The sequence below is a fragment of the Pelagibius marinus genome, assembly GCF_014925385.1.
In the GTDB taxonomy this organism is placed as follows: domain Bacteria; phylum Pseudomonadota; class Alphaproteobacteria; order Kiloniellales; family Kiloniellaceae; genus Pelagibius; species Pelagibius marinus.
The window spans coordinates 56,379-168,920 of the sequence record NZ_JACSDK010000001.1; the positions used below are offsets into that span (position 1 = coordinate 56,379).

Genomic DNA, 112,542 nt, shown 5'->3' on the forward strand with positions numbered 1-112,542 from the left:
AGCATGGCGATGCCGCCGTCGACCAGCTGCATCAGGTCCTTGTCGGACGACACGACCGTGACCTCGATGCCCGCTTCCCTGGCCTGGCGGGCGTAGGTGGCGATGAGGTCGTCGGCCTCGTAGTTCTGCAGCTCGATGCAGGGCAGGTTGAAAGCCCGGGTCGCCTCGCGGATCGCCGCGAACTGCGGGATCAGGTCCTCCGGCGGTTCCGGCCGGTGCGCCTTGTACTCCGGGTAGATCTCGTTGCGGAAGGTCTTGCCCGACTTGTCGAAGATGACGGCGATGGCGTCGGCATCGCTGTCGCGCAGCAGCTTCACCAGCATGTTGGTGAAACCGAAGGTGGCGTTGGTGGGCGTGCCGTCGGAGGTGTTGCGCGGCGGAATGGCGAAATAGGCCCGGAAGATGTAGCCGGAGCCGTCGACCAGATAGAGGTGCTTGTAGGGGGCTTTCGTCATGCCCCGGAGAATGCCGGACCCCCCCGGCGAAGTCGAGCGCCTAGGGACCGGGAAGCTGACAGCTGCTGACGATTCGGCGGCCCTATTCCGCTGCCGTGTCCTGCTTCAGGACGAAGCGGCGGCCACAGTAGGGGCAGTCGATCTGGCCCTTGCCTTCCATGTTGAGGAAGACGCGCGGATGGCCGAGCGGGCCCTTGCCGCCGTCGCAGGCAACCGTCGGGGTGTCCACGTCGATGATTTCAGGCGGCTCCATGGCCATAGGTGTCTTCTCCGGCAGGGATGTGGCTGGCCGCGATGATAGCGTCGCCGCGCCAGGGTTCAATCCCCCTGTTTGGCCTTCGTTTCGTCCCCCGGGCCGGGCCCGCCTTCCGGCGGAATCCGGCTGACGAAGGTCTCGAACTTGCCGCTGGGCCCGCGCGGGATCTCGGCCATGTAGCTGAAGCGCACCTGGAAGGGGTAGCCGCTGCGGAAATGCAGCCATTCCCGCAGCTTGGCCTCGTCCTCGGGCCCCAGGGGCACCGCCGTGGCCAGCTTGATCTCGATGTCGTCCAGGCCGTGCTGGAGGATCTGGTACTGGCGGATGCCGGCCACCCCGGTGTGGTAGATGTCGCCCATCATCGGCCAGCCGCGCCGGCCGTCGGGATACCTGAGCGTGTTGCGCAGCCGCCCCAGCACGCGGGTCAGCACCGGCAGGCCGCGCCCGCAGGGGCAGGGCGGTCCGACCTCGGCCATGTCGCCCAGGGCGTAGCGGATCATCGGCGTGGCGAAGTTCATCAGCGAGGTGACCACCACCTCGCCCGCCTCGCCGGGGCCGCAGGCCCGCCCGGTCTCGTCCAGCACTTCCAGGATCACCGCCTCGCCCTGGACGTGATAGTGCTCGTGCTCGGGGCACTGCAGCGCCAGCAGGCCGTTCTCCTGGGAGCTGTAGCCGTCGACGATGGGCAGCCCCCAGACCTCGCGGCACAGCTCGCGCGTTTCCGGCGGCAGGGTCTCCGAGAGGGTCCGCACCTCGCGCAGGCCGGGGAAGCTGATCCCCTGATCCCGGCAGTGCAGCAGCAGCTCGCGCAGGGTCGAGGGATAGGTCAGCAGGTAGCCGGGCCGGAACCGCTGCAGCCACTCGGCCTGCTGCGCCGCGGTGGTGTTGATGTTCAGCACGTTGCTGGGCCCGCTGGAAAACAGGCCCTTGGCCCAGCGCCCCCAGCTCTTCGCCGCCGCGCCCCGGGGGTAGTCGGCGGTGCCCGGCGGGCTGGGGCGAATGGCGGCCAGCCGGGCGGAGAAATCGCGCTCGTGCCAGTGGTGGTCGCGCAGGGAGAGCGCCTGCCAGAAGAGCCGGGTGATCCGCGTGCCCCGCACCGTCACCACCTGGCCGGTGGAGCCGCTGGAGCTGATCTCGTGGATCTCGCCGTGGCCCGGCGGCACGACCGGACTGTGCAGCGCCGCCCCCGCCTGCTGCAGCTCGGCCCGGCGCAGCACCGGAACCCGCGACCAGATCTCGGGCGTCAGCGCCGCGCCCGGCCGGAAGCCGGCCCCGGCCAGGCGCTCCCGGTAGAAGGGCACATGGCGCCAGGCGTGCTGCAACAGCGCCGCCGCCTGGCGCAGCTGCTGGCGGCGCAGCTCCTCGGCCGGCCACCACTGGCTCTCGCCGAACTGCTGCAGCAGCGCCAGCGTCACCGCCGCCGCGGACCGCGGCAGCGCCGGCCAGGCAAGGGTCGGATCGCCCGAGGGCAGCGGGTGAAAGACGGGCTTCCTGCCGCCGGCGCCTCGCGTCCCCGAGCCGCTCACGCGTTTGGCTCCCTCAGCGCCCGGGCCTCGGCGTCCGGGATGTCGCAGCGGAAATCCTGGAACTTGCCGCCGGGGCCGCGCGGGATCTCCTCGTGGTAGGTCACCCTGATGGGGAAGTCGTGCTGGCAGCGGTAGCGGACCCACTCGATGATCTTGGCTTCCTCGATGCCCGTCAGGCGGCGCGTGGCGACAATCCTCATCTCCAGGTCATCGATGGCGTGCTGAATGAGCTGAAACTGCCGGATCTCCGGAAACTGCGTGTAGTTGAACTCGCCCATCAGGGCCCAGGCCTTGCGGCCGTCGGGATAGACCAGCATGTCCCGGTTGCGCCCGAGGATGCGTTTGAGCACCGGCAGGCCGCGCCCGCAGGGGCAGGCCTCGCCGACCTCCGCCATGTCGCCCACGGCATAGCGGATCATCGGCATGGCGAAGTTGGAGAGCGGCGTCACCACGACTTCGCCCACCTCGCCGGGGGCGCAGGGCTTCCCGGCCTCGTCGATCACCTCCAGCAGCACCGCCTCCGACTGCACGTGATAATGCTCGTGGTCCGGGCACTGCAGGGCGAGGTAACCGGCCTCCTGGGTGCTGTACATGTCGACGATCTTCAGGCCCCAGACCTCGCGGCACAGCTCCCGCGTCTCCGTCGGCAAGGCCTCTGAAAGGGTGCGCACTTCGCGCAGCTTCGGGAAAGTGACGCCCTCTTCCCGGCACAGCAGCAGCAGATCGCGCAAGGCCGAGGGATAGATCAGCAGGTAGTCGGGCTGCCGGCGCTGCAGCCAGTCCAGCTGTTCCTCGACGCGGGCGACGATGGACAGCATGACGCTGGGGCCGGTGGCGAAGAGGCCCTTCAGGGCCCGGCCCCAGATGTCGCTGCGGGCGCCGTCCGGATAGGCGGCCACGTCGTTGGGAAAGGAGCGGATGGCCGCCAAGGTGCCGCCGAAGTCGCGGCGGTGCCAGAGGTGCTCGCGCAGTGACAGCACGTCGTAGAACAGCTGCACCATCGCGCTGCCGCGCGCCCTGACCGGCCGCCCGGTGGAGCCACTGGTGGAAAGCTCGTAGGTCTCGCCGTGGCCTTCGGGCAGCACCGGGCTGTAGAGCGCCTCGCCCGCCTGCTGCAGCTCGGCCCGGCGCAGCACCGGGATGTTGGACCAGACCTCCGGCGTCGGCACCTTGCCCGGCAGGTGGCCGGCCAGCGCCAGGCGGTCGCGGTAGAAGGGAACGTGGCGGTAGGCGTGGTCGAGCAGCGCCCCGGCCTGGCGCAGCTGGCGGGCCTGCAGCTCCTCGGGCGCCAGCCATTGGCTCTCTTCCAGCTGCTGCAGCAGGGCCGTGGTGAGCGCCGGCCCCGGGGCCGGCAGCGCCGGCCAGGCCACGGAGGCATGGGCGCTGGGCAGGCGGTGGTAAGGGGGCCGGGTATCGGGCGGACGGCTCATGCGTTCCGGATAGCATTGGCGGCGAAGCCGGCGAAAGGTCTTAGTATGGGGACCTTGAATCCCTCGCCGGGCTGCACATGTGATCTATGTCCTAGCCTCAAGGGGTAAAAAGAGGCTGGAAACAGGAGCATACCACCCTTTTGCGGCCCCATGGCCCGTCACCTTGGCCCCCACATTGACCGTTGGGGAGGGCGGTGCTACCCATGGCCGCCGCGTCCCGGCCCCGGCGCAGCAGCGATGCGTGCCCCTGAAGACGGCCCGGGAAGATCAGAAAAGGCAGCAATGAGCAGCGACAACTCCAGCTTGACCGGCAGCGGCCCGCAAGCCCGTGTGGTGCCGGGCCCGGGCGCCGGGACCACTGACACGGCCCTGGGAACGCCCCAGGATTCGGCCCGGGAAGCGGCGGAAAGGCTGCCCGAGATGGCCGTCTCGGTGACCGGACTGACCAAGACCTACAAGGCCAGCGGCAAGTCCCCGGCCAAGAAGGCGCTGAGCGCCGTCGACCTGGACATCCCGCGCGGCTCCCTCTTCGGCCTGCTGGGCCCCAACGGCGCCGGCAAGTCCACGCTGATCAACATCCTGGCCGGGCTGGTGAACAAGACCGCGGGCAGCGCCAGCATCTGGGGCTACGACATCGACGCCAACCCGCGCCAGGCGCGCGCGGCCATCGGCGTGGTGCCGCAGGAGCTGAACATCGACCCCTTCTTCACGCCGCGCGAGCTGCTGGAACTGCAGGCCGGGCTCTACGGCGTGCCGCCGGCCGAGCGCATGAGCGACCGGATCCTCGCCGCCATGGGCCTGGCCGACAAGGCGGAAGCCTATGCCCGCACGCTTTCCGGCGGCATGCGCCGCCGCCTCATGGTGGCCAAGGCCATGGTGCATCAGCCGCCGGTGCTGGTGCTCGACGAGCCCACCGCCGGCGTCGACATCGAGCTGCGCCAGCAGCTCTGGGCCAACGTGCGCGAACTGAACCGCGCCGGCACCACGGTGCTGCTGACCACGCACTACCTGGAAGAGGCCGAGGAGCTCTGTGACCGCATCGCCATCATCAACCACGGCAAGGTGATCGCCTGCGACGACACCGAGAGCCTGCTGGCGCGCGTCGACAACAAGGCCCTGACGCTGATCTTCGACCGCGAACTGGAGAGCGTGCCAGACTGCCTGACCGCCTTCAATCCGGAGCAGACCGGGCGGCGGCGCCTGCAGTTCCATTACCACGCCAGCGAAAGCCCGGTGCCGCAGATTCTGGACGCGGTCTGCGCGGCCGGGCTCTCGGTGATCGACATGTCGACCGAGGAAGCCGATCTGGAGGACATCTTCCTGCAGCTCACCCGCGGCGCGCACGACACGCCGCCCGAAGGCTCCGCCGGCAGCGACGATGCGGCTGCCTGAGGGATTACGCCTCGCCAGGCCCCGCTTGGCCAACTTAAACCTGGCCGCGCGGCTGCCGGCCCTGCTGCTGATCCCCTTGCTGATCCCCTTGCTGATCCTGGGCGCCTGCGCGCCGCGCGTGGCGCCGCCGGGCCCGGGCCTGGCCGCCACCGGCCTCACCGCGCCCGCCTTCACCGAAGAAAACTTCATCACCGCCGACGGCACGGAACTGCCGCTGCGCCACTGGGCGCCGCGGGAAGGGGAGGCGGCCGCGCGCGGCGTGGTCCTGGCGCTGCACGGCTTCAACGACTACAGCCACGCCTTTGCGGAGTCCGGCCCGGCGCTGGCCGCCCAGGGCCTGCTCGTCTACGCCTACGACCAGCGCGGCTTCGGCGAGGCGCCGCACCGCGGGCTCTGGGCCGGGGTCGAGGTGCTGACCGGCGACCTTGCCGAGGCCGCCGCGCTGCTGCGCCGCCGCCATCCCGGGCTACCGCTCTACCTGCTGGGCGAGTCGATGGGCGGAGCCGTGATCCTGGCCGCCCTGGGCGGACCCGACGCGCGCCCCGAGGTCAGCCAAGCCGACGGCGTCATCCTGGCCGCCCCGGCGGTCTGGGCACGCTCGACCATGCCGTTCCACCAGCGCGCCGCCCTGTGGCTCGGCGCGCGGCTGTTTCCCTGGGCCAAGTTCACCGGCCGGGGCCTGGGCATCCAGGCCTCCGACAACATCGAGATGCTGCGCGCCCTGGGCCGCGACCCGCTGTTCATCAAGGAGACCCGGACCGATGCGATCTACGGCCTCGTCAACCTGATGGACGCCGCCCTGGCCGCCGCGCCCGAGGTGAAGACCCCCACCCTGCTGCTCTACGGCGAGAAGGACGAGGTGGTGCCGGCCGAGCCGGTGTTCGCCTTCTGGCGCCACCTGCCGCCCGAGGCCGAGACCCGGACCCCGGGGCGCCGGCGCTTCGCCCTCTATCCCGAGGGTTGGCACATGCTGCTGCGCGACCTGCAGGCCCAGGTGGTGATCGACGATATTGCCGCCTGGACCGGCGACAGGGCGGCGCCGCTGCCTTCCGGCGCCGAGGAAACCGCGGCCGCCGCCCTGAAGGGCGCGGCAGAAGGCGGGGCAGAGGACGGCGAAAAGGCCGGGGATGGGGCCGAGGGCGATGCCGCCGCCGCGGCCTGCGAGGCCGCCGCCTGCTGAAATCGTCGGATTTCCGGGCCCCGCAAAGCCCTTTGCGCCCCTCGGGTTCTTGCAGTATTGTCCCGGCGTTTCTTGGGGCCGTTCCATCAGGGACCGCCCGGCCCCGCTCACGGGGACCCGTAGCTCAGCTGGATAGAGCGCTGCCCTCCGAAGGCAGAGGTCACAGGTTCGAATCCTGTCGGGTCCGCCAGACCCCCTGAAACTCCGAACCGCTAGCCCCTACAACGCTGCGCGCATGACCGCGATGAGGTCGTCGGCGAAGTTCGCGGTGGTGAACTCGGTGAGCGCCTTCCGGCGGCCGGCCTCGGCGATGGCCTGGGCATCGTCGAGACGCTCGCGGAAATAGGGCTGCAGGCCGGAGGGATCGCAGTCGTCCATGAAGAGGATCTCCTTGCCCTCGCCGAAGCGTTCGGCCAGGTAGCTGTTCTTGTCGGAGATCACGCAGGCGCCCAGCAACATGGCGTTGCTCACCCGCTCCGTCACGACGGTGGTGTAGGTCGGCGTCACGTTGATGGCGAACTTGGCGGCGAGGAAGAGCCGGCGGGCGCGCGCGGCCTCGACGGCGCCGACCAGCTCGATGTTGGGGCGCTGTTCCAGCCCCGGAATCATGGAGCGGCGTGTCGGATTCCAGGTGACGACGATGCGCAACGCCGGGTCCAGTCGCGCCAGCCCGGCGACGGTGTTCAGGCGGCGGTCGAGGCGAATGCGCAGGTCGAGGCAGGACAGCACCAGCATCACCGAGAGGTCGACCTTGGACATCGGGTGACTGAGCCTCGGCGGCTCGCCGAAGTGGCGCGTGCAGGAGTCCAGGAACAGCGTCAGCATGGAGCCGTCGCGCAGGGTCAGCCCGGTCTCGTAGACCTCGTCGATCACCTTGACCATGGGGCTCCCGGTTCTGACGTATTGCGCCCGCAGCTGCTCCACCGTGGGCGTCGTCTGGTTGAAGCCGCAGGACATGAAGACGTCGAGCGGCCTCTCGGCCAGGAGACGGATTTCCTCCGCCGCCGGCGGGACCTCGGTCACCACCGCCGCGACGGTGTGGAAATGACTGAGGCGCGGATTGACGAAGCGGGCCTCGGCCTCGAACTCCGGCGTCGGCGCGACGAAATGCGCGGTCTGCGAGGCTCCCTCGATGCGCGGCCACATGAAGCGGGAGAAGGGATGGTCCTGCAGCATCGCGAAGACCGGCCGGTCCAGCACCTCGAAGAGGTTGCGGCGTGCGGGACCGCCGGCCTCGGAGTAGGTCAGGGAGAGGTCGTAGAAGCGATGCCCCAGGTAGAGGGCGGTGTGGGGCTCGGCCACGCAGGTCATGATCTGGCGCTGGAAATCGGCGCTGCCGCCGTCCAGGATCACGTGTTCCAGCCCGCGCGCCTCGATGGCCGCGCCCAGCAGTTCGACCGCGTTGCGCATGACATTGTGATTGAAGGTGCCGTCCGGCAGGACGCTGACCACCCGCTGCAGGTCGGACATTGCTAAGGCTTCCCCAGTGGACAGGAAGGGCGCCCGGCCGTCAGACGGCGGAAAACCGCGCACCCCCCGATATGTCGCGGCACCGCATGGGGCGTTTTCCGGGCGACTTTGTCAACAACCCACAGGGCGGCTTTCGGCGATCCCTGGAATCCCGCGCCGGCGGTCTGCGAAAAACTCCTGGCCCGCCCGCGGCCAGGGGCCGCTAGACTGTGCGGGACGAACCGATTCGCCCTTGCCCGGCCGGAAGACACGACCCGAAAGCCCAGACCGATGACGCCCCCCACCGCCCCTGATGCTTCCCGAAGCGCCCCGCGCAAGGTGGTGCTGTTCGGCGCCGGTGACTTCGCCAGCCTGGTCTGGTTCTGCCTGACCCACGACAGCCCGCACGAAGTGGTGGGCTTCACCGTCGACGGCGCGGCCTTGAAGAGCGGGCGCCTGCACGGCCTGCCGGTGGTGCCCTTCGAGAACCTGGAGCAGCACTTCGCGCCGCAGGACCACGACCTGCTGCTCGCCGTCGGCCCGCACCAGGTGAACGGGCTGCGCGCAGATCGCTACGAGGCGGCAAGGGCCCGGGGCTACGGCTTCGCCAGCTACGTCGCCAGCGGCGCGCGCAGCTGGCCGGACCTGTCGCTCGGCCCCGGCAGCCTGGTCTTCGAGAACGCGGTGATCGAGCCCTTTGCGGAGATCGGCGCCAACTGCGTCATCCGCGCCGGGGCGCAGATCTCGCATCATGCCCGCATCAGCGACCATGCTTTCCTGGCCCCCGGCGTGACCCTGGCCGGGGGGTGCCGGATCGGCACGCGGAGTTTCCTGGGGGTGAGGGCGACGCTGCGCGACGGCATCACCGTGGCCGACCGCTGTATCGTCGCCGCCGGCGCCCTGGTGGCCCGCTCGACCGAGCCCGGCGGCCTCTACGTCGGCGTGCCGGCGCGGCGCAGCGGCGACGCCGAAGGCGTGAAGATCTTCTCCTAGAGCGTCCCCGCCGCGTCCGGGCGGGCGCGGACAAGTTGCTCCGACCGTTTTAGATAGATCAACTTATCCTCGACCAGGTGTTTCCCTCTGACAGAGGATTGACCTAGATCACCGCTTCCATCACCGAGACGATTTCGTCGGCCAGGCGGGGAATGGAGAAGTCCGCCAGGACCCTTTCCCGCCCGCGCGCGGCGATGGCCTGCGCCGCGTCCTGCTGTGTCATCAGGAAATCGTTGAGCGGACGCGCGTCGAAGCCCTTCATGAAGAGAATTTCGTGACCCTCGGTGAAAACGCCGGCGGTATGGGCCGACTTGTCGGAAATGACACAGCAGCCATGCGCCATGGCGTTGCGCACCCGCTCGCTGACCAGTGAGACGTAAGTGGGATTGACGTTGACGACGAACTTGGAAGACAGGTAGAGGCGCTGCGCTTCGCCGGCATCGACCTTGCCGAGGTATTCGATGTTCGGGCAGTCCTGCAGCTCGGCGATGTCACCGCGCTGATGTTCCATCATCGTAACCGCGATGCGCAGGCGGCGGTCCAGGCCGGCCAAACTTGCTAGCGCACTGAACCTGCGGTCGCACCTGATCTTCACATCGGTGGCGGAGAGCACCAGCAGCGCCTGCATGTCCCGCTCGGTCAGCGGCGTGGAAACCGAGAACGACTTCCCGGTGTGCCGCTCGCAGGCCTCCAGAAAGATGTCCAGCAGAGGCCGGTCACGCTCCATCAAGCCGCGCTCGTAGAGCTCATCGATGAGGCCCACGACAGGGCTGCCCCGATCCTTGTACTGCTGCCGGATATCTTCCATGGAGGGCACGGCGCCGTTGAAGCTGCAGGGCATGAAGACGTCGATGGGCCGCTCCTCGAAGGGCCGGATGTCCTTCGGGTCCGGCAGCGGGACCGTCAGCGACGGCGTGACGGGGTGGAAGTTGGTCAGCCGTGCGTTGAGGAACTTGGCTTCACGCTCGAACTCCGGCGTCGGCGTAAAGAAATGCGTCGTCGGCGAGGCGTCGTCGAGGCGCGCCCACATAAAGCGGCTGAAGGGATGGTCGGCCAGACGGGCGAAGACCGGCCGGTCAAGCGCCTCGAAGAGGTTGGCGCGCTCGTCGCTATGGATCTCGGAATGGACGAGGCCCATGTCGTAGAAGCGATGGCCCGCGTAGACGGCCGTGGCCGGGTCGGCGGCGAGCTTCAGAAGGTTGCGCCGGAAGTCGGGCGCACCGCTGTCGAGCGCCACATGCTCCAGGCCGCGAGCCTCGATCGCCGCGCCGAGCTCGGCGACGAAGATCGGCAGGAGGTTGTGGTTGAAGTCCCCCTTCGGCACCAAGGTGACGACGCGCTGCAGTCTCGACATGACGTTCTCGCTGCCGCGGGTCAGCCGGCGGGCTGCGCCACGGCGTGGTGCAGCGCCCCGGCGATTTCCGCCATCGCCGCCGGCGACAGCTCCGGATGGTAGGGCAAGGCCAGCGTGCGCCGGGCCAGGTCCTCGGTGACCGGCAATGGCTGGCGCGGTTCGTCCGCATAGACCGGCTGGGCATGGCAGCCGCCGCCCCACCACTGCCGTGCTTCGATGCCGCCGCGGTGCAGCTGCGCGATCACCTGCTGCGCGCGGGGATGCGCCAGCAGCAGGTTGCAGGTCGAGCTGACGGCGCTGCGCCGAAAGGGCGGCGCCAGCTCGAACCCTCCGGGGCCTGCCGCAAGAGCCTGGCGGAAATTCTCGCCCAGCCGCAGGAAGGCGCGGCGGGTCTGCGGCCAGGCATCGAGCGCGGCGAGGCCGACCGCGGCGCCGTACTCGCTGAGTTTGGCGTTGCTGCCGCGCCAGGCGGCGGCATGGTGCTGGTCGAAGCCGAAGTTGGAACGCCGCCGGATCGCTTCACCCTGGGCGGCGGTCTCGCTGATCACGAAGCCGCCCTCGCCGATACCCAGCGGCTTGGTCGCGTGCAGGCTGACCACCGCGGGGGCCGAAGCCGGCGTCACCGTGTCGAAGGCCGCGGCGGCGTCGGTGATCACCGGCAGGTCGTGACGGCGGCGGAAGGCGGCCCAGGCGGAGGCGTCGACCTGGTCCCCGAAGGCGGCCACGGTCAGCACGGCGCCGACCGCTCCCGGCGCCGCCGGCAGCGCGGCCTCGACGATTTCCGGCGTCAGCTGCCAGGTCTGTGAATCGACGTCCAGGAACCAGGGGACCAGTCCGGCCTGGCGCACCGCCGCGGCCGTGGCGACGAAGGTCCAGCTCGGCAAAGCGCAGAGGCTGCCCTGCGGCAGTTCGTAGGAGTCCAGAACCAGAATCAGCCCGAGAGTACAGTTGGCCACAGCGGTCACCCGCTCCGCCTCCAGGCCGTAGTGCGCAGCCAGGCGCGCTTCGAAGCGCCGCGAAAGGGGACCGAAGTTCGTGTACCAGCGGTTCCGGTCAATCTCCTCGAGATAGGGCAGCAGAGCCGCGGCGCTCGGCAGGCGCGGAGAATAGGTTCGATGGATGAAACCGGGCGCGGACTGCGACGCCATGGCGGCTCCTTCAAGGCTGACCGGCGTCCTGGAGAAAGGACGAGGCAGGGTTTAGCACAAGATTACCTTAGGTTCCCGTAAAGAAGGCCCCGCCGCGCCAAGAGGGCAGCCCCTGCCGCTTCATTATTCCTGCGCGAGCAATAAAGACTTTCCCATTCTCCGGCTTCTGTGGGCCGGAGAAACTCTCTAGGGGTTGGGCGGCGCGCGAGACCCGGCTCCACCTGCCGACACCAAGGAGACTTGACCGATGCCCGAAACCGAAAGCGCCGGATCGCCGGCAACGCCCCCCGTGACCAGGGGCGCCCACCATGTCGGCCTGACCGTGCCGGACCTGGCCCAGGCCCGCACCTTCTTCCTCGACGTCCTGGGCTTCGCCCAGGTCGGCGAGAAACCGGACTACCCGGCGGTCTTCGTCTCCGACGGCGTCCTCATGATCACCCTCTGGCAGGCGGCGGACCCGCAAGGCGCCGTGCCCTTCGACCGCAAGAACGTCATCGGCCTGCACCACCTGGCTCTGCAGGTCGAAAACGGCGCGGCCCTGGAGGCCCTGCACGACAAGCTGGCCGCGACCCAGGGCGTAGCCGTCGAGTTCGCGCCGGAGCCCCTGGGCGGCAGCGCCATCCGCCACATGATGTGCACCATTCCCGGCGGCATCCGCGTCGAGTTCATCGCCCCCTAAGGCGGAAAGGGCGGGCCTGTCCGCCAGCGTGTTTTTGCGCTCTCTCGCGCCAATCTCTGATTGAAAATCGCCGCCGCCTGGGCAATCCTTCCTCCGAATTCGGGTTTTCGCCGCGGCTTTCGCTTTGGCCGCTTTCGGGGTGGGGCAGCTATGCACATCGTCCTGGCGGTCCTGGGGATCGCCGCCGGTATCGGAATCTGGCTGTGGCGCGCCCATATGGCCGCGCGGGCGGCGGGCGAGCTGATGGAAACCGCCGACGATATCCGCGCCGCCCTGCGCCGCTTCGGCTACCGCCGCAAGGCCAACGTCAGTCCCCTGGACGGCATCGACGATGCGCGCCTGGCCGCCGCCGGCATCCTGGCCGCCTTCGCCAACATGGAAGGCGGCATCGGCCGCGCCGAGATCGAGGCGATTTGCGAGGAGTGCCGCCGCGCCTTCAAGACCGACAGCGCCGAGGCCGCGCAGATCGGCGCCTACGGACGCTGGCTGGTGCAGCAGTCGGCCAACATGGACGAAGCCGTGCGTCGCCTCGCCCGCAACCTGGAAGGCAAGCTGGACGAGGCCGAGAAGGGTCAGCTCCTGGAGATGATCGAGCGCGTCGCCTCCATCGACGACGGCGCGCTGACCGACGGGCAGCGCTATACGCTGGCCCAACTCGCCCGCCAGCTGAGCTGACCGCCCGGGCGGCGCGGTCTAAGCCGTGCGCTCCTTCGCCTCCACCAGGATCCAGTCGCGGAAGGCCTTGGCCTGCGGGCTGAGCGGCTGGTCGCTGGGGATCAGCAGGTAGAAGGATTGCTCGGAGCGCAGCAGCGCCTCGATCGGCCGCACCAGCTGGCCGCGCGCCAGGAAGTCCTCCGCCAGGCGCCCGCCGCCCAGGGCGATGCCCTGGCCGTCCAGCACCGCCTGGGTCAGCACCAGGTAGTTGTCGAACTCCAGGCTCGGCCCGCGCGCCGGCGCGGTGACGCCCATGGCCGCCAGCCAAGCCTCCCAGCTCACCCAGTTGCGGTCGTACTCCACCAGGTGCAGCAGGGTTTCCTCCAGCAGGTCGGTAACCGACTGCAGCGGGCGGCGGCGCGCCATGTAGCTGGGCGCGCAGACCGGAAAGACGTGGTTGTCGAGCAGGTGCAGGGTCTCCACCCCGCCCCAGTTGCCGCGCCCATAGCGCACCGCCAGGTCGATGCCGGAAGCGGTGAGATCGCGCACCGGCGCCGAGGCGACGAGGCGCAGCTGCACCTCCGGATGGGCGGCGCGGAACTTCGCCACCCGTGACATGAGCCAGTAGTTGGCGAAGGTGACGCTGGTGGAGACCGTCAGCTCCCCCGCGCGGCGCACCCGGCGCAGGTCGGCGGCGGTGGTGGCGATGTGGCCCAGGCCCATGGTGACCGCCTCGTGCAGGCGCTGACCCGGCGCGGTCAGCCGCAGGCCGCGGGCCTGGCGCTCGAAGAGCTGGACCCCGAGGTTGTCTTCCAGCAGGTGGACCTGCCGGCTGACCGCCGCCTGGGTCACCCTGAGTTCGGCCGCCGCCCGGGTGAAGTTGAGATGCCGCGCCGCCGCCTCGAAGGTCACCAGGGAGTTCGCCGGCGGCAGCTTGCCTCTGAGTTTTACCATTACAAAACCTTATGCCTTGATGAGAATTGGTGCAATTCCCGAGGCCCCGTCTTTTACGGTCTAATAACCCTCGCTACAGGCAGTCGAGCGCGAATCAACTGGACTTTCCGGCGATCCAGGGCGGTCCGCCGGACAGACCGCCGCGGGACCGCAAGCCCCAAGAAAAAGCTATATGACGTCGTCGAAACAGCCAGTCGAGGAGGAGGAGAGATGAAAGTCTGCATCTACGGCGCCGGCGCCATCGGCGGCTATCTCGGCGCGCAGCTGGCCCAGGCCCCCGGCGTCCAGGTCTCCCTCGTCGCCCGTGGCGCCCACCTGGCGGCGCTGCGCGAGAACGGCCTGAAGCTGCTGATCGAGGGCCAGGAGAAGCTGGTCCGCATCGCCGCCACCGACGATCCGGCCCGGCTGGGCCCGCAGGACTACGTCATCGTGGCGCTGAAGGCGCACCAGGCCTGGGAAGCGGCCGAGCACATGGCGCCCCTGCTGGGCCCCGACACGGCGGTGGTGACCTGTCAGAACGGCGTGCCCTGGTGGTACTTCCACGCCCTGGGCGGCGACTACGCCGAGCGCCGCCTGGCCAGCCTCGACCCCGACGACCGCCAGTGGCGCCTGGTCGGCCCGCGCCGCGCCATCGGCTGCGTGGTCTATCCAGCGACAGAGATCGTGGCGCCCGGCGTCGTCAAGCACATCTACGGCGACAAGTTCGCCCTGGGGGAGCCCGACGGCAGCCTCTCCCAGCGCTGCCTGGCGCTCAGCGAGGCCCTGGAGACCGGCGGCCTGAAGGCGCCGGTGCTGGAGAACATCCGCGACGAGATCTGGCTGAAGCTGTGGGGCAACCTCTGCTTCAACCCGATCAGCGCGCTGACCCGCGCCACCCTGGACGTGGTCGCCAGCGACCCCGGGACCCGCGCCCTGGCCAGGGCCATGATGGCCGAGGCCGAGGCCATCGCCCGGGCGCTGGGGGCCGACTTCCGCGTCGACGTGGAACGGCGTATCAACGGCGCGGCGCGCGTCGGCGCGCATCGCACCTCCATGCTGCAGGACCTGGAGCGCGGCCGGCCGCTGGAGATCGACGCCCTCTTGACCGCGGTGCAGGAGATGGGCCGCCTGACCGGCGCCGCGACCCCCTACATCGACTCCGTCCTCGCCCTGGTGCAGCAGCTCGGCCGCAGCCAGGGTCTCTATCCCGTGTTTCCCGAGCAACCCGCCGCTGCCGCGGCCTGAGTCCTGCCGGTCTGACCAGCGGCAGGAAGGGCAGCACCAAGCGCAGCGACTGGCTGCACTTTCCGACCTCACTCCGGCCGGTACCGCGTCAGCGGTGCCGGCCTTTTCTTTCCGGCTTGCACCGGCAAAGGAGGTTCACTCCTTCAGGGCGGTCAGTCTTTCTGAGTCTGGGGCTCGAGACGCAGGCGCAGGGAGGCGAAGCGCAGGTCCTGGGCGCGCAGGTCCTCCGGCACCGCGGCGAGCAGTGCCGCCGCGTCGTCGTGCCGGTTCAGCTCCAGGTGCGCTTCGATGCGGGCGACGATGAGATCGGTCAGATGGCTGCGGTGCCGGGCGTCTTCCAGCCACGGCAAGGCCTCGTCAAGCAGGTTCAGGATGGCGACGTAGTCACCGTTGCTGCGCAGCGCGGTGATGGCGAAGTGAGCGCTGCGTCCGGCGGTGTTCACATAGACCTGCGCCGGGCCGGCGCCGTGCTGGTCGAAGAGCTGCCGGCAGACCTGATAGCAGGCCAGCGCCAAAATCAGACTGGTTTCGGAATCGCGGCTGCCGACGCAATCGGCGGTCACCTGGTCCAGCGCCACCACGGCAATGCTGGGTTCATCGGAGCCGGCCAGCTGCAGCGCGACGTCGCGGGTCATGGTCGCGGGCAGAGCGGCCAGGACGGCCTGCCGGTCCCGCGGGGTTCCCACCGTGAAGGCCTGAACGATCGCGCTGGTGTCTAGCCCCATGCACTGCCCCCTGTCCAGGATGCCCTCGCACAACGGCGACCCAAGAGCGCCGCCCCGAAGGCACCTCCCGAAGGCCCCCTACAGCTTCATCACGGGGCTCGCTGCACCAAGTATGAGAAGTGCCCGCGCCGAGGGTCAATCGCCCCAAGGGGGTAGCCCGAAGGGGCGCAGCCGGCAGCCGCTGCCGGTGCACAGGGTGGGAAATCCCGGGGTCAGGCGGGGATCAGTGCGGGTTCAATCGGCTTCCTGGCGGCTTTTCGCCTCCTCTTCCGCTTCGCTCAAGGCCGGCATATGCGCGCGCATGAAATAGATCTGGGAGACGACGAAGACGAAGGTGAGCGCGAGAATGCCGAAGACCTTGAAAGTGACCCAGAGGTCCGTCGACTGGGTGCGCCAGACGATTTCGTTCAAGGCGGCCATGGCGACGAAGAAGAGGGCGAAGCGGAAAGAGAGCTTGTGCCAGCCTTCGTCGTCCAGCGGCCAGGCCGTGCCGAGCAGCGGTTTCAGCAGCGGCCGCTTGAACAGCAACCCGCCGAACAGCACCACCGCGAAGAAAAGCTGCACGATGGTCGGCTTCATCTTGAAGAAGCTCTCGTCCTGCAGCCACAGCGTCAGGCCGCCGAACACGCCGATGACGACCGCCGTCACCAGGGGCATCGGCGGTATCCGGCGCTCGATCGCCAGCGCCAGCCCCAGGGCCACGGCGGTCGTCACCATGATGGCCACCGTCGCGGCCATCAGGCCGTTCAGCCAGTAGACCGCGAAGAAGGCCGCCAGGGGGCCGTAGTCCACCAGCGGGCGCAGCCAGGACGGGCCGGTCTTCGACCCTGCTTCCTTCCCGGTCTCCGACCCGAGTTCCGGCGGGGATGACGCCATTGCGAGAAACCTCCGATACGCGACGTTTGCTTCAAGGCGAATATAGGGACCCGGCGCGGTGAATGCACCCCGCCCGGCGCACCCAACCCTGCCGTTTGTTCCTGCCGGCGCAATCAACGTGAAGCCGCGGGGCCGGCTGACGGCCCCCGCCGCAAAGCCGCCGTGGGCCTGCCGAATATGGCGGATTTGTGCGAAGTTTTAGGAAGCCCTTAAGAGCTTCTTAAAAGCTGCTGTGACAATCTCTGGATCAACCAGTGACAGATGGCAGGGAGCAAGGCCCATGTTCCAGCAGACCGCAACGCCGGAAGAAATCAACCAGGCCGCCGTTCACGTTCCCGCCGCCTTGTCCGCCGCGCCCGACAAGAAGGGCGCCCCGCGCGATCCCTTCATCGACCACTACTTCAAACGCATCGACCCGCGCCTCGCCGAGACCTTCACGCCGGAACAGCGCGAAGCGATCAAGACCATGTTCGGCGCCCGCGGCATGGCGCAACACGCGGTGGAGATCCGCCGCTCCCTGCCGATCGGCCGGCGCCGCTACTATCTGGTGCTGCTGCTGGGCCGCGAGCGCCGCACCTTCGGCCGCCTCAACAGAGAGGGGGCGATCTCCGGCTCCTTCAACCTGCTGGGCTACGCCATCACCGCCGCGCTGTGGACTCTGCCCGCGGCCGGCGCCGCGCTGCTGCTGCAGGCCATTCTCTGAAGCAACTTTCCCTGATGCCTTTGGCATGAGGGCGTCAGTATGAGCTCCGCCCCCGAATGACAGCCGGCGGGCGCCGGGCTATGCTCGGGCCATGCCCGTCCCACCGAACAGCCACCTGGCCATGATGAAGGCCGATCCGGCGGTCGATCCGGCCGGCGAGCTGACCCGCGCCAACGCCGCCGGCCTGATCGCCCGAGGCCTGACCCGCAGCTTCGCCGCCCACGGCCTGGTGAGCCTGCCGGAGTTCACCCTGCGCTCGGGCCGCCGCGCCGATCTCTTCTGCCTTGACGCCAAGAGCCGTATCACCATCGTCGAGATCAAGTCGAGCGTGGAGGACTTCCGTACCGACCAGAAATGGCCGGACTACCTGGACTACTGCGACTACTTCTACTTCGCGGTGCCGGAGAGCTTCCCCCGGGAACTGATCCCCGAGGACCAGGGGCTGATGGTGGCCGACGGCTACGGCGCCACGGTGATCCGCGAGTCCGCCGACTTCACCCTCAACGCCGCGCGGCGCCGCGCCCTGGTGCTGCAGTTCGCGCAGCTCGCGGCCCAGCGCCTGCAGGGCCTGATCGACCCGGACGCCCTGCCCGGCGCGCTCGAAAGTTTCTGAGAGAAAGCGTCAGAGCAAGAACGCCGGTGACGCAGCGGCGGTCAGCTGCCGCCCAGGCGCGCGATCGTGGCCGTGGTGGAGTGGCCCGGCGCCAGCTCGGCCAGCACGACCTTCCCGCCATAGGCCTGCACGATGTCCGCGCCCACCACCTGATCGACGCTGTAGTCGGCGCCCTTGACCAGCACGTCGGGCTTCAGCGCCTCGATCAGCGCCAGCGGCGTGTCCTCGCCGAAGATCACCACGCGGCTGACACTGGCCAGCGAGGCCAGCACCGCAGCCCGCGCGGCCTCGCCCTGCACCGGGCGCGCCTCCCCCTTCAGCCGGCGCACCGAGGCGTCGCTGTTGAGGCCGACAATGAGGCGGTCGCAGGCGGCGCGCGCCTGCTCCAGCAGCGAGACGTGGCCCGGATGCAGCAGGTCGAAGCAGCCGTTGGTGAAGCCGATCTTCAGACCCGCCTTGCGCCACTGCGCGACCTGTTCGCCGAGGCTGTCGAGGTCGACCACCTTGGCCTCGGCAGCCAGCAGGTCGGAGGCGTGGAGCGCACGCAGTATCTCGCCCGGCCGCGCCACGGCGGTGCCGAGCTTGCCGACCACGATGGCCGCCGCCACGTTGGCGAGCTGCGCCGCGGTCACCGGGTCCAGGCCCGCGCCCAGGGCGGCGGCGAAAGCGGCGACCACGGTGTCGCCGGCGCCGGAGACGTCATAGACCTCCCGCGCCTCCGCGTTCAGGTGACTGACATCCTGACCGCCCGCGCCGGAAACCAGCGTCATGCCCTGTTCGCTGCGCGTGGCCAGCACCGCGCCGATGCCGCTGTCGATGATGACCTTGCGCGCCGCGGCCGCCACCGCGTCGTCGTCGCCGGTGGGAAGACCGCTGGCCTCGGCCAGCTCGCGGCGGTTGGGCGTCACCCAGGCGGCGCCGCGGTAGCGGGCGAAGTCGCGGCCCTTGGGATCGACGATGACCGGGCAGCCGCGCTCGGCCGCCGCCGTCACCACGGCGGCGATCAGCGCCTCATCGAGCAGGCCCTTGCCGTAATCGGAGAGAATAACGGCGGAGGCCTTGGCCAGCGCCGCCAGGGCCGCGGCCTTCACGCGGGCCTGCGTATCGCTGTCCAGGTCGCCCTCCGGTTCCCGGTCGACCCGCAGCAACTGCTGGCCGGCGGCGATGAAGCGGTCCTTCATGGTGGTGCGCCGCGCCGGCGCGCGCAGCAGCTCGATCTCGCCCGTCACCGGTTCCAGACAGGTCCGCGCCAGTGCCTCGACCTCGGCGCCGGCCGCATCCTCGCCGACCACGGCGATGCAGTGCGGCCGCGCGCCCAGCGCCGCCAGGTTGCGCAGCACGTTGCCGGCGCCGCCCAGCATGGCGCTTTCCTGGGTGATGCGCAGCACCGGGATCGGCGCCTCGGGCGAGATCCGCTCCACGCCGCCGTAGAGGAAGCGGTCCAGCATGATGTCGCCCAGCACCAGCACGGGCACGCCGGCGAGCTGCTCCAGCGCGGCGGCCAGATCCGGGCGCTCCGGAACCGGGAAAGGCGCTTCGCCGCTGTCCGCTCTCTTGTCCATGCCTGCCTGCCGCATTCCGCCGGTTTGAGGGCTCTTGGTTGAACGAATACCGGGATGGTCGCCTATTCGGCACTTCCCGGCACCCGCCCCTGGCCGTTGCCCTACTGGATCATGCGAAAGCAGGCAAGTGAAACCGCGCCGTCTGTCCGTTTCGTCTAGAAATGATGACGCCGGGGCAGGGTGCAAACAGAGAGTTAACCAAATCGAAAGCGTGAAGTCCCTATGCTCTCAAGGGGTTCAACAACGTGAACCGCACCTCGGGAGCCGTTTTCGAAGATGACGTCAGGATCTAGCCAGCAACCGCGCTTGCAGGAACAAGCCCTGCTGAACCACATCAGGCGCCTGGAGCGGTCCCGCGGCGATACCTTCGCCGTCCAGATCCATCTCTCCAAGCTGATCACCTTCCTGCGGCTGCCCGAGTGCCTGGACGTCGTGCGCACCATGATGGCCCGCGAGGCCAAGAAGGTCGACGCCAGCCTCTTCGCCCTGTTCAACAACGACCTCTTCGTCGTCTACAACCGCGATTCGCTGACCAAGATGGACGAGGCGCTGGCGCGGGTCTGCCAGATCCTGGGCAACGATCCCTTCTTCGCCGAGGAGGCCGAGGCGCAGCAGGCGTTCTGCACCTACTTCAACCTGGACACCCAGTTCGAGGACGTGGTCGAGCAGGTCAAGGACCTGGTGCAGCAACATGCCGATCAGCAGATTCTGGCGCGCACCCAGCGGCGCGACGACAGCGCCAGCAAGCCGCTGGACCCCAACAACCTAGCCGCCATCCAGAAGGCCATCGCCCAGGCCGATCTCTCCACCATGACCAGCCGCCAGGCGATCTGCGATGTCGGCGACAGCGGCCGGCCGCAGCCGCTGTTCTACGAGCTCTTTACCTCCATCGGCGCGCTGCAGCAGGCGCTGCTGCCGGACCAGAACCTGTATTCCGACCGCTGGCTGTTCCAGTACCTGACGACCAAGCTGGACGAGCGCATGCTTGCCTGGCTGATCAAGAACGACGACTCGACGCTGAAGCGTTCCTTCAGCCTGAACATCAACATCGCCAGCGTGCTGTCGCCGCGCTTCCTGGAGTTCGACGCGCTGCTCGACAAGGAGCGGCGCAACACCATCGTCATCGAGCTGCAGAAGATCGACGTCTTCGCCGACATCGCGCGCTTCCTCTTCGCCAAGGAGTTTCTGCTCGACCGCGGCTACCGCATCTGCCTGGACGGCCTGACGACGCTGTCGCTGCCCTTCGTCGACCGCCGCATGCTGGGCTTCGAGCTGGTGAAGCTGCACTGGACGCCGCAGCTGCGCCAGCAGCTGGAGGGCAAGGACGGCGGGCGCCTGCGCGAGGCCATCGAAGCCACCAACCCGCGCCGCATCATCATGATGCGCTGCGAGACCGACGACGCCATCGAGCTGGGCCACGAGCTCGGCATCTCGCTGTTCCAGGGCTATTTCCTGGATCACCTGCTGAAAGAAAAGATCAGCCGCGAGGAAGCGGCCGAGCGCCTGGGCGCCGCCATGACGCGACAGCGCCGCACCGCCGGCCAGCCGCAGACCGCGACCGGCGCCTAGACATTCTTCCCGAACTTGAGGCCAAAAGCCGCGCGACTCAGTTGCGTGGCGCGTACTTGGCCAGAATGCGCTGCAGCGTGCGCCGGTGCATGCGCAGTCGCCGGGCCGTCTCCGAGACGTTGCGGTCGCACTGCTCGTAGACCCGCTGGATGTGTTCCCAGCGCACCCGGTCGGCGGACATGGGATTGCAGGGCGGCGGCGGCAGCGCCTCGCCCCGTTCCAGCAGCGCCGCTTCCACCTGGTCGGCGTCGGCGGGCTTGGGCAGGTAGTCGGTCGCCCCGACCTTCACCGCCGCCACCGCCGTGGCGATGTTGCCGTAGCCGGTCAGCACGATGATGCGCGCATCCTCGCGCGCCTCGCGCAGGCTCTGCACCACCTCCAGACCGGAGCCGTCCTCCAGGCGCAGGTCGACCACCGCGTAGCTGGGCGCAAGGCGGCGCGCCAGGGCCAAACCGTCGGCGACGCTGTAGGCGGTCTGCACCGTGAAGCCGCGTCGCTCCATGGCCCGCGCCAGCCGGTCGCAGAAGCGCTGGTCGTCATCGACGATCAGCAATTCGCGCGGCGCACCCTCGGGCAGGGACGATTCCCTGTCCTGGGGATCGTCCCCATCCCGGGACTCTTCCCTGTCTTGGGTCTCCCCCTGCGGGTCCGAGTGACCTGTCATACCGCCTTCCTCACTTGCCTTTCCAGAAAGCCCTGGAGCACCTGGACCGATCCTCTATCAGGCGGACGCCTTTGATAGAGGATAAATTGGTCCATCTCAAAAGGTCAGGGCACCTCATCCGCCCGGACGCGGATAGGTTGCCCTAGGCCTTCCTGCGTTCACCGGCCAAGAGGCCGCCGTCCATCGTTTCCAATGCCGGCCGGCCCGGCGCCTGGACCACTTCCAGGCTGCCGCGCGGCCAGCGGATCTCCACCACGGCGCCGCCGGCGACGTCGTTCGAGAACTCAAGCGTCGCCCCATGATGGGCCAGCAGCGTGCGGGCGATGAAGACACCGAGGCCCATGTGCTGCTCCTCGCCGCGCCGCCGCGCGCGGGCGCCCGTCGAATAGTAGGGCTCGCCGAGACGGCTGAGAACCGTGACGTCGAAACCCGGCCCATCGTCGGCGATGCGCAGCATCACCGACTCCTCGTCCCAGGTCAGCTCCACCAGCACGCGGTGCCGGGCGAATTGCACCGCGTTCTGGATCAGCGTGCCGACGCCGTGCAGCACCTCGGCGTTGCGCGTCACCGTGGGCTGCGGCGCGCTGCTGTCGACCGCCGGCGCGGCGGTGATCTCCAGCTCCACGCCGTCGCGCCTGTGCGGCGCCGCGGCCGCCTCGACCAGCGCCACCATGGGTAGCTGGTGATAGGGCGAGCCGTCGTCGCCGGCGGGGCGTTCGGCCAGGCCGGCGAGGATGGAGCGGCAGCGCAGCGATTCCGCGTGCAGCAGCTCCACGTCCTCGCGCAGCGGCGAATCCGCCGGCAGTTCGCGCTGCAGTTCGCGGGCCACCACCGCGATGGTGCCCAGCGGCGTGCCGAGTTCGTGCGCCGCGGCCGCGGCCAGGCCGCCCAGAGCCGAAAGCTGCTGTTCGCGCGCCAGGGCCAGCTGCGAGGCCGCCAGCGCCTGCGACATGCGCTGGCTCTCCTGGGCCACGGAGGAGACATAGGAAGCGATGAAGACCACGGCAACGACCAGTGCCGCCCACACGCCGGCGATATAGGTCGGCGACAGGAGGATGCCCGGCGCGGACCAGGGCAGGGGCAGGTACCAGACGCCCAGGAAGGAAACCAGGCAGACCGCCATGGCCGAAAGAATCAGCGTGCTGCGCCGCGACAGCGCCCAGCCGGAGATCACCACCGGCGCCAGGATCAGAATCGAGAAGGGGTTCTGCAGTCCGCCGGTAAGGCACAGCAGCGCCGCCAGCAGCACCAGGTCGAAGCAGAGGTTCCAGAAGGCCTCGCGGTCGCTGGCCCAGGTCGCCGTGGGGCGGGCGAGGCTGATCACCACGTTGAGGGCGCCCGAGACGGCGATCACCGCCATGGCGGGAATGAAGGGAATCTCATAGCCGAGACCGAAGTAGACCACGGCCAGGCTGGTCGCCTGTCCGAGCAGGGCGATCCAGCGGATCAGCACCAGGGTCCTGAGCCGCAGGCGGCCCTGCTGGGTCGCAGCGATCCCCGTTGTCCACCCCGGATCTAGGCTGTGGGTTTCGGCCATGACCCAGAGTTTCGCCGTCGGCGGGGAAATGGCAAGACCCCAGCCAGATCGGTCTTAAAATACTGTAATATCTACTCGTTTTCGCTAGGACCGGAGACCCCGGCGTCGGCGAAGGTGGCCATGCCGTTATGGCAGGCCACCGCCGCCTTCAAGAGCAGCACGGCGACCATGGCGCCCGAGGCCTCGCCCAGGCGCATGTCGAGGTCGACCAGCGGGCGCTTGCCGATGCGCGCCAGCAGCCGCTTGTGGCCCGGCTCGGCGGACATATGGGAGACTTGGCAGTGGTCGAGCGCCTCGGGATCGAGGGCATAGAGCACCGCCGCCGCCGCGGTGCAGGCGTAGCCGTCCAGCATTACCGGGGTGCGGGCCATGCGGGCGGCCAGGATGGCCCCGGCAATGGCCGCCAGTTCGCGTCCGCCCAGGCGGCACAGCACCTGCAGGGGGTCGTCCAGGGCATCGCGGTGCAGGATCACCGCCTTTTCCACCAGGGCCGCCTTTTCGGCACGGCGCACGTCGTCGATGCCGGTGCCCGCGCCGACCCAGTCCGCCGCCTCGCCGCCGAAGAGACCATGGCACAGCGCGGCGGCCGCGGTGGTGTTGCCGATGCCCATCTCGCCCAGCGCCAGCACGTCGATGCCGCTTTCCACCGCCATCATGCCGTAGGCCATGGCCCGCGCGCAGTCTTCCTCGGACATGGCGGGCCCTTCGGAAAGGTCGCCGGTCGGCTCCTCCAGCGCCATCTCGTAGACGCGCAGGTCGGCGTTGGCGAGGCTGCAGAGCTGGTTCACCGCGGCGCCGCCCTCGATGAAGTTCTGCACCATCTGGGCGGTGACCTCCGGTGGGTAGGCGGAGACGCCCTTGGCGGCAACGCCGTGGTTGCCCGCGAAGACCGCGGTATAGGGACGATCGACCGAGGGGGGATTGCGGCCCTGCCAGGTCGCCAGCCAGACCGCCAGGTCCTCCAGACGGCCGAGCGAGCCGGCCGGCTTGGTCAGCTGCGCCTGGCGCTCGCGCGCGATCTCGCCGGCTTCCGCGTCGGCTGCCGGCAGAACCTTCAGCAGTTCGCGGATTTCCTCAAGGCTCGCTATGTCCTCGGCAGCCGCCATGTGAAATAACCTCCTGAACTGCCGCCCCCGGGGCCCTGCATCGGGAACCTTGGGCCGGGGCGGCGTGATGACTTATAACCGGCTGATACAAGAAGGCAAACCAGAGGTCGGTGCGTTCTTCGGGACACGACCCTCAACAGCGGCTAAGCGACGTAAGATGCATTTCCCTTCCCTTTCCGGTTTCTGGTCGCCGCGCCGCTGGGGCGCCGATCTGCTGGAGGCCGCACGGCTGCTGACCCGGCTGCCCCTGCCGCGCCCGACCCAGCCGGGAGCGCGCGCGAGCCATTCCAGCCGCTGCTACCCGCTGGTCGGGGTCGGGGTGGGCCTTGTCGCCGGCCTGGGTTTCGCCGCGGCGGACTGGCTGGCGCTGCCGCCCTTCGCCGCAGCCCTGGCCGCGCTGACGCTTTCCATCCTGGTGACCGGCGCCTTGCACGAGGACGGCCTGGCCGATGTCGCCGACGGCTTCGGCGGCGGGCGCGACCGGGCGCGCAAGCTGGCCATCATGCGTGACAGCCGCATCGGCAGCTATGGCGTGCTGGCGCTGATCCTGGTGCTGGCGGCGCGCGGCGGCAGCCTGATCGCGATCGCCGAGAGCCCCGCCGGATCCTGCGCCGCCGCCGCGGCCCTGGTCGCCGCCCACAGCCTGTCGCGCGCCGGCCTAGCGCCGATCATGTGGGCCCTGCCGCAGGCCCGCAGCGACGGTCTGGCCGCGGCCACCGGGCGGCCCGGCGGCGCCGACGCCCTGGCCGCCGCCGTGATCGGCGCGGTCATCGCCCTGCTGCTGCTCGACCTTGCCGTCACCCTGGTGGCGGTCCTGGCCGTCGCCGTGCTACAGGGCGGGCTGGCGCTGCAGGCAAGGCGCCAGATCGGCGGCGTCACCGGCGACGTGCTGGGCGCCGCCCAGCAACTGGGCGAGGCGGCGGTGCTGCTGGTCGCCTGTGCAAGTCTTTCAGGAGGAAGTTGATGACAATGACGCGCTGGTGGTGGGTCCGCCACGCCCCGGTGACCAGCCATGCCGGAACCGTCTACGGCAACCAGGACGTGCCCTGCGACTGCAGCGACGAGGCGGTGTTCCGCGGCCTGGCCGCGCAGCTGCCCGATGACGCCGTCTGGGTCGTGACGCCGCTCGGCCGCACCCGCGCCACTGCCGAGGCCATCGCCCGCCACCACGGCGCCGTGCCGGGCGCCTTCGAGGTCGAGGCGCGCCTGGCCGAGCAGGACTTCGGCGACTGGCAGGGCCTGACCCACGACGAACTGGCCGCCCAGCGCAGCGGCGCCTGGCACCGCTTCTGGCTGGCGCCCGCCGAGGAGGTGCCGCCGGGCGGCGAGAGCTTCGCCGCCGTCAGCGCCCGCGTGGCCCAGGCCATCGCGGCCTTGACCCGACGCCATGCGGGGCGCGATATCGTCTGTGTCAGCCACGGCGGGCCGATTCGCGCGGCCCTGGGCCATGCCCTCGGCGTCACCCCGGAGCAGGCGCTGGCCTTCTCGGTCGACAACTGCGCGCTGACGCGGCTCGACCACTTCGCCGCGCCGGCGGCGCCGGGGCCGGATCCGGCGGGGGGAGATCTGGGCGGTTCGTGGCGTATTGCCCTGGTGAACGCCCGCGCCCATCTTGCGGCTTAGACGCGATCCCGCGCCGGGAATAACAGCCTGTGCCAGGGAGTCTTAGTTGGAATCACCGCCGTCCGAGAGACATGACAGCAAGCGAAAGCTTCAGGAAGGTTCACCGATGATTGCTTCAGCGACCGCCCGCACCGCGCCAAGGTTTCTCGCTCTGCTCAGCGCCGCCCTGCTGGCGGTGCTGCCCGCCGGTGCCGGGACCGCCCGGGCCGAGAGCGAGTCGGAAGCCCTGGTCACCGAGGCCCGCCTGACCGTCGACAGCCTGATGGCCGACAAGGATTTCTTCGAGCTGCAGAAGTTCATCAGCGACGCCAAGGGCATCTACATCGTGCCGCAGCTGGTGAAGGGCAGCTTTATCCTGGGCGCGGAGGGCGGCACCGGCGTGTTCCTGGCGCGCGGGACCGACGGCAGCTGGTCGCCGCCGGCCTTCTACACCCTGGGCGCCGGTTCCATCGGCTTTCAGATCGGCGGCGAGGTGAAGGAAGTCGTCTTCGTGATCATGAACGACAAGACGGTGGACGCCATGCTGTCGAGCGAGTTCAAGCTGGGCGCCGACGCCTCCCTCACCCTCGGTCCGGTGGGCCGCGGCGTCGAAGCTTCCCGCGGCACCGATTTCTCCTCCGACATCTACGCCTTTTCAAAGTCGGTGGGACTCTTCGCCGGCGGCGCCCTGGAGGGCGCCAAGATCTTCGAGCGCACGTCCCTGAACCAGGAGTACTATGCCGTGGGCGCGACGCCGAAGAACATCGTCATCGAGCGCAAGTTCACCAATACCCAGGCCGACGACCTGCGCGAGCTGCTGCCCTAGAACCGGGTATCGGGCCGCGACAGGGAGCCGCATTGCCCCGGCCGCCTCGCCGGCCTATGTGAGTGCCATGCCTGCCATCCCTGCCGCCGCGCGCTTCGGAGTTTGCTGAGGTCCCATGTCGACGAAAACCCGCGTTATCCTCATCGCCGTGCTGGGCCTGGTGCTGGCCGGCGGCGGTTTTACCCTCTGGCGCGCCGTGCAGCCCGGCGGCATCGTCAGCCAGCAGGGAGAATCCACCGGCAAGGCGCTGATCGGCGGCGCCTTCACGCTGACCGACCAGAGCGGCGCGCGCCGCAGCGAGGCGGACCTGATGGGCCGCTACAGCCTGATCTACTTCGGCTACACCTACTGCCCGGACGTCTGCCCGACCTCGCTCAGCACCATGACCCAGGGCCTCGACATCCTGGCCGAGAGCGACGCGGCCAAAGCGGCGGCGGTGCAGCCGGTCTTCATCACCATCGATCCCGAGCGCGACAGCGTGGAGGTCATGGCCGGCTACGCCGAACACTTCCACCCGCGCCTCCTGGCCCTGACCGGTACGGTCGAAGAGGTCGCCGGGGCCGCCAAGGCCTACCGCATCTACTACCAGAAGGTGGAGGAGCAAGGATCCAGCGACTACCTGATGGACCACTCCTCCATCCTCTATCTCATGGGGCCCGACGGCAGCTACCTGACGCACTTCACCCACGCCAGCACCGCCGAGGACGTCGCCAAGGGCCTGGCCGAGCAGGTCGACCCGGCGCTGGTGGCGGGGAGCTAGTTCCTAGAGGTCGGCGATCCGCCGGCCGCTTTCCGGATCGAAGAAGTGCAGTTCGCCGGGATCGGCGGCCAGCCCCAGGCTCTGCCCCTCGCTGAGTTGCGCGTTGCCGCCCAGACGCAGGGTCAGGGTCGCGTCCTCGTCGCCCAGGGCACGCCCGCCCAGCGTGCCGTGGGCCAGGGTGTCGGCGCCCAGCGTTTCCACCAGCTGTACCTGCATGGCGAAGGTCGCCTCGCCGTCACCGACCGGACGCAGATGCTCCGGGCGCACGCCCAGTATGACGCGGCGGTCCGCCAGGCTGGAAAGCCCGCCGGCGGGCAGGCGGATGTGACTGCCGCCGGCCAGCGCCGCCGCGGCGCCCGCGCCGGGGGTCTTCGCCGGCGGGAAGATAATGGCCGGCGGGCCGGTGAAGCCGGCGGCGGAGAGGCTGGCCGGGCGCTCGTAGACCGCCATGGGCGAGTCGATCTGCTCGGCGTTGCCGGCGTTCATCACGATCAGGCGGTCGGCCATGGTCATGGCCTCCACCTGGTCATGGGTCACGTAGACCGAGGTGGTGCCGAGGCGGCGCTGCAGGCGCTTTATCTCCAGGCGCATCTGCACGCGCAGCTTGGCGTCGAGGTTGGACAGCGGCTCGTCGAAGAGGAAGGCCGCCGGCTGGCGCACGATGGCGCGACCCATGGCGACGCGCTGGCGCTGGCCGCCGGAAAGCTGGCGCGGCTTGCGCTGCAGCAGTTCCTGCAGTTCCAGGATGCCCGCCGCCTCGTTCACGCGGGCGGCGATCTCGGCCTTGGACTTGCCGGCGATCTTCAGGCCGTAGGCCATGTTATCGTAGACCGTCATGTGCGGGTAGAGCGCGTAGTTCTGGAACACCATGGCGATGTCGCGGTCCTTGGGCTCCAGCTTGTTGACCACGCGCTCGCCGATGGAAATCTCGCCCTCTGTGATGACCTCCAGCCCGGCGATCATGCGCAACAGCGTCGACTTGCCGCAGCCCGAGGGGCCAACGATGACGATGAACTCGCCGTCGGCGATGTCGACCGAGACACCGTGGATGACGGCGGTGCTGCCGTAGTTCTTCTTCACATTGCGCAGGGAAATCTCTGCCATGGGGTGCTTTCGTTCTTTTACTTCTCGGTTTCCACCAGGCCCTTCACGAAGAGCCGCTGCATGGCGATCACCACGAAGACCGGCGGGATCATCGCCAGGATCGCGGTGGCCATGATAAGGTGCCACAGCGGCTCGGAGTCCGGCACCGCGACCATGCGCTGAATGCCCATGACGATGGTGTAGTAGGACTCGTCGGTGGTCACCAGCAGCGGCCAGAGGTACTGGTTCCAGCCGTAGATGAAGAGGATGACGAAGAGGGCGGCGACGTTGGTGCGCGACAGCGGCAGCACCACGTCGAAGAAGAAGCGCAAGGCCCCTGCGCCGTCGACCCGCGCCGCCTCCAGCAGCTCATCGGGGATGGTCAGGAAGAACTGGCGGAACAGGAAGGTCGCCGTCGCCGAGGCGATGAGCGGAATGGCCAGGCCCGCGTAGCTGTCAAGCATGCCCAGGTTCGCCACCACCTCGTAGGTCGGCAGGATGCGCACCTCGACCGGCAGCATTAGGGTCATGAAGATGATCCAGAAGGCCGTGGCGCGGAAGGGGAAGCTGAAATAGACGATGGCGTAGGCCGAGATGATGGAGATGGCGATCTTGCCGACGGCGATGGCCAGCGCCATGACCAAGCTGTTCATCATCATCAGCAGCACCGGCGGGCTGCCCGCCGCCTCGACGCCGCCGGTCAGCGCCGAGCCGTAGTTGATCCAGAACTGGTCCCCGGGCCACAGCGGCAGCACGCCGGAGACCAGGCCGTCGACCGGATAGGTCGAGGCGACGAAGGCCAGCCAGATGGGAAAGGCGACGGCCGCCACGCCGAGCAGCAGCACGATGTGCGTGACCAGGGTGACGATCGGGCGGTTCTCGATCATCAGTACTGCACCTTGCGCTCGATGTAGCGGAACTGCACCACGGTCAACGCGATGACGATGAGCATGAGGATCACCGACTGGGCCGCCGAGCCGCCGAGGTCGAGGCCGATGAAGCCGTCGTTATAGACCTTGAAGACCAGGATATTGGTGGCCTGGGCCGGGCCGCCGGAGGTGGTGGCGTGGACGATGCCGAAGGTCTCGAAGAAGGCGTAGACCACATTGACCACCAGCAGGAAGAAGGTGGTCGGCGACAGCAGCGGGAAGATGATGGTCCAGAAGCGCTTCACCGGCCCGGCGCCGTCGATGGCCGCGGCCTCGATCAGCGACTTGGGGATCGCCTGCATGCCGGCCAGGAAGAAGAGGAAGTTGTAGCTGACCTGCTTCCACGACGCGGCGATGATCACCAGGATCATGGCATCGCTGCCGCTGAGGAAGTGGTTCCAGTCATAGCCGAGCTGCCGCAGGGCGTAGGCGAAGACGCCGATGGTGGGGTTGAAGATGAACCACCACAGCACGCCGGCGACGGCGGGGGCCACGGCGTAGGGCCAGATCAGCAGCGTCTTGTAGGCCGTGGCGCCACGCACCACCCGGTCGGCCATGGCGGCCAGGACCAGCGCCGCGATCATCGACAGCGTGGTGACGCCGAGCGAGAAGACGACGGTGGTCTTGAAGGAATTCAGATAGCTGGGATCGGCGAAGAGGTCCTCGAAGTTCTCGAACCAGACAAACTCAGTGCTGAGGCCGAAAGCGTCCTCCAGAAGCACCGACTGGTACAGCGCCTGGGAGGCCGGCCAGATGAAGAAGACCAGCGTGACGATAAGCTGGGGCAGGACCAGGAAATAGGGCAGGACGCGGCCCTGGAAGATCACCCGCTTGTGCTGCATGGAAAGCCGAACCCCGAAAGGCGGGAGGCCGGCCGGGAAACCCGGCCGGCCGTCCTAACCGGAAAAGCCGCTCAGTTGGCGGTCTTTTCGAATTTGCGCAGCAGCGCGTTGCCGCGCTCCACGGCTTCGTCGAGGCCCTCCTGGGCGGTCTTGTCGCCGTTCCAGATGGCCTCCAGCTCCTCGTTGATCACGTCGCGGATCTGCACGAAGTTGCCGAGGCGCAGGCCCTTGGAGTTGGCCGTCGGTTCATGGGCGGTCATCTGCATGATGGCCACGTCGGTGCCCGGGTTCTTGGCGTAGAAGCCCTGCTCCTTGGTCAGCTTGGCCGCGGCGTGGGTGATCGGCAGGTAGCCGGTGAACTGGTGCCAGTCGGCCTGCACTTCCGGCGAGGAGAGGTAGGAGAAGAACCTGGCGACACCCTTGTACTCCTCGTCCGAATGGCCGTTCAGCACCCAGAGGGTGGCGCCGCCGATGATGGAGTTCTGCGGCTTACCCGCCTCCGGCCAGTAAGGCAGCTGGCCGACGCCGAATTCGAAGTCCTTGGCGTTGGCCTTGATGCCCGCGTAGGCCGCCGAGGAGTTCATGTACATGCCGCATTCCTGGTTATAGAACTTCGGCGCCGAGTCCGAGCGGCGGCCGCCGTAGTCGAAGACCTTGTCCTTCTGCCAGGACGCCATGGTGGAGATGTGCTTGACGTGCAGCGGGCTGTTGAAGGCCAGCTCCGTGTCGACGCCCTCAAAGCCGTTGGCCTTGGTGGCGAAGGGCACGTTGTGCCAGGCGCTGAAGTTTTCCAGCTGCACCCAGGATTGCCAGCCCGTGGTGAAGCCGCAGGGATAGCCGGCGGCCTGCAGCTTCTTGGCCGCGGCCTCGACCTCCGGCCAGGTCGCCGGCGGGCTGTCCGGATCCAGGCCGGCCTTCTGGAAGGCGGTCTTGTTGTAATAGAGCACCGGCGTCGAGCTGTTGAAGGGCATCGACAGCATGTTGCCCTCGGCATCGGTGTAGTAGCCGGTGACGGAGGAAAGGTAGTCGGCAGGGTCGAAGGGCTCGCCCGCCTCTTCCATCAGCTGGTAGACCGGCTTGATGGCGCCCTTGGCGGACATCATCGAGGCGGTGCCGACCTCGAAGACCTGAACGATCGCCGGCTGCTGCTCGGCGCGGAAAGCGGCGATGGCGGCGGTCATGGTCTCGGTGTAGTTGCCCTTGTAGACGGGCTTGAGGACGTAATCGCTCTGAGAGGCGTTGAAGCCCTCGGCGATCTCGTTGACTTTCTCGCCCAGCTTGCCGCCCATGGCATGCCACCACTCGATTTCCGTGGCCGCCAGCGCGGCCTGCGGCAGGCTGCCGGCGAAGGCCGCGGCGGCGGCCCAGGTGATGATTCTGCGGTCTAAACGCATAAGAGGTTCTCCCTAGTTCGTGCGACTCGGATCCCCCAGGGGGGCCGCGCAATGCGGCGCAAAGCTAGCGGCCCGTCGCGATGCTCTTTTGATTGTTTTGTTACGACTATATGACAATGGGACTGTTCGCCTAATAACAAATTCGGGAACCTGCTGAGTTTTTCACCGGCGATTGCCGCGCAAGCTTCGGATAGAGCCGAAGTCCTTTGTCCCGCTACAAAACGGCCGAGAATGGCTATTGTCGGCAGGAGAGAAAGCGATGGACATGCAGAAAGCCAAGAGCGCCGCGCGGCCCCAGGCCAAGGCCTCCGCCAGGCAGCTGGACCTGGTGCGCCGGGCCTGTGACCTGATCGACGCGCAGGAGGGCGAGCGCCTGACCCTGGCCGAGATCGCCCAGGCGCTGGACGTGAGCCCCTGGCACCTGCAGCGCCTCTTCAAGCGAGTCATGGGCGTCAGCCCGCGCGACTATGCCGACGCGCGCCGCAATGCCGCCTTCCGCGAGCAGCTGAAGAACGGCGAATCCATCGCCCAGGCCACCTACGGCGCCGGCTACGGCTCCTCCTCCCGCGTCTACGAGCGCGCCGAGCGCATGCTGGGCATGACCCCGGCCTCCTACGCCAAGGGCGGCAAGGGCGCGGTCATCGTCTACGACATCGTCGCCTCGCCGCTGGGCCGCCTGCTGGTGGCCGCCACCGCCAAGGGCCTCTGCTTCCTCAGCCTGGGCGACGACGACAAGCTGCTGGTCGAGGAACTGGAGCACGAGTTCCCCCAGGCCGAGAGCATCACCCGCGACCAGCATTCCATTGCCCAGTCGGTCTCCCTGGTCATCGACTTCCTGGAGGGCAAGATCCCGCACGCCGAATTGCCCCTCGACGTGCGCGCCACCGCCTTCCAGCGCCGGGTGTGGAACGAGCTGATCGCCATTCCCTGCGGCGAGACCCGCACCTATTCTGAGATTGCAGAGATCCTGGGCGCGCCGCGCGCCCAGCGCGCCGTCGGCCGGGCCTGCGCCACCAACCCGGTCTCCCTGGTCATCCCCTGCCATCGCGCCCTGCGCGAGGACGGCGGCCTGGGCGGCTACCGCTGGGGCGTGGAGCGCAAGGCCGCCCTCCTGGAAGGCGAGGCGGAGCACCCGGAGTAGGTTTTTTGGTCACCCTCGGACTTGTTCCGAGGGTCCAGGGTTTCAGGGGCTCTGCCGTCGAAGCGCCCGCCCTGAATGCCCGGGACCAGCCCGAGCATGACATCGGTGAATTGGCCTCACAGGTAGCGGCCGCGCTCCAGGATCTCCAGGGTGTACTCGCGGTAGGACATGCCGAGCGCCTGGGCGCGCTTCAGGCGGCGGCGCACCACCTCGATCGGCGGGTTGTCCCAGGCCTTCTTGTGGGCCATCCGCCAGGCGGCCAGATGCCACTGGGATTCCACCAGCGGCGGTCCCTCGTTGTGGCCGATCCCGACCCCAGATCCTTGCGCAATCGCCGGTGCGGCCATGCTCTGCGAAGAAACGCTGTCCAAGCGCATAACACCCTGACAAAGCGGCCGGAATCGCCGCCGCCGAGAAGGCTAGCACGGCCCCGAAGCCCGCCGCCAGCCTGCGTTGTAGCTGCCCGCACTTGCCCCCTTTGGAGTCGCCGGGATATAGAGAATCCATGGCTCTCAGACTGGATGCGCCGCGCAGCCTGCGGCTCGGGGAGCGGGACGTGCCGCTGGAACTCAGGCGCCACCCGCAGGCCCGGCGCATTACCCTGCGGCTGACCCCCGAGGGCGACGGCGTGCGCCTCGTCCTGCCCAACCGCACCCCGATCCACGAAGCGGTCGCCTTCGCCGAGCGCAACAGCGGCTGGATCCTGAAGCACCTGGCCAAGGTGCCCGAGCGCATTCCCTTCGCCGACGGCGCGGTGATCCCGCTGCTGGGCGAGAACCACGTCGTCACCCACGACCCGGCCGCGCGCGGCGGCGTGATCCGCGAGCCCGGCCTGCTGCGCGTCTCGGGCCAGCCGGAGCACCTGCCGCGGCGCCTCGGCGACTTCCTGAAGCGCGAGGCCCGCGCGGAGATCGGCGCGCGCGCCCGCGACAAGGCCGCGCGCGTCGAGCGGCGCGTCGGGCGCCTCAGCCTGCGCGACACGCGCAGCCGCTGGGGCTCCTGCAACTCCGACGGCGACCTCAACTTCTCCTGGCGCCTGATCCTCGCCCCGGAAGTGGTGCTGGACTACGTCGTCGCCCACGAGGTGGCGCATTTGGTCCACCTGAACCACTCCCAGCGCTTCTGGAAACTGGCCGGCCGGCTCAGCGAGGACATGAGCGGCGCCAAGATCTGGCTGCGCCGCAACGCCAACGAGCTCTGGCGCTACGGCTGATCTTTCGCCGCCTTGTGCACCGAGGGCACCCAGACATAGCCGTCGGGCCCGGCGATGTAGGCCTCGCGCAGGCCGTGCGGCTTGTCGGTCGCCGGCTGCAGCACGGCGTGCCCCGCCGCCTCTGCCTTGGCCGCCGCCGCATCCGGGTCGATGCCGTAGAGTCGGAGCTCCAACCCGGCGCCGCGGATCGCCCCGTCGCCGGTCAGCGCCAGCAGGGGATTGGCGTGATAGCTGGCATCGGAATGCAGCATCCATTCCTGGCCGCCGTGGCGGCAGACCGCGAAGTCGCGGTCGGCGTAGACCACCTCGACCCCCAGCACTTCCGTCAGGAAGGCCAGTGTCGCCGCCACGTCGCGCACCAGCAGGTTCACGCCGAAGCCGGTCAGCGAGCGCCCGTAGGTGTCGGCATCGGGGAAGGGGGGCTTTTCGGTTTCGCTCATCTGCCGGGTCCCTTGGCTTTTCTTGTGGCGGCTTTTCTTGTGGCGGCTTTTATTGCGGCGGCTTTCCTTGCGGGCACTTGCCTGGGGCGACTATAAGCGGAGGCGGGTTCTCCCCGTAAACATCCACTTTCGCACCACCTTTCCGGACCAGTTCCGCCGCTGGCCCGCTCACCGGAGTTTCCATGGCGCGCGCCGAGAGCCTGATCGTCTCCGTCCTGCTGACCGCCATGGTCGCCCTGGGCCCGATCTCCACCGATCTCTACCTGCCCTCCCTGCCGGCCATCGGCCGCGACTTCGGCGTCACCAACGCCGAGGTGCAGCTGACGCTTTCCATCTTCCTGGCCGGTTTCGCCTTCAGCCAGCTCGCCTACGGCCCTCTGTCAGACCGCTTCGGCCGCCGCCCGGTGATTCTGGGCGGGCTGGCGCTCTACCTGCTGGCCACCCTGGTCTGCGCCTTCGCGACGGGCATCGAGGTGCTGGTCCTGGCCCGTTTCTTCCAGGCCGTCGGCGCCTGCGTCGGACCGGTGCTGGGCCGCGCGGTGGTGCGCGACATCTACGGGCGCGAGCGCGCCGCGCGCATGCTGTCCTACATGGGTATGGCCATGGCGCTGGCCCCCGCCTTCGGGCCGATCCTGGGAGGCTTCCTGGAGGTCTGGTTCGGCTGGCGCGCCAACTTCGCGGTGCTGGGAATCTTCGCCGCCGCCACCCTGGCCGCGGCGCTGATGACCCTGCCGGAGACCAACCAGTGGAAGAGCCCCGACGCCACCCGGCCGGGGCACATCCTCGGCAACTACCGAGCCCTGCTGCGCCACCGCAGCTACCTGGGCTACGTCATCATCACCGCCTGCACCTATTCCGGCATCTTCTCCTTCATCTCCGGCTCCTCCTTCGTGCTGATCGGCCTGCTGGGGCTGACGCCCGACGTCTACGGCTTCTGCTTCGCCGCCATCGTCGTCGGCTACATGATCGGCACCTTCCTCTCCGGGCGGCTGACGGTGAAGCTGGGGCTGGAGCGCATGGTGCAGCTCGGCACTGCGGTGCAGGTGGCGGGCGGCCTTGCGGGCCTGGCGCTCTATTTCGCCGGGATCGTCACCGTGCCCGGCATCGTCGGCCCGGTGATGGTCTTCATGGCCGGCACCGGTCTGGCGATGCCCAATGCCCAGGCCGGGGCCATCGGGCCCTTCCCGCAGATGGCGGGCTCGGCCTCGGCCTTGCTCGGCTTTTTCCAGATGGGGCTCGCCGCCCTGGTCGGCATCGCCGTCGGCCACGGCAGCGGCGAGTCCGCCTTCGCCATGATGGCGGCCATCGCCCTGGTCGCCCTGGGCGGCGCACTGGCCTACTGGCTGGTGGTGCATCCCGCCCCACGGCCGGCGGCGGGAGACTAGGAAACAGGATTCGGGCTCAGTCCCGCTGGTCTTCGCGCTTCCAGAAAGGCTTGTCGTCCTGCTGGCGGGCCGCCGGAGCGGCCGGCTTGGACGGCCGCTGCGCCGCCGCCGGCTTTTCGGCGGTGAGGCCCTTGAGGATGCGGCCGATGAAGCCGCCGATGCTGTCGTCCTGGGTCTGGGCGACCAGCGCGCCGCCGCCGGGCAACGGGCGCTGCGGCAGGCCGTCCAGGTTGCGCCGCATGAAGCGGCCCCACAACTGCGCTGGCAGGGAGCCGCCGGTGACCTTCTGCATCGGCGCGCCGTCGTCGTTGCCGAACCATACGCCGGTCACCAGCTCGGCGGTGTAGCCAACGAACCAGGCATCGCGGAAGTCCTGGCTGGTGCCGGTCTTGCCCGCGGCGGCACGCCCGGGCTGGGCCGCCTTGCCGGTACCCCAGACGACGGTGGCCGACATCAAGTTGGCCATCTGCGCCAGGTGGCGGGCGGAAACCACCGTATCGCCGGGCGCGCGGTCGCGCTGGAACAGCAGCTGCCCGCGCGCGTCGCGGATTTCGGTGATGCCGTAGGGCGTCACCCGCCGGCCCTGGTTGGCGAAGGCGGCATAGGCGCCGGTCAGTTCCAGCAGCGTCACCTCGGAAGCGCCCAGGGCGATGCCGCCGGTGGGCCTCAGTTCGCTGGTGATGCCCAGACGCCGGGCCGTCGCCATCACGGTCTTGGGCCCGACCTTCTGGGTCACCCGCACGGCCACGGAGTTCATGGAGCGGGCGAAGGATTCCCGCAGCGTGACCTCGCCGTAGTAGCGCCCGCCGTAGTTGCCCGGCGTCCACTTGCCGACGCGCACCGGCGCATCCTTGACGAGGCTGTCGGGGGTGAGGCCCGCCTCCAGCCCCGAGAGATAGACGAAGGCCTTGAAGGCCGAGCCCGGCTGGCGCAGCGCCTGGGTCACGCGGTTGAACTGGCTGTCGGCGTAGTCACGCCCGCCGACCAGGGCGCGCACCGCCCCGTCGGGCGCGAGGCTGACCAGCGCCGCCTGGCCGGCGCTGCGCTTGGCACCTTCCTCGTCCAGGATCTTGGCCAACTCCTCGCGGGCGACGATCTGCGCGGTGGGGTCGATGGTGGTGACGACGCGGATGTCGTCGTCGATGCCGCCCAGGAAGTCGCGCACCTGGGCCAGGATCCAGTCGGCGAAGTAGGGCGCGATGTCATCGCGCGCCACGCGCGCCGAGGTTTTCTTCGCAACGGCTTCCTCCGCCTGCTCGCCGGTGATGAAACCCGCCTCGACCATGGTCTGCAGCACCAGGGCGGCGCGCTGGTCGGCGCCGGCGGGATCGTTCGTCGGGTTGAGCCGCGAAGGCGCCTTCAGGAGGCCCGCCAGCAGCGCCGCCTCGTAGAGGCCGACCCGCGTCGCCGGCTTGCCGAAGTAATGCCGCGCGGCGGCGTCGACGCCGTAGGTGCCGGCGCCCAGATAAACCCGGTTCAGGTAAATGGTGAGGATCTGATCCTTGGTGAAACGATTCTCCAGCCAGTAGGCCAGCATGACCTCCTGGATCTTACGCTTCAGCGTGCGGTCGGGGGTAAGGAAGAGGTTCTTGGCCAGCTGCTGGGTCAGCGTCGAGCCGCCCTGGGAGATGCGTCCGTCACGGATGTTCACGTAGACCGCGCGCAGGAGGCCGCGGAAGTCGATACCGCCGTGCTCGTAGAAGCGCCGGTCCTCCACCGCGATGACCGCGTGCGGCAGGTGCGGCGGCAGCTCCTGCAGACTCCGCGTCGCGCCGAAGCGGTCGCCGAAGGAGGCCAGGCGCGTGCCGTCGGACGCCAGCAGGGTGACGTTCGGCCGCCGAGTCATCTTCTCGATTTCGCCGATGTCGGGCAGGTCGTAGGCGTACCAGGCCAAGACGCCGGTCAGCACCACGCCACACCAGATGGAGGCCACCAGCCCCCAGGTGATCACACGGCGCAGCAGGCCGGCGGCGCGCACCGCCTTCTGTTTCCTGGTCGCCTTGGACGTCGACTTGCCTTTGCGGCCGCCCCCCGACTTCCGCCCGCCGCCTTTCGACGAACGGCCGGACGCGGTGGTCTTGCGGCTGCGACCGGCATCCCCCGACCGGCTCTTCGTGGCACGATTCCTTTCGGCCATGACTTATAGATAGAGAAATCCGACGCGCTTCACCACAAATCCCATAAGCGCGGATGGTGGCAATCTTGAGGCGGCGGAGCTTGTCGGTCCAGGCCCCCGGCGCCCGGTCTCACACGTCGAGATTCGCGACCTCCAGAGCATGCTGCTGTATGAAATCGCGGCGCGGTTCGACCACATCGCCCATCAGCGTGGAGAAAACGTCCTCCGCCTCGTCGGCGTGTGCCACCCTGACTTGCAACAGCGCGCGGACATTTGGATCGAGGGTAGTTTCCCAGAGCTGTTCCGGGTTCATCTCGCCCAGGCCCTTGTAGCGCGCCACGCTGACGCCCTTGCGGCCCAGTTCGAAGATCGCCGCGACCAGGCTGATCGGGCCGGCGATGCGGAAGGTCTTGTCCTTGGAGGTCAGCTCGCCGTGGTGGGCGAAGGCTTCCTGCAGCTCCGAGGCCATCTCGTCGAGGCGCCGCGCCTCGCTGGCACGGATCAGCGGGCCGTCGACGACGCGCTGCTCCGTCACGCCGCGCAGGGTGCGGGTGAAGCTGAGGCCGCCATCGGGCAGGGAACTGCCCTGCCAACCCTTTTCATGGTCTTTGGCCAGGGCGTCGAGCCGCGTGGCGATGTATTCGGCGGCCTGGCGCGCCTGGGCGTCGTCGTCCAGGATGTCGGGGCTCAGCACCCCGGCAATGGCCGCCTGCTCGACCACGTCAGCGTTGCCGACCTTGCGGATCAGGGGCTCCATCAGGTGTCGGGCGCGTACTGCACGTTCCACCAGGTGACGCAGGTCCTCGCCGGCCATCTGGCCTTCGCCGGGACGGTCCAGGACCGCGTCCCTAAGGCCGCTGCCGATGAGGTAATCCTCCATCTCGCGGTCGCCCTTCAGGTAGCGCAGCGACTCCCCGCGCTTGGCCCGGTAGAGCGGCGGCTGTGCGATATAGAGGTAGCCGCGCTCGACCAGCTCCGGCATCTGCCGGAAGAAGAAGGTCAGCAGCAGGGTGCGGATGTGACTGCCGTCGACATCGGCGTCGGTCATGATGATGATCTTGTGGTAGCGCAGCTTTTCGATGTTGAACTCGTCGCGCCCGATGCCGGTGCCAAGGGCCGTGATCAGGGTGCCGATTTCCTGCGAGGAGAGCATCTTGTCGAAGCGCGCGCGCTCCACGTTCAGGATCTTGCCGCGCAGCGGCAGGATCGCCTGGTTCTTGCGGTCGCGGCCCTGCTTGGCCGAGCCGCCGGCCGAGTCGCCCTCGACGATGAAGAGTTCCGACTTGGCCGGGTCGCGTTCCTGGCAGTCGGCCAGCTTGCCGGGCAGGGAGGACACGTCCAGCGCGCCCTTGCGCCGGGTCAGCTCGCGCGCCTTGCGCGCCGCCTCGCGGGCCGCCGCCGCCTCGACCACCTTGCCGACGATGCGCCGCGCCTCCTGCGGGTGTTCCTCGAAGAACTGGCCGAGGCGCTCGTTGACCACCGACTCGACGATGGGCCGCACCTCGGAGGAGACCAGCTTGTCCTTGGTCTGGCTGGAGAACTTGGGATCCGGCACCTTCACCGAGAGCACGCAGGTCAGCCCCTCGCGTGCGTCGTCGCCGGTCAGCGCCACCTTTTCCTTCTTCAGCAGGCCGGTGTTGGTGGCGTAGGTGTTGATCTGGCGCGTCAGGGCGGCACGGAATCCGGCCAGGTGGGTGCCGCCGTCGCGCTGCGGAATGTTGTTGGTGAAGCACAGCACCGTCTCGTGATAGCTGTCGGTCCACTGCAGGGCGACCTCGACGGTGACGCCGTCGCGCTCCGCGGCCATGGTGACCGGCGGCTCGAAGATCGCGGTCTTGGTGCGGTCGAGGTAGTTCACGAAGGCGATCAGGCCGCCCTCGTAGTGCAGCTCGATCTCCTTGGGCTCGGCGCTGCGCGCGTCGGTCAGCGTCATGCGCACGCCGGAGTTCAGGAAGGCCAGCTCGCGCAGGCGGTGCTCCAGCGTCGAGAAGTCGAACTCCGTCATGGTGAAGATCTTGTCCGACGGCATGAAGGTGATCTGCGTACCCGACTTGCCCTCGACGGGGCCGCGCACCGCCAGCGGGGCCTCGGCATCACCACCGGCGAAGCGCATCCAGTGCTCCTGCCCGTTGCGCCAGATGGTCAGCTCCAGCCATTCGCTGAGCGCGTTGACCACCGAGACGCCGACGCCGTGCAGGCCGCCGGAAACCTTGTAGGAATTCTGGTCGAACTTACCGCCGGCGTGCAGCTGGGTCATGATGACCTCGGCCGCCGAGACGCCTTCCTCGGAATGGATGTCGACGGGGATGCCGCGCCCGTTGTCGCCCACGGTGACCGAGCCGTCGCCGTTCAGCACCACCGTCACGGTGTCGCAGTGGCCGGCCAGTGCCTCGTCGATGGCGTTGTCGACCACCTCGTAGACCATGTGGTGCAGGCCCGAACCGTCATCGGTGTCGCCGATATACATGCCCGGGCGCTTGCGCACGGCCTCCAGGCCGCGCAGCACCTTGATGGACTCCGCGCCATAGGCGGCGTCCTCCGCGGTCTTGCCCGTGGAGTGACTGGGGGCGGATTCAATCGGCTTTTCTTCGTTGCTCATAGCAAACCTGGTTTCTTCATCGTCTAGAGGGTCGCACGGCCTCAGGCCGCGCCGGCGGGGCGCACGGCCCCGTCGTTGATGTCAAAGAACTGGGCCCGGCCTTCCAGGCCCTCGAAATCGGCGGCGTCGGTGCCGGTCAGCCAGGCCTGGGCGCCGAGACCGAGAATCTCCTCGTAGAGCGCGGCGCGGCGCGCGGCGTCCAGATGCGCCGCCACCTCGTCCAGCAGCAGCAGGGGCGCCGCGCCCCGTTCCAGCGTCAGCAGGCGTGCGTGGGCCATGAGGATGGCGATCAGCAGCGCCTTCTGTTCGCCCGTCGAGCAGAGCTCGGCGGCCACGCCCTTGGCTTTGTGGGTGGCCGTGAGGTCGCTGCGGTGCGGGCCCAGGCCGGCGCCGCCGGCCTCCGCGTCCGGGCGGCGCCTTGCGGCCAGCCCCTCGCGCAAGGCGTCCTCGGCGGCCAGGGCCGGGCCCTGGCGCAGCCAGTCCTCCACCGCACCCTCCAGGCCCAGCGCCACCTTGGGGAAGGGCCCCTCGGCGTTGTCGCAGGCCTGCTGCAGGCGTTCCACCATGTCGAGCCGCGCGGCGGCGATGGCGACCCCGCGGGTGGCCATGGAGTCCTCCAGCGAAGCCAGCCAGGCCGCGTCGCCGCGGCCGCTCTTCAGCAGGCGCGCACGTTCGCGCAGGGCATGCTCGTAAGCATTGCAACGCGCCGAGTGCTCCGGATCGAAGCCATAGACCAGGCGGTCGAGAAACCGCCGCCGGCCGCCGGCCCCCTCGCGGAACAGGCCGTCCATCTGCGGCGTCAGCCAGACCACCGAGAGAATCTCCGCCAGGGCCTGCTGGCCGCGCGCCGCGGCACCGTCGACCTTCACGAGGCGGCGTTCGCGGACCGCGTCGGAACCTTGCCCGGGATCGCGCCCGCTGCCGACGTCGCGTGGCCCCTCCGGCGTCATCACCGTGGCCGCCACCGCCCAAGGATTGCCCGGGGGATTGCCCGGGGGATTATCCGGGGGATTATCCGGGGAAGAGCCGGCCGCTGCGACGCCAGGTCCGCTGCGGTCGATCTCGCTGAGCCGCGCCCGCCGCAGGCCACGCCCCGGCGAGAGGAAGGAGATCGCCTCAAGCAGGTTTGTCTTGCCGGCACCGTTGGGGCCGGTCAGCACGACCGGCGCGGCTTGCAGCCGCAACTCGGCCGCGGCGTAGCAACGGAACTGCGACACCACGAGGCGGCTGAGCCAGACACCGGTTTCGGTCATGCGCTGCGACACGGCGCCGGACTCCGCATCGCCGAAGGCAGCGGGGCTCAGCAAGAGGTGCGGCGTTGGTTGTTGCGGCGAAAGCTCATCCGGGGCCTCGGCTTACACGCGCATCGGCATCAGCACGTAGAGGGCGCTGCTGTCGGCCACCTCGCGTACAATGGTGGGCGAGGCCGGGTCGGCCATGGTGAACTGCGCGGCCTCGCCCTCGATCTGCTGGGCGATGTCCAGCAGGTAGCGCGAATTGAAGCCGATCTCGATGCCGGCGCCGTCGTAGTCGATCTCCAGCTCCTCCACGGCGGTACCGTTTTCCGGGCTGTTGGCCGAGAGGGTCAGGGCACCGTTGTTGACGGCCATCTTCACCGCGCGGCTCTTTTCCGAGGAAATGGTGGAGACACGGTCCACCGCCTCGGCGAAGGACTTGCAGTCCACCTCCAGCACCTTGTCGTTGCCGGCGGGAATAACGCGCTCGTAATCCGGAAAGGTGCCGTCGATCAGCTTGGAGGTCAGCACCGTGGGGCCGAAGGCGAAGCGGATCTTGGTTTCCGACAGGGCGAGTTCCACGGGATCGTCGACGCCTTCGACGAGGCGGCGCAGCTCGCTCACGGTCTTGCGCGGCACGATGACCCCAGGCATGTCCTTGGCGGCGTCGGGCAGCGGCATCTCGACCCGCGCCAAGCGGTGGCCGTCGGTGGCCACGGCGCGCAGCACCGGCAGGGAGTTGCTCTGGGCGGCGTGCAGGAAGATGCCGTTCAGGTAGTAGCGCGTCTCCTCGGTGGAGATGGCGAAGCGCGTACGGTCGATGAGGGTCTTCAACTCGCCGGCCTGCAGGGTGAAGCTCTGCGGCAGGTCGTCGCCGGAAGTCGCCGGGAAGTCCTCGCGCGGCAGCGTTGCCAGGGTGAAGACGGAACGCCCGGCCTGCAGCTTCAGGCGCGCGTCGTCGCCGCCAGCCTCGATCTCCACCTGCGCGCCCTCGGGCAACTTGCGCACGATGTCGTAGAGCGTGTGCGCCGGCGCCGTGGTCGCGCCCGGCTGGCTGACCTCCGCGGCGATCTTGTCGATCACCGTCAGGTCCATGTCCGTGGCGGTCAGCGACAGCGAGGCGCCGTCGGCCTCGATCAGCACGTTGGAGAGGATGGGGATGGTGTTGCGGCGTTCCACGACGCTTTGCACGTGCGTGAGGGATTTGAGGAGCGCAGCGCGTTCAATGGTCAGCTTCATGATGGGACGCTTGGCCTTCAGGCAATGATGTTGATCGTTCTCTTGGGTGCCATGTGGGGACTTTTTGAGGCCCCTTTTATGTACGCAGGTCCTTGGTGTGTACGCTTGTGATGGGGGCCCCGGATCAGGGCCCGCGCGGCCCCTGATTCCGCCGCGGCGCGCCAGCCGCCGGCAGCGATTTCGGGACCCATCGGCACCGCGCGCCAGAGCCCGGAAATGCGGCTCCGCAGCGCGGTCGCCGAGTATAGCATGGAAGGGCGAAAACGTAAGCTTTAAGCGCACTTGCGGCGCCCCGGCCGCCCCATTTGCCGGGGGCGGCGGGTGCACCTGCTAAGCGACTCTTTTGGCTCGCTTTTCCCGCCCCCAAAAGGCCGGAAAACCGGCGCCGGGGCGGCAAAAACCCTGCCGGAGGGTCGGTTTCAGGCCTCCAGCATGCGCCGCAACAGCTCCACGTCCTCCGCGAAGCTGGAATCGGTGGCCTTCAGCTCCTCGACCTTGCGCACGGCGTGCATCACCGTGGTGTGGTCGCGCCCCCCGAACTTCCGGCCGATTTCCGGCAGGGAACGGGAGGTCAGCTGCTTGGAGAGGTACATGGCCACCTGGCGCGGCCGGGCCACGGCACGGGCCCGGCGGGCCGAGTGCATGTCGGCGATGCGCACGTTGAAATGAGCCGAGACGCGCTTCTGGATCTCCTCGATGGTGACCCGGCGGTCGTTGGCCCGCAGCAGGTCGTGGAGGACCTCCTGGGTGGTCTCCAGGGTGATCGGGCGGCCCACCAGGGTGGCGTGCGCCATGATGCGGTTCAGGGCGCCCTCCAGCTCGCGCACGTTGGAGGTGATCTTGTGCGCCAGGAACTCCAGCACCTTCACCGGAATGTCGGTGCTCGACTGCTCGGCCTTGGCCTGCAGGATGCCGAGACGCAACTCGTAGGTGGTGGGGTGGATGTCGGCCACCAGGCCCCAGCCGAGTCGCGAGCGCATGCGCTCCTCGACGCCCTCCAGGTCGCTGGGGCTCTTGTCCGCCGAGATGATGACCTGGCGGTTCTGATCGACCAGCGCATTGAAGGTATGGAAGAACTCTTCCTGCGTCGCCTCGCGCCCGCCGATGAACTGCACGTCGTCGATCATCAGCACGTCGACGGAACGGAACTGTTCCTTGAAGGCCATGGTGTCCTTCGTGCGCAACGCGCGCACAAACTGATACATGAACTTCTCGGCGGAGAGATAGATGATGCGGCGCTCGGGCGACTGCTTCTTGATGTGCAGGCCGATGGCGTGCATCAGGTGCGTCTTGCCCAGGCCGACGCCGCCGTAGAGAAACAGCGGATTGAAGGGCGCGATCGGCGCTTCCGCAACACGACGCGCCGCGGCATAGGCCAATTCGTTCGGCTTGCCGACGACAAAGTTGTCAAATGTGAAGCGCGGATCCAAGGGCGCGGAAATCCCGTCGCGCGCTGCGCTTTCCGATGCGGCTTCGCCGCCCGCGGCGCTCCCCCGCGGCATAATGCCTGCAGGAGCGGAGGCCGCAACTTCACAGACCTTCCCCATCGCTGCGCCATTTACCGCTGCGTCGCCGCGCGTTTCCGTCGCACCGCCGATGAGCGGCGCTCCTGCGCCGGGCTTCGGAGTCGGACGCGCCGGCGGCTGCACGACAATCTCGATGCCGCCGACATCCGGATCCTCTTCGCTCCACAAAGCGCGCAGACGTTCGGCATAGTTGCTCGCAACCCAATCGCGCATGAAACGCGTCGGCACTGCGAGTCGAAGTTTTCCGTTACGCGACCCGGCAAGAGTCAGTGGTTTCAGCCAAGAACGGTAAGCCGCTTCACCGACTTCCGCACGCAACCGCCCGCGTACCCGACTCCATTGCTCGATGACCGTCGCCTCACCGTCACCACCAACCATCTTAGACATTCCCCCCAAGCGGCGTGTGCACTGCGACCCAATCCCTGCACATCATTTGCAAGAGGTAAAACTCCGCGAAAGCACAAGCATCGTCCATGACGTGGCCAGCAACCTCATTCGTCATTAGTTGTTCCAGCGATCGACTTGGGAAGGGCTCCAAGAGCCAGGCGGGTCGGAAAAAAACAACGGCGACCTAGAGAAGCGTTTAGCCCCTGCCGCGCCTGCGGCGAAATCAATAATTCATTTCAGGAATTACTTGATCGGCGCGACTTTTTATTTTGCTTTTTCCTAGAATTTCTTACTCAGAACCCCCAAGCGCGATAGAGTTAATGTACCCGCATAGACTTCGGGTGACAAGCGGATCGAATAGGGAACGGGATTTTTTTTGACCCACCGACCGATCTGCAACACTCGGATGCGACTAGGGAGTCTGACGAGAGCCCATCATCAAACACGAAAAACCGCGCCCTCTTCAAAGAAGGCGCGGCCTCGTCATGTCCCGGGCTTTTTTTCCCGGCGGAAGCGGGGTCAGCCGATGGCTTTGACGCGGGCCGAAAGGCGCGACATCTTGCGCGACGCCGTGTTCTTCGGCAGCACGCCGCTGCGCACGCCGCGGGCCAGCTCCGGCTGGGCCGCCTTCAGCGCGGCCTGGGCCGCCGTCTTGTCGCCGCTGGCGATCGCCAGTTCCACCGCCTTCACGTGGGTGCGAATGCGGCTGACGCGCGCACCGTTGATCACGGTGCGGCGGGCGTTGCGGCGGATCCGCTTCTTGGCAGATTGATGGTTTGCCATGTGCTTGAAACTTCGTACTCAGTGCATGAGGAAGGCGGGGTTATAGCCCCCGCCCCCGGCCTCGTCAAGCGGCCATTCACCCCCCGGTGACCCGCGCAAAATCGCGCGAAACCAGGGTTAACGGCGCCCTCGCGCCCGGGGCCCGCCTCAGCGGTTCCTCCAGGCCGGCGCCCGCTTCTCGGCGAAGGCGGCCATGCCCTCCTTCTGGTCGTCCAGCGCGAAGGTGCTGTGGAAGACCCGGCGCTCGAACCTGATGCCCTCGGCCAGGGTGGTCTCGTAGGCCCGGTTGACCGACTCCTTGGCCATCATCACCACCGGGCGCGACAGCCCGGCGATCTTCTGCGCGGTCTTCTTGGCCTCCACCATAAGATCCGCAGCCGGAATGATGCGCGCCACCAAGCCGGCGCGCTCGGCCTCCTCGGCATCCATCATGCGCCCGGTCAGGCACAGCTCCATGGCCTTGGACTTGCCGACGAAGCGGGTCAGGCGCTGGGTGCCGCCGGAGCCGGGAATGGTGCCGATGGTAATCTCCGGCTGGCCGAACTTGGCGGTGTCGGCGGCCAGGATGAAGTCGCACATCATGGCAATCTCGCAACCGCCGCCCAGGGCGTAGCCCGCCACCGCGGCGATCACCGGCTTGCGGGTTTTCGACAGGCGCTCCCAGCCTACGGTGATGAAGTCCTCGGCGTAGGCCTGCTGGTAGGTCTTGTCTTTCATTTCCTTGATGTCGGCGCCGGCGGCGAAAGCCTTCTCGGAACCGGTGAGCAGGATGCAGCCGATGGCGTCGTCGCCCTCAAGGTCGTCCAGCGCCTGCTCCAGTTCGTCGATCAGCGCCTTGCAGAGCGCGTTAAGCGCCTTGGGACGGTTGAGGGTGACGATCCCGACGCCTTCTTCCTTTTCGACGATGATGTTTTCGTAGCTCATGGCCTCTTCCTTCCTACCTCTTTAGATCACGCCGGTCCGTGCCGGGCGGCGGCGGCTTCGCGCGACCGCTGTGGCGACTCGGCGGCTGTTCTCCCGTCGCGGGTTCCCCCAGGGCATCGCGTGCTCGCCGCTTACTGGGGAAACAGTCTGAAATGCACGGTAAGACGCCCGGCCTCTTCGCTGAGATCGAGCTTCAGCCGCTCGCCCTCGCGCAGATAGGCGCCCGCCGCTTCGCGCCGCCAGCCGAGTTGCGGCAGCGTCTGGTCGTAGAAACCGTGCACCGCCTGCGCGGCGACGTCGCCTTCGGCGAAGGCTTCGACGATGCGACCGCCCGGCTTGTCGAAGACCACGCCGCTGTCGGGCAGCGTTTGCAACCCCGGCATCAGCGGCAGGTCGGGAATTCCGGCAACGTATCCGTCCCCCGGCCCGTCCTTTTCCTGCGCCTGAAGCGGCGCGGCCGGCGTGAGGACGGCCAGGGCCAGCAGGGCGGCGAGAAGAACGCGGTGCAGCGGCGTGCGAAGCATGGCGGTTTCCTACCCCAGAGCCGCGCCCAGGGAAACAGAATCCTCGCAGGCGCCCCGCCGCCGACTCTCTGCGCTCATCTTTGACATTGCGGGCAATAAAAGGTGGAGCGCCCGCTCTGCACCAGGCGCTTGATCGGCGCGCCGCAGGCTTTGCAGGGCGCGCCCTCGCGGCCATAGACCGCCCACTCGTGCTGAAAGTAGCCGAGCTCGCCGTCGGCCTGCACGTAGTCGCGCAGGGAGGAGCCCCCGGCCTGGATGGCGCGGGTCAGCACTTGGCGCACCGCCGCCGCCAGCTTTTCCGCGCGCCCGCCCTGCACCGTATAGGCCTGGCGGCGCGGCGAGATTCCGGCGAAGTAGAGCGCCTCGCAGACATATATATTGCCGAGCCCGGCCACCACCCGTTGATCCAGCAGCGCCGCCTTGATCGGCGAGCGCTTGCCCTTCAGGGCCGCGGCCAGGCCGGGGCCGTTGAAATCGTTGCCCAAGGGCTCCGGCCCCAGGTCGCGCAGCAGGGGGTGCGCCTCCAGCGCGTCGGCGGCGACCAGGTCCATGATGCCGAAGCGCCGGGCGTCGTTGAAACGGACCTCCACCCCGGCGTCGGTGGTGAAGATGACGTGGTCGTGCTTGTCCAGCGGCGGACGCGGGCCGGCTCGCCCTCCTTTCTTGGCGGGCGGCTCGACGATCGTCATGCGCCCGGACATCCCCAGGTGGCAGAGCAGCACTTCGCCGCCTCCTGGGCCGCCGCCTGGGCCGCCGCCTGGGCCGCCGCCTGGGCCGTCGTCGAGGTGTAACAGCATGTACTTGGCGCGGCGCTGAATGCGCGCCACCCGGCGGCCGGTCAGGCGCCCGGCGAAGTCCGCCGGCAGGGGAAAGCGCAGGTCCGGACGGCGCTGCTCGACCCGTTTCAGGCGGTGGCCCTCCAGTTTGGGGCGCAGGCCGCGCACCACGGTCTCGACTTCGGGCAACTCGGGCATCTCGGGGGAAATCCGGCAAAACAGGGGTCGCGGCGAAATGGCGCGCAGAGTAGCGCGCCGCCGCCGCGCGCGCTATGGTCCGCGCGATGAACGCAAACCCAGTTTCAGAGCCGCCGGAAAAAGCCGCAGAAGACCCCGCGGAAGAGCAGGGCAGGACCCACTTCGGCTACCGCGAGGTGGACGAGGCCGAGAAGCCTTCACTGGTGCGCGGCGTCTTCCAGTCGGTCGCCGGCCGCTACGACCTGATGAATGACCTCATGTCCGGGGGCATCCACCGGCTGTGGAAGGCCGCCATGGTCGACTGGCTGAACCCGCGCCCGGGCATCACGCTGCTGGACACCGCCGGCGGCACCGGCGACATCGCCCTCCGCGTGCTGGAGCGCCTGGAGAAACAAGGACATGCAGGAGCCTCCGCTGATCCCGGGGGGCACGTCATCGTCTGCGACCTGACGGCGGACATGCTGGCGGTGGGCCGCGACCGCGCCATCGACCACGGGCGGCTGAGGGGCCTCTCCTGGGTCTGCGGCGACGCCGAGCGCCTGCCGCTGCCCGACCGCTCGGTCACCGCCTACACCATCGCCTTCGGCCTGAGGAACGTCACTCACGTCGAGCGGGCGCTGGCCGAGGCGCGCCGCGTCCTGAAGCCCGGCGGGCGCTTCCTCTGCCTGGAGTTCAGCCGCGTGGTGCTGCCGGTCTTCGCCGAACTCTACGACCAGTACTCCTTCAAGGTGCTGCCGGCCATGGGCGCCGCCGTCGCCGGCGACCGCGACTCCTACCTTTATCTGGCGGAATCGATCCGCCGCTTCCCGCCGCAGGAGGAGCTGGTGGAGATGATGGGCGCGGCCGGCCTGGCCCAGGTCCGCTACCGCAATCTCTCCGGTGGGATCGCCGCGCTGCATTCCGGCTGGCGCGTTTAACCGGATTCACGACAACCATGCTCCGTACCCTCCGGTCCCTGCTGCGCTTCCAGCGCATCGCCCGCACCCTGGCGCGCCACGACGCCCTGGCGCCGCTGGAGGAGATGGGCGTGGCGCCCGGCCTGGTGTGGTTCGCCCGCCGCTTCTCGCGCCGCCAGGCGGAGGGACGGCCGGGCGAGAAGCTGGCCCGCGCCCTCACCGAGATGGGGCCGAGCTTCATCAAGCTGGGCCAGGCGCTGTCCACCCGCGCCGACCTGGTGGGCGAGCAGATCGCGCTGGACCTGGCCGAGCTGCAGGATCACCTGCCGCCCTTCGACACCGCCATCGCACGCGAGATCATCGAGGAAGAGCTGGGCCGGACGGTCGAAGAGCTGTTCCTTTCCTTCGACCCGGAGCCGGTCTCCGCCGCCTCCATCGCCCAGGTGCATCACGCCACCGTGGCCCCGCAAGAGGAGGCCGAAGAAGAGGGCGAGGGTGAAGGCGGCGAAACCCGGCCGCGCGAACCGCTGCAGGTGGCGGTGAAGATCCTGCGGCCCGGCATCGAGAAGGCCTTCGACCGTGACCTGGAGTTCTTCTACTGGGTGGCCGAGCTGATCGAGCGCACCCAGCCCAAGCTGCGCCGCTTCCGCCCGGTGGAGGCCGTGCGCGTCTTCGAGAACACCGTGCGACTGGAAATGGACCTGCGCATGGAAGGGGCGGCGGCCTCCGAGTTGGCGGAGAACTTCGCCGGGGACCCGACCTATAACGTGCCGGCCATCGACTGGCGGCGGTCCTCGCGCCGGGTGCTGACCATGTCGCGGGTCAGCGGCATCCCCATGGACGACCGCGCCGCGCTGCAGGCCGCCGGCCACGACCTGGGGGACGTCCTGACCAAGGCGGCAGGCATCTTCTTCAACCAGGTCTTCCGCGACGGCTTCTTCCACGGCGACCAGCACCCCGGCAACATGTGGGTCGACCGCGAGGGCAATATCCTGGCCGTCGACTTCGGCATCATGGGGCGCATGGACTGGCGCACCCGGCGCCACCTGGCCGACATGCTGATCGCCACGCTGGACGGCGACTATCACCGGCTGGCCGCGGTCTACATGGAGGCCGGCTACCTGCCGCAGAGCCGCGACCTCGACGTCTTCGCCCAGGCACTGCGCTCGGTCTGCGAGCCCATCGCCGGGCGGCCGCTGAACGAAATCTCTTTCGCGCGGCTGCTGGCGCAGCTGCTGCGCCTCACCGAATCCTTCGAGCTGCCGGTGCAGCCGCAGTTGCTGCTGTTGCAGAAGAACATGCTGATGGCCGAGGGCGTGAGCCGCAGCCTCGATCCCTCGCTCAACATCTGGACCCTGGCCCAGCCGCTGATCGACGCCTGGATGCGCGAGAACCGCGGCCCCGAGGCGCGCCTGCGCGAGGGCGTGGAGGACGTGCTGCACGGCCTGCGCCAGCTCCCCGCCCTGGCCGACAACCTGGAGCGCGCCACCGAGGAACTGGCCGCCGGGCGCATCCGCCTGCACCCGGAGACCATCGCCCGCCTGACCAACCGGCCGGGCGGGAACCTGGGACGCTGGGCCCTGCCGGTCGCCGTGGCCGCGCTGGTCATCGCCCTGGTCGCCCTGCTTTAGGGCGGCCCGCCATTTCCGTCTCCGAAAAAGAGCGACAAATGGACCCGCCTGTTCTTCGAAGGCGCGCCCGGCGACGCAAGTCTTCAGCCTGACTTCAGTTCAGCTTCCTTAAGTCAGCCTCGAGGCGATACAACGACGGCTTTTCGCCTTCCTGTTGTTTACCTGAGCCCGTCGCCGTGCAGGGCACGGCTCATAGAATTTGTTGTGGTTTATGAAATGCCGTATTCTTCAAGTCTCGGCGTTCGGATTCATGGAGGGCAATGCAAATGCTGTCCCGCCGTTCTGTCGTTGCCGCGGTTCTCGCTGGCGTCCCGGCTCTCGGCTTTGTCCGAGCCCGCGCACAAGAGTCGAAACAGGTACTGATCCGCGCGGTCTATTATCGTGATTTTCGGCCCTACTCCTTCTTTGATGAAGAGGAGGGAAGGATGCGCGGCATTCTCATCGACCTGATGGGAGTCCTTGGTGAGGCCTGTGGCTATGCCATGACGCACGAGGGATTCCCCTGGGCGCGTGCGCAATACATGGTAGCCAACGATCTTGCGGATGCTTTGTGCTGCCCCATCACCGAGAAACGAAAGGAATACGTCTATTTCGCCCCCACGATCGTGACCCCGCTGGCAGAAGCCCATTTATTCGTCACCGTCGACAATCCCCGTGCCGATGAGATCCGCGCCGTCCATTCCAAGGAAGGACTCTACGCCTTCAACGTGGTGGATTTCATCGGAAACAGCTCCGGCGAACACATCTGGCAAGACCACCCGCAACGGCTAACCGTCAGAAACATCCAGCAGATTCTCAAGATGCTGCTGCGGGGCCGCGCGGACTTTTACTACGCCGACCCGCTGGTGACGTGGATCCAACTGGCCGAACTGGGCGTGCTCGATAAGTTCTTCAGTATCCCTGCCGACTATGTGACCAAAGGGCACAGGGGCGCCATGAGCTTCGGCCTGCGCAAGACCTATCCCGACGCGCAGGCCGTCGTCGCCCGGGTGGAGGAGGCAATCCGGACGGAGATCACACCGGACCTGCACGACGGGATCATCGCCCGCTATACCAGATGACAGGGCGCACCGGATCACTGACAAGATGATCTAACTCCCTGGGAAAGCGCTGGAAACCGGCTTTGCTTGCCTTCCCGCAGGCAAGCCCCTAGGTTATTCACGCTTCGTTGCCGTGAAATATGGGCTTAACCGCTGTGCTGACTGGTAAACGGGTTCTTCTGATCGTCTCGGGGGGCATCGCCGCCTACAAGTCGCTGGAACTGATCCGCCGTCTCAAGGAAAGGGGCGCGGCGGTGCGCTGCGTGCTGACCCGGGCCGGCGCCCAGTTCGTGACGCCGCTGTCGCTCTCGGCGCTGAGCGGCGACAAGGTCTACGGCGAGCTCTTCGACCTCACCGACGAAGCGGAGATGGGCCACATCCAGCTGTCGCGCGACGCCGACCTGCTGGTGGTGGCGCCGGCCAGCGCCGACCTGCTGGCCAAGATGACCCAGGGCCGCGCCGACGACCTGGCCTCCACCGCCCTGCTGGCCACCGACAAGCCCGTCCTGGTCGCCCCGGCCATGAACGTGCGCATGTGGGAGCATCCGGCGACGCAGGCCAACATCGCCGCCCTGAAGCAGCGCGGCGTCCTGACCGTCGGCCCCAACGAGGGTGACATGGCCTGCGGCGAGTACGGCTTCGGGCGCATGGCCGAGCCCCACGAGATTCTGGCGGCCATCGAAGCCGCCCTCGATGCCCCGCGTCCGCTCAGCGGCCTGCGCGCCCTGGTGACCAGCGGGCCGACCCACGAGCCCATCGACCCGGTGCGCTACATCGCCAACCGCTCCTCCGGCAAGCAGGGCCACGCCATCGCCGCCGCCCTGGCGCGCCACGGCGCCGAGACCACCCTGGTCTCCGGCCCCAGCCAGCTGCCGGACCCCGAGGGCCTGAAGACCGTGCACGTGGAAACCGCCCAGGAGATGCTGGCCGCCTGTCGCGCCACCCTGCCGGTGGAGATCGCGGTCTGCGCCGCCGCCGTGGCCGACTGGCGCGTCGCCGCCGCGGCCCAGCAAAAGCTCAAGAAGGACAACGGCATCCCCGCCGCCTTGGAGTTGAAGCAGAACCCCGACATCCTGGCCGCGCTGTCGCAGGCGGGCCCGGAGCGCCCCAGCCTGGTGATCGGCTTCGCCGCCGAGACCGAAAAGGTGATCGAGCAGGGCCGCGCCAAGCTGACGCGCAAGGGCTGCGACTGGATCCTCGCCAACGACGTGGCGCCGGGCACGGCGACATTCGGAGGTGACGACAACCGTATTCACCTGATCACGGCCGAGGGCGTCGACGACTGGCCGCAGATGACCAAGGCGGAGGTGGCCGAGCGCCTCTGCCGGCAGATCGCCGTGACCCTCGGACGCTAAACAAGACGAAGAACAAGAACCTGACAGGGACCGCGTAGACCGACATGACCGCTCTCAGCGTTGCCATCAAGCGCCTCGACCACGCCGCCGACCTCAGCCTGCCCGCCTATGCCACCAGTGACTCCGCCGGCATGGACCTGCTGGCCGCCGTCGAGCAGACGGTGACCCTGGCGCCCGGCGAAAGGCGCCTCATTCCCACCGGCATTGCCATCGCCCTGCCGCCGGGCACCGAGGCGCAGGTCCGCCCGCGCTCCGGCCTGGCCCTGAAGCAGGGCGTCACGGTGCTGAACGCGCCGGGCACCATCGATGCCGACTACCGCGGCGAGGTCGGGGTGATCCTGATCAACCACGGCGACCAGCCCTTCGTCGTCGAACGCGGCAGCCGCATCGCCCAGATGGTGGTGGCGGCCTATGCCCGCGTCGCCTGGACGGTGAGCGACGACCTGGAGGAAAGCGCCCGCGGCGCCGGCGGCTTCGGCTCCACCGGCGTCGGCGCCCAGGACAATGTGGCGGGCGACAAAGCCGCGGCGGGCGACTGAACCATGCTGAGACTCTCGAAAAAGCTGCTCTTCGCCATCGAGGCCGTGGTCGACATCGCCTACCACGCCGGCGCCGGGCCGGTGCGCTCCACCGACATCTCGCGCCGCCAGGGCATCCCGCGGCGCTACCTGGAGCAGGTGCTGCAGCAGCTCGTGCACCACGACATCCTCTCCGGCCAGCGCGGCCCCAAGGGCGGCTACCGCCTGGCGCGCGAGCGCCGGCGCATCTCCGTCGGCGAGATCATCCGCATCGTGCGGCAGCTGGAGGGCACCAGCGACCCGGCCGCCGACCCGGAAGGCTCGGAGTTGGGCGTGAAGGTGCTGAGGCCGATCTGGATCGACATGCAACGCCAGATGATGGAGCGCTTCGACAACCTGACCATCGAGGAGCTCTGCGAGAGGGCGCGCGAGCAGGGCATCACCAGCGAGGCCCGGCAGATCACCGATTTCACGATCTAGGGAAGAGCAGGAAACACCACTTCAGGGAACGGACGGCGCAACATGGAAGCAGTGAAGGCAGAGACATCTGCCCAGGAAACGGGTGAGTTCCGCGGCAAAATCTACGACTCCATCCTCGACACCATCGGCGCCACGCCCATCGTGCGGGTGCCGAAGCTTGCCGCCGCCTACGGCGCCAAGGCCGACATCGCCGGCAAGTGCGAGTTCTTCAACCCCCTGGCCTCGGTGAAGGACCGCATCGGCCTGGCCATGGTCGAGGCGCTGGAGCGCGAGGGCAAGCTGAAGGAAGGCGGCATGATCGTCGAGCCGACCAGCGGCAACACCGGCATCGCCCTGGCCTTCGTCTGCGCCGCCAAGGGCTACCGCCTGATCCTCACCATGCCGGAGACCATGTCCCAGGAACGCCGCAAGATGCTGCGCCTGCTGGGCGCCGAGCTGGTGCTGACCGAGGGCGCCAAGGGCATGACCGGGGCGCTGGCCAAGGCCGAGGAGATCCTGGCCGAGAACCCCGGCGCTGTCATGCCGCAGCAGTTCAACAACCCGGCCAACCCGGCGATCCACGAGCGCACCACGGCGGAGGAAATCTGGAAGGACACCGGCGGCAAGGTGGATGTCGTCGTTTCCGGCGTCGGCACCGGCGGGACGCTGACCGGCGTCGGCCGTGTCCTGAAGGCCCGCAAGCCGGGGCTGAAGATGGTGGCGGTGGAACCGGAGGACAGCCCCGTGCTGTCCGGCGGCCAGCCGGGCCCGCACAAGATCCAGGGCATCGGCCCCGGCTTCGTGCCCGGCAACCTGGACACCGCCCTGATCGACGAAGTCCTGCCCATCGGCAACGACACGGCCTTCCGCATGGCGCGCAAGGCCGCGGCCCTGGAGGGCCTGCCGGTCGGGATTTCCTCCGGCGCCGCCCTCTGCGCGGCCATGGAGATCGGCGAGCGCCCGGAGATGGAAGGCAAGCTGATCGTCGCCATCCTGCCGTCCTTCGCCGAACGCTACCTTTCGACGGCGCTCTTCGAAGGGCTGTAAGGAGTTCATTTTCGTTGTCATGCTCGGGCGTGACCCGAGCATCCATGGCAAGGCCGGACCGGGCCGGCGCAAGCTGAGGAATGGACCCTCGGGTCAAGCCCGAGGGTGACGACCGAGTGGCGGAAGCGTCCGAGTGCGCCCCCTCACACCCCCTTTGTCCAACAGGCTCAAGGCGCTAGAGCAACCCGCGTCCAGAGGGACGCGGACAAGTTGCTCTAACCTTTTAAGATAGATCAATTTATCCTCGACCAGGTGATTCCACCTGGTCGAGGATTGATCTAGACTTCGCCCCATGGATTTCAGCGACGACCAGATCGACCGCTACGCGCGCCACCTGGTGCTGCCGGAGATCGGCGAGGAGGGCCAGGAAAGGTTGCTGAAGGCCCGGGTGCTGGTGATCGGCGCCGGCGGCCTCGGCTCGCCGCTGCTGCTCTACCTCGCGGCCGCCGGTATCGGCACGCTCGGCATCGTCGACGACGACGTGGTCGACCTCTCCAACCTGCAGCGCCAGGTGCTGCACGACACCGCCAACATCGGCATGGCCAAGGTGGAGTCCGCCCGGCGGCGGATCGCCGAGATCAATCCCGAGGTGACGGTCGAGGCGCACAACCAGCGCCTCTCGCCCGACAACGCCCTGGACCTGATCGGCCGCTACGATCTGGTGGCCGACGGCTCCGACAACTTCCCGACCCGCTATCTGGCCAACGACGCCTGCTACCTGGCGGGCAAGACCCTGGTCTCCGCCGCCATCATGCGTTTCGACGGCCAGCTCTCCACCTTTAAGGCTTATGAGGGCAAAGCGCACGAGGGCGGGACGCCCTGCTACCGCTGCCTCTTCGGCCCGCAGCCGGGCGACCCCAAGGAAAGCTGCGCCGACGTCGGCGTGCTCGGCGCGCTGGCCGGCACGCTGGGCGCCCTGCAGGCCAACGAGGTGGTGAAGGAGATCCTCGGCATCGGCAGCTCGCTGGCCGGCCAGCTGGTGCTCTTCGATTCCCTGGAGACCACCTTCCGCAAGGTGAGCGTGCCGCGCGACCCCGACTGCGCCCTCTGCGGCTCCCAGGCGACCATCCGCGACCTCAAGACCGTGGACTACCGGACCGGCGAGCCGCTCTGCGCGGTTTAGGAGCGTCTTCCGGGCGGCACGGAAATCGCCTAGAGTCCAAGGCCTTGTCACCTGCCGCTTCGGGAGCCGCCGCTTGACCCTTCGCCCGATCCTGCTCGCCGTCCTGCTCGGCCTTTTCGCCTCCGCCGCCTCGGCCAAGCCCGCTGTCGTCTATTCCGTCGGCGGCAAGTTCGACGGCTCCTTCAACGAGGCCGCCTACGACGGTGCCCAGCGCTTCAAGGAGGAGACCGGCGAGGACTACGGCGAGTTCGAGATTTCCACCCAGGCTCAGAGCGAGCAGGCATTGCGCAACTTCGCCCAGCGCGGCTTCTCGCCCATCGTCGCCATCGGCTTCACCCACGCCTCGGCCCTGGCCAGCGTGGCCCCGCAGTTCCCCGACACCCGCTTCGCCATCGTCGACTCCGTGGTCGAGGCACCCAACGTGCAGTCGGTGGTGTTCAGGGAGCAGGAGGGGTCCTACGTCGTCGGCCTGCTGGCGGCCATGGCCTCCCAGTCGCACACCATCGGCTTCGTCGGCGGCATGGACATCCCTCTGATCCGCAAGTTCGCCTGCGGCTACATCCAGGGCGCGCGCAGCGCCGACCCCAAGGTGACGGTGCTGGTCAACATGACCGGGCCGACGCCGGCGGCCTGGAGCGACCCGGTGCGCGGCGGCGAACTGGCGCGCTCCCAGATCGAGCAGGGCGCCGACGTCATCATCCAGGCGGCCGGCGGTACCGGCATCGGCGTGCTGCAGGCAGCCGCCGACGCGGGCATCCTGGGCATCGGCACGGACTCCAACCAGAACGCCCTGCATCCCGGCAAGGTGCTGACCTCCTTGAGAAAGCGCATCGACAACGTGGTCTACGACAACTTCGTCACCGCGCTGGACGGCACCTGGCAGCCCGGCGTCCAGGTCAAGGGCCTGGCCGAGGGCGGCCTGGACTGGGTGATCGACGACGACAACGTGCGCCTCATAACCCAGGAGATGGAAGCCGCCGCCGAGGCGGCCGAGGAGGGCATCGCCGGCGGCAGCATCAAGGTGCACGACGTCACCCGCGACGGCCCCTGTCCCTTCAAGTAAGGGCTCAGTGAAATAACCGGATGTGGCGATGATCCGCCTCGCCCTTCGAGACGGCGCTCACGCACTTCCTCAGGGTGAGGCTAACCAACGAAACCCGACCTCGTGCTGAGGAGCTTGCGCAGCAAGCGTCTCGAAGCATGAAGCCGTGAGCGCTCCTAAAGGATTGCCTTGAAGGTGCTGGTCACCGGCAGGTGCCAGTCCAGCTCCGTGTTGGTGTGGTGCAGGGCCAGGGGCACGGTGACGTCGACGGGAATGCCGGCGCGCGAGTTGAAGGCGCCGAAAAGGTCCCACTGGCCCATCACGTCGACAATGTCGGTGAAGGCCGGCGGCATGGCGATGACCGCGCTGACGGTGATGATCCTGGTATCGCGGGCAATCGGCAGGCTGGGGCCGTCATAACGCACCAGGGCGTTGAGCGCCTCGGAGAGCACCAGGTTGCCCTTGGAGTGGCCGGTCAGCAAGTCGAAGTCGAAGCGTGGGTCGCGCAGCAGGCCCAGCACCGCCGCCGTGTCGTCGCCGCGCCGCTCGCCGAAGAGCGCCGGCACGGTGCCGACCAGGGAGTGCTGCTCCAGCAGTTCCTCCAGCTCCTGCTCGAAGTGGCGCAGGCGGTTGCGGGCGCTGAAGAAGAACCAGCCGCCCAGCGCCTCGGTCACGAAGTCGCCCAGGCCATAGCCGGAAACCACCGCGGCCACCGGCGCGCCCAGGGCGTCGGCGACGTTGCGCGCGAAGGCGGCCGAGCCCAGGGCCGAGCTGCCGACCCCGGCCACCGCCAGGCCGCGCAGCGGCCCCGCGGCCTCGCCGGCCTGGATCAGGGCGTCGCGCCCGGCGCAGAGCTTGAGCTCACCCGCACCCGTCGGCGGCACGTAGAGCAGGGAGCCCTCGCGGGCCAGCCAGGGGCTGATCGCCCGGGCCTCGGCCCCCGCGATGCGGGAGACGTCGTAGAACAGGGTATCGAGGAGGGCGTTCCTCTGGTGGAAGGCCTCCAGAAACGGCGCGGCCTCGGCCGGGTCCAGCGTGGCAGTGGGCAGGCAGGCCGCGCGGGCCGCCTGGGTATCCTGAAGCGTGGCAAGGGACGAGAGCATGCGGGGACCTCCTGTTGCGGGTCGCGGCAGGCAAAGCGGCCCTCAGCTTAGGCTTAAGGCGCTATTTCGCAACTGCGAAAAGAGTCGCAGGGCCGCCCCGGCTAGATGCCGTCCTTACGGAACGCCAGGCGCGTCCAGGAGATTTCCGGGCGATGGAAGAAACCGTCATCATGGTCCTGCTGGAACACCGGCACCAGGCCTTCGGGTGCGGCAAGAGCGATGGTTTCCGCGCCGGTTATTTCGAACATGCGGCGCCCGGGCGGCACCGGGCCATGGCGCAGGGTGAGGATCAGCACGCCGCCGGCCGCCAGCAGACGCGCCACCGCCGGCATTCCCCGGCGGCGCTGGTCCGCGTCGAGATGCATCCAGACGGCAGTCATCATGATGACGTCGAAGGCGCCGGGGCGGTCGGCCAGCCGCGCCAGCTCCGGCAGGCTGTCGTCGATCCATTCGATGCTCGATGCGCAATGCAGGGCCTTGCCCGGCTCGCGCAGTCCGGCGGTCGGCTCCACGGCAACCACCCGATGACCGCGCGCGGCCAGCGCCGCCGCGTCGCGCCCGGTGCCGGCGCCGATGTCGAGCACGGCGGCGGGCGGCGGCGGCAGCAGGTGCAGCACGTCGGCATGCGCGATGTCGAAAACCGGACGTTCGTAGCTGTCGACGAGGTTGGGGGCCTCTTCGCCGTAGCCTTCGGTACCGCTGACGACGGGGCCGTCTTCCATGGGATTCGAGTGCCCGTCGCCTAGAACATCGTCTCGAGGACGCGGTCCGGCGGGGTGTGGCCGTCGACGAAGGTCTTGATGGAGATGATGACCTTCTCGCCCATGGCGATGCGCCCCTCGATGGTGGCCGAGCCCATGTGCGGCAGCAGCACCACGTTGTCGAGGCGGATCAGCTTGGGATTGACCGCCGGCTCGTGCTCGAAGACGTCCAGGCCGGCGCCGGCGATCTCGCCGGCCTCCAGGGCGCGGGTGAGCGCATTCTCGTCCACCACCTCGCCGCGCGAGGTGTTGACGATGTAGGCGTCCTCGCGCAGCAGCTTGAGGCGGCGCGCCGAGAGCAGGTGGAAGGTGGCCGGGGTGTGCGGGCAGTTGATGGAGATGATGTCCATGCGGGACAGCATCTGGTCGAGGCTCTCCCAGTAGGTCGCCTCCAACTCCTCCTCCACCGAGGGGTGCACGCGCCGCCGGTTGTGATAGTGGATCGACATGCCGAAGCCCTTGGCCCGGCGCGCCACGGCGCTGCCGATGCGGCCCATGCCGATGATGCCCAGGCGCTTGCCGTTGACCCGGTGGCCCAGCATGCCGGTCGGCGCCCAGCCCTGCCACTCGCCGGTGCGCACCAGGCGCTCGCCCTCGGCCAGGCGCCGCGGCACCGAGAGGATGAGGGCCATGGTCATGTCCGCCGTGTCCTCGGTCAGGACACCCGGGGTGTTGGTCACGGTGATGCCGCGCTGGCGTGCCGTCTTCAGGTCGATGTGGTCGACGCCGGTGCCGAAGGAGGCGATCAGCTTCAGCTGCGGGCCGGCCTGGGACAGCACCGCCGCGTCGATGCGGTCGGTCACCGTGGGCACCAGGACCTCCGCCTCCTTTACCGCCTCGATGAGCTGCGCCTGGCTCATCGGCTTGTCCTCGATGTTCAGGTGACAGTCGAAGAGCTCCATCATCCGCGTCTCGATGACGTCGGGCAGGCGGCGGGTGACGATTACGCGGACCTTCTTGTGGGGCATTGCTTCCTAACTCGAAATGCGGGCCGGGAAGGCCACGGTCATGACCATGCGATGGGCGAAAAGGCTGGAAGCCCGCGGGGCCGGCCAAGCTTCCGGCGCCCCGGGTTCGCGCCTTGCCATAGCAGGCGGGGCGGCGGCTTGTCCAGGGGACAGCCCACTTTCCGGGCCTCCGGCGGGCATTCCGCCTCCGGGCCGGGAAAATTCCGGGGCAGGCGGGCGGACAGGCGGCGGGGCCGTCTTGACCCGGCGCGAGGGCGGGGGGTAGGAGGAAAACATGCCGAGGCTTCATCAGCTGGCCCCCATCGCGAGGATCTCCCTGCTCGCCGCCCTGCTCCTCTTGGGCTGGAGCGGGCCTGCCCGGGTGCAGGAGGCCCCTGAGGGCGCTTCCCAGGGCGGCGGGGAGGAAACCCAGGCGCCCCCCGGGCGCCCGGCGCCGCCGGGGCGCACGGGCCTGCCGCTGCCGAGGTTCGTCACCCTGCGCGCCGACGAGGTGAACCTGCGCATCGGCCCGGGCATCCGCTATCCCATCGACTGGGTCTACCACCGGGCCGGCCTGCCGGTGGAGATCATCGACGAGTTCGACACCTGGCGGCGCATCCGCGACTGGCAGGGCACCGAGGGCTGGGTGCACCAGTCCATGGTCCAGGGCCAGCGCGGCATCCTGGTCACCGGCAAGCGCCACACCCTGCGCCGCCGCCCGGAGGCCGAGGCCCCCGGCGTGGCCCTGGTCGACGCCGGCGTGGTGGGGGTGCTGGAGCGCTGCGAGACCGACTGGTGCAAGGTCAGCGTCGACGGCTACAGCGGCTGGCTGCAGCGCGGCGCCTTCTACGGCCTCTATCCCGGCGAAAAGGTGGAGTAGGGACAGAAAAACTCCCCGCCCTTCGAGACGGCCCTTTCAGGGCCCCCTCAGGACGAGGAGTTTATCGTGCCTTTACCCGCCTCACCCTGAGGAGGACAGAGCCCGTCTCGAAGGGTGAGAGCCCCGGCGCTTCAGTCGAAATCCTGGGCCAGGGCGGCGCGCACGTCTTCCGACAGGATGGTCATGTGACCGTATTCCGGGTGGGTGAAGCCCAGGATGACGCGGGTGCCCGGGGTCTTGAACCTCTCGGCCTGGGCGTCGGTGAAGGGGAAGTGGATGAACTGCACCGAGGAGGCCTTGCCGTCGGCGGTGGTGCGGTCCACATCCTCCTCCGGCTTGCCGACGATGCGCTCGCCGTCGACCTCGAAGAAGGCCGTCTCCTCGATGCCGCCCAGCTTGGAGAGGAAGGTCTTGCGGCGCAGGGCGTCGTCGATCTCGAACATCACCGTGGCGACCAGCTCGCGGCCCTGCGGGATCAGCGGGTTGTAGGCGCTGAGCTCGTCGGCGATCTGCTCCTCGCCGCCCTTTTCGATGTAGAGCATCTCGTGGACCTGGGCCCACATGGTCTCGTAGTTCTCGAAGTAGAAGGTGCAGACCGGGCCGACGTCCTGGCGGCGGAACTTCTTCTTGGCGACGAGGTCGCGGCGCAGCTCCCGGCGCTCGGCCTCGTAGGTCGCCATCGGAAGAATGTCTTCGCGGGTGATCTCTTTCTTCATGGCAAGTCCGGTGCTCATCTCGTTCAACTCCTCTTCATCTGAGGCCGGCGGCGCGTGGCCGCCACCCCTTTGGCCGATTCAGCTCCCTAGTCGGCCAGGCCGTAGGCCTTGGCGAAGAGCTCGATGGGGTGGTAGCTGCGCGCGACCTCGGGTTTGTTCTCCATCTGCAGGCGGTCGATGCCCTGCAGGATGTGCTGGCCGGCCAGCGGGCATTCAGAAGCCACATAGGCCTTGCCGGCCTGCGCGGTCTGCCGCGCCGCCGTGCGCCCGACCTTGATGGCGGTGTCGAAATTCTCCTTCAAGATGCCCCAGGAGCCGCCGTGGCCCGAGCAGCGCTCGACGACCTTCACGTCGGCATCGGGCATGAGGCGGAGCATCTCCGCGGCCTTGGCGCCGATGTTCTGGGCGCGGGCGTGGCAGGCCATGTGCAGGGCGACGCCGCCTTCCAGGGTGCCCAGGCCCTCGGCCAGGCCTTCCTTCTTGGCGATGTCGACCACGTACTCGGTGATGTCGAAGGTATGCTGCGAGAGCTTCTTCACCGTGTCGTTGTCCGGCAGGATCAGCGGCCACTCGAACTTCAGCATCAGCGCGCAGGACGGCGTCAGCGCGACGATGTCGTAGCCCTTGTCGATCCATTCGCAGAGTTCGGCGGAGACGCGCCCGGCGGACTCGGCGACCTTCTCGATGTCGCCCTGCTCGAGCTGCGGCATGCCGCAGCAGGAGGGATAGACCACCTCGGTCTCGACGCCGTTCCTGGCCAGCACCGCGCGGGCGGCCGCGCCGATGTCCGGGTTGTTGTAGTTCACGAAGCAGGTGGCGTAGAAGGCCACCTTGCGGCCCTTGGCCGGGGCCTCGGGGTTGACCGCCGGCACCTCGTCCTTGGCGCGCAGGGCGAAGGTTTTGCCGTGGAACTTCGGCAGGTCGGCCTCGCGGTGCACGTCGGCGACCTTTTCCATGACCGGGCGCGTCAGCTTGTTCTTGGTGTCGCCGGCCCAGTTCACCAGCCCCGGCGCGATGCCGGCCAGCTTGCCGTTGCGGTCGGTCTTGATGAGCTGCTCGACGCGGCCGTCGATGTGGCCGCGCTTCCGCTCGGCCGCGCGGTAGCGCAGCATGAGGTGCGGGAAATCGATGTTGAACTCATGGGGCGGCACGTAGGGGCAGCTCACCATGAAGCACATGTCGCACAGCGTGCAGGCGTCGACGACGGGCTTGTAGTCGGCCTTGTCGACGCTATCCAGCTCGCCGGTTTCCGACTCGTCGATGAGGTCGAAGAGGCGCGGGAAGGAGTCGCAGAGATTGAAGCAGCGCCGGCAGCCGTGGCAGATGTCGAAGACGCGCTCGACCTCGGCGTTCAGCTTCTCCCAGTCGTAGAAATCCGGATCGTTCCAGTCGATCGGGTGACGCACCGGGGCGTTCAAACCACCTTCGCTCATGTCTTCCCCTCGCTGATATCGCACAGGCCGGACCGGCGGGATCTGCCCTCGACGGTACCGGAAAGGCTCCTCCGTCGACCATGACGGCAGGCGCCCAACTGAATGAAGTGACTGCTTTCTTTGTGCTGCAAGACGCAGGGGCTGGAGCGGCGGCCCTTCGCGGCGAACCGCCGCTCCAGTCCTGCACTTACATGAGAAACCCGGAGAGGACCGAAGAGGCGGCGCTTCGCGGTGTGCCGTCTCCCCGATCCCGCAGCCGGATCAAGCCATCGTGTCGAGGGCCTTCTGGAAACGGCCGGCGTGGCTCTTTTCGGCCTTCGCCAGGGTCTCGAACCAGTCGGCGATCTCGTCAAAGCCCTCTTCGCGGGCCGTGCGGGCCATGCCGGGGTACATGTCGGTGTACTCGTGGGTCTCGCCGGCGATGGCGGACTTGAGGTTCAGCGTGGTGTCGCCGATCGGCTCGCCGGTCGCGGGGTCGCCGACCTCCTCGAGGTACTGCAGGTGGCCGTGCGCGTGGCCGGTCTCACCCTCCGCGGTCGAACGGAAGACCGCGGCAACGTCGTTGAAGCCCTCGATGTCGGCCTTCTGCGCGAAGTAGAGATAGCGGCGGTTGGCCTGGCTCTCGCCGGCGAAGGCTTCCTTCAGATTGGCTTCGGTCTTCGAGTCTTTTAGCGACATGGCTTTGTCTCTCCTGTAGGTGAGATTTTCTGATCCTGTTTTCGGGGCTTGTTGCGTCGCCGGCCGCCAGCAAGACAGCCGGAAGGCGCCCCTTCACGAGAGACTAAATAGACCCCCAACGGGGGCCTGTCAACAGTTTAGAATGATTCTAAGGAGGTTTTTAAGGGCGTGGAGGAGCGGCTTTATTCGCCGCTCTCATTGACCCGGATGATGACGTCGACGCGGGCCACCTTGGCGCCGACGGGCGGCGTCGGCAGGTTTTCGAGCTGCACCATTTCGCCCGGGATGTCCTGCAGGCGGCCGCTGTCCTCGAAATAGAAATGGTGATGGTCGGTGACGTTGGTGTCGAAGTAGGACCGCCCGGACTCCACCACGACCTCGCGCAGCAGACCGGCTTCGGTGAACTGGTGCAGGCTGTTGTAGATGGTGGCGAGCGAAACCCGCACGTTGTCGGCCACCGCCTCGGCATGCAGCTGCTCCGCCGTGATGTGGCGGTCGTGGCCCCCGGGCGCCTCGAACAGCAGCTTGGCCAGGGCCAGCCGCTGACGGGTCGGGCGCAGGCCAGCCACCTTGAGGCGCTGGACGAGCGCGCTGTATGGACGATCCTTGGTCATTGCATCCCGATATATAGATCCCAGCTGCCAGAATTAAAGTGGCAATTACAGTCCTATGTCAACTTCTTTGGAACAAGTTTAAATATCAGGAGTTTTCCCTGAGAACCGCGCCGCCCGTTAACCATGGCGGGCCAGCAGCTGCGCCGCTCCGCCCGCCGCGCCGCGCGACCATGGCCTGGGGGCGCATCAAGCCGGGCGGCCTCTTTCTCACCCCCGGAGGGAGCTCCGCCCCGGGGGCGGCACCAGGGCGCGCCTTGCTTTCGGCGCCATGCGAAGCTGTTTGACAGCCCTCTTCCTATGCTATAGTTCGCGAGGCGTTGGCCGGAACTCCTCTGGACGCCAGGGGAATTCGTGCGGCAACGCTTTTTGTCGTGGTGACGTTCCGGAGAGCTGCTTATCTAGGGAGATAGCGGTTCCGGGAAGAGGCCATGAAAAATATGGGAGTCGGCAGCGCATCGAGGGGTCCCGGACCCGCCAAGGCTGCCGGTCGATACGAACAAGTGGCGGACTGGGTGGATCTATTGACCGAGCGACAGAACAGTTTTCCTTACGAAGATCTGCTGAAGTGTGCGCACGGGAAGCTCTTCGGTCCTGGTAACGCGCAGCTGCCCCTCCCGCCGATGTTGATGTTCGATCGCATCACCGAAATCCGCGAGGACGGCGGCGAGCACGGCAAGGGCCATATCGTGGCCGAAATGGACATCAAGCCCGATCTCTGGTTTTTCGATTGCCATTTCGAGGGCGATCCGGTCATGCCCGGGTGTCTGGGCCTTGATTCCCTCTGGCAGCTTCTCGGCTTCTTTCTCGGCTGGCTCGGCGCCCCGGGGCGCGGACGCGCGCTGGGCGTCGGCGAGGTAAAATTCAGCGAGATGGTGACGCCGACGGTGAAGATGGTGAGCTATCATCTGGACCTGAAACGGGTGCGCATGGGCAAGCTGGTCCTGGGTATCGCCGATGGAATCATGAAGGCCGACGGCAAACCGATCTACGAAGCCAAAGACCTGAAGGTCGGGCTCTTTAAAAGCGAAGCTCAAGGCGCCTGAGGCGGGCGCGGCGCGCCCCAGGCCGGACAGTATAAGCAAGACGACCAGTATCACGTATCACAGTCGCAGGACGGACAGGTTTTATATGCGCCGAGTCGTTGTCACCGGCATAGGCATCGTCTCCAGCATCGGCAACAACAAGGCCGAGGTGATCGAAGCTTTACGGACCGGTCGCTCGGGTATCGAGTTTTGCGATACCTACGCGGAAATGGGCTTTCGCAGCCATGTTCATGGCTCCCTGAACATCAATCTGGACGATCACATCGATCGCAAGACCAGGCGGTTCATGGGCGATGGCGCAGCCTACAACTACATCGCCATGAAGGAAGCCATCGCCGACGCCGGCATGACCGAGGCCGAGGTCTCCAACGAGCGTTCCGGCATCGTCATGGGCTCCGGCGGTCCCTCGACCTCCAACCAGGTCGAGGCGGCGGACCTGGCGCGCACCAAGGGCCCCAAGCGGGTCGGCCCCTACATGGTGCCGCGCTGCATGTCATCGACCAACTCGGCGAACATCGCCACCTCCTTCAAGATCAAGGGCCTCAGCTATTCGATCTCCTCGGCCTGCTCGACCTCCGCGCACTGCGTGGGCAACGGCACCGAGCTGATCCAGATGGGCAAGCAGGACGTTGTCTTCGCCGGGGGCGGTGAAGAGCTGCACTGGACCCTCACCGTGCTGTTCGACGCCATGGGGGCCTTGTCCAGCGGCTACAACGACGCGCCGCAGCGCGCCAGCCGCGCCTTCGACAAGGACCGCGACGGCTTCGTCATCTCCGGCGGCGGCGGCGTGGTGGTGCTGGAGGAGCTGGAGCACGCCAAGGCGCGCGGCGCCAAGATCTACGGCGAGGTCGCCGCCTATGCCGCGACCTCCGACGGCCTCGACATGGTGGCCCCCTCGGGCGAGGGTGGGCTGCGCTGCATGCGCCTGGCCATGCAGAGCCTCGGCAACACGCCCGTCGACTACATCAACGCCCACGGCACCTCGACCCCGGCGGGCGACATCGTCGAGCTGCAGTCGATCCGCGAGGCCTTCGGCGCCGACATGCCGAGGGTGTCCTCCACCAAGTCCCTGACCGGCCATTCCCAGGGCGCCACCGGCGTGCACGAAGCGATCTACTCGTTGCTGATGATGGACAACAGCTTCGTTGCCGCCTCGGCGAACATCGATAACCTCGACCCCGATGCCGAAGGCATGCCGATCGTCCGCGAACTGGAAGACGACGTGCAGCTGAACTGCGTCATGTCAAACAGCTTCGGCTTCGGCGGCACCAATGCCTGCCTTGCCTTCAAACGCTTCGAAAGATAGAGGGCGGGCTCGGTAAATGGCTGGGTTGATGGCCGGCAAGCGCGGCCTGATCATGGGAGTGGCCAACGACCACTCCATCGCTTGGGGCATCGCAAAGGCTCTGCACGGCCACGGGGCGGAACTCGCCTTCACCTACCAGGGCGCGGCCTTCGAGCGCCGGGTGCGGCCGCTGGCGGCCTCCGTCGGCTCCGAGACGGTGCTGCCCTGCGACGTTGAGCAGGAAAGCGAGATCGCCGGCGCCTTCGATGCGCTGGGCAAGAGCTGGGGCTCGGTCGACTTCGTGGTCCACGCCATCGCCTATTCCGACAAGGAAGAGCTGAAGGGCCGCTACCTCAACACCAGCCGCGCCAACTTCCGGCGCACCCTGTCGATTTCCTGCTACTCCTTCACCGCCGTGGCGCGCCAGGCCGTCACCATCATGCCGAACGGCGGCAGCCTGATGACGCTCACCTACCTGGGCGCCGAGCGGGTGACCCCCAACTACAACGTCATGGGCGTGGCCAAGGCGGCGCTGGAGGCCAGCGTGCGCTACCTGGCCGTCGATCTGGGCGAGCAGGGCATCCGCGTCAACGCCATCTCCGCCGGGCCCATGCGCACCCTGGCCGGCTCGGCCATCGGCGATGCGCGCTTCGTCTTCGGCTGGAACCGCGACCACGCGCCGCTGAAGCGCAACGTGCTGCTGGAAGAGGTCGGCTCGGCCGGGCTCTACCTCGCCTCCGACCTCTCGAAGGGGGTCACCGGCGAGGTGCACTACGTCGACGGCGGTTACAACATCGTCGGCATTCCCTCGCCCGGCCGCATGAGCCGCTCGGGCGAATAGAGCCTGACATCTCCGGAATAGTTCAGCCCGCCAGCGCCGGGACCAGCAGGTCCGGCCGATCGGTGATGAGGCAGTCGACACCCTTGTCGAGCAGCCGCCGGCCGGCGCGCACCCCGTTTACCGTGTAGACCGCGAAGGCATAGCCCGCCGCCTTCACCGCCGCCACCTCGGCGCGCCGGGTGCGCCGCCAGTACATGTGGAAGGAGGCGCAGTCCAGCTCGGCCAGGGCTTCGCGCCAGTCCGCCGGAAAGTCCTCCGCCAGCAGGCCGCGCGGCCAGTCCGGCGCGACGCGGCGCGACGCCGCCAGGGACTCGCGCTCGAAGCTGCTGACCAGCGGCGCCGGGCGGTCGGCCGGCCAGAGTTTCCGCAGCCGGGTGAGCGCCACCTCCGCCGTCTCGGCGGCCAGGCCCCGGGTCGGCTTGATCTCCACGTTGGGGGTGAGGCCGAGATCCAGCAGGCAGGCCGCGGTCTCCTCCAGGGTCGGCACCCGACAGTCGGGCTGTCCCTTGAAGCGCTTGCCGGCGCGCCGGCTGTACTTCTGCGTGAAGTGTCGGGTGGCGTCGAGGCCGCGCAGCTCGGAAAGCGGCGTCCGGTCCATGTCGCCCCTCGCGCCGGTGGTGCGCCGCAGGGTCTCGTCGTGGAACAGCACCGGCTGGCCGTCGCCGGTCAGCATGACGTCGAACTCGACCCAGCTGACCCCGGCCGCCGCCGCCGCCTTCATGGAGGCGAGGGTGTTCTCCGGCGCCAGCGCCTTGGCGCCGCGATGCCCCATGATCCTGGGCAAAGAAAAAGCCGGCGGAGAGGTCATGTCGCCATCACCCCGCCGCCGGCCGGTTCTTGAACTGAAGCTTGAGGCGCCTTAGCTGGCCTGGGCCTCCAGGTCCTCGCCGGTCTCCTGGTTCACGCGCTTCATGGACAGCTTCACCTTGCCGCGGTCCATGCCGATGCACTTCACCTTCACCTTGTCGCCTTCCTTGACCACGTCGGTCACGGTGGCGACGCGCTCCGGCGCCAGCTCGCTGATATGCACCAGGCCGTCGCGCGGACCCAGGAAGTTCACGAAGGCGCCAAAGTCGACGACCTTCACGACCTTGCCGTCGTAGACCACGCCGACTTCCGGCTCGGCCACGATCGACTTGATCCAGTCCAGCGCCGCCTGGCCCTGGTCCTGATCGACCGCGGCGACCTTCACGGTGCCGTCGTCCTCGATGTCGATCTTGGCGCCGGTCTCCTCGCAGATCTCGCGGATGACCTTGCCGCCGGTGCCGATCACGTCACGGATCTTGTCCTTGGGGATAGTGATCACGGTGATGCGCGGGGCGTTCTCCGACACGCCTTCGCGCGCCGAGGTCAGGGCCTTGTTCATCTCGCCGAGGATGTGCAGGCGCCCACCCTTGGCCTGATTGAGCGCGACCTCCATGATCTCCTTGGTGATCGAGGTGATCTTGATGTCCATCTGCAGCGAGGTGATGCCGACTTCGGTGCCGGCCACCTTGAAGTCCATGTCGCCGAGGTGATCTTCGTCGCCCAGGATGTCGGACAGCACGGCGTAGTCGTCGCCTTCCTTGATCAGGCCCATGGCGATACCCGCCACCGGCCGGGCCAGCGGCACGCCGGCATCCATCAGCGCCAGCGAGGAGCCGCAGACCGTCGCCATGGAGGAGGAGCCGTTGGACTCGGTGATCTCGGAGACCACGCGGACGGTGTAGGGGAAGTCTTCCTTGGTCGGCAGCAGCGGGCGAACGGCGCGCCAGGCCAGCTTGCCGTGGCCGATCTCGCGGCGGCCCGGAGCCAGGCGGAAGCTGCACTCACCCACCGAGTAGGGCGGGAAGTTGTAGTGCAGCATGAAGTGTTCGCGGTAGCTGCCTTCCAGGGAGTCGATGATCTGCTCGTCCTGGCCGGTGCCCAGAGTGGTGGTGACCAGGGCCTGGGTCTCGCCGCGGGTGAACAGCGCCGAGCCGTGGGTCAGCGGCAAGACGCCGACCTGCGCCACGATCGGACGGATGTCCGTGGTGGTGCGGCCGTCGATGCGCTTGGTCCCCTTCAGGATGTTGCCGCGCACGACGTCGGCTTCCAGCGACTTGAAGAGACCGGAAGCGGTTTCCTTTTCCTCGTCGCTGAGATCCGCGACGGCGCCTTCGCGCACCGCGGCGACCTTGGCCTGGCGGGCCAGCTTGTCGACCTCGCTGTAGGCCTCGGCCAGCTTGTCCATGATGCCGCCGGAGATCAGCTTGTTCTTGACCTCTTCGACCTCGGGGGCCGGGGACGGGACGTCCATCGGCTCCTTGGCGCAGCGCTCGGCCAGGGCGATGATACCGTCGATGACCGGCCCCATCTGCTCGTGACCGAAGGCCACGGCGCCCAGCATGATCTCTTCGGAGAGCTCGTGGGCTTCCGATTCGACCATCAGCACGCCTTCACGGGTGCCGGCGAGGACGAGGTCGAGAGCGGAATCCTCCATCTCGTCCATCAGCGGGTTGAGAATGTACTCGCCGTCCTTGTAGCCGACGCGGGCACCGCCGATGGGCCCCAGGAAGGGCAGGCCGGAGATGGTGAGCGCGGCCGAGGCGCCGACCATGGCGACGACGTCGGGGTCGTTCTCCATGTCGTGGCTCAGCACGGTGCAGATCACCTGGGTCTCGTTCTTGTAGCCCTTGGCGAAGAGCGGGCGGATCGGCCGGTCGATGAGGCGGGAGGTCAAGGTCTCCTTCTCCGAAGGCCGGCCCTCGCGCTTGAAGAAGCCGCCGGGGATCTTGCCCGCGGCAAAGGTCTTCTCCTGGTAGTTCACGGTGAGCGGGAAGAAATCCATGCCCGGGCGCGGCGAGGACTCGCCGACGGCGGTGCAGAGCACCACGGTCTCGCCGTAGGTCGCCAGCACGGCGCCGTTGGCCTGGCGCGCGATGCGGCCGGTTTCCAGGGTCAGCTTGCGCCCGCCCCACTCGATTTCCTGCTTATAGATATCAAACATGCTTTTAGGTCCTTCCAACCTTACGCCGGTCGGTATTTGCCAGATAGCAAAGCGCCGGACCCGCGCAAGGGGCGCCCGTCCCGGGGATCATTCCCCGGACGCCCCTTACGTCGGCCCGGCCCTCAAAAGACCATCGTGCCGGCGTTGTCACGATGTCACTTACGTTCATTCCGTCCAATCGTCCGTCTCCGCGACGCCGTCGCTCGCTCAGGGCAAGGCGGCGCCGCCGCGGCACGGATCCTTCCGGCCTCGCCTTAGCGGCGCAGGCCCAAGCGCTGGATCAGGCCCTCGTAGCGGGACTTGTCCTTGCTCTTTACGTAGTCCAGCAGGCGCCGGCGTTGGCCGACCATGACCAGCAGGCCGCGGCGCGAGTGGAAATCCTTCTTATGGGTCTTGAGATGCTCGGTAAGGTTCGTGATCCGTTCGGTGAGGATCGCGACCTGGACCTCGGGCGAGCCCGTGTCACCGGTATGGGTGCCATACTCTTCGACCAGCGCAGTCTTGCGCTCGGCAGTGATCGACATCGCTATGTCTCCATTAAACTAAAGGTTCAAAACCCGGACCGGACGGATGTCGCCTGCTTCGTAACGGGCCAGCGCCACCGGCTTGCCGCCGGCTGTGGTAATGACGATGGATCCGTTGCTGAGCTCGCTGATGCGATCGCGGTTGGCGCGCGCCACCATGGACACGGCCTGCCCGCAACGCAGGCGGTTCGCCTCGGTCTCGGAGAGAGCCAGCGCCGGGATGTCGTCCAGCGCTGTCTCCACCGGGAGCACCTGCTCCAAGGCGGCGGGACTATGCCCCATAGATTCCAGGGAATCCAGCGAAATCGCGTCGGCCTCGGTAAACGGGCCTACGGTTAATCTTCGCAGCTCCACGATGTGGGCCACGGTCCCTGTCGCCCGCCCCAGGTCCCGCGCCAGGGAGCGCATATAGGTGCCCTTGCCGCAGTGGACCTCGAAGACCGCGTGGTCGCGATCGGGCAGGTCCTCCAGGGTGATGGCGTGGACCGTGACCGTCCGCGGCTTCAGCTCGAAGTCGGCCTGGGCGCGGGCCAGGTCGTAGGCCCGCTGGCCGCCCACCTTGATGGCCGAGTAGAGCGGCGGAATCTGCTCGATCTCGCCGGTGAACCCGGGCAGCACGGCGCGGATCTCCGCCTCGTCGGGGCGGTGCGGGTTCTCCTCGATCACCTTGCCCTCGGCGTCGTCGGTCTCCGTCGCCTGGCCCCAGCGCAGGGTGAAGCGGTAGCTTTTCCGCCCGTCCATCACGTAGGACACGGTCTTGGTGGCCTCGCCCAGGGCGATGGGCAGCAGGCCGCTGGCCAGGGGATCCAGGGTGCCGCCGTGGCCGACCTTGCGCGGCTTCAGGATGCGCCGCACCCGGCCCACCACCTGGGTGGAGGTCAGGCCCAGCGGCTTGTCGATCACCAGCCAGCCGTTGACCGCCACGCCCTTCTTGCCGGCCCCGGCCGACTTCGCGGGAGGGGCTTCACTGGCCATCGGGACCGCTCTCGCCGTCGTCGGGGGCGTCTTCGGCGTGGACGTCGCGCAAGACCTTGGGGTGGTGCAGAATCTCGTTGATGTGGGCGGCCTCGTCGAAGGAGCGGTCGGCCTGGAATGACAGCCGCGGCGTGAAGCGCAGCTGCACCTCGTGGCCGAGCTGGCCGCGCAGGAAGCTGGCGGCGTGGTTCAGGGCTGCCACGATGGCCTCCAGATCGCCGCCGCCCAGCGGCACCACGAAGGCGGTGGCGCTCTTCAGGTCCGGGCTGACCCGCACCTCGGTCACCGTCAGGCTGATGTCGACCAGGTGAGGGTCACGCAGCTCGCCGCGCGCCAGCACCTGCGAGAGGGCATGGCGCAGCTCCTCGCCGACGCGCAGCTGACGCTGGCTGCGGGCCCCTCCAGACTTGCTAGATGCGGATTTGCCGCGCCCCTTGGCGCTTCTCGGTAGAGCCATGACTTGATCCCGGCCCCAGGCGGCCGGCGGTGCGGCCGCCGGGCTGCCCAAGTCTAGAGTTCCCGGGCGACTTCCTCGATCTCGTAGCACTCGATCTGGTCGCCGACCTGGATGTCGGTGTAGTTCTCGAAGGCCATACCGCACTCGTAGCCTTCCTTCACTTCCTTCACCTCGTCCTTGAAGCGCCGCAGCGTCTTCAGGGTGCCGTCGTGAATGACCACGTTGTCGCGCAGCAGGCGCACCTTGGCGCCGCGCTTGACCATGCCCTCGGTGACCATGCAGCCGGCCACCTTGCCGACCTTGGAGTTGGAGAAGACTTCGCGGATTTCCGCGTAGCCCAGGAAATTCTCCTGCTGGGTCGGGGCCAGGAGGCCGCTCAGCGCCGCCTTCACGTCGTCGACCACGTTGTAGATGATCGAGTAGTAGCGGATGTCCACGTTGTCGCGGCGCGCCATCTGGCGGGCCTGCGGGTTGGCGCGCACGTTGAAGGCGATGATCATCGCCCCGGTGGCGCCGGCCAGGGTCACGTCGGACTCGTTGATGCCGCCGACGCCGCTGTGCAGCACCCGCACCTTGACCTCCTCGGTCGCCAGCTTCTCCAGCGAGTTGATGATCGCTTCCATCGAGCCGTGCACGTCGGACTTGACGACGACCGGCAGCTCGGAGGCCTCGCCTTCCTTGATGCGGCTCATCATCTGTTCCAGCGTACCGCGACCGGTGGCGGCGATTTCCTTCTCGCGCTTGCTGCGCTGGCGGTACTCGACGATCTCGCGGGCGCGGCCTTCGTCCTCCATCACCGTGAAGTCGTCGCCGGCCGACGGGGTGCCGTTCAGACCCAGAACCTCGACCGGCGTCGCCGGCCCGGCTTCGTCGACCTGCTCGTCACGCTCGTTGACCAGGGCGCGCACGCGGCCCCACTCGCTGCCGGCGACGAAGACGTCGCCGACCTTCAGGGTGCCACGCTGCACCAGCACGGTGGCGACCGAGCCACGGCCGCGTTCCAGCTTGGCCTCGATGATGACGCCCTCGGCGGCGCGCTGCGGGTTGGCCCTCAGCTCCAAGAGCTCGGCCTGCAGCAGGATCGCTTCCTCGAGCTTGTCGAGGCCGGTCTTCTGCAGCGCCGAGACCTCGATGGCCAGGATGTCGCCGCCCAGGTCCTCGGTGATCAGCTCGTGCTGCAGCAGCTCCTGCTTCACCCGGGCCGGGTCGGCGCCCGGCTTGTCGATCTTGTTGATGGCGACGATGATCGGCACCTCGGCGGCCTTGGCGTGGTTGATCGCCTCGACCGTCTGTTCCTTGATGCCGTCGTCGGCGGCCACCACCAGGATCACGATGTCGGTCACCGTGGCGCCGCGCAGGCGCATCTCGGTGAAGGCGGCGTGGCCCGGCGTGTCGATGAAGGTGATGCGGTCGCCCGAAGCAAGGCGCACCTGGTAGGCGCCGATGTGCTGGGTGATGCCGCCGGCCTCGCCGGCCACCACGTCGGTTTCGCGCAGGGCGTCCAGCAGCGAGGTCTTGCCGTGATCGACGTGACCCATGATGGTCACCACCGGCGGCCGCTGCGCCAGGTCCTCGGGATTGTCGTCAGCGCCGCGCATACCGATCTCCACGTCTGCGGCGGAGACGCGCTTCACCTTGTGGCCGAATTCTTCGACCACCAGCTCCGCGGTGTCGGCATCGATGGACTGGTTGATGGTGGCCATGACGCCCAGCTTCATCAGCGTCTTCACCACCTCGGCGCCGCGCGTGGCCATGCGATTGGCCAGCTCCTGCACCGTGAGGATCTCGGGCACCACGACTTCGCGCACCACCTTCTGCGGCGGCTGGTGCGGCTGCTGGCCGCTGGCCGCGCGCATCTGCTTCTCGCGCTGGCGCTTCATGGCGGCGAGGGAGCGCTGGCGCCCCTCCTGGCCGTCGAGCGCCTGGTTGATGGTCAGCTTGCCGGCGCGCCGGCGCGGCTCGCCGCGGTTGCGGCTGGGCGCCGGTTTGGCCGGCGTCGCGCCGCCGCCCTTGCGGGCCTTGGCGCGCGCGGGCGCCTCTTCGTCTTCCTTGGTTTCCTTGGCGGCGGGCTTGGCCGGACGCGCCTTGGCCTCTTCAGCCGCCGGGACCGGCTCGGGAGCCGCCGGCGCCTCGGCCGCCGGGGCCTCGGCGGCGACCGCCGCCTTGCGGGCGGCTTCCTCGGCCTCCAGCTTGCGGGCGGCCTCTTCCTCGACCTCCCGGCGGGGGCGCTCTTCGGCGGCGGGGTTGGCCTGCTCGGCGCGGCGCTCGGCCTCCTCGGCCTCGCGCTCCTTGCGGGCGGCCTCTTCCTCGCGGGCAACCTCCAGGGCGCGGGCGCGGCTGGCGCGCTCCTCGGCGGAGAGGTTGCGCTTGGGCGCCTTCTCCTCGGCCTCGACCTCGGGCTGCGCGGGCGCCGGGGCTTCCGCCAGCGCCTTCTCGGCCTCGGCCGCCGCCTCGGTAACTTCCTTCATGCGGCCGGAGGAGCCGCGCTCGAAGGTGCGGCTGCGCTTGACCTCAACCGTCACCGCCTTGGAGCGGCCATGGCTGAAGCTCTGGCGCACCTGGCCGGTTTCGACCGTCTTCTTCAGTTGCAGCTTCCCCGGACGGTTCAGCTTCAACGGCCGCTTGGCTTCTGTTTCTTCTTTACTCGTCATCTCTTCTAGCGCTCACCTTCGGTGGGGCGCCCAACCCCGGTTCCTTGATCCGCCGCGCCGCGCAGGGCCGCAAGGCGCTGAATCTCTCTCGTCAAACTCTCGGCGAAGCGGCCCGGTGCGACGGCGACATGCACCGCCGCCTCGCGGCCAACCGCCGCCCCCAGTTCCGCGGCGCCGCAGAACGCCATGAGGGGCATTTTCGGACCCACGGCCCGCGCCAGGGCCCGGACCTTGTCGCGGCCATCGTCCGCGGCATCGTCCGCCTGCACCAACAGGCCTGCCTCCCCGGCGCGCAGGACAGACTTCACCTTTTCGAAGCCCGCCGATACCGCGCCGGCGCGGCGGGCGAGACCCAGCAGTTCGAGGCAGCGCTTCAGCAGCAATTCCTCGACCTGCCGGGGCAGATCCTCAGGCACGCGAACTTGCCTCTTCGCCGCTTTGGCAAAGAGGTTCCGCGTGCAGGCCCTGTCCATCATATCGCGACGGGCCTGCAACCACAAACCCCGCCCGGGCAGGCGCTCGGCCAGGTCCGGCACCACAACGCCGTCGGGGCCGACGACGAAACGCAGCAGCTCCGCCTTGGGCAGCACCCGGCCGCTGGCCAGGCAGCGGCGTTCCGGCGCCGCCGGGCCCTGCCCGGCACCGCGCCGATGCTTCGCCGCCCCGCGCTTGCGGGCGGGCTTGGCGTCCTGGCCGTGTTGCGCCGTTGCCGTCATTCCCGTCAGCTTCAGTCCTCCGTCCCGGCGGCTTCAGCGGCCTCTTCGGCCTCGTCTTCCCCGGCACCTTCTTCCCCGGCACCGTCCTCTTGCGGCTCGTCGTCGAACCAGTGCGCGCGCGCCGCCATGATGATGGCGTTGGCGTCGTCCTGGCTCATCGCGCTGCCTTGCAGCACGCGCTCGACTTCGGCCTCTTCCAGAGAAGCCATGCCTTCCAGATTGTGCTCGCCGCGCTGGCTCGAGAGGGCGAAGCGCAGCTCGTCGGCGGCCAGGTCGGCCAGGTCGTCCAGGGTCTTCACACCCTGCTCGCCCAGCGTCACCAGCATGGTCGGAGTGATCCCCTCCAGCTCGCCGAGCTCGTCGGAAACGCCCAGCTCACGCCGGCGCTCCTCGTTAAAGCGGTCCATCTCTTCCAGATGGCTGCGGGCGCGGGCGCGCAGCTCCTCGGCGACTTCCTCGTCGAAGCCTTCGATCTGCGCCAGTTCCTCGACGGGGACGAAGGCCACCTGCTCCAGGGCGGTGAAGCCTTCCGTCACCAGGAGATGGGCAATGACGTCGTCGACATCAAGGGCGTCGATGAACATCTGCGAGCGACCGCGGAATTCCTCCTGACGGCGGCGGGATTCCGTCTCCTCGGTCATGATGTCGATGTCCCAGCCGGTCAGGATCGAGGCCAGGCGCACGTTCTGGCCGCGCCGGCCGATGGCCAGGGACAGCTGGTCGTCGGGCACCACCACTTCGATGCGGTGGGCGTCCTCGTCCAGAACCACCTTGGAAACCTCGGCCGGGGCCAGGGCGTTGACCACGAAGGTCGCGGTGTCTTCCGACCAGGGAATGATGTCGATCTTCTCGCCCTGCAGCTCGCTGACCACGGCCTGCACGCGGCTGCCGCGCATGCCCACGCAGGCGCCGACCGGGTCGATGGAGCTGTCGTAGGAGATCACGGCGATCTTGGCGCGGCTGCCCGGATCGCGGGCCACGGCCTTCAGCTCGATGATGCCGTCATAGATCTCCGGCACTTCCTGGGCGAAAAGCTTGGCCATGAATTGCGGGTGGCTGCGCGACAGGAAGATCTGCGGGCCGCGCGGCTCCTCGCGCACGTCGTAGATGTAGGCGCGCACCCGGTCGCCGGTACGGAAGGATTCCCGCGGCAGGGTCTCGTCGCGGCGCATCAGCGCCTCGGCGCGGCCCAGGTCGACGGTGACGTTGCCGAACTCGTTGCGCTTGACGATGCCGTTGACCACCTCGCCGACGCGGTCCTTGTATTCCTCGAACTGACGCTTGCGCTCGGCTTCGCGGACCTTCTGGACGATGACCTGCTTGGCGGTCTGGGCGGCGATGCGGCCCAGGTCGATCGGCGGCAGCTCCTCGATGATGAACTCACCGACGTTGATCCCGTCCTGGCGCGCCTGGGCGTCCTTGGTCTGAATCTGGGTGAACTCGTTCTCCACCTCGTCGGCGACCTCGCGGTAGCGGCGCAGGCGCACCTCGCCGGACTTGCGGTCGATTTCCGCGCGGATGTCGTGTTCGTGGCCGTACTTGGCGCGGCCGGCCTTGGAAATGGCCTGCTCCATCGCCTCTAGAACCTCGTCACGCTCGATCGACTTCTCGCGCGCCACCGCATCGGCGACCTGGAGAAGTTCGGTTCGTGCAAGAGCGCTGGTATCCATAGCTCGTCTCGTTCCCAAGAAGTCTCGTTGTCAGTCCGTTCCGTCCTGGCCGTCCTCGGCAGCCTCGGGGCTGCTGGCAGCGATCAGGTCGTCGGTAATCACCAGTTTGGCCTTCATCATCTCGGCGAAGGGCAGGACGGTCTCGCCCTCTTCGCAGGCCAGTACAATGTTCTCGTCGCGGGTGCCGAGAAGGCGCCCGCGGAAGCGGCGGCGCTCGTCGATCGGCATCTGCATCTCGACCTTTGCCTCGAAGCCGGCGAAGCGGTCGAAGTCGGCCAGGCGGGTCAGCGGCCGGTCCAGGCCGGGCGAGCTGACCTCCAGGGTATAGGCGCTGTCGATCGGATCCTCGACATCGAGGATCGCCGCAGCAGCGCGGCTGATCGCGGCGCAGTCGTCAACGTTCATGCCGCCGTCGCTGCGCCGCTCGGCCATGATCTGCAGACACAGGCGATCCCCGCCCGACAGCAGCACGCGCACGATATCGTAGCCCATCGCCTCGACCGCCGGGGCGATCAGGCGTTCGACTTCCGCCGCCTTGCCCTCGCTGGTTTTGGCAGGACCGCGGCCGCTGGCGTCGGCCAGCCCTGAGGAAGCCCCTTTCAAGGCCTGGGACACACCCGTCCTCCGCTCATGGATTACGTAATAAAAAAGGCGGGCCAGAGGCCCACCGCTCGGTAGCCCGACGGTATCTTTTACTCCGACACCGCCACCTTGACTGAGCCGGACTGTACGCCCGTAACCCGCAGCCTGCAAGCCCTTTCGCCGAGTCGGGCCGGCGGGCGGAGGGGGTGGGGCGCCACCCTTCCAGCAGCGAAATTAACTTGAATAACAGGTATTTTTACGGGGCCTGCGGCGCAGGCGCAAATAGGCGGGGCGCCGGCCGGCCTTCAGGGCCTTCTCCTCATAGCGTGTCGGTGGCCAGTCGTCGGGCCGCAGCCGCCAGTCGGCCGGACCCGCAACCTGCCAGGCAAAGGCCGGATGGTCGCTGAGCCGCTGCAGGGCCCAGGACAGGTAGCCCGGATCGTCGGTGGCGAAGCGCAGCTCGCCGCCGTCCTTCAGCAGCCGGGCCAGCAGGTCCAGGGTTTCGCGCTGGATCAGCCGGCGCTTGTGGTGGCGCTTCTTGGGCCAGGGGTCGGGAAAGAGGATGAAGACCCGGTCCAGGACCGCGTCGGGCAGCCGCTCCATGAGATCGCGGGCGTCACCCAGATAGATCCGCAGCGGCGCCTCGGCGCCCCGTTCGCGGAGTTGGCCCAGCAAGGTGGCGACGCCGGTGACGAAGTACTCGGCGCCGATGAAGCCGGTGCCGGGATTGTGGGCCGCCTGCCAGGCCAGGTGCTCGCCGCCGCCGAAGCCGATCTCCAGGAAAAGCCGTTCCGGCAGCGGATCGAAGAGCTCCTGTGGGCGCAGCGGACGCTCTTCCTCCGGCAGGGTGATTTCCAGGCGCGGCAGAGCTTCCTCGAGCAGGGCCTTGCGCCCCGCGCGCAGCGGCCGGCCTTGCCGGCGGCCGTAGGTGTTACGCCGCGCCGCCATAGTCCCTGGATCCTCGAAAGGAAGAGGCCCGGCTCAGGCTCCGAAGGCGCTGCGCAGACCGTCGACCAAGTCCGTGCGCTCCCAGGAGAAGCCGCCGTCCGGGTCGACCGCGCGCCCGAAGTGCCCATAGGCGGCGGTGCGCGCGTAGATCGGCCTCGACAGCTGCAGGTGCTCGCGGATGCCGCGCGGCGAGAGGTCCATCAGGTCCTGCAGCGCCTTTGCCAGCTTGCCTTCGTCAACCTTGCCGCTGCCCTGGGTGTCGACGTAGACCGACAGCGGCTTGGACACGCCGATGGCGTAGGACAGCTGGATGGTGCAGTGGTCGGCCAGCTCCGCGGCCACCACGTTCTTGGCCAGGTAGCGCGCCGCGTAGGCGGCGGAACGGTCCACCTTGGTCGGGTCCTTGCCGGAGAAGGCGCCGCCGCCATGCGGAGCCGCGCCACCATAGGTGTCGACGATGATCTTGCGCCCGGTCAGGCCGCAGTCGCCGTCCGGCCCGCCGATGACGAAGCGGCCGGTCGGGTTCACGTAGAACTCCTCCTCCGGGCACATCCAGCCCTCGGGCAGCACGTTGACCACGTGCGGGCGCACGATCTCGCGCACCTCGTCCTGGTCCAGGTCGCCGGTGTGCTGGGTGGAGACCACCACCGAGGTGGCGCGCACCGGCTTGCCGTCGACGTACTCCAGCGTCACCTGGCTCTTGGAATCAGGGCCGAGGCCCGGCTCGGAACCGGAGTGCCGCGCTTCGGCCAGGGAGCGCAGAATTGAGTGGGAGAAGTGGATCGGCGCCGGCATGAGGTTCTCGGTCTCGCGGCAGGCATAGCCGAACATGATGCCCTGGTCGCCGGCGCCCTCGTCCTTGTTGCCCGCGGCGTCGACGCCCTGGGCGATGTCGACGGACTGGGCGTGGACGTAGTTTTCCACCATCATCCGGCTCCAGTGGAAGCCGTCCTGCTCGTAGCCGATTTCCTTCACCGCGGCGCGCACGACCTGCTCCAAAAGCTCCTTGGTGACATCGTCGGGGCCGCGTACCTCGCCGGCCAGCACCACCCGGTTGGTGGTCGCGAGAGTCTCCACGGCAACGCGCGAATAGGGATCGTGCGTCAGGTAGGTGTCGACGATCGCATCGGAAATCCGGTCGCAGACCTTGTCCGGATGTCCTTCTGAAACGGATTCGCTGGTGAAGAGGTAGTTGCCGTTGCGCACTGCGATGCTCCCGCCGTTCGGGCTAAAGGTTTTGGAGTAAGCCCGGTGGGAATAACGACGCGCAAGCGCAAATGCAAGAACACTTGCAGGCCGGATACAATTGAGAAGCTGGCGGTTCCCGAAAGAGGGAGGAGCTTAATCCTCGGTCTTCGGCGGCATGCCCCCGGCGCCGGCCGCGGCCAGGGCCTTGGTCATCTCGAACAGGCGCTTGCGCACGCTGGGCTCTTGGATCTTGTAGTAGGCCCGCACCAGTTCCAGCGTCTCGCGCTTGACCATCGGATCCAGCTCCTGCTCGGGCATCGGCTGTTCCCGTCCCGGCGCCTGCGCGGGCGAAGAGGCCGCGACGTCGTCGGGCATCTCGTCGAAGAAGAAGCCGACCGGCACGTCGAGAACCCGCGAGAGATCGAACAGGCGGCTGGCGCCGACCCGGTTGGCCCCGCGTTCGTACTTCTGGACCTGCTGGAATGTGAGGCCAATGGCCTCGCCGAGTTTTTCCTGGCTCATGCCGAGAAGCGTCCGCCGCAAACGGACTCTGCTGCCGACATGAACATCAACCGGATTGGGTCCGCCAAGCTGGCGGTCACCCGGCGGCACGCCGCGTCGCGCCATCCGCATCTCACCTCATGTGAAGGATAGGGTTAGAACCGTAGGACTAAAGACATACCGATGTATGCCAACACCCAGTTGATCAGTCAAGCCCCACTGACCCTAGCCTATCAAATAAAACGCCGAGCCACAAATATAACACAAGTAGTGAAGAGGAGTTCAATCAAATACAAAATATTGCCCGCATAAGAATAGGGTGTACGCTCTGTAGCAGCTTCGGGTAGATAGGCGTCAATAATACCGCGATCATTGAGATTAATTCGATCGATAACTCGCCCATAAGAGTCTATTACCGCCGATATGCCGTTGTTTGCGGCGCGAATTACTGGAAGACCCTCTTCTACCGCTCGCAAACGGGCCGCGGCAAAATGTTGGTAAGGGCCCGAAGAATCGCCGAACCAGGCATCGTTGGTGAGATTCAGCAGCCAGCGCGGCGGCGCCGCCGTCCCCGCGGCGGCCTTCACGGCGCCGGGAAAGATGATCTCGTAGCAGATCAGCGGTGAGAAGGCGGGCAGGCCGGGCAGGGTGAGGGTCTTCAGGCCCTCGCCGGCGGAGAAGTCGCGTGAGCCGGCGGTGAGCTTGGCAAGACCGAGCAGCGAGCGCAGCGGCGTGTACTCCCCGAAGGGCACCAGGTGCGTCTTGTCGTAGGTGGCGACGATCGCGCCCTGCCCGTCGAGGGCATGCAACGCGTTCCAGATCTTGCCCTGGGGATCGGCGGGGTCGACCCGCGGCGCCCCGGAGACGAGGAAGGCGCCCGGCGGCACGATGTCGGCCAGTTCCTCGCGCAGGCGCGGCTCGGCGGCCAGCAGGTAAGGCACCGCCGTCTCCGGCCAGATGATCAGCGTGCGGTCTTCGTAGCCGGGCGCCAGCGAAAGCTCGGCCTGGAGGCGCAGGTTGGCCGCCTTGCGGTCGGCGCGCCACTTCAGCGCCTGGGGGATCGAGGGCTGCACCAGGCGCAGGCGCACCTCCGCCACCACGTCGCTGCCGCGCGCCGGCGCCGCGGCAAGACGCCAGGCGCCGAAGCCCCAGGCGAGCGCCGGCAGCAGCACCAGCAGCGCCACCACGGCGAGCCCGCGCGGTGAACGCCGCGCCGGGTCGGCCAGCACCGCCGGCGCCGTCGCGGCGATGACGGTGATGAGGCTCAGGAGCCAGACCCCCCCGTAGGCCGCGAGCTGCAGCGGCGCGGGCGCGAAGGCCCAGACCGTGCCCAGCAGGTTCCAGGGAAAACCGGTGAGGATCCAGGCGCGCAAGCCCTCGCCGATCAGCCAGGCCGCGGCGAAGGCCAGCACCAGGGCGGGACCGGCGAGCCGCAAGCGCTGCCGGGCCAGCCAGGTGAACCAGAAGGTCAGCGCGGGAAAGAGCGCCAGCCCGGCGGCCAGGCCGGCCACGGCGAAAGGCATGGCCCAGCCGAAGCGTTCGGCGTCAACCAGGAAGGCGATGCCGACCCAATAGAGCCCGGCGGCGAAATGCCCGGTGCCGAAGGCCCAACCGGTGAGCGCCGCCTGGCGCCCCCCAGAGTGCCCGGCGGACGCGCCCTCCAGCATCCAGAAGACCCCGACGAAGGCCGGCAGCAGCAGAGGAAAGAGATAGAGCGGCGGCAGCGCCGCCGCCGCCAGGGCCCCGAAGAAGGCGGCCGCGAGCAGGCGGCGCCATCCGGTGAGACTGCCCAGGACAAGCGCCACCCGCAGCGGCCGCGCCGCCGCGACCGCCTTGTGCGCGCCGGTCATCGGCTCTCGTCGCTGTCGTCGGCGGGGCGCGGCGTGACGTTGCGCAGGCGCAGCCGCTTGACCCGACGCGGGTCGGCTTCCAGCACTTCAAAAGTGATGCCGCTGGGCGGGTGCTTGACCAGCTCGCCGCGGTCCGGGACCCGGCCGGCCAGGGAGAACAGCAGGCCGCCCAGGGTGTCGATGTCTTCCTCGCGTTCCTCCTCGGAGAGCACCGGCCCGACCTTGTCCTCGAACTCTTCGATGGTGGTGCGGGCATCGGCGATGAGGCTGCCGTCGGGCCGCTCGATCAGCTTGGGGCCGACGGCGACGTCATGCTCGTCCTCGATCTCGCCGACGATCTCCTCGACCAGGTCCTCGATGGTGATGAGCCCGTCGATGCCGCCGAACTCGTCGACCACCAGCGCCATGTGTACCCGCGAGAGGCGCATCTCCAGCAGCAGGTCGAGCACCCGCATGGAAGGCGCCACCACCAGGATGCGGCGCACCAGGTCGACCAGGTCGAAGGGCCGCGCATCGGCGCCGTCCTTCATGTGGTGCAGCACGTCCTTGATGTGAACGATGCCGACCACCTCGTCCAGGGTGTCGCGATAGACCGGCAGGCGCGAGTGGCCGGCGCCGCTCATCAGGTCGATCAGCTCGTCGATGGGCGTGTCCAGGTCGACGGCGACAATGTCGGCGCGCGGCACCATGACGTCGTAGGCGGTAAGGTGGCGCAGGCGCAGGATGTTCGAGAGCATGACGCGCTCGTCGCTGGAAATCGGCTGGGCGCTGTCGTCCTCGCCCTCGACCTCCTTGATCTCGTCGATGATCTCTTCCAGGGTCTCGCGCAGATGCGCCTCGCCCTGGCGGCCCTTCAGGAAGTTGCGGAAGCGCTGCCACAGCCCCAGGCCCGACTGGCCATTGCCGCGGCTGACACGGCTGCTGGAGGAATCAGCCATGGGTCGCCTCCGGCGCGGCTTGACCGGCCATTTGGGGGGCGTAGGGATCGGCGATGCCCAGCGCCCCGAGGATCTCGCGCTCCAGGGCCTCCATCGCCTCGGCCTCGCACGCCTCTTCGTGATCGTGGCCCAGCAGGTGCAGCAGGCCGTGGACCAGCAGATGGGTGGTGTGGTCGGCAGGGGTCTTGCCCTGTTCGCCCGCCTCGCGCAGCACCGTCTCGCGCGCCAGCACGACGTCGCCCAGCAGCCGCGGCAGGCCTTCGGGGTGCGGATCGCCCGGCTCGTCCATGTTGGGGAAGGACAGCACGTTGGTCGGGCGGTCCTTGTCGCGCCAGTCGCGGTTCAGGGTCCGCTGTTCGGCGTCGTCGGTGAATACCAGGGAGATTTCCAGCGGACCGGCTTCCAGCAGCGCGGGGTCCGCAAGTTTCAGGGCCGTGCGCACCGCCGCCTGCGCCCGGGCCTCCAGGTCGTCGACGGCGTCCAGCCAGGCCGTGTCGGGAACCGACACGGCGACTTCCAAGCTACTACTTCCAGGCTCGTCGCTCATGGTTGTCGCGGGCGCGGGACCGCCGGGACGCCGCCCATCAAAGGGGCGCCGCCCTGTGGGCTACTTGTCCCCGCCGAAGAGATCTCCTTCTCCAGTCTTACCAGCATCATGGGCAGCATAGGCGCGCACGATCCGAGTCACCAGGGAATGGCGCACCACGTCGGCCGCCGTGAACTGCACGAAGGCCACGCCTTCCATCTTGGCCAGGATGTCGGCCGCCTCGCGCAGGCCCGAAGGCGCGCCGCGCGGCAGGTCGATCTGCGACAGGTCGCCGGTCACCACCATGCGGCTGTTCTCTCCCAGGCGGGTCAGTGCCATCTTCATCTGCACCGGGGTGGTGTTCTGCGCCTCGTCCAGGATGATGAAGGCGTTCGACAGGGTGCGCCCGCGCATGAAGGCCAAGGGCGCCACCTCGATCTCACCGTTGCTGATCCGGCTGGCCACCTGGGTCGCCGGCAGCATGTCGTAGAGCGCGTCGTAGAGCGGGCGCAGATAGGGATCGACCTTCTCATGCAGGTCGCCGGGCAGGAAGCCGAGACGCTCGCCCGCTTCCACCGCCGGGCGCGAGAGGATAATGCGCTCCACCGCGCCCTCGATCAGCATGGAGACGGCCATGGCCGCGGCCAGGTAGGTCTTGCCGGTGCCCGCCGGGCCGATGCCGAAGACCAGCTCGTGGCTGCGCAGCGCCTGGATGTAGGCCTTCTGCCCCGGCGAGCGCGGCGTCAGGCGGCGCTTGCGCGTGCTGATCGCCAGGTCGTCGGCGTGCACCGCGCGCACCGCCTCGTGGCCGCTCTCCTCCGCCGGCGCCTGGGTGGCCATGCGCACCACCGCATCGACCTCGCCGTCGCCGACGTCGAGTCCCTTCTTCAGGCGCTGGTACAGCGCGGTCAAGGCCGCGTTGGCCGCCTCGACGGAATCCGCCGGGCCGGAGATGGCCAGACGGTTGCCGCGCGAGGCCAGGCTGACGCCGAGTTGCTGCTCGATGCGCAGCAGGTTCTGGTCATGCTCACCGTAGAGCAGCGGCAACAGGGAGTTGTCGTCGAACTGTATGAAGGTCGCTTCGCCGGCCTGGCCTGACGTGACGCCGGGGAGACTGTCCGAGCTCAAGCTGTGATCCTTGCCGTGGGGGCCGTGAGGGCCGTGGGGGCCGGGGAGGCCGCGCTCTCGTCGACGCCCCCCACGTCGACGATTGGGCGGCCGGCCAGGCTGTTGGGGTGCGCGGCTTCGACGTGCACGGTCATGAGGGCGCCGGTGAGGCGCTGCAGCGCCACCTCCGGCACCGCCACGTGCACCGCCTGCATGTAGGGGCTGCGCCCGACCAGCTGGCCGGGCTTGCGTCCGGGCCGCTCCAGCAGCACCGGCAGGTCGCGCCCGACGCAGGCGGCGTTGAAGGCCGTGGCCTGCGCGCCGAGGAGCTGCTGCAGACCGGCCAGGCGCTCGGCCTTGACCGCTTCGGAAAGCTGGGCCTCCTCCACCGCCGCCGGGGTGCCGGGGCGCGGGCTGTACTTGAAGGAGTAGGCCTGGGCGTAGCCGACTTCGTTGACCAGTTTCAGGGTGTCGGCGAAGTCGGCGTCGCTCTCGCCGGGAAAGCCGACGATGAAGTCGGAAGACAGCGCCAGATCCGGGCGCGCCTTGCGCAGCCGCTCGACGATCCTCAGGTAGTCCGCCGCGCTGTGACGCCGGTTCATGGCCGCCAGGATGCGGTCGGAGCCCGACTGCACCGGCAGGTGCAGATAGGGCATCAGCTTTTCCTCCTCCGCATGGGCGGCGATCAGCTCGTCGTCCATGTCGAGGGGATGCGAGGTGGTGTAGCGCAGGCGGGTGAGGCCGTCGATCTCCGCCAGGGCGCGGATCAGGCGGCCCAGGCTCCAGGTCCCGCCGTCTTCAGCCTCGCCGTGGTAGGCATTCACGTTCTGGCCCAGCAGGGTGATCTCCTGCACCCCCGCCGCCGCCAGGCGCCGCGCCTCCTCCAGCACCGCCGCGGCCGGGCGCGAATACTCGGCGCCGCGGGTGTAGGGCACCACGCAGAAACTGCAGAACTTGTCGCAGCCTTCCTGCACCGAGACGAAGGCCGCCGCGCCCGGGGCGGCGCTCTCCTCGGGCAGGTGGTCGAACTTGGACTCCGCCGGAAAGTCGATGTCCAGAACGCCGCGCCCGCCCCCCTCGTGCCGGGCGCCAGCACGCGCCGTCTTGGCCACCAGCTCCGGCAGGCGATGATAGGTCTGCGGCCCGAAGACCAGATCGACCTGCGGGGCGCGGCGCAGGATCTCCTCGCCCTCGGCCTGGGCGACGCAGCCGGCCACCGCCAGCAGCATCTCGCCGCCCTCCGCCGCGCGCTCCTGCTTGAAGGCGCGCAGGCGGCCCAGTTCGGAGAAGACCTTCTCCGCCGCCTTCTCGCGGATGTGGCAGGTGTTGAGGATCACCATGTCGGCGCCGCGCGGGCTGGCCACCGCCTCATAGCCGAGCGGCGCCAGCACATCGGCCATGCGTGTCGAATCGTAGACGTTCATCTGGCAGCCGTAGGTCTTGATGAACAGCCGCTTCTTCGCCTTGCCGTCCGTCCGACCCGTCACCGCTGCGCCTTTTCTTTCCACTGCCATATAGCTTCCAACTTCCAGCTACGCCGCGCCGCTCGGCCGCCCGCTAGGCCGCCGACACGGCGCCCTGCCCGGTGCCGTCCTGCTTGCTGCCGCCGGGGGCCGGCAGGGCGGGTTGCCGCTGCCCGGAAAGAGCCGCGGCCACGCCGCGCGCCACCACGCCGTAGCAATAATCACTCAGGGCCTTGCGCGACCCGAACTGGTCGATCGTCACCGGCTCGTGAAACTCCACCACCACCGTCACCTGGCCCAGGCTGATGGCGTGCCAGAGGTGGTTGCCCAGTTCCATATCACCGTACCAGGCGAAAAACGGCCTTAGATAGCGGCCCAGGGGCAGTCCGTCGAGTCTTGTATAGCTGACCGAAACCGGCTGCACGGTCAGGGGTTCGCCCTGGGGCCGGCGCTCGGCGACCGAGAAAAGCGCGCTCTTGAAGGCCAGGATGCCGTTGCCGTCGCCCGAGGTGCCCTCCGGGAAGAGGATCAGGTCGTCGCCCGCGTCCAGGCGGCGCGCCATCTCGTCGCGGTGCTCGGCGGCGCGGTGCACCCGGCGCTCCACGAAGACCGTCTCCTGCAGCTTGGCCAGCCAGGAGAAGAAGGGCCAGGTCGCGACCTCGGACTTGGCCACGAAGGAGGCCCTGAGCAGCGCCCCCAGCACTTCAATATCCAGATAGGAAACGTGGTTGGCCACGAAAAGCGTCGGGTGGCGGCGCGCCGGGCGGCCGTGGCGCTCGACGCGGATGCCCAGGATGCGGCACGTCCGCCGGTGGTACCACTGCGGCAGCCGCTTGCGCAGGGGCCAGCCGAAGGTCACGGCCAGCGACTGGACCGGCATGAGGGCAAGGGTGAGGCCGGCGTAGGCCAGCAGGCGTAAGAGGGCAGTGGTCGGCGAGCCGATGCTAGGTGCCGTCATGCCCCTCCACCGGATCCGTTGTCCGGGTCGCCCGCACCGGGATCTCCGGCGCCCTGATTCCCGTTGCCGGCGTCCTCACGCTTGTAGTGGCGAAGATAGCGCCGCGTGACCATTTCGGTCTTCACCACCACGCAGACGTCGGTGGTGCCGAAGTCCGGGTCGACCACGGCGCCGTCGCCGACAAAGCCGCCAAGGCGCAGGTAGCCCTTGATCAGCGGCGGCAACGCCTGGCGCGCTTCGGCGACATTGACCTGCTCGGGCGGCAGCAGGTCCATGGCGACATAGCGTTCGGGCAGCGCGCGGGCGCGCAGCGCCGGCGGCGCCAGGTGGTGGTGATAGAGGTAGGCCAGCGGCATGCGCAGTTCCTCCGGGTCGGTCCCCGGCAGGCTGGCGCAGCCGAACATGATGGAGATGTCGTAGTAGAAGACGTATTCGGCGATGCCGCGCCACAGCAGCTGCATGGTGGCGCCGCTGCGGTAGGTCGCATCGACGCAGGAGCGTCCCAGCTCCAGGATCTCGCCCGGATAGGCCGTCAGCTTGTCGATATCGTACTCGTCCTTGGAATAGAACTGGCCGCGCCGGGCCGCGCCCTCGCGGCGCATCACCCGATAGGTGCCGACCACCGCGTCCGGGCCGCTGCCGCGCTCCTCGTCGAAGACCAGCAGATGGTCACAGTAGTCGTCGAAGGAATCGAAATCGCGTCGCGCCGCCGCCATTTCCTCGGTCGGCTTGGCGGCCATGCTCTCGTAGAACACGCGATAGCGCAGCGCCTGGGCGGCGCGGATCTCGGCCGCGCCTTCGGCCAGGCGGATACGCAGGTTGCCGCCGACAACGTCGACGGGACGGTCTGATTTCGCTTCCGCGAGGCTCATATTGCTCCCTTCCCGAAGTCCCGGCTCCCGAGCACCGGCCTCCAATTGCCGGACCGGGGCACCCCAAGAGGGGTGACGCGGGGGACCTCAGGCGTTGTTCTTGGCTCCGCCGTCGTCGTCGCGCTTGTCGATCCGCACGCCGTACAACTCCAGGCGATGGTCGACCAAGCGGTACCCGAGCGCCTTGGCCACCTCGGCCTGCAGGCGCTCGATCTCCTCGTTGGAGAACTCCACCACCTCGCCGGTCTTCACGTCGATCAGGTGATCGTGGTGCTCTTCCGGGCGCTCCTCGTAGCGGGCACGGCCGTCACCGAAATCGTGCCGCTCCAGGATGCTGGCTTCCTCGAAGAGCTTCACCGTGCGATAGACCGTGGCGATGGAGATGCGCGGGTCGCGCTCGATGGCGCGCTGATAGACGAGTTCCACATCGGGGTGGTCCGTCGATTCAGACAGCACGCGCGCGATAACGCGGCGCTGGTCGGTCATCTTCAGACCTTTCTCGATACACAGCTTTTCCAGGCGGTCGCCCATAACTGAAACCAAGCCTTGTAATTCCCTACCCTAAAGAGTCCTGGCGGCCCACTGGCCGGGGCGAACCGGGACGAAAGCCGGATTATAACGGAAAAAGCGCCGCCCGCCTAATGGCGGCGACGCCGTTTTCCCACGCCGTCCCCGCAAGACCGGGGGGCGCAATCACTCACCCCTTTCGGCGCGCGCGCGTTCCCAGGCCGATCTGCTTGGCCAGCTTGCTGCGCTGCTTGGCGTAGTTCGGTGCCACCATGGGGTAGTCCGCCGGCAGGCCCCAGCGCTCACGATAGTCTTCAGGCGACATGTCGTAAGCCGTCTTGAGGTGACGCTTCAGCATCTTGAGCTTCTTGCCGTCTTCCAGGCAGACAATGTATTCCGGGGTCACCGACTTCTTGATCGGCACCGCCGGCGAAGGGCGCTCAGGCTCCCGCTCCCGCGTCGTCCCGACGTTGGACAAGGTCTCGTAAACGTCACGGATAATCATCGGCAAGTCCGCGACCGCGACGGAATTATTGGAAACATGTGCTGCGACGATGTTTGTCGTCAAAGAAAGCAATTCGCTTTGCTTCGCTTGATCGGACATTGACCTATTTAACTCCTTAAAATCCCTGTGGCCTATATAAAAACTCCCCGGACAGGAATCAACATTATTGAACAGAAAAAACAATAGTCAGAAACAGAAAAATTTCATTCAGTATTGTAATGAGGCAAATTCCTGTCGTCTTCATTTAATTAGAATTGCTTCGCAAAAACTCGCGCGCTTTATCAAAACCGCCGCTTCCGGCGGTTCAGGGGCCGGGGGACGGGCTTTCCGGCCCCTCCAGGGCGCGTGCGAAAATCACTGCATCCAGGTTGCCGCCGCCGGCTAAGCGGTAATAATTCCTACGCCGCCCCGCCACCGCGAAGCCGGCACCGCGGTAGAGCGCCTGGGCGCCGGCGTTGTCCGCCGCCACTTCCAGGGTCATCCGCCGGGCCCCGCGGCGCCCGGCCTCCGCCAGGCCGGCCTGCAGCAGGCGGTCGCCGAGCCCGGCCCGGCGGCGTTCCGGCAGCACCCCGAGGGTCAGCAGCTCCGCCTCCTCAAAGAGGACACGGGCCAGCAGGAAGCCCGCCGGCGCGCTCTTTTCCCGGCCCCCCGTCACCGCCAGCAGGCCGAAAACCCCCGGCATGGCCATGACCTCGGCCAGGGAGCGGGCGCTCCACGGCGTTCCCGCGAAGGCCTCCCCCGCCGCGGGGTCGAAGCAGCGGCGGTAGAGTTCGGCCAGCAGCGCCACGTCGCAGGGCCCGGCCGGCTGGATCGCGGCGGCCGTCACGATTGCCGGTCCCGCGCCGCCCCGGCGCCCGGCAGCGGCTTGGGCGGCGTCACATCGGGCGGGCGCAGGTAGACCGGCTGCACCGGCCCCGCCGCCGCCGGATCGCGCAGCACCGCGCGTTCGGCCAGCAGCGCCGCGTCGGCCGGCCCGGCCGCGGCGGCCAGCACCGCGTCGTCGCGCCCGGCGATCTGCAGCGCCTCCAGGGCCCGCGCGCCCGCGTCGCCGGTCAGCACCAGGGGCAGGCCGCGGCCGTCGGGGGGCAGGGCCTCGGCCAGCCCGTCCAGGGCGACCTCCAGCGGCGCGCCGATTTCCGTGAGCGACTCGTCGAAGAGCTGGGCGAAGATCTCGTTGCGCTTGGAATCGAGCACCGCCAGGACCCGGCGGCCGGCGCGCTCCTGCGCCGTGGCGGCGCCGGCCACCGCCTCGAAGGAAGAGACGCCGATCAGCGGCAGCCCGCGGGCCAGCGCCAGGCCGCGCGCCGTGGCCAGACCGATGCGCACCCCGGTGAAGCCGCCCGGACCGGTGGTCACCGCCAGGGCGTCGAGCCCGGCGAAGCCGCCGCTCCATTCCGCCATCACCTCGCCGATCATGGGCACCAGGCGCTCCGACTGGCCGCGCGCCATGGCGCTGAAGCGCCGCACCTTCACAGCGCCGCCGGCCCAGAGCGCCACCGAGCAGGAAGCCCCCGCCGCGTCCATGGCCAGCAGCGCCGAAATCCCCGTCTTCACGGAATCTTCGCTCATCGCAGGCTATCCGGGAGGCGGCGCCCCGTGCTAACAGGGCAGCCGATCCAATCCCGTATCCGGAAAGCCCCGACCGCATGAGCCTGGTTTCCCTGCAGACGCCCGACTTTGATCTGGAGATCGCCCTGGCCTACGCGACCGGGGACAACGTCACCGGCAAGCGCATCTACGCCCGCGCCGAGGCGCAGCTTCATCCCGAGGCCGCCGCGGCCCTGAAACGCGCCTGCACGCTGGCCGCGCCGCTCGGCCTGCGCCTCAAGATCTTCGATGCCTTCCGCCCGGTGGAGGCGCAGTGGCGCCTGTGGGACGCCTTTCCCGATCCCGAGTTCGTCGCCGATCCCCGCGTCGGGTCCTGTCACTCGCGCGGGATCGCCGTCGATATGACGCTGGTCGACGCGGCCGGCGGCGAAGAGCTGGACATGGGCACGCCCTTCGACGACTTCACCGCCGCCTCCCACCACGCGCGCAGCGACCTGCCGCCCGAGGTGCAGCGCAACCGCGCGCTGCTGCTGGGCCTGATGACCGCGGCCGGATGGGACTGGAACCGTTTCGAATGGTGGCATTATCAACTCTTCGAGCCTCAGCGCTTTCCCCTGCTGACCGACGCGGCGGCGCCGCGTCCCCTCATGGCCGCCTGACGCCGCCGGACCGGGCCGTCCGCAAGCGGGAACTCCTGTGGGGTTATAGCGCCGGGCCGGCTTATAGCAACTGGCAGGCTTCGTCGAAATCCAGTCGGTCGCCGCGCGGGCGCAAGGCGGCGGGGTCGCCGTGGCCCAGGTTGCAGAGGAAGTTCGAGCGCCAGGTGGTGCCGGCGAAGAAGGTCTCGTCCACCTTGGCGCGCTTGAAGCCGGACATGGGTCCACAGTCCAGCCCCAGCGCGCGGGCGGCGATGATGAAGTAGGCGCCCTGCAGGCTGCCGTTGCGCAGCACCGTCTCCTGGATCAGCGTCTCCTTGCCGCCGAAGGTCTTGGCGCCGTCGCGGTGCGGCGCCAGCTTGGGGAACTGCTCATAGAAGGCCAGGTCGTAGGCGATGATGGCGGTGACCGGCGCGGCCATGGTCTTGTCGACATTGCCCTCGCTGAGACAGGGGCGGAGCTTCTCCTTGGCCTCCTTGCTGCGCAGGAAGGCGACCCGCATTGGACAGCTGTTCATGGTGGTCGGGCCCATCTTGGCGAGGTCGTAGACCGCCTCCAGCAGGACGTCGCTCACCGCCTCGTCGCGCCAGACCGAGTGGGTGCGGGCCTCACGAAAGATCTTGTCCAGCCCGGCGTCGCTCAAGATTTCATTCACAGCCTTATCCCTTTCTTAAGCTCCGCTCGCCACGCTTTGCCGGCCCCCGGTCCTCCGAGGAACAGCGACGCGGAGGGGCCCAGGAACATGGCAAGACGGCCCCAGCTTGGCCCTTGGCGGCGGGGTCAGCAAGCCTGATAGACTACGCCAAGCCGCAAGCGCGGGGGCCGATTCGACAGACAGCGAGTCGTCCCGGCGGGCCGACGGAGAGAGCTGGCATGCGATGGAATGACAAGAGCCAGGAAGCCCGGGCGCAGGCGCTCCGCCTGACCGGAGCGCTGTGCCTGGCGGCGGGACTTTATCTGAGCGCCGCGCCGCTGGCCGCACAGGAGACGCCGTCGCAGCCGACGGTGGCGCAGCCGCCGTCCGCCACCCAGCAGATGCACGCCGCCGACAACGGCGCGGCGGTCCTGATGTACCACCGCTTCGGCGAGGACTCCCTGCCGTCCACCTCGGTACGTCTGGAGCAGTTCGAGGCTCACCTGGCCGAGCTGACCTCGGGGAAGTATCAGGTCCTGGCTCTGCCGGAGATCCTGGCGCGGCTCAATCGCGGCGAGGCCCTGCCCGAACACGCCATCGCCATCACCATCGACGATGCGGCGCTCTCGGTCTACCGGGAGGCCTGGCCGCGCCTCAAGGCGGCGGGGCTGCCGGTCACCATCTTCGTTTCCACCGAGCCGCTGGACCTCGGTCTGCCCAGCTACATGAGCTGGGCGCAGCTGCGCGAGATGGCCGCCGACCCGCTGGTCACCATCGGCCACCACGGCGACGCCCACGCCCACATGGCCTGGCTGAGCCCGGCCGAACAGCGCGCCGACCTGGCGGAGGCGAGCCGGCGTTTCACCGCCGAACTGAACGCGGTGCCGCAGCTCTTCGCCTATCCTTACGGCGAGGCCAGCCTGGAGCTGCGCCAGAACGTGATCGACGCCGGCTTCACGGCGGCCTTCGGTCAGCATTCCGGCGCCCTGGGCGAGATGAGCGACCGCTTCACCCTGCCGCGCTTTCCGCTGAACGAGGCTTACGGCGACATGGAACGCTTCCGGCTGGTGGCGGGCGCCCTGCCGCTGCCGGTCGACGGCATCACGCCGGCCGACATGAGCCTGCGCGAGGCGAGCCAGAACCCGCCCAACGTCGGCTTCACCGTGGTCGGCGCGCAGGGCAACCTGAGCGGCCTCAACTGCTTTGCTTCTGCGGGCGAGCCGCAGGTCATGAAGCTGGATCAGCGCATCGAGCTGCGCTTCGACGCGCCCCTGCCAGCCGGGCGGGTGCGCATCAACTGCACCCTGCGCGACGACAGTGGACGCTGGCGCTGGTTCGGCACCCAGTTTGTGGTGGCGAAGGAGGCGGTGCGCTGAAGTCCGGGCGCGTCAGCGCCGCGGGCTGAGCGTCACCCCGTCCAGGGCCTGCAGGTCGTTGCTGGTGATGAGCTCGCTGAGCGCCAGCACATAAGACTGACCCTCTTCCGAATAGCTCTTGAGACCGCCCACGAGATTGAGGGCGTGCAGCGGCGTGCCCAGCGCCCGGGCCCTTGCGCGGCGCTGGCGCAGGTCCTGGTAGGCGCGGTGGCTGTTCAGGTTGTGCAGGTAGGCGCGCACCGCGCTCATCAGATCGGGAAAGCCGCGCACCTTGAAGTCGCGGCGCTCGGCCGCGGCGGGCTTCAGACCCTCGGCGCCGTCACCCCAACTGCGCTGTCCGAAGAGGGCGTTGGCGCGGATCGCGAAGCGCGAGGTGCCCCAGCCGCTTTCCTGGGCCGCCTGCGCCAGCGCCAGGCTGGGCGGCACGGCGTCGATGCGGCTCAACAGATCGGCGGCGTCACCGGGCGCGGCGCCGTACCATTCGGCCACACTGTCGAGCCACAGGGCGTCGGTGGCACCCAGGCGGCCCGCCGCCCGGGCGTCCAGGGCGGAGATCACCTTGGCGCGCGCCCGGCTCAGTTCGGCGTTGGCCTGCAGCACCAGGGGCAGCAGGCTGCGCAGGAAGAGGCGCTTGCGCGCCTCGCTGTCGGCGATGCTCTCCATGTCGCGCGGCAGGGCGGTGACGGAGAGCCGCGGCACCGGCGCGCCGTTCATCACGGCGGCCAGGCGGTAGTCGTTGTCGGCGAAGATCCGATCCAGCGCTTCGGCGTCGCGCGCGTAGACGCGGCGCAGCACCGGCGCCTCGGTTGCGAGGCCAAGTTCCTGCCAGGCCGAACGCGGCAGGGGTTCGGCGCCGAACCACACCGCCGTCAAAAGGAAGAGTCCGAAGAGACCGCAGAGCAGGGCGACGCGCCCCGCCAGATGACGATTTCCTTGCTTGGCGTAACGCTCCACAACCGGCTGCCATTCGGCGACCATCGCCGCCACCTGTGCCACCATCGCCTCAGCGCCTCGCTTATCGTTGATACTTGAAGTGCCTTCCCGACCCAGGGGCAAGCCTAGGTCGGCTTCGCGAAGATTCCGTTATCGAAGGGACAGTCCGTCTAACCCATCGGCGCCCGCCCGCTTGCGCGGCGGCGGGGGCAAGCTGCGTCTTTTCAAGCGCTTGCCGCGCAGACGCCCCCTCCGGCCGCGGCGCGGTCGGGACAAAACTGTGACTTCACCGGGCGGTGTAAAGGCGATGGGAAATACGGCGCGGTTTAGAGGACGGGGCGAACCTCAACCACCTCGGGAATGTAATGGCGCAGCATGTTCTCGATGCCCATCTTCAAGGTGGCGGTGGAACTGGGGCAGCCCTGGCAGGCGCCCTGCATGTGCAGGTAGACGACGCCCTTGTCGAAACCGCGGAACACGATGTCGCCGCCGTCCTGGGCAACCGCCGGACGCACGCGGGTGTCGAGCAGTTCCTTGATCTGGCTGACCACCTCGCTGTCCTCACCGGACTCGCTGTGGCCCTCATCGCCCGCGCCGGCGTCTTCCAGCATGACCGGACGGCCGGCGGTGAAGTGCTCCATGATGACGCCCAGGATAGCCGGCTTCAGCAGGTACCACTCGCGCGCGTCTTCCTTGGTGACGGAAACGAAGTCGGTGCCGAAGAAGACGCCGACCACGCCCTCGACCGCGAAGAGGCGTTCAGCCAGCGGCGAGCGCGCCGCGTCCTCGCCGGAGGTGAAGTTGGCCGTGCCCGCGTCGAGCACCTCGCGCCCCGGCAGGAACTTCAAGGTCGCCGGGTTGGGGGTCTGTTCGGTCTGGATGAACATGGGACGCTGTCTCCTAAAGGCTTCACGCTTCAATCTGGGTCCCGGAGGGGCCCGCTTCAAGCGCCAAGGTCCAAATCTGACCAATTTGGTCAAGTTTAGTCAAGATGGTGTCGGCTGCGGGCGGCCGGGCCGCCTCAGGTCACCCCGTCGATCTCCTCAACGGTCATGGAATCGGGCACCACGGTCACCGGAATATGTAGGCGGCCCAGGAACTTGCCGGTCATGGCGGAGACCAGGGGGCCGGGCCCGCGCTTGCCGGTGGAGGCGCCGAGCACCAGGATCGAGATGTTGGGTTCCTCGTCCAGCAGGGCCAGCAGTTCGTCGCGGCGGTCGCCCTCGCGCACGTAGAGCACCGGCAGGGAGCCGGCCAGTTCGCTGACCTCCGCGGCCAGGCGCTGCAGCACCTGCTCGGCCTCGGTGCGCGCCTCTTCACGCATCAGATCGCCGACCGACATCCAGTGCTGGAACTCCGAGGGCTCCACCACGTAGAGCATGGCGACCTTGCCACCGGTGCTGCGCGCGCGCAGGGCGGCGAAGCGCAGGGCCACGCGCATTTCCTCGGTCTCGTCGACCACAACCAGGAAGACGCGGCTCTCACGGTGCCTGGCCGCGGCCTCCTCGGCCGACGTTTCGCCGGGCGGGCGGCTGGTCGTCGATGGGGGGACGTCTGCCATGCGGGGTTCCTTTGGCGGTTCTTATCTAAGGAGGCGTCCGTGCGGGCGAATCCTGCCACCAGCAGGCAAGTCTGCGCAATCGTCCTCTTGCAGGCGTCCTCTTGCGGGCGCCCTCTTGCGGGCGCGCAGTTGCAGGGGCCCGCCGAGCGGCGTGCTAGGGCCGCAAAAAGCCCACGATATCATAAACTTGTTCGATGATCGGCGCGGCGATGGCCTGGGCCCGCTCGGCGCCGTCACGCAGCACCGAGTCGACGTAGTGGGTGTCGTTCACCATCCGTTTCATCTCGGCGCCCATGTGGCCGAGGCTGGAGACGGCCACGTCGGTCAGCACCTTCTTGAAATCGGCGAAACCCTTGCCCTCGAACGCGGCCACCACCTTGGCCAGGTCCTCGCCCTGCAGGGCGGCGAGGATGGTCAGCAGGTTGGCCGCTTCCGGGCGGGCCTGGCGGAACTCGGCGCTGAACTGGCCGTCCGGGCCGACCACCGAGGGACCGGGCAGCAGATCGGAGTCGCTGGTGGCCCGGCGGATCTTCTTGGCCACCGCGTCGGCGTCGTCGGTCATGTTGATGCGCGCGGCGTCCGAGGGGTCGGAGCTGCTCATCTTCTTGGCGCCGTCGCGCAGCGACATGACGCGGGTCGCCGTGCCCTGGATCAACGGTTCGACGATGGGGAAGTACTCCACGCCGTAGTCGTTGTTGAACTTCTGCGCGATGTCGCGGGTCAGCTCCAGGTGCTGCTTCTGGTCCTCGCCGACCGGCACGTGCGTCGCCTTGTAGACCAGGATGTCGGCGGCCATGAGGTTGGGATAGACGTAGAGGCCGGAAGAAGCCTTCTCCCGGTTCTTGCCGGCCTTGTCCTTGAACTGGGTCATGCGGTTCAGCCAGCCGAGCCGCGTCACGCAGTTGAACACCCAGGCGAGCTGCGAATGGGCGGCGACCTGCGACTGGTTGAAGATGATGGAGGTCTTCGGATCGATGCCGGCGGCCAGGTAACCGGCGGTCACCTCGCGGGTGCGCTGGCGCAGCACCTCCGGGTCCTGCCACAGGGTGATGGCGTGCTGGTCGACGACGCAGTAGATGCAGTCGAAGTCGCTCTGCAGGGCCACGAAATTCCTGATGGCCCCCAGGTAGTTGCCGAGATGCAGGTTGCCCGAGGGCTGAACGCCCGAAAAGATCCGTTTCATGCCTGTTACTGCGGTGTTGAATTCACTGAAGGAAGCGGCCCGGCTCTGGGTGAGAAAGGGGCCGCGATGCAGCGGGGGTTATCGCTGGCCGGGCGGGGGCGGTCAAGGACTGAGGCTGCAGAGGGGGCCTGCGCGAAGGGGCTCTAGTCCGCCGCGGCGCCGCCGCCCCGCTTGAGGGACCCCGCCAGGTCGGCCCGCGAGACCGCGCCCAGGCCGAAGGCCAGGGCCCCGAAGACCACCAGACCCGCGGCCACCAGGATCGCCAGGGCAATCGCCCGTTCGACGAAGCGGTCGCCGTCCAGGAAGGCCTCGGTCGCCAGTTGCAGCCCCCAGAGCGCGGCGCCCATGCCCAGCGATGCGGCGGCGATGCGCGGCAGGCGGGCGCGGAACCGCGCGTCCAGCGCCCAGAAGCCGTAGCGCCGGAGCGAGAGCATCAGGAGGCCGGTGTTGAGCCAGGCCGCCAGGGTGGTGGCCATCGCGATGCCGACGTGGCGGAACTGCCAGAACAGCGCCAGGCTGAGCACGATGTTGGCGACCACCGAGACCACGGAGTAGCGGAAGGGCGTCACCGTGTCCTCGCGGGCGTAGAAGGCCGGCTGCAGGATCTTCACCAGCACATAGGCCGGCAGGCCCCAGCCGAAGGCGACCAGCGCCGCCGCGGTGGCCGCCGCGTCGGCGGCCCCGAAGCGGCCGTGCTGGAAGAGGCCGCCGATGATCGGCCCGGCGATGACGATGAGGGCCACCGTCGCCGGCAGGGTCAGCAGCAGGGCGAACTCCAGCCCGCGGTTCAGGCTGTGCATGGCCTGGTCCTCGTTGCCGGCGCGCAGTTTCCGGGCCATGTCAGGCAGCAGGACGATGCCGATGGCGATGCCGATGAGGCCCAGCGGCAGCTGGTAAACCCGGTCGGCGTAGTAGAGGAAGGAGAAGGCGCCCTCCTGCCAGGAGGCGATGGAGGAGCCGACGAAGATGTTGATCTGCAGCGCCCCGGCCGAAAGCAGGCCCGGCGCCATGAGCACCAGCAGCCGGCGCACGCCGGGGGTAAGGCGCGGGCGCGGGAAGCGCAGCGCCATGCCCGCCCGCTTTGCCGCGATTACCAGGAAGACGAACTGCGCGGCGCCGGAGACGCAGACCGCCCAGGCCATGACGTGGCCCGGCGCCCCGGTGAAGGGCAGCACGGCGACCAGCGCGGCGATGAAGATGATGTTCAGCAGGATCGGCGCCGCCGCGGCCGCGGCGAAGCGGTAGAGCGAATTGAGGATACCGCTCAAGAGCGCCACCACCGCCATGAACAGCAGGTAGGGGAAGGTGATGCGCGTCAGCTCCACGGCCAGCGCCAGCTTCTCCGGGTTCTGTGAGAAGCCCGAGCCGATCACGTAGATGAACCAGGGCATGCCGGCCATGCAGAGCGCCAGGAGGATCAGCAGGCCGGTGACCAGCACCGAGAGCGCCTCTTCGGCGAAACGCCGGGCCGAGGCCTCGCCCTCCTGCTCCAGGCGGCGGGCGAAGAGCGGCACGAAGGCGGCGTTGAAGGCGCCCTCGGCGAAGAGCCGGCGGAACAGGTTGGGCAGGCGGAAGGCCGCGAAGAAGGCGTCGGCCACCGGGCTGGCGCCGACCGCGTTGGCGATCAGGATGTCACGCACGAAGCCGAGGATGCGGCTGATGCCGGTATAACCCCCGACGGTGGCGACGGAACGAACGAGGCTCATGCCCGAAAGGTCTTAGAGAAATGTGGCGGAACTGCAAACAAGTAAAGACGCGCAGGCACCGCCACGCCGCCGGCCTCTAGCGCGACTTGCGGGACGCGGCGCCCCGGGCCGGGGCCTTGCGGGGGCCGGGGGCCGCCGACTTCTTGGCCGCACCCTTCGGCGCGCTGCTCTTGGCCGCCGCATTCTTGGCCGCCTCCTTCCTGGCCGCCTCCTTCTTGGCCACAGCCTTCTTCGACGCCGCCTTGCGCACGGACTTGCGGGTCACCTTTTTCCCGGTGTCCTTCTTGGCCCCATCCGTCTTGGCAGGCGCGCACTCGCCTTCCTCGAAGACCGCCAGCAGCTTCTTCTCGATGCTGCGCAGCTTCTGCTTGTTCTCGATCTTCGCGCCCAGCGCGTTCTGCACATAGAAGACGTCGACCGCGCGTTCGCCGTAGGTGGCAATGCGCGCCGACTTGATGATCAGGTCCAGCTTGGTCAGCGTCATGGTGACGAGATAGAGCAGACCGGGGCGGTCGCGGCCGTTCACCTCGATCACCGTGTGGGCGCGGCTCGCCTTGTTGTCGATCAGAACCCGCGGGGAGACCTTGAAGACCTTGAAGCGGCTGGGAATCGGCGACTGCTGGGCCTGCAGCTCCTGCAGCGGCCGCATGCGCCCGGCCAGGGACTGCTCGATGGCCGAGGAGAGGCGCGCCAGCTTGCCCGGCTGGTCGAAGGGCCCGCCCTGGGCGTCTTCCACGTAAAACGAATCCAGCGCCATGCCGTTCGACAGGGTGAAGATACGCGCCGCGGTGATCGAGGCGCCTGCCACCGCCATGGCCCCGGCGATGCGGCTGAAGAGGCCCGGGTGGTCGGGGGTGTAGACCGTGACCTCCGTGGCTTCGCGGTAGCGGTCGATGCGCGTGTCGATGGTCAGCGGCGCGCCCGAGGCCTCGGCCTCGCGCACCAGGCGCGCGTGGCGCAGGTGGCTGTCGCTGTCGAGGCCGCTCCAGTAGGAAGGGTAGCCGCGGCGCAGATGGGCGGTGATGTCCTTCTGCGTCCAGCCGGCTTCCTTCAGCTTGTCCTTCAGGGTTTCCTTGGCCGCCTTCACGCGGACATCGCGGCCCTTGGCGGCGAGCCCGCCGCCGAGCACCGATTCCGTGCGCCAGTAGAGGTCGCGCAAGAGCGCCGCCTTCCAGGCGTTCCACACGCCCGGGCCGACGGCGCGGATGTCGGCGACGGTCAGCACCAGCAGCAGGCGCAGGCGCTCGGGCGACTGCACAAGGTCCGCGAAGTCGCGGATGGTCTTGGGGTCGTCGATGTCGCGCTTGAAGGCGGTGTCGCTCATGGCCAGGTGGTGCAGCACCAGCCAGGACACGGTCTCGGTCTCCGCCTCGTCGAGGCCGACGCGCGGACAGACCTTCTCCGCCACCTTGGCGCCCAGCTCCGAGTGGTCGCCGCCGCGCCCCTTGGCGATGTCGTGCAGCAGCACCGCCATGTAGAGCACGCGCCGGGAGAGCACCTTGTGCACCACCTCGGTGGCGATCGGCGCCGCCTCGGCCAGGTCGCCCTGCTCGATGGCGTGCAGGATGCCGATGGCGAAGATGGTGTGCTCGTCCACGGTGTAGGAGTGGTACATGTTGTACTGCATCTGCGCGACCACGCGCCCGAAGTCAGGCAGGAAGCGGCCGAGAACGCCGGCCTCGTTGAGGCGGCGCAGCGTCGTCTCCGGATCCTTCTCCGACGTCAGCATGTCGAGGAAGATGGCGTTGGCCGTGGGGTCCTCGCGCAGCACCTTGTTCACCAGCTTCAGCTTGCGGGTGACGGCGCGCAGGGTTTCCGGGTGGATGTCCAGCTCGTGCTTCTGCGCCACCTGGAAGATGCGCAGCATCTCCACAGGGTCTTCGCTGAAGACCTGCGGATCGGAGACGGTGAGGCGGTCGCCCTCCAGGCCGAAGCCCTCGATCTTGCGGCGCCGGCGCAGGGTCGGCAGGCGGAAGCGTGATCGGCGGTCGTGCTCGGCCTCGATGACGGCGCAGAAGATGCGCGTCAGGTCGCCGACCTCCTTGGCGATGAGGAAGTAGCGCTTCATGAAGCGCTCGACGTCCATCAGGCCGCCGTGCGGGGTGAAGCCCATGCGCGGCGCGATTTCCTTCTGCATGTCGAAGGTCAGCCGCTCGTCGGCGCGCCCGGAGATGTAGTGCATGTGGCAGCGCAGGCTCCACAGGAAGTTCAACGCCTTGTCGAAGCGCTGCACCTCGGAGGCGGTGAAGACCTTGCGCTGGACCAGCGTCGAGATGTCGTCGACGTTGTAGAGGAACTTGGCCATCCAGAAGAGCGTGTGCAGGTCGCGCAGGCCGCCCTTGCCCTCCTTGATGTTGGGCTCCAGCGCGTAGCGCGAGCCGCCGAAGCGGTCGTGGCGCGCCTTGCGCTCGGTCAGCTTGGCCTCGATGAACTTGGCGCCGCCGCCGGCCTGCACGTCCTTTTGGAAGCGTTGGCGCATTTCGCGGTAGAGCGCCTGGTCGCCCCACAGCCAGCGCGCCTCCAGCAGCGCCGTGCAGATGGTGATGTCGCCCTTGGCCAGGCGGATGCATTCGTTCACCGTGCGCGTCGAATGGCCGACCTTGAAGCCCATGTCCCACAACAGGTAGAGGATCTCCTCCACTACCTGCTCGCTGCGCGGAGTCAGCTTGTAGGGCAGCAGGAACAGCAGGTCGATGTCCGACTGCGGCGCCAGCTCGCCGCGTCCGTAGCCACCGACGGCGACCAGCGACAGCCGCTCGCCGGTAGAGGGATTGGCGATGGGGTAGAGGCGCTGGCTGACGTGGTCGTAGACCACGCGGATGATCTGATCGACCAGGTAGGATTCGGCGCGCACCGTCGCGGTGCCGTTGGCCGCCTCCTCCTCGAAGCGGCGGCGCACCTCGGCGCGGCCGGCCGCCAGCGCCTCCTTCAAGAGTGCCAGCACGGCGGCGCGCTGCTTGGGGCCGGCGGGGACCTGCTCGAAGGCTCCGCCCAGGCCCGCCATCAGCTTGCGGCGGTTGACGACCGCGCGCGGATTTTCGATGCGCGTGCCGGCCGCCTCGGCCAGGGCCTCTTCGGGCGGCAGGGTCTCGCTGGCGTCCTTGCCGCCGGGGCTGTCGGCGGGGACGTCGCGCGGCGCGGCGATGTCGACGGAACTGGGCATGCTATCCTTTGGTCGCCCCGGTCTCTCGGGACCGGTGCTGGTGTCCTCAGGCCTTCACATCGGCCCTCATCGGGCGCTTGTCCAGGCCTGCCTGCCGGAGCGGCACACTATATTGCCGGAAGAGCATCTTCGAAACCCGCAGCACAGCGGCCGACCTGACGGAAATTATGACACAAATCCTGAGCTACGTCTTAAGGCCCGTTCGCAGGCCAACAATCCTTCTCCCGACGCTCCTGGTTCTGGCTGTCGCCGCCTGCGCGGGCCGGGACGACACCCCGCGGCCCATGCACATCTCCTCGCGGGTGGCCGACCAGAAGCTGACGGTGACGGTGGACAATATCCCCGCGGGGCGCACCATCACCGAGCTGCTGCTGATCGACCCGGCGGGCGGCGCCACCCAGGCGCGTGAGCGCGAATTGTCCACGCGCGAGACCGCCAGCGGCGGCAACGCCGGGCCAGGCGTCTCGGTCGGCGCCGTCGGCGGCTCCTCCAGCGGCGTCCACCCCTACATTTCCCTCGGCTATCTCTTCCGCGGCAGTGAGCGGGTCGAGCGCAGCCGGCGCCTGACCGGGGAGATCCCCCTTCCCGACCCGGCGGCCTATGCCGCCGGCTATCGCGACTGGCGCATCGAGCTGCGCTTCCGCGACCAGTTGGGTGAGCCGCAGAGCGTGCAGATCCCGGCCCCGGCGCCCTGAAAACAAGCGCCCCGAGCGGGCTTCAATTCTTGGAAAGGTCCTTCAGGCGGTAGAGCAGTTCCAGCGCCTCGCGCGGGCTGAGGTCGTCGGGATTGACCTCGCCGAGCGCCGCCTCCACCGCGCTTTCCGCCACCTCCGGCTCGGCCGCCTTGGCCGCGGTGGCGGCGAAGAGCGGCAGGTCGTCGGCCAGGCGCGTCAGGGCGCCTGCCTGCTCGCCCTGCTCCAGGCTGGCCAGCACCGTCTCGGCGCGGGCCACCGCCGCCTTGGGCAGGCCCGCCAGCTTGGCCACGTGGATGCCGTAGGAGCGGTCGGCGGCGCCGGCCGTCACCTCGTGCAGGAAGACCACGTCGCCCTGCCATTCCTTCACCCGCATGGAGTGGCAGGCGAGGGAGTCGAGCTTGGCGGTCAGGCTGGTCAGTTCGTGGTAGTGGGTGGCGAAGAGGGCGCGGCAGCCGTTCACCTCGTGCAGGTGCTCCAGGCAGGCCCAGGCGATGGAAAGGCCGTCGAAGGTCGCGGTGCCGCGGCCGATCTCGTCCAGGATGACCAGGGCGCGCGGCCCCGCCTGGTTCAGGATGGCCGCGGTCTCGACCATCTCGACCATGAAGGTGGAGCGCCCGCGCGCTAGGTCGTCGGCGGCGCCGACGCGGGAGAACAGGCGGTCGACCACGCCGATGTGGGCGGCTTCGGCGGGCACGTAGCTGCCCATCTGGGCCAGCACGGCGATGAGCGCGTTCTGGCGCAGGAAGGTCGACTTGCCGGCCATGTTGGGGCCGGTGACCAGCCAGAGCCGGCCTTCTCCGTCACCTGAAGCTTCTGGGCCGTCTTCCAGGCGGCAGTCGTTGGCGACGAAGCGGCCTTCCTGGGCGGCGGCCAGGGCGGCCTCCACCACCGGGTGGCGTCCGCCGGTGATGTGGAAGGCGGTGGTGTCGTCGATCTTCGGGCGGCACCAGCGCTCGGCCTCGGCCAGTTCGGCCAGGGCCGCGGCCACGTCCAGCTCGGCCAGGGCGCGGGCCGCCGTGGCGATCTCCTCGGCGCGGCCCAGCACCTCGCCCACCAGGTCCTGGAAAATCTGCAGCTCCAGCGACAGGGCGCGCTCGGCGGCCGAGGCGATCTTCTGCTCCAGCTCCGACAGCTCGACGGTGGAAAAGCGCTTCGCCGAGGCCAGGGTCTGGCGGTGGATGAAGGGGCTGTCGCCGCCGGTCGCGATCTTGTCGGCGTGGGTCGGCGTCACCTCGATGAAGTAGCCGAGCACGTTGTTGTGCTTGATCTTCAGGGAGGTGACGCCGCTGGCCTCCGCGTAGTTCTTCTGCAGCCCGGCGATCAATTTACGGCTGTCGTCGCGCAGGGCGCGCAGCTCGTCCAGGGCCTCGTCGTAGCCCGGCGCGATGGCGCCGCCGTCGCGCGCCTGCATCGGCGGCTCCGGCGCCAGGGCGCGGGCCAGGCGGCCGACCAGGGTGTCGTGCAGGCCGAGGTCGCGGATCGCCTCGGCCAGCAGCGGCGGGCCTTCGCCGCCCTGCTGCAGCATGCCGCGCAGCTCCCCGGCCACGGTCAGCGCGTCGCGGATCGCCGCCAGATCGCGCGGCCCGCCGCGCCCCAGGCTGAGGCGGGAAAGCGCGCGCTCGATGTCCGGGCAGCGGCGCAGGCGCGCGCGCAGGTCCGGGCGCAGGTGCGTCGCCTCGAGGAAATGGGCGACCAGGTCGTGGCGTCCGGCAATCGCCGCCGGGTCGGTCAGCGGCGTCGCCAGGCGCGTGGCCAGCAGGCGCGCCCCGGCGCCGGTCACCGTGCGGTCGATGGTGGCGAGCAGGGAGCCGGCGCGCCCGCCGCTCAGCGCCTCGGTCAGCTCCAGATTGCGCCGGGTCGCCGCGTCGATCTCCATGACCGCGCCGAGGGCCAGGCGGCGCGGCGGCAGGAGGCGCGGCAGGCGGCCCTTCTGGGTCAGGGTCACGTAGTCGAGCAGCGCCCCGGCGGCGGCCAGCTCGGCGCGGCTGAAGGCGCCGAAGGCGTCCAGCGCCTTCACCTCGAAGGTCTCCTCCAGGCGCTTGGTCCCGTTGGCGCTGTCGAAGCGCGCGCCGGGCAGGGGGGTCAACCTTTCCTTGAACGCACCGAAGACCTCGAAGGTGTCCGGCTTCTCCAGCTGGCGCTCGGCCAGGATCAGCTCGCCGGGGGCGAGCCGCGCCAGGGTGGCGGCCAGGGTCTCGGGCGCCACGGGCTGGGCCTGGAAGACACCGGTGGAGATGTCGAGCCAGGCCAGCCCCAGGCCGCCGCCGGCCTCGGCCAGGGCGGCCAGGTAGTTGTGGGCGCGGGCGTCCAGCAGCTCGTCCTCGGTGATGGTGCCGGGCGTCACCACCCGCACCACGTCGCGCCTGACCACCGACTTGCTGCCGCGTTTCTTGGCCTCGGCGGGGTCCTCCATCTGCTCGCAGATGGCGACCTTGAAGCCCTTGCGGATGAGGCGCGAAAGGTAGCCCTCGGCGGAATGCACCGGCACACCGCACATGGGGATGTCCTGGCCCAGGTGCTGGCCGCGCTTGGTGAGCGCGATGTCGAGGGCCGCCGAGGCCTGCTCCGCGTCCGCGAAGAACAGCTCGTAGAAGTCGCCCATGCGGTAGAACAGCAGGCAGCCGGGATGGGCCTGCTTGATCTCCAGGTACTGGGCCATCATCGGCGTCACGCCCGGTGGCGCGGGGGGCGCGAGAGCGGTCTTGGCCCCCGGCTTGGCCCCCGACTTAGCCTCCGACTTGGCGCCGGCGTCGACAGGTGTGGAAGTCGCTGCTTGTGCGGTCATCGATCGGTGAGCTTTACTTTGCCCGAGGGTATCACAGTCCCCCGTTGCCGAGGCAAGCGGGGGGGCGGAGTGATCGGGATCAATGCCCGCGGCCGCCGCCGCGGGCCAGGGTAAGGGGGCCGGCCGCGCCGCAAAGCGGCCTGGAACCTGGGTTTTTCGAGGAGATGCACAAGGTGGCGGAGTCTACGCAGAGTTTCGGTGACGACGTGACGGTCGAGGTCGCGGGCAACTTTTCCACAAAGGAGAGCTTCAGCGCCGCGGTGAAGGCCCTGGGGGAGGCCGGCTTCGGCCACGACGACCTCTCCGTCCTCGACACCCACGAAACGCTGAGCGCCGCGGGCAGCCCCAGCGAGGCCTGGCAGGAGACCCTGGCCGGAATGGTCGGCGAGATCAACTACGTCGGCCCGCTGACCGCCGCCGGCCTGATCGCCATCGCCTCCGGCCCCATCGGCGCGGCGGTGGCCGGGGCCATGGCCGCCGGCCTGACCGGCGCCGCCCTGGTTGAGCTGCTGGACGAGATCCGGGCCACCCCCCACACCGAGGCCTTCGCCCGCGCGCTGGAGTCCGGGGCCATCCTGCTGTGGGTGCGGGTCGAGGACGAGGCCCAGGCGGCCAAGGCCGAGGCCCTGCTGACCCAGCACGGCGCCGCCGACGTCCACCGCCACGTGAAATAAGGGGTCCCGATAAGCAAGAATGGCGACAAAGGGTCCTTTGACGGCCCGGCAAGCGCTCACTAAAGTTCACAGAAAATCAAGGTCCTGAGCCGGGCGCCCGCGATGACGGGCGTGGGGAGTCCTGCCGCAGGAGGCGGCAGGAGCCCCGGAACTCACCCCGGCAAACCGGGCCGCCGCAGGGAGGAAAGACCATGAAGAAGGACCGCATCACAGAGCAGGAAGCCCTGGAGCTGCATGCCTGCGGCCGGCCCGGCAAGTTCGAGATCCAGGCCACCAAGCCGCTGACCACCCAGCGCGACCTGTCGCTGGCCTATTCGCCCGGCGTCGCCGCGCCCTGCCTGAAGATCGCCGAGGACGAGACCAAGGCCTACGACTACACGGCCAAGGGCAACATCGTCGCCATCGTCTCCAACGGCACCGCCGTGCTGGGCCTCGGCAACCTGGGCGCCCAGGCGGCCAAGCCGGTGATGGAGGGCAAGGCGGTCCTCTTCAAGCGCTTCGCCGATATCGACGGCATCGACCTGGAAGTCGACACCCAGGACGTCGACGAATTCGTCAACTGCGTGCGCTTCCTCGGCAAGTCCTGGGGCGGCGTGAACCTGGAGGACATCAAGGCCCCGGAGTGCTTCATCATCGAAGCGCGCCTGAAGGAGGTCATGGACATCCCGGTGTTCCATGACGACCAGCACGGCACCGCCATCATCACCGCCGCCGGCTTCATCAACGCCCTGGCGCTCACCAAGCGCAACGTCGCCGAGGTCAAGGTGGTGATCAACGGCGCCGGCGCCGCCGGCATCGCCTGCACCGAGCTGATCAAGGCCATGGGCGTGCCGCACGACCAGGTGCTGCTCTGCGATACCCGTGGCGTCATCTACGAGGGCCGCGGCGAAGGCATGAACCAATGGAAGTCGGCGCACGCGGTAAAGACCGAGGCGCGCACCCTGGAAGAGGCCTTCAAAGGCGCCGACGTCTGCATGGGCCTCTCGGTGAAGGGCGCCTTTACCGCGGAGATGATCACCTCCATGGCCGAGCAGCCGATCATCTTCGCCATGGCCAACCCGGACCCGGAGATTACCCCGGAGGAAGTCGCCGAAATCCGCAGTGACGCCATTGTCGCCACCGGACGCTCCGACTACCCCAACCAGATCAACAACGTGCTCGGATTCCCCTATCTCTTCCGCGGGGCGCTGGACGTGCGCGCCTCGACCATCAACATGGAGATGAAGATCGCCGCCGCCGAGGCCCTGGCGAAGCTGGCCCGCGAGGACGTGCCCGACGAAGTCGCCCGCGCCTACGAGAGCAAAGCGTTGCGCTACGGGCGCAACTACATCATCCCGGCGCCCTTCGACCCGCGCCTCATCGTCGACGTGCCCAAGGCCGTGGCCAAGGCGGCCATGGAAAGCGGCGTGGCGCGCAAGCCCATCAAGGACCTGAAGGCCTACGAGCAGCAGCTCTCGGCGCGCCTCGACCCCACGGCCTCCAGCCTGCAGCGCATTTTCGACAAGGTCGAGAAGAACCCCAAGCGTGTGGTCTTCGCCGAGGGCGAGGAGGAGCGCACCATCCGCGCGGCCCTGGCCTTCCAGCAGGCCGGCTACGGCACGCCGGTGCTGGTCGGGCGCGAGGAGCGCGTGCTGGAGACCATGAAGTCGATCGGCCTGGAGAGCTCCGGCCTGGAAATCCACAACGCGCGCCTGTCCAAGAACAACGCGCGCTACGTCGACTTCCTCTACGAACGTCTCGGGCGCCAGGGCAAGCTGCGCCGCGACTGCCAGCGCATGGCCAACCAGAACCGCAACGTCTTCGCCGCCTGCATGGTGGCCTGCGGCGAGGCCGACGCCATGGTCACCGGCCTGACCCGCAGCTTCGGCGTCGCCTACCAGGACATCCGCCGCGCCATCTCGCCCAAGTCCAAGCGCCGGGTCATCGGCCTGTCGATCCTGGTGATGCGCGGGCGCTCCATCTTCATCGCCGACACCTCGGTGCACGAGCTGCCCGACGGCGAGCAGCTGGCCGACATCGCCATGCAGGCCGCCGCCGCGGCGCGCGCCCTGGGCCACGAGCCGCGCGTGGCGCTGCTGTCCTATTCCAACTTCGGCAACCCCTGGCACCCCTCGGCCCAGCGCATCCGCGACGCGGTGCAGCTGCTCGACCTGCGCGAGCCGGACTTCGAATACGACGGCGAGATGCAGGCCAACGTCGCCCTCAACTATTCCCTGATGCAGGAGATGTATCCCGTCTGCCGCCTCTCCGGGCCGGCCAACGTGCTGGTCATGCCGGGCCTGCACAGCGCCAACATCACCGCCAAGCTGATGCAGCAGAGCGGCGGCGGCACGGTGATCGGGCCGATCCTCATGGGCCTGGAAAAGCCCGCCCAGGTGGTCCAGCTCGGCGCCACGGTGAACGACCTGGTCACCGCCGCGGCCCTGGCGGCCTACGAGGCCGAGGCGGGCGACTAGGATGCGCCGAAACGCCTCCGGACAAAGAGGCCCGCGGTGACGGGCCGCGAGATCCCGGAGCCGCCGCGCCGCAAGCGGCCGCTGGGCGCCACCCTGCTGAGCCTCCTGATGGGCTGGCTGACTTTGTCGGCCATCGGCAATGCCGCTTTTCTGATGCCGGTAGCCGGTTTTCCCGCTCCCATGATCGCCCTGGCGCTCGCCTATGCCGCGACCGCCGGCGCCGCCGCTGTCGGTCTATGGCGCATGAAGTCGTGGGGCCTGACGGCGTTTCGCGCCTGGGGCGTGGTCTTGCTGTGCCTGATGGTCGGTTTTCTCTGGGCCCCTCCGCTCGCGATGATAGTGCGTGGGAACCTGGAGGAGAGCCCACTGGTGTTCCTTGCAAGCATGGCCGTCATGGTCCTGGTCTATTGGCTGATGCATCGCTACATCAAACGACGTCTGGTGCCGGGTGCGGTTAAGCCGTTGCAAAAGCTTCACGCGCAAGCGGGCGGGCGGGCGTGCTAGACTCGCGCCCCAGATTTGTCCGGCAGGCAGGAATCCAGCATGAGCGAAGAGGCGCCGCAGAGCGGGGCTGAGGCAGCAGCGGGCGAGGGCGCGGGGACGGAGCCCCAACCCGATCCCGGAAAGGGCCGCCTGCTGCTGGCCGCCGGGGTGCTGTGGCTGCCCTGCGCCCTGGTGCTGGCGGTGCTGGCTTTCGCCGGCCTCCTGCCGCCCCTGGCCGCGGGCCTCGCCGCCGCCGCGGTGCTGGGGCTGATGGTCGTCATGCTGAACCAGCACTTCCGCCGCCTGCGCGCCCTGACCGGTTACCTGGGGCGGCTGCGCCGGGCCGGCGACGACAGCCCCCTGCCGGGCGCGCCCTCGGGCGGCGACCTGTTGTCGCCGGGGCTCAGCGAAGCCATCTCCGAGACGGCGCGCGAGCAGCGCGAGCGGCGCCACGACCTGGAAGACACCATGGCGCTCAACGCCGCGGTGCTGGCGGGCCTGCCCGATCCGCTGATCCTGGTGGCGGAGAACCGCCGGGTGCTGCGCCTCAATCCGGCGGCCGAGGCGCTGCTGGGCCACGATTTGGCCCAAGACCTGACGGGGCGCGACCTGGCGATTGGCGTCCGCAATCCGGCGCTGCTGGACGCCGTCGACGCGGTGCTGGAGGGCGGCGAGCAGGAGAGCGTCGAGTTCTCGATCCCCGGCAAGGTGGAGCGGGCCATGGCCGCCCGGGTGCTGCGCCTGCCCGGCGCCGCGCGCGAGAGCGCCAGCGTGATGATCGCGCTCTACGACCTGACCGGGGTGAAGCAGAGCGAGCGCATGCGCGCCGACTTCGTCGCCAACGTTTCCCACGAGCTGCGCACCCCGCTGACCAGCCTGATCGGCTTCATCGAGACCCTGCGCGGCCCGGCCCGCGAGGACGCCGAGGCCCAGGACCGCTTCCTGAAGATCATGGAAGAGCAGTCCCACCGCATGTCACGGCTGGTCGACGACCTGCTCTCCCTGTCGCGCATCGAGCTGCAGGAGCACAGCGCGCCCTCGAGCCAGAGCGACATCGAGCAGATCCTGCGCTCCGTCGCCTCGACCCTGGAACTGGAGGCGGCGCGGCGCGGCATGCGCATCGAGATCACGGCCGAGAACCTGCCGCCGGTCCTCGGCGAGCGTGACGAGCTGACCCAGGTGTTCCAGAACCTGCTGGACAACGCGGTGAAGTACGGCGAGGACAACACGGTGATCCGGGTCTCCGCCCGCCGCCTGGCCAAGGGCGGGGCCGGGGAGCGCCGGCTGGGACGGGCCGGGCTCAAGATCTCCGTCGCCAACGAGGGCGAGGGCATCGAACGCGAGCACATCCCGCGCCTGACCGAGCGCTTCTACCGGGTCGACAGCCGGCGTTCGCGCCGCCTGGGCGGCACCGGCCTGGGCCTGGCCATCGTCAAGCACATCATCAACCGCCACCGCGGCGTGCTGGAGATCGAAAGCCGGCCCGACGAGGGCGCCACCTTCTCGGTCTACCTGCCCTCGGCGGCGGAAGCGGCGGCGGCCCTGGCAACGCCCAGGGCGTCATAAAAAGCACCGGGAAGATCTTCCTTCCAGTCCGCTCAAGACGCGGGAATCGCAGGAAAATCCTTAAGTTTCCGTAGATTCTCCCCTTCCCCGCGGCGCTTGTCATCGAACTGTCATCTAACTGTAGTAATAGCATCGCCGAGGAGCCCTAGGTTGGCGCCGCCGGCACGAGGCCGGCGTGGGCATTGCAGTTATTCGGGCCGCCATCGCTTCCCATGACGTGGACGTCGACGGTTTGGGCAATGCGACAGAGTTTCATCTATGGGCATTCAGCGGAGGTATTCCCCGTGATCAAGAACAAGCTTGCCGTGGCGGCTGTTGCCGGCCTGGTTCTGACGGCGCCGGCGTTCGCCGAGGCGCGTGACCAGATCCGTATCGTCGGCTCCTCGACGGTCTTCCCCTTCTCCACGGCGGTCGCCGAGAACTTCGGCCGCAGCACCAGCTTCAAGACCCCGGTCGTTGAGAGCACCGGCTCCGGCGGCGGCATGAAGCTGTTCTGCGCCGGTGTCGGCACCGAGCACCCGGACATCACCAACGCCTCGCGGCGTATGAAGAAGTCCGAGTTCGAGACCTGCACCAAGAACGGCATCACCGTCACCGAGGTCAAGGTCGGCTTCGACGGCATCGTGCTCGCCAATGCCAAGTCGGCCCCGCAGTTCTCGCTGACCAAGAAGCAGATCTTCCTGGCCCTGGCCAAGCAGGTGCCGGTCGACGGCAAGCTGGTCGACAACCCCTACAGCAACTGGAGCCAGATCGACTCCTCGCTGCCGAACGAGCCGATCGAGGTTCTCGGCCCGCCGCCGACCTCCGGCACCCGCGACGCCTTCGTCGAGCTGGTGATGGAAGAGGCCGCCGAGGAATTCCCGGAGATCAAGTCCCTGGACAAGGCGGGCTTCAAGCAGGTCGCCCACGCCATGCGTGAGGACGGCGCCTTCGTCGAGGCCGGCGAGAACGACAACCTGATCGTTCAGAAGCTGGAAGCCAATCCGGTCGCCCTGGGCATCTTCGGCTTCAGCTTCCTGGACCAGAACGCCGATAAGCTGCACGGCTCCATCGTAGAGGGCGTGGCGCCGGAGTTCGAGAAAATCGCGTCGGGCGAGTACGGCGTCTCCCGCTCCCTCTACTTCTATGTGAAGCAGGAGCATGTCGGCACGATCCCCGGCATCAAGGAATTCGTCGCCGAGTTCACCTCGGAGAAGGCCTGGGGCGAGGACGGCTACCTAGTGGAGAAGGGTCTGATCCCGCTGCCGGATGCCGACCGCAAGGCCATGCATGACGCGGCCAACGGCCTGGCGCCGCTGTCCATGTAAAGTGAGGGGGTCTGGCGGCGGGGGGGCCACCGCCGCCGGCAGCCTTTTTTGGGCTGGGGACTTTCTTCGTTTCAGACCTTCATTTGACAATTCTTCCCCGGCAAGGTTCCTCCAAGGGACCGCGGTACCGGCAGCACCACCGGGGGAAGCGGCACTCTCCCGCAAGCCACCGACTGATGGGCCGACATGAATAGCCTGCTTCTCATCGCCATCCTGCTGGTCCTCTCCTCGGTCGGTTACGCCTTCGGCCAGCGCCGCGCCCGCGTGGTCAGCGGCGGCCACCCCTCGACCCTGCATTCCCGCCCGCAGTACTACGGCCTCTATGTCGCCCTGTGGTGCGGCATTCCCAGCCTGCTGCTCATGGCGGCCTGGCTGATCATCGAACCGCATGTCGCCGAATGGCTGCTGGTCTCCAACCTGCCCGCCGACGCGCAGCAGCTTTCCCCGGACCGCCTGTCCCTGCTGGTCAACGACATCGAGAACCTGGCCTCCGGCAACATCGTCAGCCGCGAGGTGGACCCGGTCCT

General features: G+C 68.4%; 104 protein-coding genes, 1 tRNA gene and 1 pseudogene (2 of these 106 running past the window's edge). 39 read left to right on the forward strand and 67 right to left on the reverse strand.

Annotated features, from left to right (window positions below; genetic code table 11):
* The 4 genes from polA to H7X47_RS00270 form a co-directional block, all read right to left on the reverse strand.
* Positions 1–455, reverse strand: partial view of a DNA polymerase I gene (polA, locus tag H7X47_RS00255; protein ID WP_193366610.1) — the 5' portion only. 2,323 nt of this gene lie to the left of the window's left edge; 455 of the gene's 2,778 nt are visible here — the first part of the coding sequence; it begins with the start codon at positions 453–455; its stop codon lies off the left edge, out of view.
* Positions 456–537: 82 nt separating this feature from the next.
* Positions 538–708, reverse strand: a complete 171-nt coding sequence (locus H7X47_RS00260; protein ID WP_193366611.1) for a zinc-finger domain-containing protein — start codon at positions 706–708, stop codon at positions 538–540.
* Between the two features lie 65 nt (positions 709–773).
* Positions 774–2,237, reverse strand: coding sequence for a phenylacetate--CoA ligase family protein (locus H7X47_RS00265; RefSeq protein ID WP_193366612.1), 1,464 nt, complete (start codon positions 2,235–2,237; stop codon positions 774–776).
* On the reverse strand, positions 2,234–3,667 hold the full coding sequence (locus H7X47_RS00270) for a phenylacetate--CoA ligase family protein (RefSeq protein ID WP_193366613.1): 1,434 nt from the start codon (positions 3,665–3,667) through the stop codon (positions 2,234–2,236). The genes H7X47_RS00265 and H7X47_RS00270 overlap by 4 nt, the downstream gene beginning before the upstream one ends.
* Positions 3,668–4,087: 420 nt before the next feature.
* Between H7X47_RS00270 and H7X47_RS00275 the strand changes: the two genes are divergently transcribed.
* From H7X47_RS00275 to H7X47_RS00285, 3 genes are all read left to right on the forward strand, one after another.
* Positions 4,088–5,059, forward strand: coding sequence for an ABC transporter ATP-binding protein (locus H7X47_RS00275; protein ID WP_322096452.1), 972 nt, complete (start codon positions 4,088–4,090; stop codon positions 5,057–5,059).
* Between the two features lie 25 nt (positions 5,060–5,084).
* A complete protein-coding gene (locus H7X47_RS00280; RefSeq protein ID WP_227010096.1) occupies positions 5,085–6,239 on the forward strand; it encodes an alpha/beta hydrolase in 1,155 nt (384 codons plus the stop codon).
* Between the two features lie 113 nt (positions 6,240–6,352).
* Positions 6,353–6,429 (forward strand) — tRNA-Arg (locus H7X47_RS00285).
* A 29-nt stretch (positions 6,430–6,458) separates the two neighbouring features.
* Here H7X47_RS00285 and H7X47_RS00290 read toward each other — a convergent pair.
* Positions 6,459–7,709 carry a glycosyltransferase family protein gene (locus tag H7X47_RS00290; protein WP_193366616.1) on the reverse strand — a complete coding sequence of 417 codons (1,251 nt, stop codon included), beginning with the start codon at positions 7,707–7,709 and terminating at the stop codon, positions 6,459–6,461.
* Positions 7,710–7,979: 270 nt separating this feature from the next.
* On the opposite strand from H7X47_RS00290, the gene H7X47_RS00295 reads away from it, so the two are divergent.
* Positions 7,980–8,681, forward strand: coding sequence for an acetyltransferase (locus tag H7X47_RS00295; protein ID WP_193366617.1), 702 nt, complete (start codon positions 7,980–7,982; stop codon positions 8,679–8,681).
* Between the two features lie 103 nt (positions 8,682–8,784).
* On the opposite strand, the gene H7X47_RS00300 is transcribed toward H7X47_RS00295, so the two are convergent.
* Both H7X47_RS00300 and H7X47_RS00305 read right to left on the reverse strand, forming a co-directional pair.
* Complete coding sequence (locus H7X47_RS00300) at positions 8,785–10,035, reverse strand: glycosyltransferase family protein (protein ID WP_193366618.1); 1,251 nt, start codon at positions 10,033–10,035, stop codon at positions 8,785–8,787.
* 20 nt (positions 10,036–10,055) lie between these two features.
* Complete coding sequence (locus H7X47_RS00305; RefSeq protein WP_193366619.1) at positions 10,056–11,183, reverse strand: DegT/DnrJ/EryC1/StrS family aminotransferase; 1,128 nt, start codon at positions 11,181–11,183, stop codon at positions 10,056–10,058.
* 247 nt (positions 11,184–11,430) lie between these two features.
* Between H7X47_RS00305 and H7X47_RS00310 the strand changes: the two genes are divergently transcribed.
* Positions 11,431–11,862, forward strand: a complete 432-nt coding sequence (locus tag H7X47_RS00310) for a VOC family protein (RefSeq protein WP_193366620.1) — start codon at positions 11,431–11,433, stop codon at positions 11,860–11,862.
* A 150-nt stretch (positions 11,863–12,012) separates the two neighbouring features.
* Positions 12,013–12,537 carry a TerB family tellurite resistance protein gene (locus H7X47_RS00315; protein WP_193366621.1) on the forward strand — a complete coding sequence of 175 codons (525 nt, stop codon included), beginning with the start codon at positions 12,013–12,015 and terminating at the stop codon, positions 12,535–12,537.
* Between the two features lie 18 nt (positions 12,538–12,555).
* Here the strand turns inward: H7X47_RS00315 and gcvA are convergent, their stop codons facing one another.
* Positions 12,556–13,470 carry a transcriptional regulator GcvA gene (gene gcvA / locus H7X47_RS00320; RefSeq protein ID WP_193366622.1) on the reverse strand — a complete coding sequence of 305 codons (915 nt, stop codon included), beginning with the start codon at positions 13,468–13,470 and terminating at the stop codon, positions 12,556–12,558.
* 210 nt (positions 13,471–13,680) lie between these two features.
* Here gcvA and H7X47_RS00325 point away from each other — a divergent pair, with 210 nt between their 5' ends.
* Positions 13,681–14,694: a 2-dehydropantoate 2-reductase gene (locus tag H7X47_RS00325; RefSeq protein ID WP_193366623.1), complete on the forward strand. Its 1,014-nt coding sequence runs from the start codon at positions 13,681–13,683 to the stop codon at positions 14,692–14,694.
* A gap of 152 nt (positions 14,695–14,846) precedes the next feature.
* On the opposite strand, the gene H7X47_RS00330 is transcribed toward H7X47_RS00325, so the two are convergent.
* Both H7X47_RS00330 and H7X47_RS00335 read right to left on the reverse strand, forming a co-directional pair.
* Positions 14,847–15,419 carry a hypothetical protein gene (locus H7X47_RS00330; protein WP_193366624.1) on the reverse strand — a complete coding sequence of 191 codons (573 nt, stop codon included), beginning with the start codon at positions 15,417–15,419 and terminating at the stop codon, positions 14,847–14,849.
* A 234-nt stretch (positions 15,420–15,653) separates the two neighbouring features.
* Positions 15,654–16,295 carry a septation protein A gene (locus tag H7X47_RS00335; RefSeq protein WP_193366625.1) on the reverse strand — a complete coding sequence of 214 codons (642 nt, stop codon included), beginning with the start codon at positions 16,293–16,295 and terminating at the stop codon, positions 15,654–15,656.
* A gap of 280 nt (positions 16,296–16,575) precedes the next feature.
* Between H7X47_RS00335 and H7X47_RS00340 the strand changes: the two genes are divergently transcribed.
* The gene (locus H7X47_RS00340; RefSeq protein ID WP_193366626.1) at positions 16,576–16,998 is read left to right on the forward strand and encodes a hypothetical protein; all 423 of its coding nucleotides are present in this window, start codon (positions 16,576–16,578) and stop codon (positions 16,996–16,998) included.
* Positions 16,999–17,089: 91 nt separating this feature from the next.
* A complete protein-coding gene (locus H7X47_RS00345; protein ID WP_227010097.1) occupies positions 17,090–17,611 on the forward strand; it encodes an MmcB family DNA repair protein in 522 nt (173 codons plus the stop codon).
* Positions 17,612–17,652: 41 nt separating this feature from the next.
* Here the strand turns inward: H7X47_RS00345 and rfaE1 are convergent, their stop codons facing one another.
* A complete protein-coding gene (gene rfaE1 / locus H7X47_RS00350) occupies positions 17,653–19,173 on the reverse strand; it encodes a D-glycero-beta-D-manno-heptose-7-phosphate kinase (RefSeq protein ID WP_193366627.1) in 1,521 nt (506 codons plus the stop codon).
* 276 nt (positions 19,174–19,449) lie between these two features.
* On the opposite strand from rfaE1, the gene H7X47_RS00355 reads away from it, so the two are divergent.
* Positions 19,450–20,742, forward strand: a complete 1,293-nt coding sequence (locus tag H7X47_RS00355; protein WP_193366628.1) for an EAL domain-containing protein — start codon at positions 19,450–19,452, stop codon at positions 20,740–20,742.
* 37 nt (positions 20,743–20,779) lie between these two features.
* Here H7X47_RS00355 and H7X47_RS00360 read toward each other — a convergent pair whose 3' ends face one another.
* From H7X47_RS00360 to cobT, 3 genes are all read right to left on the reverse strand, one after another.
* The gene (locus H7X47_RS00360; RefSeq protein ID WP_193366629.1) at positions 20,780–21,406 is read right to left on the reverse strand and encodes an ActR/PrrA/RegA family redox response regulator transcription factor; all 627 of its coding nucleotides are present in this window, start codon (positions 21,404–21,406) and stop codon (positions 20,780–20,782) included.
* A gap of 142 nt (positions 21,407–21,548) precedes the next feature.
* On the reverse strand, positions 21,549–22,943 hold the full coding sequence (locus tag H7X47_RS00365; protein WP_193366630.1) for an ActS/PrrB/RegB family redox-sensitive histidine kinase: 1,395 nt from the start codon (positions 22,941–22,943) through the stop codon (positions 21,549–21,551).
* A gap of 71 nt (positions 22,944–23,014) precedes the next feature.
* The gene (gene cobT / locus H7X47_RS00370; RefSeq protein ID WP_193366631.1) at positions 23,015–24,049 is read right to left on the reverse strand and encodes a nicotinate-nucleotide--dimethylbenzimidazole phosphoribosyltransferase; all 1,035 of its coding nucleotides are present in this window, start codon (positions 24,047–24,049) and stop codon (positions 23,015–23,017) included.
* Positions 24,050–24,206: 157 nt separating this feature from the next.
* Here cobT and H7X47_RS00375 point away from each other — a divergent pair, with 157 nt between their 5' ends.
* The 4 genes from H7X47_RS00375 (at position 24,207) to H7X47_RS00390 (ending at position 27,237) form a co-directional block, all read left to right on the forward strand.
* Positions 24,207–25,013, forward strand: a complete 807-nt coding sequence (locus H7X47_RS00375) for an adenosylcobinamide-GDP ribazoletransferase (protein WP_193366632.1) — start codon at positions 24,207–24,209, stop codon at positions 25,011–25,013.
* Complete coding sequence (locus H7X47_RS00380; protein WP_193366633.1) at positions 25,013–25,672, forward strand: histidine phosphatase family protein; 660 nt, start codon at positions 25,013–25,015, stop codon at positions 25,670–25,672. The genes H7X47_RS00375 and H7X47_RS00380 overlap by 1 nt, the downstream gene beginning before the upstream one ends.
* Before the next feature lie 106 nt (positions 25,673–25,778).
* Positions 25,779–26,477: a lipid-binding SYLF domain-containing protein gene (locus tag H7X47_RS00385; RefSeq protein WP_193366634.1), complete on the forward strand. Its 699-nt coding sequence runs from the start codon at positions 25,779–25,781 to the stop codon at positions 26,475–26,477.
* Positions 26,478–26,592: 115 nt separating this feature from the next.
* A complete protein-coding gene (locus tag H7X47_RS00390) occupies positions 26,593–27,237 on the forward strand; it encodes an SCO family protein (RefSeq protein ID WP_193366635.1) in 645 nt (214 codons plus the stop codon).
* A 3-nt stretch (positions 27,238–27,240) separates the two neighbouring features.
* Here the strand turns inward: H7X47_RS00390 and H7X47_RS00395 are convergent, their stop codons facing one another.
* The 4 genes from H7X47_RS00395 to ugpB all read right to left on the reverse strand — a co-directional run bounded on the left by H7X47_RS00395 (position 27,241) and on the right by ugpB (position 31,485).
* A complete protein-coding gene (locus tag H7X47_RS00395; RefSeq protein WP_193366636.1) occupies positions 27,241–28,341 on the reverse strand; it encodes a sn-glycerol-3-phosphate import ATP-binding protein UgpC in 1,101 nt (366 codons plus the stop codon).
* Positions 28,342–28,358: 17 nt separating this feature from the next.
* Complete coding sequence (gene ugpE, locus H7X47_RS00400; RefSeq protein ID WP_193366637.1) at positions 28,359–29,207, reverse strand: sn-glycerol-3-phosphate ABC transporter permease UgpE; 849 nt, start codon at positions 29,205–29,207, stop codon at positions 28,359–28,361.
* Complete coding sequence (gene ugpA / locus H7X47_RS00405; RefSeq protein WP_193366638.1) at positions 29,207–30,091, reverse strand: sn-glycerol-3-phosphate ABC transporter permease UgpA; 885 nt, start codon at positions 30,089–30,091, stop codon at positions 29,207–29,209. Before ugpA ends, ugpE begins: the two co-directional genes overlap by 1 nt.
* 71 nt (positions 30,092–30,162) lie before the next feature.
* A complete protein-coding gene (ugpB, locus tag H7X47_RS00410) occupies positions 30,163–31,485 on the reverse strand; it encodes a sn-glycerol-3-phosphate ABC transporter substrate-binding protein UgpB (protein WP_193366639.1) in 1,323 nt (440 codons plus the stop codon).
* A gap of 259 nt (positions 31,486–31,744) precedes the next feature.
* Between ugpB and H7X47_RS00415 the strand changes: the two genes are divergently transcribed.
* The gene (locus H7X47_RS00415) at positions 31,745–32,626 is read left to right on the forward strand and encodes a bifunctional transcriptional activator/DNA repair enzyme AdaA (RefSeq protein WP_193366640.1); all 882 of its coding nucleotides are present in this window, start codon (positions 31,745–31,747) and stop codon (positions 32,624–32,626) included.
* A 116-nt stretch (positions 32,627–32,742) separates the two neighbouring features.
* On the opposite strand, the gene H7X47_RS00420 is transcribed toward H7X47_RS00415, so the two are convergent.
* Complete coding sequence (locus H7X47_RS00420) at positions 32,743–32,997, reverse strand: hypothetical protein (RefSeq protein ID WP_227010098.1); 255 nt, start codon at positions 32,995–32,997, stop codon at positions 32,743–32,745.
* A gap of 134 nt (positions 32,998–33,131) precedes the next feature.
* Here H7X47_RS00420 and H7X47_RS00425 point away from each other — a divergent pair, with 134 nt between their 5' ends.
* Positions 33,132–33,839, forward strand: coding sequence for a M48 family metallopeptidase (locus tag H7X47_RS00425; RefSeq protein WP_193366641.1), 708 nt, complete (start codon positions 33,132–33,134; stop codon positions 33,837–33,839).
* Here H7X47_RS00425 and H7X47_RS00430 read toward each other — a convergent pair.
* Positions 33,830–34,279 (reverse strand): VOC family protein, encoded by a 450-nt coding sequence (locus tag H7X47_RS00430; RefSeq protein WP_193366642.1) that lies wholly within the window; start codon positions 34,277–34,279, stop codon positions 33,830–33,832. The genes H7X47_RS00425 and H7X47_RS00430 overlap by 10 nt on opposite strands.
* A 182-nt stretch (positions 34,280–34,461) precedes the next feature.
* On the opposite strand from H7X47_RS00430, the gene H7X47_RS00435 reads away from it, so the two are divergent.
* On the forward strand, positions 34,462–35,664 hold the full coding sequence (locus tag H7X47_RS00435) for a multidrug effflux MFS transporter (protein ID WP_193366643.1): 1,203 nt from the start codon (positions 34,462–34,464) through the stop codon (positions 35,662–35,664).
* Positions 35,665–35,680: 16 nt separating this feature from the next.
* Here H7X47_RS00435 and H7X47_RS00440 read toward each other — a convergent pair whose 3' ends face one another.
* The 9 genes from H7X47_RS00440 to mutM form a co-directional block, all read right to left on the reverse strand.
* On the reverse strand, positions 35,681–37,642 hold the full coding sequence (locus tag H7X47_RS00440) for a transglycosylase domain-containing protein (RefSeq protein ID WP_319633498.1): 1,962 nt from the start codon (positions 37,640–37,642) through the stop codon (positions 35,681–35,683).
* Positions 37,643–37,910: 268 nt separating this feature from the next.
* Complete coding sequence (gene gyrB, locus H7X47_RS00445) at positions 37,911–40,379, reverse strand: DNA topoisomerase (ATP-hydrolyzing) subunit B (RefSeq protein ID WP_193366645.1); 2,469 nt, start codon at positions 40,377–40,379, stop codon at positions 37,911–37,913.
* A 41-nt stretch (positions 40,380–40,420) separates the two neighbouring features.
* Entirely contained in the window at positions 40,421–41,686 is a 1,266-nt protein-coding gene (locus H7X47_RS00450; RefSeq protein WP_227010099.1) for a DNA replication/repair protein RecF, read from the reverse strand.
* A gap of 48 nt (positions 41,687–41,734) precedes the next feature.
* On the reverse strand, positions 41,735–42,853 hold the full coding sequence (gene dnaN / locus H7X47_RS00455) for a DNA polymerase III subunit beta (RefSeq protein WP_193366646.1): 1,119 nt from the start codon (positions 42,851–42,853) through the stop codon (positions 41,735–41,737).
* A 419-nt stretch (positions 42,854–43,272) separates the two neighbouring features.
* Entirely contained in the window at positions 43,273–44,766 is a 1,494-nt protein-coding gene (gene dnaA, locus H7X47_RS00460) for a chromosomal replication initiator protein DnaA (protein ID WP_319633499.1), read from the reverse strand.
* Between the two features lie 519 nt (positions 44,767–45,285).
* A complete protein-coding gene (rpsT, locus tag H7X47_RS00465) occupies positions 45,286–45,549 on the reverse strand; it encodes a 30S ribosomal protein S20 (protein WP_193366648.1) in 264 nt (87 codons plus the stop codon).
* Positions 45,550–45,696: 147 nt separating this feature from the next.
* On the reverse strand, positions 45,697–46,473 hold the full coding sequence (locus H7X47_RS00470; protein ID WP_193366649.1) for an enoyl-CoA hydratase: 777 nt from the start codon (positions 46,471–46,473) through the stop codon (positions 45,697–45,699).
* A gap of 131 nt (positions 46,474–46,604) precedes the next feature.
* A complete protein-coding gene (locus H7X47_RS00475; protein ID WP_193366650.1) occupies positions 46,605–46,997 on the reverse strand; it encodes a hypothetical protein in 393 nt (130 codons plus the stop codon).
* 74 nt (positions 46,998–47,071) lie between these two features.
* The gene (mutM, locus tag H7X47_RS00480) at positions 47,072–47,971 is read right to left on the reverse strand and encodes a bifunctional DNA-formamidopyrimidine glycosylase/DNA-(apurinic or apyrimidinic site) lyase (protein ID WP_193366651.1); all 900 of its coding nucleotides are present in this window, start codon (positions 47,969–47,971) and stop codon (positions 47,072–47,074) included.
* Between the two features lie 86 nt (positions 47,972–48,057).
* Here mutM and H7X47_RS00485 point away from each other — a divergent pair, with 86 nt between their 5' ends.
* The 9 genes from H7X47_RS00485 (at position 48,058) to H7X47_RS00525 (ending at position 57,103) form a co-directional block, all read left to right on the forward strand.
* A complete protein-coding gene (locus tag H7X47_RS00485; protein ID WP_193366652.1) occupies positions 48,058–48,888 on the forward strand; it encodes a class I SAM-dependent methyltransferase in 831 nt (276 codons plus the stop codon).
* Positions 48,889–48,905: 17 nt separating this feature from the next.
* Positions 48,906–50,498, forward strand: coding sequence for a 2-polyprenylphenol 6-hydroxylase (gene ubiB, locus H7X47_RS00490; protein ID WP_193366653.1), 1,593 nt, complete (start codon positions 48,906–48,908; stop codon positions 50,496–50,498).
* Between the two features lie 266 nt (positions 50,499–50,764).
* Positions 50,765–51,559: a substrate-binding periplasmic protein gene (locus tag H7X47_RS00495; protein WP_193366654.1), complete on the forward strand. Its 795-nt coding sequence runs from the start codon at positions 50,765–50,767 to the stop codon at positions 51,557–51,559.
* Positions 51,560–51,693: 134 nt separating this feature from the next.
* A complete protein-coding gene (gene coaBC, locus H7X47_RS00500; protein ID WP_322096436.1) occupies positions 51,694–52,893 on the forward strand; it encodes a bifunctional phosphopantothenoylcysteine decarboxylase/phosphopantothenate--cysteine ligase CoaBC in 1,200 nt (399 codons plus the stop codon).
* A 44-nt stretch (positions 52,894–52,937) separates the two neighbouring features.
* Entirely contained in the window at positions 52,938–53,432 is a 495-nt protein-coding gene (gene dut, locus H7X47_RS00505; RefSeq protein ID WP_193366656.1) for a dUTP diphosphatase, read from the forward strand.
* Between the two features lie 3 nt (positions 53,433–53,435).
* Positions 53,436–53,891: an RrF2 family transcriptional regulator gene (locus H7X47_RS00510; RefSeq protein ID WP_193366657.1), complete on the forward strand. Its 456-nt coding sequence runs from the start codon at positions 53,436–53,438 to the stop codon at positions 53,889–53,891.
* A 42-nt stretch (positions 53,892–53,933) separates the two neighbouring features.
* The gene (gene cysK, locus H7X47_RS00515; protein ID WP_193366658.1) at positions 53,934–54,917 is read left to right on the forward strand and encodes a cysteine synthase A; all 984 of its coding nucleotides are present in this window, start codon (positions 53,934–53,936) and stop codon (positions 54,915–54,917) included.
* Between the two features lie 292 nt (positions 54,918–55,209).
* Positions 55,210–56,040 (forward strand): HesA/MoeB/ThiF family protein, encoded by an 831-nt coding sequence (locus H7X47_RS00520; protein WP_193366659.1) that lies wholly within the window; start codon positions 55,210–55,212, stop codon positions 56,038–56,040.
* 73 nt (positions 56,041–56,113) lie between these two features.
* Complete coding sequence (locus tag H7X47_RS00525) at positions 56,114–57,103, forward strand: BMP family lipoprotein (RefSeq protein WP_193366660.1); 990 nt, start codon at positions 56,114–56,116, stop codon at positions 57,101–57,103.
* A gap of 155 nt (positions 57,104–57,258) precedes the next feature.
* Here the strand turns inward: H7X47_RS00525 and H7X47_RS00530 are convergent, their stop codons facing one another.
* The 3 genes from H7X47_RS00530 to H7X47_RS00540 all read right to left on the reverse strand — a co-directional run bounded on the left by H7X47_RS00530 (position 57,259) and on the right by H7X47_RS00540 (position 59,914).
* Positions 57,259–58,185 carry a hypothetical protein gene (locus H7X47_RS00530; RefSeq protein WP_193366661.1) on the reverse strand — a complete coding sequence of 309 codons (927 nt, stop codon included), beginning with the start codon at positions 58,183–58,185 and terminating at the stop codon, positions 57,259–57,261.
* A 101-nt stretch (positions 58,186–58,286) separates the two neighbouring features.
* Complete coding sequence (locus tag H7X47_RS00535; protein ID WP_193366662.1) at positions 58,287–58,907, reverse strand: class I SAM-dependent methyltransferase; 621 nt, start codon at positions 58,905–58,907, stop codon at positions 58,287–58,289.
* A gap of 20 nt (positions 58,908–58,927) precedes the next feature.
* The gene (locus tag H7X47_RS00540) at positions 58,928–59,914 is read right to left on the reverse strand and encodes a 2-hydroxyacid dehydrogenase (protein WP_193366663.1); all 987 of its coding nucleotides are present in this window, start codon (positions 59,912–59,914) and stop codon (positions 58,928–58,930) included.
* Between the two features lie 274 nt (positions 59,915–60,188).
* On the opposite strand from H7X47_RS00540, the gene H7X47_RS00545 reads away from it, so the two are divergent.
* Positions 60,189–60,773, forward strand: coding sequence for an SH3 domain-containing protein (locus H7X47_RS00545; protein WP_193366664.1), 585 nt, complete (start codon positions 60,189–60,191; stop codon positions 60,771–60,773).
* Positions 60,774–60,904: 131 nt separating this feature from the next.
* Here the strand turns inward: H7X47_RS00545 and H7X47_RS00550 are convergent, their stop codons facing one another.
* The 4 genes from H7X47_RS00550 to irrA all read right to left on the reverse strand — a co-directional run bounded on the left by H7X47_RS00550 (position 60,905) and on the right by irrA (position 64,214).
* Positions 60,905–61,507 carry a DUF3501 family protein gene (locus H7X47_RS00550; protein ID WP_227010100.1) on the reverse strand — a complete coding sequence of 201 codons (603 nt, stop codon included), beginning with the start codon at positions 61,505–61,507 and terminating at the stop codon, positions 60,905–60,907.
* A 68-nt stretch (positions 61,508–61,575) separates the two neighbouring features.
* Positions 61,576–62,922, reverse strand: coding sequence for a heterodisulfide reductase-related iron-sulfur binding cluster (locus H7X47_RS00555; protein WP_193366665.1), 1,347 nt, complete (start codon positions 62,920–62,922; stop codon positions 61,576–61,578).
* Between the two features lie 261 nt (positions 62,923–63,183).
* A complete protein-coding gene (locus tag H7X47_RS00560; protein WP_193366666.1) occupies positions 63,184–63,600 on the reverse strand; it encodes a rubrerythrin family protein in 417 nt (138 codons plus the stop codon).
* Positions 63,601–63,782: 182 nt separating this feature from the next.
* Positions 63,783–64,214, reverse strand: coding sequence for an iron response transcriptional regulator IrrA (gene irrA / locus H7X47_RS00565; RefSeq protein WP_193366667.1), 432 nt, complete (start codon positions 64,212–64,214; stop codon positions 63,783–63,785).
* Between the two features lie 428 nt (positions 64,215–64,642).
* On the opposite strand from irrA, the gene fabA reads away from it, so the two are divergent.
* The 3 genes from fabA (at position 64,643) to H7X47_RS00580 (ending at position 67,383) form a co-directional block, all read left to right on the forward strand.
* Entirely contained in the window at positions 64,643–65,257 is a 615-nt protein-coding gene (gene fabA, locus H7X47_RS00570; RefSeq protein WP_322096437.1) for a 3-hydroxyacyl-[acyl-carrier-protein] dehydratase FabA, read from the forward strand.
* 85 nt (positions 65,258–65,342) lie between these two features.
* The gene (gene fabB, locus H7X47_RS00575; RefSeq protein WP_193366668.1) at positions 65,343–66,563 is read left to right on the forward strand and encodes a beta-ketoacyl-ACP synthase I; all 1,221 of its coding nucleotides are present in this window, start codon (positions 65,343–65,345) and stop codon (positions 66,561–66,563) included.
* Positions 66,564–66,579: 16 nt separating this feature from the next.
* Positions 66,580–67,383 (forward strand): SDR family oxidoreductase, encoded by an 804-nt coding sequence (locus H7X47_RS00580; RefSeq protein WP_193366669.1) that lies wholly within the window; start codon positions 66,580–66,582, stop codon positions 67,381–67,383.
* Between the two features lie 22 nt (positions 67,384–67,405).
* On the opposite strand, the gene H7X47_RS00585 is transcribed toward H7X47_RS00580, so the two are convergent.
* From H7X47_RS00585 to tsaB, 23 genes are all read right to left on the reverse strand, one after another.
* A complete protein-coding gene (locus tag H7X47_RS00585) occupies positions 67,406–68,191 on the reverse strand; it encodes a glycerophosphodiester phosphodiesterase family protein (protein ID WP_193366670.1) in 786 nt (261 codons plus the stop codon).
* 51 nt (positions 68,192–68,242) lie between these two features.
* On the reverse strand, positions 68,243–70,351 hold the full coding sequence (gene pnp, locus H7X47_RS00590) for a polyribonucleotide nucleotidyltransferase (RefSeq protein ID WP_193366671.1): 2,109 nt from the start codon (positions 70,349–70,351) through the stop codon (positions 68,243–68,245).
* A 254-nt stretch (positions 70,352–70,605) separates the two neighbouring features.
* A complete protein-coding gene (rpsO, locus tag H7X47_RS00595; RefSeq protein WP_193366672.1) occupies positions 70,606–70,875 on the reverse strand; it encodes a 30S ribosomal protein S15 in 270 nt (89 codons plus the stop codon).
* Positions 70,876–70,893: 18 nt separating this feature from the next.
* Positions 70,894–71,850 carry a tRNA pseudouridine(55) synthase TruB gene (gene truB / locus H7X47_RS00600; protein WP_193366673.1) on the reverse strand — a complete coding sequence of 319 codons (957 nt, stop codon included), beginning with the start codon at positions 71,848–71,850 and terminating at the stop codon, positions 70,894–70,896.
* The gene (gene rbfA, locus H7X47_RS00605; RefSeq protein ID WP_193366674.1) at positions 71,840–72,307 is read right to left on the reverse strand and encodes a 30S ribosome-binding factor RbfA; all 468 of its coding nucleotides are present in this window, start codon (positions 72,305–72,307) and stop codon (positions 71,840–71,842) included. Before rbfA ends, truB begins: the two co-directional genes overlap by 11 nt.
* 53 nt (positions 72,308–72,360) lie before the next feature.
* Entirely contained in the window at positions 72,361–74,958 is a 2,598-nt protein-coding gene (gene infB, locus H7X47_RS00610) for a translation initiation factor IF-2 (protein ID WP_193366675.1), read from the reverse strand.
* 5 nt (positions 74,959–74,963) lie between these two features.
* Positions 74,964–75,674: an RNA-binding protein gene (locus tag H7X47_RS00615; RefSeq protein ID WP_193366676.1), complete on the reverse strand. Its 711-nt coding sequence runs from the start codon at positions 75,672–75,674 to the stop codon at positions 74,964–74,966.
* Positions 75,675–75,685: 11 nt separating this feature from the next.
* The gene (gene nusA / locus H7X47_RS00620) at positions 75,686–77,344 is read right to left on the reverse strand and encodes a transcription termination factor NusA (protein ID WP_193366677.1); all 1,659 of its coding nucleotides are present in this window, start codon (positions 77,342–77,344) and stop codon (positions 75,686–75,688) included.
* A gap of 30 nt (positions 77,345–77,374) precedes the next feature.
* Positions 77,375–77,959 carry a ribosome maturation factor RimP gene (gene rimP, locus H7X47_RS00625; RefSeq protein WP_319633500.1) on the reverse strand — a complete coding sequence of 195 codons (585 nt, stop codon included), beginning with the start codon at positions 77,957–77,959 and terminating at the stop codon, positions 77,375–77,377.
* A 201-nt stretch (positions 77,960–78,160) separates the two neighbouring features.
* The gene (gene trmB / locus H7X47_RS00630; protein WP_193366678.1) at positions 78,161–78,874 is read right to left on the reverse strand and encodes a tRNA (guanosine(46)-N7)-methyltransferase TrmB; all 714 of its coding nucleotides are present in this window, start codon (positions 78,872–78,874) and stop codon (positions 78,161–78,163) included.
* Between the two features lie 33 nt (positions 78,875–78,907).
* Positions 78,908–80,080 (reverse strand): methionine adenosyltransferase, encoded by a 1,173-nt coding sequence (gene metK / locus H7X47_RS00635; protein ID WP_193366679.1) that lies wholly within the window; start codon positions 80,078–80,080, stop codon positions 78,908–78,910.
* 135 nt (positions 80,081–80,215) lie between these two features.
* Positions 80,216–80,689: a helix-turn-helix domain-containing protein gene (locus H7X47_RS00640; protein WP_193366680.1), complete on the reverse strand. Its 474-nt coding sequence runs from the start codon at positions 80,687–80,689 to the stop codon at positions 80,216–80,218.
* 107 nt (positions 80,690–80,796) lie between these two features.
* On the reverse strand, positions 80,797–82,413 hold the full coding sequence (lnt, locus tag H7X47_RS00645) for an apolipoprotein N-acyltransferase (RefSeq protein ID WP_193366681.1): 1,617 nt from the start codon (positions 82,411–82,413) through the stop codon (positions 80,797–80,799).
* Positions 82,410–83,351 carry a hemolysin family protein gene (locus tag H7X47_RS00650; RefSeq protein WP_193366682.1) on the reverse strand — a complete coding sequence of 314 codons (942 nt, stop codon included), beginning with the start codon at positions 83,349–83,351 and terminating at the stop codon, positions 82,410–82,412. The genes lnt and H7X47_RS00650 overlap by 4 nt, the downstream gene beginning before the upstream one ends.
* Positions 83,344–83,898, reverse strand: coding sequence for an rRNA maturation RNase YbeY (ybeY, locus tag H7X47_RS00655; protein ID WP_193366683.1), 555 nt, complete (start codon positions 83,896–83,898; stop codon positions 83,344–83,346). Before ybeY ends, H7X47_RS00650 begins: the two co-directional genes overlap by 8 nt.
* 60 nt (positions 83,899–83,958) lie before the next feature.
* Positions 83,959–85,005 (reverse strand): PhoH family protein, encoded by a 1,047-nt coding sequence (locus H7X47_RS00660; RefSeq protein ID WP_193366684.1) that lies wholly within the window; start codon positions 85,003–85,005, stop codon positions 83,959–83,961.
* Positions 85,002–86,408 carry a tRNA (N6-isopentenyl adenosine(37)-C2)-methylthiotransferase MiaB gene (miaB, locus tag H7X47_RS00665; protein WP_437126550.1) on the reverse strand — a complete coding sequence of 469 codons (1,407 nt, stop codon included), beginning with the start codon at positions 86,406–86,408 and terminating at the stop codon, positions 85,002–85,004. The genes H7X47_RS00660 and miaB overlap by 4 nt, the downstream gene beginning before the upstream one ends.
* 133 nt (positions 86,409–86,541) lie before the next feature.
* Positions 86,542–87,405, reverse strand: coding sequence for a lysophospholipid acyltransferase family protein (locus H7X47_RS00670; RefSeq protein ID WP_193366686.1), 864 nt, complete (start codon positions 87,403–87,405; stop codon positions 86,542–86,544).
* Positions 87,402–88,277 (reverse strand): GNAT family N-acetyltransferase, encoded by an 876-nt coding sequence (locus H7X47_RS00675; protein WP_193366687.1) that lies wholly within the window; start codon positions 88,275–88,277, stop codon positions 87,402–87,404. Before H7X47_RS00675 ends, H7X47_RS00670 begins: the two co-directional genes overlap by 4 nt.
* Before the next feature lie 87 nt (positions 88,278–88,364).
* Positions 88,365–88,808: a Fur family transcriptional regulator gene (locus tag H7X47_RS00680; protein WP_193367496.1), complete on the reverse strand. Its 444-nt coding sequence runs from the start codon at positions 88,806–88,808 to the stop codon at positions 88,365–88,367.
* Between the two features lie 166 nt (positions 88,809–88,974).
* Positions 88,975–89,388 (reverse strand): Ros/MucR family transcriptional regulator, encoded by a 414-nt coding sequence (locus H7X47_RS00685; protein ID WP_193366688.1) that lies wholly within the window; start codon positions 89,386–89,388, stop codon positions 88,975–88,977.
* 205 nt (positions 89,389–89,593) lie between these two features.
* Entirely contained in the window at positions 89,594–90,115 is a 522-nt protein-coding gene (locus tag H7X47_RS00690; protein ID WP_193366689.1) for a GNAT family N-acetyltransferase, read from the reverse strand.
* Complete coding sequence (tsaB, locus tag H7X47_RS00695; protein ID WP_227010101.1) at positions 90,112–90,858, reverse strand: tRNA (adenosine(37)-N6)-threonylcarbamoyltransferase complex dimerization subunit type 1 TsaB; 747 nt, start codon at positions 90,856–90,858, stop codon at positions 90,112–90,114. Before tsaB ends, H7X47_RS00690 begins: the two co-directional genes overlap by 4 nt.
* A 77-nt stretch (positions 90,859–90,935) precedes the next feature.
* Here tsaB and ddpX point away from each other — a divergent pair, with 77 nt between their 5' ends.
* Positions 90,936–91,496, forward strand: coding sequence for a D-alanyl-D-alanine dipeptidase (gene ddpX, locus H7X47_RS00700; RefSeq protein WP_193366690.1), 561 nt, complete (start codon positions 90,936–90,938; stop codon positions 91,494–91,496).
* Between the two features lie 61 nt (positions 91,497–91,557).
* Here ddpX and H7X47_RS00705 read toward each other — a convergent pair whose 3' ends face one another.
* Positions 91,558–92,148 carry a malonic semialdehyde reductase gene (locus H7X47_RS00705; RefSeq protein ID WP_193366691.1) on the reverse strand — a complete coding sequence of 197 codons (591 nt, stop codon included), beginning with the start codon at positions 92,146–92,148 and terminating at the stop codon, positions 91,558–91,560.
* A 218-nt stretch (positions 92,149–92,366) separates the two neighbouring features.
* Here H7X47_RS00705 and H7X47_RS00710 point away from each other — a divergent pair, with 218 nt between their 5' ends.
* Positions 92,367–93,503, forward strand: a complete 1,137-nt coding sequence (locus H7X47_RS00710; RefSeq protein WP_193366692.1) for a polysaccharide deacetylase family protein — start codon at positions 92,367–92,369, stop codon at positions 93,501–93,503.
* 12 nt (positions 93,504–93,515) lie between these two features.
* On the opposite strand, the gene H7X47_RS00715 is transcribed toward H7X47_RS00710, so the two are convergent.
* From H7X47_RS00715 to H7X47_RS00740, 6 genes and pseudogenes are all read right to left on the reverse strand, one after another.
* Complete coding sequence (locus H7X47_RS00715; RefSeq protein WP_193366693.1) at positions 93,516–94,502, reverse strand: glucosaminidase domain-containing protein; 987 nt, start codon at positions 94,500–94,502, stop codon at positions 93,516–93,518.
* A 260-nt stretch (positions 94,503–94,762) separates the two neighbouring features.
* The gene (locus H7X47_RS00720; protein ID WP_193366694.1) at positions 94,763–95,323 is read right to left on the reverse strand and encodes a NifU family protein; all 561 of its coding nucleotides are present in this window, start codon (positions 95,321–95,323) and stop codon (positions 94,763–94,765) included.
* Between the two features lie 134 nt (positions 95,324–95,457).
* Positions 95,458–95,997 carry a universal stress protein gene (locus tag H7X47_RS00725; protein WP_193366695.1) on the reverse strand — a complete coding sequence of 180 codons (540 nt, stop codon included), beginning with the start codon at positions 95,995–95,997 and terminating at the stop codon, positions 95,458–95,460.
* Between the two features lie 154 nt (positions 95,998–96,151).
* Entirely contained in the window at positions 96,152–97,180 is a 1,029-nt protein-coding gene (gene trpS, locus H7X47_RS00730; protein WP_193366696.1) for a tryptophan--tRNA ligase, read from the reverse strand.
* Positions 97,181–97,323: 143 nt separating this feature from the next.
* Positions 97,324–98,886 (reverse strand): murein biosynthesis integral membrane protein MurJ, encoded by a 1,563-nt coding sequence (gene murJ, locus H7X47_RS00735; protein WP_193366697.1) that lies wholly within the window; start codon positions 98,884–98,886, stop codon positions 97,324–97,326.
* A 268-nt stretch (positions 98,887–99,154) separates the two neighbouring features.
* Positions 99,155–102,049: pseudogene (locus tag H7X47_RS00740) on the reverse strand ([protein-PII] uridylyltransferase); the annotation flags it as partial.
* A gap of 284 nt (positions 102,050–102,333) precedes the next feature.
* On the opposite strand from H7X47_RS00740, the gene H7X47_RS00745 reads away from it, so the two are divergent.
* The gene (locus tag H7X47_RS00745) at positions 102,334–102,744 is read left to right on the forward strand and encodes a hypothetical protein (protein WP_193366698.1); all 411 of its coding nucleotides are present in this window, start codon (positions 102,334–102,336) and stop codon (positions 102,742–102,744) included.
* 22 nt (positions 102,745–102,766) lie between these two features.
* On the opposite strand, the gene mutS is transcribed toward H7X47_RS00745, so the two are convergent.
* On the reverse strand, positions 102,767–105,406 hold the full coding sequence (gene mutS / locus H7X47_RS00750) for a DNA mismatch repair protein MutS (RefSeq protein ID WP_193367498.1): 2,640 nt from the start codon (positions 105,404–105,406) through the stop codon (positions 102,767–102,769).
* Between the two features lie 296 nt (positions 105,407–105,702).
* Between mutS and H7X47_RS00755 the strand changes: the two genes are divergently transcribed.
* The 6 genes from H7X47_RS00755 to pstC form a co-directional block, all read left to right on the forward strand.
* The gene (locus tag H7X47_RS00755; RefSeq protein ID WP_193366699.1) at positions 105,703–106,203 is read left to right on the forward strand and encodes a hypothetical protein; all 501 of its coding nucleotides are present in this window, start codon (positions 105,703–105,705) and stop codon (positions 106,201–106,203) included.
* A gap of 191 nt (positions 106,204–106,394) precedes the next feature.
* Complete coding sequence (locus H7X47_RS00760; RefSeq protein ID WP_193366700.1) at positions 106,395–108,659, forward strand: NADP-dependent malic enzyme; 2,265 nt, start codon at positions 106,395–106,397, stop codon at positions 108,657–108,659.
* A 36-nt stretch (positions 108,660–108,695) separates the two neighbouring features.
* A complete protein-coding gene (locus H7X47_RS00765) occupies positions 108,696–109,163 on the forward strand; it encodes a hypothetical protein (RefSeq protein WP_193366701.1) in 468 nt (155 codons plus the stop codon).
* 39 nt (positions 109,164–109,202) lie between these two features.
* On the forward strand, positions 109,203–110,708 hold the full coding sequence (locus H7X47_RS00770) for an ATP-binding protein (RefSeq protein ID WP_193366702.1): 1,506 nt from the start codon (positions 109,203–109,205) through the stop codon (positions 110,706–110,708).
* Between the two features lie 284 nt (positions 110,709–110,992).
* Positions 110,993–112,015, forward strand: coding sequence for a PstS family phosphate ABC transporter substrate-binding protein (locus tag H7X47_RS00775; protein ID WP_322096439.1), 1,023 nt, complete (start codon positions 110,993–110,995; stop codon positions 112,013–112,015).
* Between the two features lie 186 nt (positions 112,016–112,201).
* Positions 112,202–112,542, forward strand: the start of a protein-coding gene (gene pstC / locus H7X47_RS00780; protein WP_193366704.1) for a phosphate ABC transporter permease subunit PstC. Its footprint extends 1,042 nt past the window's final position; 341 of the gene's 1,383 nt are visible here — the first part of the coding sequence; it begins with the start codon at positions 112,202–112,204; its stop codon lies off the right edge, out of view.

Coding starts and splice junctions, on each gene's coding strand:
- H7X47_RS00260 (WP_193366611.1), bottom strand. CDS start 708: ATGGAGCCGCCTGAAATCATCGACGTGGACACCCCGACGGTTGCCTGC.
- H7X47_RS00270 (WP_193366613.1), bottom strand. CDS start 3,667: ATGAGCCGTCCGCCCGATACCCGGCCCCCTTACCACCGCCTGCCCAGC.
- H7X47_RS00275 (WP_322096452.1), top strand. CDS start 4,088: ATGGCCGTCTCGGTGACCGGACTGACCAAGACCTACAAGGCCAGCGGC.
- H7X47_RS00290 (WP_193366616.1), bottom strand. CDS start 7,709: ATGTCCGACCTGCAGCGGGTGGTCAGCGTCCTGCCGGACGGCACCTTC.
- H7X47_RS00295 (WP_193366617.1), top strand. CDS start 7,980: ATGACGCCCCCCACCGCCCCTGATGCTTCCCGAAGCGCCCCGCGCAAG.
- H7X47_RS00300 (WP_193366618.1), bottom strand. CDS start 10,035: ATGTCGAGACTGCAGCGCGTCGTCACCTTGGTGCCGAAGGGGGACTTC.
- H7X47_RS00305 (WP_193366619.1), bottom strand. CDS start 11,183: ATGGCGTCGCAGTCCGCGCCCGGTTTCATCCATCGAACCTATTCTCCG.
- H7X47_RS00310 (WP_193366620.1), top strand. CDS start 11,431: ATGCCCGAAACCGAAAGCGCCGGATCGCCGGCAACGCCCCCCGTGACC.
- H7X47_RS00315 (WP_193366621.1), top strand. CDS start 12,013: ATGCACATCGTCCTGGCGGTCCTGGGGATCGCCGCCGGTATCGGAATC.
- gcvA (WP_193366622.1), bottom strand. CDS start 13,470: ATGGTAAAACTCAGAGGCAAGCTGCCGCCGGCGAACTCCCTGGTGACC.
- H7X47_RS00325 (WP_193366623.1), top strand. CDS start 13,681: ATGAAAGTCTGCATCTACGGCGCCGGCGCCATCGGCGGCTATCTCGGC.
- H7X47_RS00330 (WP_193366624.1), bottom strand. CDS start 15,419: ATGGGGCTAGACACCAGCGCGATCGTTCAGGCCTTCACGGTGGGAACC.
- H7X47_RS00335 (WP_193366625.1), bottom strand. CDS start 16,295: ATGGCGTCATCCCCGCCGGAACTCGGGTCGGAGACCGGGAAGGAAGCA.
- H7X47_RS00340 (WP_193366626.1), top strand. CDS start 16,576: ATGTTCCAGCAGACCGCAACGCCGGAAGAAATCAACCAGGCCGCCGTT.
- H7X47_RS00345 (WP_227010097.1), top strand. CDS start 17,090: ATGCCCGTCCCACCGAACAGCCACCTGGCCATGATGAAGGCCGATCCG.
- rfaE1 (WP_193366627.1), bottom strand. CDS start 19,173: ATGGACAAGAGAGCGGACAGCGGCGAAGCGCCTTTCCCGGTTCCGGAG.
- H7X47_RS00355 (WP_193366628.1), top strand. CDS start 19,450: ATGACGTCAGGATCTAGCCAGCAACCGCGCTTGCAGGAACAAGCCCTG.
- H7X47_RS00360 (WP_193366629.1), bottom strand. CDS start 21,406: ATGACAGGTCACTCGGACCCGCAGGGGGAGACCCAAGACAGGGAAGAG.
- H7X47_RS00365 (WP_193366630.1), bottom strand. CDS start 22,943: ATGGCCGAAACCCACAGCCTAGATCCGGGGTGGACAACGGGGATCGCT.
- cobT (WP_193366631.1), bottom strand. CDS start 24,049: ATGGCGGCTGCCGAGGACATAGCGAGCCTTGAGGAAATCCGCGAACTG.
- H7X47_RS00375 (WP_193366632.1), top strand. CDS start 24,207: ATGCATTTCCCTTCCCTTTCCGGTTTCTGGTCGCCGCGCCGCTGGGGC.
- H7X47_RS00380 (WP_193366633.1), top strand. CDS start 25,013: ATGACAATGACGCGCTGGTGGTGGGTCCGCCACGCCCCGGTGACCAGC.
- H7X47_RS00385 (WP_193366634.1), top strand. CDS start 25,779: ATGATTGCTTCAGCGACCGCCCGCACCGCGCCAAGGTTTCTCGCTCTG.
- H7X47_RS00390 (WP_193366635.1), top strand. CDS start 26,593: ATGTCGACGAAAACCCGCGTTATCCTCATCGCCGTGCTGGGCCTGGTG.
- H7X47_RS00395 (WP_193366636.1), bottom strand. CDS start 28,341: ATGGCAGAGATTTCCCTGCGCAATGTGAAGAAGAACTACGGCAGCACC.
- ugpE (WP_193366637.1), bottom strand. CDS start 29,207: ATGATCGAGAACCGCCCGATCGTCACCCTGGTCACGCACATCGTGCTG.
- ugpA (WP_193366638.1), bottom strand. CDS start 30,091: ATGCAGCACAAGCGGGTGATCTTCCAGGGCCGCGTCCTGCCCTATTTC.
- ugpB (WP_193366639.1), bottom strand. CDS start 31,485: ATGCGTTTAGACCGCAGAATCATCACCTGGGCCGCCGCCGCGGCCTTC.
- H7X47_RS00415 (WP_193366640.1), top strand. CDS start 31,745: ATGGACATGCAGAAAGCCAAGAGCGCCGCGCGGCCCCAGGCCAAGGCC.
- H7X47_RS00425 (WP_193366641.1), top strand. CDS start 33,132: ATGGCTCTCAGACTGGATGCGCCGCGCAGCCTGCGGCTCGGGGAGCGG.
- H7X47_RS00430 (WP_193366642.1), bottom strand. CDS start 34,279: ATGAGCGAAACCGAAAAGCCCCCCTTCCCCGATGCCGACACCTACGGG.
- H7X47_RS00435 (WP_193366643.1), top strand. CDS start 34,462: ATGGCGCGCGCCGAGAGCCTGATCGTCTCCGTCCTGCTGACCGCCATG.
- gyrB (WP_193366645.1), bottom strand. CDS start 40,379: ATGAGCAACGAAGAAAAGCCGATTGAATCCGCCCCCAGTCACTCCACG.
- dnaN (WP_193366646.1), bottom strand. CDS start 42,853: ATGAAGCTGACCATTGAACGCGCTGCGCTCCTCAAATCCCTCACGCAC.
- dnaA (WP_319633499.1), bottom strand. CDS start 44,766: ATGTCTAAGATGGTTGGTGGTGACGGTGAGGCGACGGTCATCGAGCAA.
- rpsT (WP_193366648.1), bottom strand. CDS start 45,549: ATGGCAAACCATCAATCTGCCAAGAAGCGGATCCGCCGCAACGCCCGC.
- H7X47_RS00470 (WP_193366649.1), bottom strand. CDS start 46,473: ATGAGCTACGAAAACATCATCGTCGAAAAGGAAGAAGGCGTCGGGATC.
- H7X47_RS00475 (WP_193366650.1), bottom strand. CDS start 46,997: ATGCTTCGCACGCCGCTGCACCGCGTTCTTCTCGCCGCCCTGCTGGCC.
- mutM (WP_193366651.1), bottom strand. CDS start 47,971: ATGCCCGAGTTGCCCGAAGTCGAGACCGTGGTGCGCGGCCTGCGCCCC.
- H7X47_RS00485 (WP_193366652.1), top strand. CDS start 48,058: ATGAACGCAAACCCAGTTTCAGAGCCGCCGGAAAAAGCCGCAGAAGAC.
- ubiB (WP_193366653.1), top strand. CDS start 48,906: ATGCTCCGTACCCTCCGGTCCCTGCTGCGCTTCCAGCGCATCGCCCGC.
- H7X47_RS00495 (WP_193366654.1), top strand. CDS start 50,765: ATGCTGTCCCGCCGTTCTGTCGTTGCCGCGGTTCTCGCTGGCGTCCCG.
- dut (WP_193366656.1), top strand. CDS start 52,938: ATGACCGCTCTCAGCGTTGCCATCAAGCGCCTCGACCACGCCGCCGAC.
- H7X47_RS00510 (WP_193366657.1), top strand. CDS start 53,436: ATGCTGAGACTCTCGAAAAAGCTGCTCTTCGCCATCGAGGCCGTGGTC.
- cysK (WP_193366658.1), top strand. CDS start 53,934: ATGGAAGCAGTGAAGGCAGAGACATCTGCCCAGGAAACGGGTGAGTTC.
- H7X47_RS00520 (WP_193366659.1), top strand. CDS start 55,210: ATGGATTTCAGCGACGACCAGATCGACCGCTACGCGCGCCACCTGGTG.
- H7X47_RS00530 (WP_193366661.1), bottom strand. CDS start 58,185: ATGCTCTCGTCCCTTGCCACGCTTCAGGATACCCAGGCGGCCCGCGCG.
- H7X47_RS00535 (WP_193366662.1), bottom strand. CDS start 58,907: ATGGAAGACGGCCCCGTCGTCAGCGGTACCGAAGGCTACGGCGAAGAG.
- H7X47_RS00540 (WP_193366663.1), bottom strand. CDS start 59,914: ATGCCCCACAAGAAGGTCCGCGTAATCGTCACCCGCCGCCTGCCCGAC.
- H7X47_RS00545 (WP_193366664.1), top strand. CDS start 60,189: ATGCCGAGGCTTCATCAGCTGGCCCCCATCGCGAGGATCTCCCTGCTC.
- H7X47_RS00550 (WP_227010100.1), bottom strand. CDS start 61,507: ATGAGCACCGGACTTGCCATGAAGAAAGAGATCACCCGCGAAGACATT.
- H7X47_RS00555 (WP_193366665.1), bottom strand. CDS start 62,922: ATGAGCGAAGGTGGTTTGAACGCCCCGGTGCGTCACCCGATCGACTGG.
- H7X47_RS00560 (WP_193366666.1), bottom strand. CDS start 63,600: ATGTCGCTAAAAGACTCGAAGACCGAAGCCAATCTGAAGGAAGCCTTC.
- irrA (WP_193366667.1), bottom strand. CDS start 64,214: ATGACCAAGGATCGTCCATACAGCGCGCTCGTCCAGCGCCTCAAGGTG.
- fabA (WP_322096437.1), top strand. CDS start 64,643: ATGAAAAATATGGGAGTCGGCAGCGCATCGAGGGGTCCCGGACCCGCC.
- fabB (WP_193366668.1), top strand. CDS start 65,343: ATGCGCCGAGTCGTTGTCACCGGCATAGGCATCGTCTCCAGCATCGGC.
- H7X47_RS00580 (WP_193366669.1), top strand. CDS start 66,580: ATGGCTGGGTTGATGGCCGGCAAGCGCGGCCTGATCATGGGAGTGGCC.
- H7X47_RS00585 (WP_193366670.1), bottom strand. CDS start 68,191: ATGACCTCTCCGCCGGCTTTTTCTTTGCCCAGGATCATGGGGCATCGC.
- pnp (WP_193366671.1), bottom strand. CDS start 70,351: ATGTTTGATATCTATAAGCAGGAAATCGAGTGGGGCGGGCGCAAGCTG.
- rpsO (WP_193366672.1), bottom strand. CDS start 70,875: ATGTCGATCACTGCCGAGCGCAAGACTGCGCTGGTCGAAGAGTATGGC.
- truB (WP_193366673.1), bottom strand. CDS start 71,850: ATGGCCAGTGAAGCCCCTCCCGCGAAGTCGGCCGGGGCCGGCAAGAAG.
- rbfA (WP_193366674.1), bottom strand. CDS start 72,307: ATGGCTCTACCGAGAAGCGCCAAGGGGCGCGGCAAATCCGCATCTAGC.
- infB (WP_193366675.1), bottom strand. CDS start 74,958: ATGACGAGTAAAGAAGAAACAGAAGCCAAGCGGCCGTTGAAGCTGAAC.
- H7X47_RS00615 (WP_193366676.1), bottom strand. CDS start 75,674: ATGACGGCAACGGCGCAACACGGCCAGGACGCCAAGCCCGCCCGCAAG.
- nusA (WP_193366677.1), bottom strand. CDS start 77,344: ATGGATACCAGCGCTCTTGCACGAACCGAACTTCTCCAGGTCGCCGAT.
- trmB (WP_193366678.1), bottom strand. CDS start 78,874: ATGGCGGCGCGGCGTAACACCTACGGCCGCCGGCAAGGCCGGCCGCTG.
- H7X47_RS00640 (WP_193366680.1), bottom strand. CDS start 80,689: ATGGCGCGACGCGGCGTGCCGCCGGGTGACCGCCAGCTTGGCGGACCC.
- lnt (WP_193366681.1), bottom strand. CDS start 82,413: ATGACCGGCGCGCACAAGGCGGTCGCGGCGGCGCGGCCGCTGCGGGTG.
- H7X47_RS00650 (WP_193366682.1), bottom strand. CDS start 83,351: ATGGCTGATTCCTCCAGCAGCCGTGTCAGCCGCGGCAATGGCCAGTCG.
- ybeY (WP_193366683.1), bottom strand. CDS start 83,898: ATGAGCGACGAGCCTGGAAGTAGTAGCTTGGAAGTCGCCGTGTCGGTT.
- miaB (WP_437126550.1), bottom strand. CDS start 86,408: ATGAACGTCTACGATTCGACACGCATGGCCGATGTGCTGGCGCCGCTC.
- H7X47_RS00670 (WP_193366686.1), bottom strand. CDS start 87,405: ATGACGGCACCTAGCATCGGCTCGCCGACCACTGCCCTCTTACGCCTG.
- H7X47_RS00675 (WP_193366687.1), bottom strand. CDS start 88,277: ATGAGCCTCGCGGAAGCGAAATCAGACCGTCCCGTCGACGTTGTCGGC.
- H7X47_RS00680 (WP_193367496.1), bottom strand. CDS start 88,808: ATGGGCGACCGCCTGGAAAAGCTGTGTATCGAGAAAGGTCTGAAGATG.
- H7X47_RS00685 (WP_193366688.1), bottom strand. CDS start 89,388: ATGTCCGATCAAGCGAAGCAAAGCGAATTGCTTTCTTTGACGACAAAC.
- tsaB (WP_227010101.1), bottom strand. CDS start 90,858: ATGAGCGAAGATTCCGTGAAGACGGGGATTTCGGCGCTGCTGGCCATG.
- ddpX (WP_193366690.1), top strand. CDS start 90,936: ATGAGCCTGGTTTCCCTGCAGACGCCCGACTTTGATCTGGAGATCGCC.
- H7X47_RS00710 (WP_193366692.1), top strand. CDS start 92,367: ATGCGATGGAATGACAAGAGCCAGGAAGCCCGGGCGCAGGCGCTCCGC.
- H7X47_RS00715 (WP_193366693.1), bottom strand. CDS start 94,502: ATGGTGGCACAGGTGGCGGCGATGGTCGCCGAATGGCAGCCGGTTGTG.
- H7X47_RS00720 (WP_193366694.1), bottom strand. CDS start 95,323: ATGTTCATCCAGACCGAACAGACCCCCAACCCGGCGACCTTGAAGTTC.
- H7X47_RS00725 (WP_193366695.1), bottom strand. CDS start 95,997: ATGGCAGACGTCCCCCCATCGACGACCAGCCGCCCGCCCGGCGAAACG.
- trpS (WP_193366696.1), bottom strand. CDS start 97,180: ATGAAACGGATCTTTTCGGGCGTTCAGCCCTCGGGCAACCTGCATCTC.
- murJ (WP_193366697.1), bottom strand. CDS start 98,886: ATGAGCCTCGTTCGTTCCGTCGCCACCGTCGGGGGTTATACCGGCATC.
- H7X47_RS00745 (WP_193366698.1), top strand. CDS start 102,334: ATGCACATCTCCTCGCGGGTGGCCGACCAGAAGCTGACGGTGACGGTG.
- mutS (WP_193367498.1), bottom strand. CDS start 105,406: ATGATGGCCCAGTACCTGGAGATCAAGCAGGCCCATCCCGGCTGCCTG.
- H7X47_RS00760 (WP_193366700.1), top strand. CDS start 106,395: ATGAAGAAGGACCGCATCACAGAGCAGGAAGCCCTGGAGCTGCATGCC.
- H7X47_RS00770 (WP_193366702.1), top strand. CDS start 109,203: ATGAGCGAAGAGGCGCCGCAGAGCGGGGCTGAGGCAGCAGCGGGCGAG.